The sequence below is a fragment of the Vreelandella halophila genome, assembly GCF_009856365.1.
GTDB lineage: Bacteria > Pseudomonadota > Gammaproteobacteria > Pseudomonadales > Oleiphilaceae > Halospina > Halospina utahensis_B.
The window spans coordinates 1-115,343 of sequence record NZ_WMEX01000006.1; the positions used below are offsets into that span (position 1 = coordinate 1).

99 protein-coding genes, 3 tRNA genes and 2 pseudogenes (1 of these 104 running past the window's edge) are annotated in these 115,343 nt (G+C 61.7%); 77 read left to right on the top strand and 27 right to left on the bottom strand.

All coding sequences use genetic code 11. The features are described from left to right. Positions 1-212: 212 nt before the first annotated feature. The 3 genes from GLW01_RS11245 to GLW01_RS11255 all read right to left on the bottom strand — a co-directional run bounded on the left by GLW01_RS11245 (position 213) and on the right by GLW01_RS11255 (position 3,790). A complete protein-coding gene (locus GLW01_RS11245) occupies positions 213-689 on the bottom strand; it encodes a DUF1294 domain-containing protein (RefSeq protein WP_160899105.1) in 477 nt (158 codons plus the stop codon). A gap of 245 nt (positions 690-934) precedes the next feature. Further along, positions 935-1,621, bottom strand: a complete 687-nt coding sequence (locus GLW01_RS11250) for an NrdJb (protein ID WP_160899106.1) — start codon at positions 1,619-1,621, stop codon at positions 935-937. 30 nt (positions 1,622-1,651) lie between these two features. Then, positions 1,652-3,790, bottom strand: coding sequence for an adenosylcobalamin-dependent ribonucleoside-diphosphate reductase (locus tag GLW01_RS11255; RefSeq protein WP_160899107.1), 2,139 nt, complete (start codon positions 3,788-3,790; stop codon positions 1,652-1,654). A 449-nt stretch (positions 3,791-4,239) separates the two neighbouring features. On the opposite strand from GLW01_RS11255, the gene GLW01_RS11260 reads away from it, so the two are divergent. After that, positions 4,240-4,788, top strand: a complete 549-nt coding sequence (locus GLW01_RS11260) for a hypothetical protein (protein WP_151440626.1) — start codon at positions 4,240-4,242, stop codon at positions 4,786-4,788. Then, positions 4,785-5,333, top strand: coding sequence for a methylated-DNA--[protein]-cysteine S-methyltransferase (locus GLW01_RS11265; RefSeq protein WP_151440625.1), 549 nt, complete (start codon positions 4,785-4,787; stop codon positions 5,331-5,333). The genes GLW01_RS11260 and GLW01_RS11265 overlap by 4 nt, the downstream gene beginning before the upstream one ends. A gap of 4 nt (positions 5,334-5,337) precedes the next feature. Here the strand turns inward: GLW01_RS11265 and GLW01_RS11270 are convergent, their stop codons facing one another. Continuing rightward, positions 5,338-5,712: a hypothetical protein gene (locus tag GLW01_RS11270; protein WP_151440624.1), complete on the bottom strand. Its 375-nt coding sequence runs from the start codon at positions 5,710-5,712 to the stop codon at positions 5,338-5,340. A 174-nt stretch (positions 5,713-5,886) separates the two neighbouring features. Between GLW01_RS11270 and GLW01_RS11275 the strand changes: the two genes are divergently transcribed. From GLW01_RS11275 to GLW01_RS11285, 3 genes are all read left to right on the top strand, one after another. Then, a complete protein-coding gene (locus GLW01_RS11275; RefSeq protein ID WP_151440623.1) occupies positions 5,887-6,174 on the top strand; it encodes a PilZ domain-containing protein in 288 nt (95 codons plus the stop codon). Further along, positions 6,171-6,749, top strand: a complete 579-nt coding sequence (locus GLW01_RS11280) for a hypothetical protein (RefSeq protein WP_160899108.1) — start codon at positions 6,171-6,173, stop codon at positions 6,747-6,749. The genes GLW01_RS11275 and GLW01_RS11280 overlap by 4 nt, the downstream gene beginning before the upstream one ends. 149 nt (positions 6,750-6,898) lie before the next feature. Continuing rightward, positions 6,899-8,200, top strand: coding sequence for an HD-GYP domain-containing protein (locus GLW01_RS11285; RefSeq protein WP_160899109.1), 1,302 nt, complete (start codon positions 6,899-6,901; stop codon positions 8,198-8,200). Here GLW01_RS11285 and GLW01_RS11290 read toward each other — a convergent pair. Beyond that, positions 8,193-9,359 (bottom strand): hypothetical protein, encoded by a 1,167-nt coding sequence (locus GLW01_RS11290; RefSeq protein ID WP_160899110.1) that lies wholly within the window; start codon positions 9,357-9,359, stop codon positions 8,193-8,195. The genes GLW01_RS11285 and GLW01_RS11290 overlap by 8 nt on opposite strands. Before the next feature lie 151 nt (positions 9,360-9,510). Here GLW01_RS11290 and GLW01_RS11295 point away from each other — a divergent pair, with 151 nt between their 5' ends. The 3 genes from GLW01_RS11295 to queF are packed head-to-tail and all read left to right on the top strand — an operon-like array spanning position 9,511 to position 12,053. After that, positions 9,511-10,455: an ABC transporter ATP-binding protein gene (locus GLW01_RS11295; RefSeq protein WP_151440619.1), complete on the top strand. Its 945-nt coding sequence runs from the start codon at positions 9,511-9,513 to the stop codon at positions 10,453-10,455. Continuing rightward, positions 10,452-11,225 (top strand): ABC transporter permease, encoded by a 774-nt coding sequence (locus tag GLW01_RS11300; protein ID WP_151440618.1) that lies wholly within the window; start codon positions 10,452-10,454, stop codon positions 11,223-11,225. Before GLW01_RS11295 ends, GLW01_RS11300 begins: the two co-directional genes overlap by 4 nt. Before the next feature lie 9 nt (positions 11,226-11,234). Beyond that, positions 11,235-12,053: an NADPH-dependent 7-cyano-7-deazaguanine reductase QueF gene (gene queF / locus GLW01_RS11305; protein ID WP_160899111.1), complete on the top strand. Its 819-nt coding sequence runs from the start codon at positions 11,235-11,237 to the stop codon at positions 12,051-12,053. Between the two features lie 3 nt (positions 12,054-12,056). Here the strand turns inward: queF and GLW01_RS11310 are convergent, their stop codons facing one another. Next, a complete protein-coding gene (locus tag GLW01_RS11310; protein WP_237416574.1) occupies positions 12,057-13,463 on the bottom strand; it encodes an adenylate/guanylate cyclase domain-containing protein in 1,407 nt (468 codons plus the stop codon). Positions 13,464-13,688: 225 nt separating this feature from the next. On the opposite strand from GLW01_RS11310, the gene flgB reads away from it, so the two are divergent. From flgB to GLW01_RS11370, 12 genes are all read left to right on the top strand, one after another. Further along, positions 13,689-14,093, top strand: a complete 405-nt coding sequence (gene flgB / locus GLW01_RS11315) for a flagellar basal body rod protein FlgB (RefSeq protein WP_151440616.1) — start codon at positions 13,689-13,691, stop codon at positions 14,091-14,093. A gap of 3 nt (positions 14,094-14,096) precedes the next feature. Next, on the top strand, positions 14,097-14,555 hold the full coding sequence (gene flgC, locus GLW01_RS11320; protein WP_160899112.1) for a flagellar basal body rod protein FlgC: 459 nt from the start codon (positions 14,097-14,099) through the stop codon (positions 14,553-14,555). Between the two features lie 21 nt (positions 14,556-14,576). Continuing rightward, positions 14,577-15,269: a flagellar hook assembly protein FlgD gene (locus GLW01_RS11325; protein ID WP_160899113.1), complete on the top strand. Its 693-nt coding sequence runs from the start codon at positions 14,577-14,579 to the stop codon at positions 15,267-15,269. A 25-nt stretch (positions 15,270-15,294) separates the two neighbouring features. Next, positions 15,295-17,262 (top strand): flagellar hook protein FlgE, encoded by a 1,968-nt coding sequence (locus GLW01_RS11330; protein WP_160899114.1) that lies wholly within the window; start codon positions 15,295-15,297, stop codon positions 17,260-17,262. A gap of 39 nt (positions 17,263-17,301) precedes the next feature. After that, positions 17,302-18,054, top strand: coding sequence for a flagellar basal-body rod protein FlgF (gene flgF, locus GLW01_RS11335; RefSeq protein WP_160899115.1), 753 nt, complete (start codon positions 17,302-17,304; stop codon positions 18,052-18,054). Positions 18,055-18,141: 87 nt separating this feature from the next. Beyond that, positions 18,142-18,927 (top strand): flagellar basal-body rod protein FlgG, encoded by a 786-nt coding sequence (flgG, locus tag GLW01_RS11340; RefSeq protein WP_151440611.1) that lies wholly within the window; start codon positions 18,142-18,144, stop codon positions 18,925-18,927. 25 nt (positions 18,928-18,952) lie between these two features. Then, positions 18,953-19,639, top strand: coding sequence for a flagellar basal body L-ring protein FlgH (flgH, locus tag GLW01_RS11345; protein WP_160899116.1), 687 nt, complete (start codon positions 18,953-18,955; stop codon positions 19,637-19,639). A gap of 23 nt (positions 19,640-19,662) precedes the next feature. Beyond that, positions 19,663-20,757: a flagellar basal body P-ring protein FlgI gene (locus GLW01_RS11350; protein WP_160899117.1), complete on the top strand. Its 1,095-nt coding sequence runs from the start codon at positions 19,663-19,665 to the stop codon at positions 20,755-20,757. 10 nt (positions 20,758-20,767) lie between these two features. After that, positions 20,768-21,754, top strand: coding sequence for a flagellar assembly peptidoglycan hydrolase FlgJ (flgJ, locus tag GLW01_RS11355; RefSeq protein WP_160899118.1), 987 nt, complete (start codon positions 20,768-20,770; stop codon positions 21,752-21,754). A gap of 6 nt (positions 21,755-21,760) precedes the next feature. Continuing rightward, positions 21,761-24,412: a flagellar hook-associated protein FlgK gene (gene flgK, locus GLW01_RS11360; RefSeq protein ID WP_160899119.1), complete on the top strand. Its 2,652-nt coding sequence runs from the start codon at positions 21,761-21,763 to the stop codon at positions 24,410-24,412. 12 nt (positions 24,413-24,424) lie between these two features. After that, positions 24,425-25,645: a flagellar hook-associated protein FlgL gene (flgL, locus tag GLW01_RS11365; RefSeq protein WP_160899120.1), complete on the top strand. Its 1,221-nt coding sequence runs from the start codon at positions 24,425-24,427 to the stop codon at positions 25,643-25,645. Positions 25,646-25,709: 64 nt separating this feature from the next. Continuing rightward, positions 25,710-25,795 (top strand) — tRNA-Leu (locus GLW01_RS11370). Between the two features lie 21 nt (positions 25,796-25,816). Here GLW01_RS11370 and GLW01_RS11375 read toward each other — a convergent pair. The 3 genes from GLW01_RS11375 to GLW01_RS11385 all read right to left on the bottom strand — a co-directional run bounded on the left by GLW01_RS11375 (position 25,817) and on the right by GLW01_RS11385 (position 31,044). Then, a complete protein-coding gene (locus GLW01_RS11375) occupies positions 25,817-28,993 on the bottom strand; it encodes a PAS domain S-box protein (protein WP_160899121.1) in 3,177 nt (1,058 codons plus the stop codon). Positions 28,994-29,227: 234 nt separating this feature from the next. Continuing rightward, positions 29,228-29,686 (bottom strand): ATPase, encoded by a 459-nt coding sequence (locus GLW01_RS11380; protein ID WP_160899122.1) that lies wholly within the window; start codon positions 29,684-29,686, stop codon positions 29,228-29,230. 14 nt (positions 29,687-29,700) lie between these two features. Then, positions 29,701-31,044, bottom strand: a complete 1,344-nt coding sequence (locus GLW01_RS11385; protein ID WP_160899123.1) for an APC family permease — start codon at positions 31,042-31,044, stop codon at positions 29,701-29,703. Positions 31,045-31,220: 176 nt separating this feature from the next. On the opposite strand from GLW01_RS11385, the gene GLW01_RS11390 reads away from it, so the two are divergent. From GLW01_RS11390 to GLW01_RS11415, 6 genes are all read left to right on the top strand, one after another. Continuing rightward, on the top strand, positions 31,221-32,975 hold the full coding sequence (locus GLW01_RS11390; RefSeq protein WP_160899124.1) for a copper resistance system multicopper oxidase: 1,755 nt from the start codon (positions 31,221-31,223) through the stop codon (positions 32,973-32,975). Positions 32,976-32,998: 23 nt separating this feature from the next. Further along, positions 32,999-33,775, top strand: a complete 777-nt coding sequence (locus tag GLW01_RS11395) for a copper resistance protein B (protein ID WP_160899125.1) — start codon at positions 32,999-33,001, stop codon at positions 33,773-33,775. Positions 33,776-33,784: 9 nt separating this feature from the next. Next, on the top strand, positions 33,785-34,450 hold the full coding sequence (locus tag GLW01_RS11400; RefSeq protein ID WP_160899126.1) for a response regulator transcription factor: 666 nt from the start codon (positions 33,785-33,787) through the stop codon (positions 34,448-34,450). Next, complete coding sequence (locus GLW01_RS11405; protein WP_160899127.1) at positions 34,437-35,777, top strand: sensor histidine kinase; 1,341 nt, start codon at positions 34,437-34,439, stop codon at positions 35,775-35,777. The genes GLW01_RS11400 and GLW01_RS11405 overlap by 14 nt, the downstream gene beginning before the upstream one ends. A 119-nt stretch (positions 35,778-35,896) precedes the next feature. Next, a complete protein-coding gene (locus GLW01_RS11410; RefSeq protein WP_160899128.1) occupies positions 35,897-36,292 on the top strand; it encodes a hypothetical protein in 396 nt (131 codons plus the stop codon). Positions 36,293-36,310: 18 nt separating this feature from the next. After that, the gene (locus GLW01_RS11415) at positions 36,311-36,907 is read left to right on the top strand and encodes a DUF2231 domain-containing protein (protein ID WP_160899129.1); all 597 of its coding nucleotides are present in this window, start codon (positions 36,311-36,313) and stop codon (positions 36,905-36,907) included. Positions 36,908-36,953: 46 nt separating this feature from the next. Here the strand turns inward: GLW01_RS11415 and GLW01_RS11420 are convergent, their stop codons facing one another. Next, entirely contained in the window at positions 36,954-38,492 is a 1,539-nt protein-coding gene (locus GLW01_RS11420) for a BCCT family transporter (RefSeq protein WP_160899130.1), read from the bottom strand. 164 nt (positions 38,493-38,656) lie between these two features. On the opposite strand from GLW01_RS11420, the gene GLW01_RS11425 reads away from it, so the two are divergent. From GLW01_RS11425 to secF, 6 genes are all read left to right on the top strand, one after another. Then, the gene (locus GLW01_RS11425; protein ID WP_160899131.1) at positions 38,657-39,658 is read left to right on the top strand and encodes an HDOD domain-containing protein; all 1,002 of its coding nucleotides are present in this window, start codon (positions 38,657-38,659) and stop codon (positions 39,656-39,658) included. 155 nt (positions 39,659-39,813) lie between these two features. After that, positions 39,814-40,869, top strand: a complete 1,056-nt coding sequence (queA, locus tag GLW01_RS11430; protein ID WP_160899132.1) for a tRNA preQ1(34) S-adenosylmethionine ribosyltransferase-isomerase QueA — start codon at positions 39,814-39,816, stop codon at positions 40,867-40,869. A 14-nt stretch (positions 40,870-40,883) separates the two neighbouring features. Next, the gene (tgt, locus tag GLW01_RS11435) at positions 40,884-41,987 is read left to right on the top strand and encodes a tRNA guanosine(34) transglycosylase Tgt (protein WP_160899234.1); all 1,104 of its coding nucleotides are present in this window, start codon (positions 40,884-40,886) and stop codon (positions 41,985-41,987) included. After that, a complete protein-coding gene (gene yajC / locus GLW01_RS11440; RefSeq protein ID WP_160899235.1) occupies positions 41,987-42,343 on the top strand; it encodes a preprotein translocase subunit YajC in 357 nt (118 codons plus the stop codon). The genes tgt and yajC overlap by 1 nt, the downstream gene beginning before the upstream one ends. Before the next feature lie 27 nt (positions 42,344-42,370). Next, a complete protein-coding gene (secD, locus tag GLW01_RS11445; protein ID WP_160899133.1) occupies positions 42,371-44,224 on the top strand; it encodes a protein translocase subunit SecD in 1,854 nt (617 codons plus the stop codon). Between the two features lie 10 nt (positions 44,225-44,234). Then, positions 44,235-45,191, top strand: a complete 957-nt coding sequence (gene secF / locus GLW01_RS11450; protein WP_160899134.1) for a protein translocase subunit SecF — start codon at positions 44,235-44,237, stop codon at positions 45,189-45,191. Positions 45,192-45,204: 13 nt separating this feature from the next. On the opposite strand, the gene GLW01_RS11455 is transcribed toward secF, so the two are convergent. Next, on the bottom strand, positions 45,205-46,008 hold the full coding sequence (locus tag GLW01_RS11455) for an inositol monophosphatase family protein (protein ID WP_160899135.1): 804 nt from the start codon (positions 46,006-46,008) through the stop codon (positions 45,205-45,207). 184 nt (positions 46,009-46,192) lie between these two features. Here GLW01_RS11455 and trmJ point away from each other — a divergent pair, with 184 nt between their 5' ends. From trmJ to der, 13 genes are all read left to right on the top strand, one after another. Next, positions 46,193-46,987: a tRNA (cytosine(32)/uridine(32)-2'-O)-methyltransferase TrmJ gene (gene trmJ, locus GLW01_RS11460; RefSeq protein WP_160899136.1), complete on the top strand. Its 795-nt coding sequence runs from the start codon at positions 46,193-46,195 to the stop codon at positions 46,985-46,987. Next, positions 46,980-47,786, top strand: coding sequence for a serine O-acetyltransferase (cysE, locus tag GLW01_RS11465; RefSeq protein WP_160899137.1), 807 nt, complete (start codon positions 46,980-46,982; stop codon positions 47,784-47,786). The genes trmJ and cysE overlap by 8 nt, the downstream gene beginning before the upstream one ends. A gap of 60 nt (positions 47,787-47,846) precedes the next feature. Next, entirely contained in the window at positions 47,847-48,332 is a 486-nt protein-coding gene (locus GLW01_RS11470) for an Rrf2 family transcriptional regulator (RefSeq protein WP_151440568.1), read from the top strand. A 41-nt stretch (positions 48,333-48,373) separates the two neighbouring features. After that, the gene (locus tag GLW01_RS11475; RefSeq protein WP_160899138.1) at positions 48,374-49,549 is read left to right on the top strand and encodes an aminotransferase class V-fold PLP-dependent enzyme; all 1,176 of its coding nucleotides are present in this window, start codon (positions 48,374-48,376) and stop codon (positions 49,547-49,549) included. 68 nt (positions 49,550-49,617) lie between these two features. Then, positions 49,618-50,049, top strand: a complete 432-nt coding sequence (gene ndk, locus GLW01_RS11480; RefSeq protein ID WP_151440566.1) for a nucleoside-diphosphate kinase — start codon at positions 49,618-49,620, stop codon at positions 50,047-50,049. A 30-nt stretch (positions 50,050-50,079) separates the two neighbouring features. Further along, entirely contained in the window at positions 50,080-51,207 is a 1,128-nt protein-coding gene (gene rlmN, locus GLW01_RS11485; RefSeq protein ID WP_151440565.1) for a 23S rRNA (adenine(2503)-C(2))-methyltransferase RlmN, read from the top strand. Positions 51,208-51,237: 30 nt separating this feature from the next. After that, positions 51,238-52,038, top strand: coding sequence for a type IV pilus biogenesis/stability protein PilW (gene pilW / locus GLW01_RS11490; RefSeq protein WP_160899139.1), 801 nt, complete (start codon positions 51,238-51,240; stop codon positions 52,036-52,038). After that, entirely contained in the window at positions 52,031-52,981 is a 951-nt protein-coding gene (locus tag GLW01_RS11495) for a RodZ domain-containing protein (protein WP_160899140.1), read from the top strand. Before pilW ends, GLW01_RS11495 begins: the two co-directional genes overlap by 8 nt. Positions 52,982-53,022: 41 nt before the next feature. Next, the gene (ispG, locus tag GLW01_RS11500; protein ID WP_160899141.1) at positions 53,023-54,141 is read left to right on the top strand and encodes a flavodoxin-dependent (E)-4-hydroxy-3-methylbut-2-enyl-diphosphate synthase; all 1,119 of its coding nucleotides are present in this window, start codon (positions 53,023-53,025) and stop codon (positions 54,139-54,141) included. A gap of 66 nt (positions 54,142-54,207) precedes the next feature. Then, the gene (gene hisS / locus GLW01_RS11505; protein WP_237416575.1) at positions 54,208-55,479 is read left to right on the top strand and encodes a histidine--tRNA ligase; all 1,272 of its coding nucleotides are present in this window, start codon (positions 54,208-54,210) and stop codon (positions 55,477-55,479) included. Positions 55,480-55,483: 4 nt separating this feature from the next. Further along, positions 55,484-56,131 (top strand): YfgM family protein, encoded by a 648-nt coding sequence (locus GLW01_RS11510; RefSeq protein ID WP_151440560.1) that lies wholly within the window; start codon positions 55,484-55,486, stop codon positions 56,129-56,131. Then, positions 56,131-57,294, top strand: a complete 1,164-nt coding sequence (gene bamB / locus GLW01_RS11515) for an outer membrane protein assembly factor BamB (RefSeq protein ID WP_160899143.1) — start codon at positions 56,131-56,133, stop codon at positions 57,292-57,294. Before GLW01_RS11510 ends, bamB begins: the two co-directional genes overlap by 1 nt. 5 nt (positions 57,295-57,299) lie before the next feature. Further along, the gene (gene der / locus GLW01_RS11520; protein WP_160899144.1) at positions 57,300-58,727 is read left to right on the top strand and encodes a ribosome biogenesis GTPase Der; all 1,428 of its coding nucleotides are present in this window, start codon (positions 57,300-57,302) and stop codon (positions 58,725-58,727) included. A gap of 6 nt (positions 58,728-58,733) precedes the next feature. On the opposite strand, the gene pta is transcribed toward der, so the two are convergent. From pta to GLW01_RS11550, 6 genes are all read right to left on the bottom strand, one after another. Then, positions 58,734-60,869 carry a phosphate acetyltransferase gene (gene pta, locus GLW01_RS11525; protein WP_160899145.1) on the bottom strand — a complete coding sequence of 712 codons (2,136 nt, stop codon included), beginning with the start codon at positions 60,867-60,869 and terminating at the stop codon, positions 58,734-58,736. Continuing rightward, positions 60,869-62,071 (bottom strand): acetate/propionate family kinase, encoded by a 1,203-nt coding sequence (locus GLW01_RS11530; RefSeq protein ID WP_160899146.1) that lies wholly within the window; start codon positions 62,069-62,071, stop codon positions 60,869-60,871. Before GLW01_RS11530 ends, pta begins: the two co-directional genes overlap by 1 nt. A 9-nt stretch (positions 62,072-62,080) precedes the next feature. After that, a complete protein-coding gene (locus GLW01_RS11535; protein WP_160899147.1) occupies positions 62,081-64,483 on the bottom strand; it encodes a bifunctional diguanylate cyclase/phosphodiesterase in 2,403 nt (800 codons plus the stop codon). Between the two features lie 143 nt (positions 64,484-64,626). Continuing rightward, positions 64,627-64,701: transfer RNA gene (locus tag GLW01_RS11540), tRNA-Glu, on the bottom strand. A 52-nt stretch (positions 64,702-64,753) separates the two neighbouring features. Beyond that, positions 64,754-65,356, bottom strand: coding sequence for a hypothetical protein (locus GLW01_RS11545; protein WP_160899148.1), 603 nt, complete (start codon positions 65,354-65,356; stop codon positions 64,754-64,756). Then, entirely contained in the window at positions 65,353-66,252 is a 900-nt protein-coding gene (locus tag GLW01_RS11550; RefSeq protein ID WP_160899149.1) for a TIGR01777 family oxidoreductase, read from the bottom strand. The genes GLW01_RS11545 and GLW01_RS11550 overlap by 4 nt, the downstream gene beginning before the upstream one ends. A 129-nt stretch (positions 66,253-66,381) precedes the next feature. Between GLW01_RS11550 and GLW01_RS11555 the strand changes: the two genes are divergently transcribed. The 5 genes from GLW01_RS11555 (at position 66,382) to GLW01_RS11575 (ending at position 71,019) form a co-directional block, all read left to right on the top strand. After that, positions 66,382-66,984, top strand: a complete 603-nt coding sequence (locus tag GLW01_RS11555; protein WP_160899150.1) for a DUF924 family protein — start codon at positions 66,382-66,384, stop codon at positions 66,982-66,984. A gap of 174 nt (positions 66,985-67,158) precedes the next feature. Further along, positions 67,159-68,190: a thiosulfate ABC transporter substrate-binding protein CysP gene (cysP, locus tag GLW01_RS11560; protein ID WP_160899151.1), complete on the top strand. Its 1,032-nt coding sequence runs from the start codon at positions 67,159-67,161 to the stop codon at positions 68,188-68,190. A gap of 17 nt (positions 68,191-68,207) precedes the next feature. Then, positions 68,208-69,083 carry a sulfate/thiosulfate ABC transporter permease CysT gene (cysT, locus tag GLW01_RS11565; protein WP_151440550.1) on the top strand — a complete coding sequence of 292 codons (876 nt, stop codon included), beginning with the start codon at positions 68,208-68,210 and terminating at the stop codon, positions 69,081-69,083. Next, entirely contained in the window at positions 69,080-69,916 is an 837-nt protein-coding gene (gene cysW / locus GLW01_RS11570; RefSeq protein WP_160899152.1) for a sulfate ABC transporter permease subunit CysW, read from the top strand. Before cysT ends, cysW begins: the two co-directional genes overlap by 4 nt. Continuing rightward, on the top strand, positions 69,916-71,019 hold the full coding sequence (locus GLW01_RS11575) for a sulfate/molybdate ABC transporter ATP-binding protein (protein WP_160899153.1): 1,104 nt from the start codon (positions 69,916-69,918) through the stop codon (positions 71,017-71,019). The genes cysW and GLW01_RS11575 overlap by 1 nt, the downstream gene beginning before the upstream one ends. A 1-nt stretch (position 71,020) precedes the next feature. Here GLW01_RS11575 and GLW01_RS11580 read toward each other — a convergent pair whose 3' ends face one another. Continuing rightward, positions 71,021-72,031 (bottom strand): zinc-dependent alcohol dehydrogenase family protein, encoded by a 1,011-nt coding sequence (locus GLW01_RS11580; protein WP_160899154.1) that lies wholly within the window; start codon positions 72,029-72,031, stop codon positions 71,021-71,023. 318 nt (positions 72,032-72,349) lie between these two features. Between GLW01_RS11580 and GLW01_RS11585 the strand changes: the two genes are divergently transcribed. The 5 genes and pseudogenes from GLW01_RS11585 to GLW01_RS15855 all read left to right on the top strand — a co-directional run bounded on the left by GLW01_RS11585 (position 72,350) and on the right by GLW01_RS15855 (position 75,412). Next, positions 72,350-72,425, top strand: a tRNA-Gly gene (locus GLW01_RS11585). 108 nt (positions 72,426-72,533) lie between these two features. After that, positions 72,534-73,466, top strand: a complete 933-nt coding sequence (locus GLW01_RS11590; protein ID WP_160899155.1) for a chemotaxis protein — start codon at positions 72,534-72,536, stop codon at positions 73,464-73,466. Between the two features lie 41 nt (positions 73,467-73,507). Beyond that, positions 73,508-74,341 (top strand): annotated as a pseudogene (locus GLW01_RS15845) (ATP-binding cassette domain-containing protein); the annotation flags it as partial. Then, positions 74,327-74,854 (top strand): annotated as a pseudogene (locus tag GLW01_RS15850) (ATP-binding cassette domain-containing protein); the annotation flags it as partial. The pseudogenes GLW01_RS15845 and GLW01_RS15850, both read left to right, overlap by 15 nt. A 150-nt stretch (positions 74,855-75,004) precedes the next feature. Further along, positions 75,005-75,412, top strand: coding sequence for a hypothetical protein (locus tag GLW01_RS15855; RefSeq protein ID WP_425356595.1), 408 nt, complete (start codon positions 75,005-75,007; stop codon positions 75,410-75,412). On the opposite strand, the gene GLW01_RS11600 is transcribed toward GLW01_RS15855, so the two are convergent. Continuing rightward, on the bottom strand, positions 75,413-75,847 hold the full coding sequence (locus GLW01_RS11600; protein WP_151440524.1) for a universal stress protein: 435 nt from the start codon (positions 75,845-75,847) through the stop codon (positions 75,413-75,415). It lies immediately after the preceding gene. Positions 75,848-75,870: 23 nt separating this feature from the next. Then, positions 75,871-76,734, bottom strand: a complete 864-nt coding sequence (locus tag GLW01_RS11605; RefSeq protein ID WP_151440523.1) for a hypothetical protein — start codon at positions 76,732-76,734, stop codon at positions 75,871-75,873. 241 nt (positions 76,735-76,975) lie between these two features. On the opposite strand from GLW01_RS11605, the gene fadB reads away from it, so the two are divergent. From fadB to topA, 3 genes are all read left to right on the top strand, one after another. Further along, positions 76,976-79,123, top strand: coding sequence for a fatty acid oxidation complex subunit alpha FadB (gene fadB / locus GLW01_RS11610; protein ID WP_160899156.1), 2,148 nt, complete (start codon positions 76,976-76,978; stop codon positions 79,121-79,123). 32 nt (positions 79,124-79,155) lie between these two features. Next, entirely contained in the window at positions 79,156-80,331 is a 1,176-nt protein-coding gene (gene fadA / locus GLW01_RS11615; RefSeq protein ID WP_151440521.1) for an acetyl-CoA C-acyltransferase FadA, read from the top strand. Positions 80,332-80,480: 149 nt separating this feature from the next. Continuing rightward, positions 80,481-83,174, top strand: coding sequence for a type I DNA topoisomerase (gene topA / locus GLW01_RS11620; protein WP_151440520.1), 2,694 nt, complete (start codon positions 80,481-80,483; stop codon positions 83,172-83,174). Between the two features lie 109 nt (positions 83,175-83,283). Here the strand turns inward: topA and GLW01_RS11625 are convergent, their stop codons facing one another. Both GLW01_RS11625 and gltA read right to left on the bottom strand, forming a co-directional pair. Beyond that, the gene (locus GLW01_RS11625) at positions 83,284-84,156 is read right to left on the bottom strand and encodes an NAD(P)-dependent oxidoreductase (protein ID WP_160899157.1); all 873 of its coding nucleotides are present in this window, start codon (positions 84,154-84,156) and stop codon (positions 83,284-83,286) included. 68 nt (positions 84,157-84,224) lie between these two features. Further along, positions 84,225-85,499: a citrate synthase gene (gene gltA / locus GLW01_RS11630; RefSeq protein WP_160899158.1), complete on the bottom strand. Its 1,275-nt coding sequence runs from the start codon at positions 85,497-85,499 to the stop codon at positions 84,225-84,227. Positions 85,500-85,886: 387 nt separating this feature from the next. On the opposite strand from gltA, the gene sdhC reads away from it, so the two are divergent. The 13 genes from sdhC to rluB all read left to right on the top strand — a co-directional run bounded on the left by sdhC (position 85,887) and on the right by rluB (position 100,685). Further along, positions 85,887-86,261 carry a succinate dehydrogenase, cytochrome b556 subunit gene (gene sdhC, locus GLW01_RS11635; protein WP_160899159.1) on the top strand — a complete coding sequence of 125 codons (375 nt, stop codon included), beginning with the start codon at positions 85,887-85,889 and terminating at the stop codon, positions 86,259-86,261. After that, positions 86,255-86,602 (top strand): succinate dehydrogenase, hydrophobic membrane anchor protein, encoded by a 348-nt coding sequence (gene sdhD, locus GLW01_RS11640; protein WP_160899160.1) that lies wholly within the window; start codon positions 86,255-86,257, stop codon positions 86,600-86,602. Before sdhC ends, sdhD begins: the two co-directional genes overlap by 7 nt. Positions 86,603-86,605: 3 nt before the next feature. Then, positions 86,606-88,378: a succinate dehydrogenase flavoprotein subunit gene (gene sdhA / locus GLW01_RS11645; RefSeq protein WP_095616667.1), complete on the top strand. Its 1,773-nt coding sequence runs from the start codon at positions 86,606-86,608 to the stop codon at positions 88,376-88,378. A 15-nt stretch (positions 88,379-88,393) separates the two neighbouring features. Next, positions 88,394-89,098 carry a succinate dehydrogenase iron-sulfur subunit gene (locus GLW01_RS11650; protein WP_095616668.1) on the top strand — a complete coding sequence of 235 codons (705 nt, stop codon included), beginning with the start codon at positions 88,394-88,396 and terminating at the stop codon, positions 89,096-89,098. 167 nt (positions 89,099-89,265) lie between these two features. Beyond that, a complete protein-coding gene (locus tag GLW01_RS11655; protein WP_160899161.1) occupies positions 89,266-92,103 on the top strand; it encodes a 2-oxoglutarate dehydrogenase E1 component in 2,838 nt (945 codons plus the stop codon). Between the two features lie 26 nt (positions 92,104-92,129). After that, positions 92,130-93,422, top strand: coding sequence for a 2-oxoglutarate dehydrogenase complex dihydrolipoyllysine-residue succinyltransferase (gene odhB / locus GLW01_RS11660; RefSeq protein WP_160899162.1), 1,293 nt, complete (start codon positions 92,130-92,132; stop codon positions 93,420-93,422). A 29-nt stretch (positions 93,423-93,451) separates the two neighbouring features. Beyond that, entirely contained in the window at positions 93,452-94,894 is a 1,443-nt protein-coding gene (gene lpdA / locus GLW01_RS11665; RefSeq protein ID WP_160899163.1) for a dihydrolipoyl dehydrogenase, read from the top strand. A 34-nt stretch (positions 94,895-94,928) separates the two neighbouring features. Beyond that, positions 94,929-96,098, top strand: a complete 1,170-nt coding sequence (gene sucC / locus GLW01_RS11670; protein ID WP_095616672.1) for an ADP-forming succinate--CoA ligase subunit beta — start codon at positions 94,929-94,931, stop codon at positions 96,096-96,098. Beyond that, positions 96,095-96,967: a succinate--CoA ligase subunit alpha gene (gene sucD / locus GLW01_RS11675; protein WP_160899164.1), complete on the top strand. Its 873-nt coding sequence runs from the start codon at positions 96,095-96,097 to the stop codon at positions 96,965-96,967. Before sucC ends, sucD begins: the two co-directional genes overlap by 4 nt. A gap of 118 nt (positions 96,968-97,085) precedes the next feature. Continuing rightward, positions 97,086-98,303: a tryptophan--tRNA ligase gene (locus GLW01_RS11680; RefSeq protein ID WP_192497315.1), complete on the top strand. Its 1,218-nt coding sequence runs from the start codon at positions 97,086-97,088 to the stop codon at positions 98,301-98,303. Beyond that, a complete protein-coding gene (locus GLW01_RS11685) occupies positions 98,300-99,127 on the top strand; it encodes a segregation and condensation protein A (RefSeq protein ID WP_151440511.1) in 828 nt (275 codons plus the stop codon). Before GLW01_RS11680 ends, GLW01_RS11685 begins: the two co-directional genes overlap by 4 nt. Then, on the top strand, positions 99,127-99,759 hold the full coding sequence (gene scpB, locus GLW01_RS11690; protein WP_160899165.1) for an SMC-Scp complex subunit ScpB: 633 nt from the start codon (positions 99,127-99,129) through the stop codon (positions 99,757-99,759). The genes GLW01_RS11685 and scpB overlap by 1 nt, the downstream gene beginning before the upstream one ends. Beyond that, positions 99,756-100,685, top strand: coding sequence for a 23S rRNA pseudouridine(2605) synthase RluB (gene rluB / locus GLW01_RS11695; protein WP_160899166.1), 930 nt, complete (start codon positions 99,756-99,758; stop codon positions 100,683-100,685). The genes scpB and rluB overlap by 4 nt, the downstream gene beginning before the upstream one ends. Here the strand turns inward: rluB and GLW01_RS11700 are convergent. Continuing rightward, positions 100,675-101,634, bottom strand: coding sequence for a GGDEF domain-containing protein (locus tag GLW01_RS11700; RefSeq protein ID WP_160899167.1), 960 nt, complete (start codon positions 101,632-101,634; stop codon positions 100,675-100,677). The genes rluB and GLW01_RS11700 overlap by 11 nt on opposite strands. A gap of 226 nt (positions 101,635-101,860) precedes the next feature. On the opposite strand from GLW01_RS11700, the gene GLW01_RS11705 reads away from it, so the two are divergent. From GLW01_RS11705 to GLW01_RS11725, 5 genes are all read left to right on the top strand, one after another. Continuing rightward, positions 101,861-102,550, top strand: a complete 690-nt coding sequence (locus GLW01_RS11705; protein ID WP_151440507.1) for a GntR family transcriptional regulator — start codon at positions 101,861-101,863, stop codon at positions 102,548-102,550. A gap of 11 nt (positions 102,551-102,561) precedes the next feature. Next, complete coding sequence (gene smc, locus GLW01_RS11710) at positions 102,562-106,059, top strand: chromosome segregation protein SMC (RefSeq protein WP_151440506.1); 3,498 nt, start codon at positions 102,562-102,564, stop codon at positions 106,057-106,059. Between the two features lie 117 nt (positions 106,060-106,176). Then, a complete protein-coding gene (gene zipA / locus GLW01_RS11715) occupies positions 106,177-107,247 on the top strand; it encodes a cell division protein ZipA (RefSeq protein WP_160899168.1) in 1,071 nt (356 codons plus the stop codon). A gap of 14 nt (positions 107,248-107,261) precedes the next feature. Continuing rightward, positions 107,262-109,283 carry an NAD-dependent DNA ligase LigA gene (gene ligA, locus GLW01_RS11720; protein ID WP_160899169.1) on the top strand — a complete coding sequence of 674 codons (2,022 nt, stop codon included), beginning with the start codon at positions 107,262-107,264 and terminating at the stop codon, positions 109,281-109,283. A 126-nt stretch (positions 109,284-109,409) separates the two neighbouring features. Further along, positions 109,410-112,133 carry a hypothetical protein gene (locus tag GLW01_RS11725; RefSeq protein WP_160899170.1) on the top strand — a complete coding sequence of 908 codons (2,724 nt, stop codon included), beginning with the start codon at positions 109,410-109,412 and terminating at the stop codon, positions 112,131-112,133. A 12-nt stretch (positions 112,134-112,145) separates the two neighbouring features. Here GLW01_RS11725 and GLW01_RS11730 read toward each other — a convergent pair whose 3' ends face one another. Beyond that, complete coding sequence (locus GLW01_RS11730) at positions 112,146-112,772, bottom strand: CBS domain-containing protein (RefSeq protein WP_160899171.1); 627 nt, start codon at positions 112,770-112,772, stop codon at positions 112,146-112,148. 68 nt (positions 112,773-112,840) lie between these two features. After that, the gene (gene mnmC / locus GLW01_RS11735) at positions 112,841-113,956 is read right to left on the bottom strand and encodes an FAD-dependent 5-carboxymethylaminomethyl-2-thiouridine(34) oxidoreductase MnmC (protein WP_160899172.1); all 1,116 of its coding nucleotides are present in this window, start codon (positions 113,954-113,956) and stop codon (positions 112,841-112,843) included. 105 nt (positions 113,957-114,061) lie between these two features. Between mnmC and GLW01_RS11740 the strand changes: the two genes are divergently transcribed. Continuing rightward, positions 114,062-114,802 carry a pilus assembly protein PilB gene (locus GLW01_RS11740; protein WP_160899173.1) on the top strand — a complete coding sequence of 247 codons (741 nt, stop codon included), beginning with the start codon at positions 114,062-114,064 and terminating at the stop codon, positions 114,800-114,802. Positions 114,803-114,815: 13 nt separating this feature from the next. Here GLW01_RS11740 and GLW01_RS11745 read toward each other — a convergent pair whose 3' ends face one another. Both GLW01_RS11745 and flgM read right to left on the bottom strand, forming a co-directional pair. After that, a complete protein-coding gene (locus GLW01_RS11745) occupies positions 114,816-115,307 on the bottom strand; it encodes a flagella synthesis protein FlgN (protein ID WP_151440499.1) in 492 nt (163 codons plus the stop codon). Between the two features lie 6 nt (positions 115,308-115,313). Then, positions 115,314-115,343: the 3' end of a flagellar biosynthesis anti-sigma factor FlgM gene (flgM, locus tag GLW01_RS11750; protein WP_151440498.1), read on the bottom strand. It continues 294 nt past the right edge of the window; the window shows 30 of its 324 coding nt (coding positions 295-324); its start codon lies off the right edge, out of view — the gene reads right to left on this strand; it ends in the stop codon at positions 115,314-115,316.

Sequence of the window (115,343 nt, forward strand, 5' to 3'; positions counted from 1 at the left end):
GGTGGCGGTAGTTGATCACCACCATCGCGTCCTGATCGTAGTTGTAGGGCTTGAAGCGGGGCATGCCAACGACTCCCTGTTGCTCGGTGCCAGCCTACCAAATCGGGGGTTTTTCTACAGTCTCAACGCCATTGTTCAGCGGCGACCTTTTCGCAGCGAAGCGGACAAAAGGGCGTCCGGTGGAGGGCCTTTAGGCCCGGAACGAACTGGAACTACTTGTTAGCGTAATCACCCGGCCCCTTGTTGCGGAAATCTGTAAAGAACAGAACCGTTGAATCTGACACCCTGTGTGGCAGATTGGATACGGCGAAGTTCTCAAATTGATGCACGCCTTCGCGAAGTAGACTGTTGCCTTGTGGGCTGTGAAGCCAAGCAACGCCACCAAGATTGACCAATACAGTAAGCCAAAAAAACACGCGGAAACTCTGCTTCTTAGTCTTATGGCGCAGACGTTCCTGGGCAATAAGAGCCCCAGGCCAACCGAACAATAGCGCCACCACGTGGAGAGCATTCTCCGGCACGCGCCAAGATCCAACCTTCGCGGCGGCCTTGTCTTTTGCGTATAGAAAATAGGCTTTCAAGCTAACAATGAGAAAGAGCACACCAAAAGCAACAGGCGTATAGCCCAGGAAATAGGAGGCGACCAAGAATATGCCGAAGGCTAGTAGTAATATGTGGTGATATTTCACTGAAGAAAACCTTTTATTCTCGCTAACAGGTAATGATAGGAATTCTGCGTTATTGATATCCCTGAATTCGGTATAGCGCCAGCTTGCTTTGCTGAGTTTATCCGGAATCTATCCATAAAATCAGGGGTCTACCACGCAGGCGTAGACCGCGATGTAATATCCTGAATTCCCGTTTACCCGCATTCAATCAACCCCAACCAAAAAGCCCCCTGGGGCGTGAACCGCAGGGGGCTTGGTATCCGGCGTTAGCCGCACTTACTTTCGCCGCAGGCAAGGCAGGTTTCACACCCATCCATCATCACCATGGCCTTGGTGTGGCATTTGCCGCAGACCGTGGCGTTGGGCGGGTAGCTGCCCTCGGCGTTGGTGGCCGGTTCGCCGTTGCTCTCAAAGGCGGCTTTCTTCTCGGCGATCATCCGCTGGGTGAGCTCGCTCATCTCTTCGGTCTCGATCAGGCCGATGGCCTTCATGTGCTTCTCGATCACGTAGCCGATCTCGGCCACCAGCGAGGGCATGAAGACGCCGCCTTTCTTGAAGTAGCCGCCGCTCGGGTCGTGCACGGAGCGCAGCTCTTCCACCAGGAAGGTGACGTCGCCGCCCTTGCGGAACACGGCGGAGAGCACGCGGGTGAGGGCGATCACCCACTGGAAGTGCTCCATGTTCTTGGAGTTGATGAACACCTCGTAGGGGCGGCGGGTTTCATGGTCCGTGCCCTCGTTGAGGATGATGTCGTTGATGGTGATGTACATCGCGTGGTCATCGATCGGCGGCTTGATCTTGTAGGTGGTGCCGAGCAGGAACTCGGGCCGCTCGATGTGCTCGTTCATCACCAGCGGCTGGTTCTCGGTGCTGGTCTGCTGCGCCTCATTGGCGGCGTTCTCTTCCTTGAGAACGCGCTGGTCGACGATTTTCTTCTCGATTCGGACGGTCATTTTTTCGGGTCTCCGTAGTCTGGATTCGGTTCAGTACTTGCCGTAGGTGCCTTCCTTGAGGGCATCGAAGAGGTTGGCGGCGTTGTGGAATTCGCCGTCGTATTCGATTTCCTCGTCGCCACTGACCTGGACGGTACTGCCATCCTCCAGCGTGAACTCGTATTGGGTGCCTTCAAGGTCCTTCTGCTTCACCAACACGCCCTGGAAGGCCTCGGGGTTGAAGCGGAAGGTGGTGCAGCCCTTCAGCCCCTGCTCGTAGGCGTACATGTAGATGTCCTTGAAGTCGTCGTACGCGAAGTCCGTGGGCACGTTCGCGGTCTTGGAAATGGAGGAGTCCACCCACTTCTGGGCCGCGCCCTGGATGTCCACGTGCTGCTTCGGGCTCACGTCGTCCGCCACGGTGAAGTAGCTCGGCAGCTGCTCCTCGGGGTTCTCGGAGTCGGGCATGGCCTTCTCGTTCACCAGCTCGCGGTAGGCGAGCAGCTCGAAGGAGAACACGTCCACTTTTTCCTTGGACTTGCGCCCCTCGCGGATCACGTTGCGTGAGTAGTGGTGCGAGAAGCTGGGCTCGATGCCGTTGCTGGCGTTGTTGGCCAGCGACAGCGAGATGGTGCCCGTGGGCGCGATGGAGGTGTGGTGCGTGAAGCGCACGCCTTTCTCGGCGATCTGCTGCACGACCTCCGGCTCCGCCTCGGCGATCTTCTGCATGTAGCGGCTGTAGCGCGCGTGCAGGATGCGCCCGGGCACCTTGTCGCCGGCGGTGTAGCCGTCTTCACGCATCTCGGGGCGCAGTTCGAGCATTTCCTCGGTCACTTCGAACTCGTCGTTCATGATCGGGGCGGGGCCTTTTTCTTCGGCGAGGCGGACGCCTTCGCGCCAGCCTTCCAGCGCCATCTCCTTGGTCACTTCCTCGGTGAAGGCGACGGAGTCCGCAGAGCCGTAGGGCATGCGCAGCATGGCGAGCGTGGAGCCCAGGCCCAGGATGCCCATGCCGTGGCGGCGCTTGTATTCGATCTCGTGGCGCTGCTTGTCCAGCGGCAGGCCGTTGAGCTCGACCACGTTGTCCAGCATGCGGGTGAAGATGCCCACGACCTTGCGGTACTTGTCGTAGTTGAAGCGCGCCTTCTCGGTGAAGGGGAACTCCACAAAGCGGGTCAGGTTGATCGAGCCCAGCAGGCAGCTGCCGTAGGGCGGCAGGGGCTGCTCACCGCAGGGGTTGGTGGCGCGGATGTTCTCGCAGAACCAGTTGTTGTTCATCCGGTTGACCTTGTCGATCAGGATGAAGCCCGGCTCGGCGTAGTCGTAGGTGGAGGACATGATCTTGTCCCAGATCGCGCGCGCCTTGAGTGTGCGGTAGATCCGGCAGGCGACATTGCCCTTGCCGTCGGTCACGTAGCCGTCCTTGACCGGGAAGTCACGGTAGACGAACTGTTCCGGGTCGTTCAGGTCCAGGCCTTCCTTCTCGGCTTCCTCGCTGGAGACGGGGAAGGAGAGTTGCCAGTCCGCGTCGTTCTTCACTGCCTCGATGAAGTCTTCGGTGATCAGCAGTGAGAGGTTGAACTGGCGCAGGCGGGCGTCTTCGCGCTTGGCTTCGATGAAGTCGATGATGTCCGGGTGGTGCACATCGAAGGTTGCCATCTGCGCGCCACGGCGCCCGCCCGCTGAGGAGACGGTGAAGCACATGCGGTCGAAGATATCCATGAAGGACAGGGGACCGGAGGTGGTGGCGCCGGCACCCGCCACATAGGCGCCCTTGGGCCGCAGGGTGGAGAACTCGTAGCCGATGCCGCAGCCGGCCTTGAGGGTGAGGCCTGCTTCGTGGTTCTTCACCAGGATGTTGTCCATGGAGTCATAGACGGTGCCGGAGACGGTGCAGTTGATGGTGGAGGTGGCCGGCTTGTGCGCTTCCGCGCCCGCGTTGGAGGTGATGCGCCCGGCCGGTATCGCGCCGTTGCGCAGGGCCCAGACGAAGTCTTCGTGCACGGCCTTGCGCTTCTTGGCGGTCTCCACGGAGGCCAGGGACTCCGCGACGCGCTTGTAGGTGTCCTCGATTTCACGGTCGACAGGCTCGCCGGCCTTGGTCTTGAGCTGGTACTTGCTGGCCCAGATGTCGACCGAGGTTTCCTGGAAGGGAATGTTGTTGGTCAGATCCTGAGTCTTGGCGTTCATGAGTGGCGTTGTCCCTGGTTGTTACTTGGATACCGGTTGCGCAATGCAACCACCATATCTTGTGTTTAGGTTTTGAGCAGCCCGTGGCTCAGCCGGACCCCGCGGAGAGGGTAAAGCGGGGCATCTTCCCGGCTGCAGGGCTTAACAGGAGAGCAGGCCGAGGCAATGCCTCTGGCCTGTTGACATGCACTGTCATTTTTGATTAACCCCCAATATATCGACTTTTTCTTGTTGTTGATGCCCGTATCTTGTGGTTTTGGCCTCTGGGGTGTCAAGTGAACATGGCGGCCAAATGGGGTGGGTGCGGCAGAATCCGCCCATGGCAGGGATTTAGGAAGGGGGCGGTCGCTGCGGTCCGAAAACTGTAGTATGCGATATACTAGATATAGTATTGGGTGAAGACTCCGGAGCAATGGGTTATCCTGCGGTTTTCGGAGATGGATGCCCTCATGCGGATCAGGCTTCTGCTATTGCTCGTTCTGGCCGCTGCTGCACTGCTTGCGGCCGGTTGCACAACCACGGACGTGGCGATGGAGCAGCAGGTTGCTCCTGAGCCGGTCACTGACGACAGACCCCTGCCGAGCTGGAACCGGTTGATGCGGGAGACGCTGCCGGTGGTGAAGACGGAACTGGCTGCCGAAGGCGATCGTTTCCGCCCGCGGGCGTTTGTGCTGTCCCGCCGCGGTGGGGTCCGGGGAGTGCATATTGATCCCGCTTCGGGGGCGGATGACACTGAGCGTATTGAGCTGATCTTCGAGAGTCTGAAAGCCATTCTGCGGGGAGACGACGTTGTGGCACTGGTGGTCTATGCCACCGGTAAGGGCGAGCTCCTCGACAGCCGCGACCGCAGCAACATGGTGGTGGCTCACCTTGAACATTTTTCCGGCCGGGCATTGCTGCGGCGCCTGAGTTACCAGCGGGAAGGCGATGAACTGACTTTCGGGCCCGAGGATGTGAACCGCACCGACGCTCTGGTAATGGGGAAGGGGAACCAATGAACGTGATCTGGCTGCAGCGCCCGGAGCCCGCAGGGGATCTGGTGTATGGCGAGGTTGATTCGCCCTGGGGGCGGGTCTGGTCTCTGTGGCATGAGGATGCGCTGACCCAGCTTGCGTTTGTGGACAGCCCTTCTGATGTGGAAGCGCGTTTTCGCCGGGCGGCGAAGGTCTGGCGCCGGGAACCGGAACCAATACCGGAGGACGACGATCGGCTCTCCGGCCTCGCCGCCATCCTCCACGCCTGGCCCAACCAGGCGGCGGTCTCCATGCCGACGCTTGAGATGGTGGGGTCCGCGTTCCAGCAACGGGTCTGGCGTTATCTGTTGCGGCTCGACCCGGGGCAGTGCCTCACCTATGGCGAAGTCGCCCGTCACATTGGCCAGCCCGGGGCCGCCCGGGCGGTGGGCGCTGCGGTGGGCGCCAACCCGGTGCCTGTTCTGGTTCCATGCCATCGTGTGCTGCCGGCTTCCGGCGGAACCGGCAACTACGGCGGTGGTGAACGGCGCAAGCGGTGGCTGTTGAGCGGCGAGGGCGTGGGCCTGTGAAGGCCTACTGGGCGTTCTGCGGCGGCAGACGGTAGCGCATGCGCTTGCTGATGCCACGGAACGAAAGGTAGAGCAGGTAGATAAAGGCGAGTACCAGGGTCAGCGCGCCCAGTGCCAGCCCGCCTTCCCGCAGCAGCAGGTTGCTGTTCCCTTCCGAAACCAAGAGCGCAAACGCCCGAACCCCGTGGTGCTGGAGCAGATAGAACGTGATCCCGCCCCCGAGTATCGCGGAGATGAACTGGCTGAAGATGATCAGTAGCGAGGGAATGGTCGCGGCGTGACCGCAGTGGCCGCACTGGTAGCGGTCCGTGTACTCCGGCTCGTCTTCGTTCCGGATGGGATCCATAAGCCCCTGTCGGCAGTTCGTGCACACCAGCATGCGGCTTGGTCTCCGGCAGATTGCATGAGTGACTGACTGTATAGCCTTTCAGGCGCGACAGCACAACCCCGGTGGCTGCATCATCAGTACAAGCGGCATTAGCAGCTTTCAGGCTGCATGCATGGCGGAAGCTGCTATGCTTGCTCCGGACAGTATCAAGGGTGGACAGGGAGCATGCCTGAGCAGCGGCGTTACATCCGGACCAGCATGAGTGTGCGCATCATGGTGCGCCACAGTGAGATTGGCGAGCATGTATTCACAATGCGTGATCTGTCCGACGGCGGTATCTTCGTTCTTGTGGATAATGAGCCTTTCCCCGGGATTGGCAGTGAGGTGGAGGTCCAGGTCCAGGGGTTGCCCGTACCCGCGCCTGTGCGCCGGATGCGGGTCGTGCGCGAGGCCAGTGATGGTTACGGCCTGGCGTTCATGGATACGCAGACCGAGCAGGGAGAAGGCCATTGAGAACTGTGACAGGCGTTGTGCTGGTTCTGCTGCTGGCCATGGGCCTTTCAGGCTGTAGCACACAGCGGACCCACTATTCCGCCATGACCGCCGAAAACTCCGCTGGTGAGGAACGGCGTGTGCTGCTGAGATGGAAAACCGCACGCTACCCGGCCTGGCACTGGCGCCAGGACAGCGCCACACCGGTCACCGTGAAAACCCAGTGCAGCCGGCGCGAGTGGCAACTGCGCGATCCCGGAATGGATGGCGCCTGCTCGGAAGACGCGATTGCTGCCTGTGGTGACCCGCGGCTGGATGCCACGAACAGCGGTAAGCCGGTCGAGGCGGGGCAGGTGTGCATGCAGCTGACCGATGCTGACGGCAGCACGCGGGTACGGGATCTGGGTAGCCGCCTCGAGCTCCGCGTCAGCTGTTCTCCCCGCCAGACGGGTGTGGACATGGGAGACAAAGTGGTCAACGTTGACTATCTGCGCGCTTCCTCCGTGCCCTATACCTTCCGGGTGCGCACTGTACCCACCGGCAGCCTTACTCAACGGCCGCCGCAGCTGGGTGACCATGTCTGCGATGACGGTTGATCCACCGCCGGGAAAACTCCTGTAACATTTCGCCGCATTTGCGGAACGAATCGTCACAGTCGGCGCGTTGCTTCTTCTTTCAATTTTGAAACAATGCAAAAAAGAAGAAGTAGAACGAAGAAGTCATATCGGGCGTCGAGGATGAATCCATGGGTGTACAGCGGCGAAAGATCTCCGTAAAGGAACTTGAAATCGGCATGTTCGTTGCGGATCTGGATCGGCCGTGGCATGAGACGCCGTTCCCCATCCAGGGGTTCTACATCCGCAACCAGAAGGAAGTGGATGAGCTGATCCGGCACTGCCGCCATGTTCATGTGGATGTGGCGGAAAAGCGCGAGAGTAGGGCCGCCGAGTCCACGGGTACCACGGCCCGCCGTGACGGTGGTGATGGCAAGGTGATCAAACTGCCTGCCGTCAAGGTGCGCAATCCCCACCATTACGAGACCACACGCCCGTTGCGCAAGGAAATCCGGAACGTTCAGCCGGTTCTGGATAACGTTGAAAAAGCCCTGGGTCGGGTTAATGAGATGCTGGCTGCCGGCCATAATGAGGTCGACGTTGAGGAGGTTTCCTCCGTTGCCCGCACGATGGCGGAGAGCGTGGCACGCAACCCCGATGCGCTGCTGTGGCTCAGTCGCGTCCAGAGCCGCGATGATTATACCTATCGTCATTCCCTCAACATCAGCATCTGGGCCCTTCTCCTGGGGCGCCAGCTTGGGTTGGATCCGGATGTGCTGCACAAGCTTTCAATGGGGGCGCTGCTTTCCCACATCGGTACAGCGCGTCTGCCCGAGGGCATGCAGGTAGCCGAGAGTGAGCTGACCACCGAGCAGTGGCAGACCTACTCCCGCTATCCGGAGATTGGGGCCCGCCTTGCGGCGGCCTCCGGTCTGCCGCGTGTGGTGGTGAACGTGATCCGTTACCACCGGGAGCGCCATAACGGCACGGGTTTCCCGCAGCGGGTCAACGGTGAGCATATTCCCCTGCTGGCGAAGCTGGTAGGACTGGTGGATTACTATGAATACCTGATCGAGCCCAGGGAAAGGCGCAGCCAGCTGACGCCGGCCCAGGCGGTTTCGCGGCTCTTTGAATGCCGCAACAGCCAGTTCCAGGAGGATCTGGTTGAGCAGTTCATTCAGGCGGTGGGTGTTTACCCGACGGGCACGATCGTGGAGCTGGCGACCCGTGAGGTGGCCGTGGTGGTGTCACACACGCCGAAACGCCGCCTCTGGCCCAGCGTTATGGTGCTGACCGATACCGACAAGAAGCCCCTCCAGCAGGGCCACATCGTGGATCTGGCCAAACAGAATGAGGAGGCGGCGGACGCCAACGCCCGCATTGTGGACTGCAAACCCTTCGGTTACGGGGGCATTGATCCCTCGCAGTACGAGGTGACCGGCGCGGCGGCACGCCAGCGCTCCCGCTGGAGTCTCAAGGGGCTGTTCAGTTGACTTCCACCAGCAGGTTCTTGCGGACCCAGCGGTAGTTGTCGAAACCCGGGTAATCCACCTTGAAGTTGACGAGTATCGTGCCGCTTTCCGCGGGCCTGCTGGTATTCCGGTAGAACTCCACTGTGCCTTCCTGACGATCCACGCTGTGGATCGCCCAGCCCGAGCCTTCCGCTTTCGCCTCCAGTCGTTTCAGTGAGAAGCCGGATGAACCGGTGCGTTTTATGGCCACTGTTCTGATGCTGCCGTCTGAAGGGCCAATGGTCAGGGTGCCGGGCTCCAGGTAGAAGGCGGTCGCCAGGTCGTTCCTGAAATCGAGCGTGTCCTGGGAAAGAAACTCAATGGTATTGCCGGTGGGGGCTCGATCCAGGGTGCGGCGGGCATTGAGGATATTGCGCCGTTCATCCTCCAGTTCTTCCACGCGGTCACCGGTCGCATTCCCGATCTCGGATTCAGTGGGCGGGGCTTCACAGAGCTCATCGCCCTCGGGAGCGAAGCAGATACTGTCCAGCAGGCGGTTGGCCGGTGACGGGTCGATCAGGTCACCCGTGTCATCCTCCCGGTTGTCCTCTGAGATGTTGTCGGGTCTTGAGAACGACTCCGTGGAGACACTGAAATCAATGCGGGGATTGCTGTCATCGGCCAGGTAGCTGTTCAGTTGATCGATGGTCCGCTGCGTGATTTCAAGCGTTTCCTCCGATGAGGCCGGACTGTCCTGTTCAGCCAGGGCGCTCAGCAAACGGGTGATGTTGATGGCGATCGCGTTATTCTCGGCCAGATCCTCCTCGATGCCGCGGTGGGTCTCCAGGCCTTCCCCATCGGTGCCGCCACTGTGCAGCTGCCTGCGGGCCTCCGCCGTGAAATCGATGGGCGTGAGGAAGGGGGCAGCAGGGACGTTTTCGGCGAGAACGAGGTTACCCAGCCGGAAGGTCAGTGTTTCGCCGGGGTGGTAACGGAATTCACCGTTCTCACCGGTGGTCCCGGACTGGCTGCGCGTTTCATAATGGATGTTTTCGACGCCCTCAGTGAAAAGGGTGCCCGTGCGCAGGTCGCCGTCCCCGTCGCCATCACTGCCGCCGCAGCCGGCAAGTGCCAACAGGCACCCCGTGGTGAGGAAAGCGGTTACCATCCGTACTGCGTTTCGCGGGGTCTGGGTGGTCATTGCTCGTCCATAGGCCCTGAACTGTTGCGTTTCGGCATTGTAGGAAGCTGCAGCCGATTCTGATCTGACACAGGTCGCAGATTGGGCAATGCCCTTGCATCAGGGCACGTGATCCCCATAATCAGCGACGTTGATTCGATAAGAGATCTCTATGGAATACGCACTGGATATTCGCGGATTGCGCAAGACCTTTCCCGGTGGCCTTGAGGCGCTGAAGGGGATTGATATGCAGGTCGAAGCTGGTGATTTCTTTGCCCTGCTGGGGCCGAACGGGGCCGGTAAATCCACCACGCTCGGCGTGCTTGCGTCACTGGTGCGCAAGACGGCCGGGCAGGTGCGGGTTTTCGATGCCGATCTGGATACCGATCCCGCCCGCCTCAAGACATGGCTCGGCTTTGTGCCCCAGGAGTTCAACTTCAATCAGTTCGAGAAAGTGGGCGACATCGTGCGTACCCAGGCCGGTTATTACGGTATGGCTCCGGCCCGAGCGGCGCTCAATGCCGAGCGTTACCTGCGTGAGCTGGGCCTGTGGGATAAGCGCAACTCACCGGCGCGTATGCTGTCGGGAGGCATGAAGCGCCGGCTGCTCATCGCCCGGGCGCTGGTGCATGAGCCCCGGGTGCTGATCCTGGACGAACCCACGGCGGGCGTGGACATTGAGCTGCGGCGTTCCATGTGGGGCTTTCTTGAGCGCATCAACCGCGAGGGGGTCACGATCATCCTGACCACTCACTATCTGGAGGAGGCGGAAGCGCTGTGCCGCAACATCGCGATCATCGACGGTGGCCGCATTCTTCAGCACACCTCCAAGCAGGCACTGCTGCAGCAGCTGAGCATGGAGCATTTCATTCTCGATATCCGCAACGATCCCGGAACCCTGCCGCAGCTGGAGGGCTACCACTGCTTCCGCAATGATGAGGGGGCACTGGTCGTCGAGGTTGAAAAGGAGGACGGACTGAACGACGTCTTCCGCCAGCTCGGTGAACAGGGCTGGGAGGTGACCAGCATGCGCAACCGTTCCAACCGGCTGGAGGAGCTGTTCATGAGCCTGGTGGGCCGCTCGCTGCCGGCATCCGAAGAGGAGGAGAGCGCATGACGCCGTACCAGATCTGGATCGCCTTCATGACCATTGTCGTGCGCGAGGTGCGGCGCTTCACCCGCATCTGGCCGCAGACCCTGCTGCCGCCGGCGGTGACCATGACGCTGTACTTCGTGATCTTCGGCAACCTGATCGGAAGCCGCATCGGGCCCATGGAAGGCTATGACTACATGGAGTTCATTGTGCCAGGGCTGATCATGATGTCGGTGATCACCAGCTCCTACGCCAATGTGGTGTCCTCGTTCTTCAGCATGAAGTTCCAGCGCAGCATTGAGGAACTGCTGGTCTCGCCCACGCCCAACTGGGTGATCCTGACCGGCTACCTTGCGGGTGGCATGGCGCGCGGACTGATCGTGGGTTTCGTGGTCATGCTGGTGTCGCTGGCGTTCACCACCCTGGAGTTCTACAGCCCGGTCCTGGTGGTTACCACGGCGCTGCTCACCTCACTGGTGTTCTCTCTGGGCGGATTCATCAACGCGATGTTCGCCACCAAGTTCGATGACATCTCGATTGTGCCGACCTTTGTGCTGACGCCACTGACCTACCTCGGGGGCGTGTTCTATTCCATCAACCTGCTGGATCCGTTCTGGCAGGGGCTCTCCATGGCCAATCCCATTCTCTATATGGTGAACGCCTTCCGCTATGGTGTCCTGGGCGCCTCGGATGTGGGGCCGGTGTGGGCGATCGCCATGCTGGTGGTGTTTGCAGTGGTGCTGTTCACGGTGAGCCTGCGCCTGCTTGACCGGGGCAAGGGCATCCGCAGCTGAGGAGGCGACATGGAACTGGATGATGCACCACTGGGCCGGACCAGCGCCTACCCTGAGCACTATGATCCGGCGCTCCTGTATCCTGTGGCCCGGGCACAGGCACGGGAGTCCCTGGGGCTGGCTGACGGCTGGCCCTGGCAGGGCGAGGACCGCTGGCAGGCCTGGGAATTGAGCTGGCTGCGCCCGGACGGGGTGCCCCGGGTGGCCACCGCCGAGTTCCGGGTGCCCGCGGATTCGCCCAATCTGATCGAATCAAAGTCGCTCAAGCTGTATCTCAATGCCTTCAACAGCACAGTGTTCGAAGGCGTGGAGTCGGTGCGCACCACCATCGAGCGGGATCTGTCCGAAGCCGCGGGCGCTGCAGTGTCCGTGGTGCTGGGGGATGTGGACGCGGATGCCAGACTGGTGGCACGGCCGGAAGGGGCACACCTGATTGATGACGTGGAAGGTGTGATCATGCCCGCCGATGGCCCTCTGGCCTCACTGCGTTCGCTGGATGGCGACGTGGTCACCGAGAGCCTGTGTTCGCACCTGCTGCGCAGCCTCTGCCCGGTGACGGGCCAGCCGGACTGGGCCACGCTTGTGGTCCACTATACGGGGGCCCGCATGCGGCCGGAGGCGCTGCTGGGCTATGTCATCAGCTACCGTGAGGCACGGGACTTCCACGAGGCCTGTGTGGAGCGGATTTTCACGGATCTGAGGGATACCCTGACGCCGGAGCGGCTGAGTGTGGGGGCGTTCTATACACGCCGTGGCGGGCTCGACATCAACCCCTGGCGCTCGACCCACCAGGGCGATGCGCCAGCACCAAGGTTGCTGCGCCAGTAGGCGCTATTCGTCACGCAGGCGTCGGGCCGCCCGGTCCAGCGCCTGTATGATGTGTTCTCGTTCACGCTCGTCGACTTTCTCGGAATCCAGATACATCGCGAAGCCGTCCCCCTCATGCTCCAGGAAGCTGCGCTGGTCGCCCACGTCCTGGCGGAAGTCGATCACCTGGTAGATGGGTACCGGCCGTGCGAACCCTTTTACGGTGATTTCGCCCTTGTCCCGGCACAGGATGCTGTCCTTGATCAGTGAGAAGGTCTCGTAGGAAACCAGGATCTCGCCCGGATCCGCCAGTTCCTCCAGGCGGCTTGCCAGGTTCACTTCCTTGCCGATGATGGTGTAATCCATACGGTTGTCCGCGCCGAAGTTGCCGACGGTGCAGAACCCGGTGCTTATGCCCATCCGTATCTCCAGGGGCGTGCGGATGCCCTGGCTCTTCCATTTCTGGCGCAGCACCGTCATGTGCTTGCGCATCTCGATGGCCATCGAGACACAGGCCTGTGTGTCCTTCTTCGCGCCCTGGCTGGTGGGGTCGCCGAAGAAGATCATGATGCTGTCACCCACGAACTTGTCGATGGTGCCGCCGTACTTCAGCGCGATCTGGGACATCTCGGTGAAGTAGGTGTTGAGCAGCTCCGTCAGCCCTTCCGGTTCCATCTCCTCGGAAAGCTCGGTGAAACCCTGGATGTCGGAGAAGAAGACGGCCAGCTTCTTGCGCTGGGTTTCCAGCCGCACGTCGCGTTCACCGGTGAAGATGGACTGCCACACCTGTGGTGAGAGGTATTTGGCCAGCTTGTGGGATAGGGCGATGGACTGTTCACGCTGGTACTGGATCTGGGACTTGGCCGCCACCAGCGCGCGCGCCTGGAGATAGGTGTAGAAGGCCATGACGCATACATAGAGCGTGGTCACCACGCCGCTCACCACGGTGAGGGTGGGCGGAGCCCAGGGCTCGAAGCTGACGCCGGCAATCGGCAGTGACGTAGTCACCCCAACCGCCAGTGCGGCAACGTTCAGCGCCCAGGCTCTCAGCCCCCCGACAATGATGCCGCTGAAGCTGATCATCAGCAGCAGCATCAGCGAGGGGATGACGCTGAACTCGATATAGACCGTCAGGGAGCCGATCAGGAAGCCGTCGAGCAGCAGTATGCGCTCGCGGATCTGTGGCGTGCGCCTGGGGAATATCGCCCGGGACAGGAAGTAGAGAACGTGCGGCCAGATCAGAGCCAGCGGCACGAACCAGATCAGGTAGTCATGGAAGTGATCGAGAAACACCCCTGTGCCGAGAATGGCAGCACCGGCCATGTAGCCGAGCACCCGCGCATGGTAATCCGGCATGGGCGGGATGGCGTTCGGTTTCTGCTTGGGGTCCATGGCCGTCAGGCTCGAAGGCATGAGGGGTACGTTCATCATTGTCCAACGATCGCATCCATGTTGAGGGAACGTTACCAGCAAACTCCTGGGCTCACAATTGACCCCGAAGACAGCGGTTTCCGGCACTGGCACAGGTTTGCCGCTATGGCACCCGTATTTTTGCCGTTGCGGCGTTAATGCCTGAATACAAAGGAGTGTAGCACTTTGGCACCGCTATTGCTTAATACCGACAAAGCCCGATTACCCGGCAAAAAGGGGCCAGTCATGACCACGATCAGCTTTGACAACGCATTCGGCATTCACGATGACGCTCTGCGGTTGCGCTCCCAGCGCTCCGAAGTGCTCGCCAATAACCTCGCCAATGCCGATACGCCCGGCTACAAGGCGCGTGACATCGACTTCCAGGCGGCCCTTCAGCAGGCCCAGGGCCAGCAGGAAGGCCTGGCGATGACGGCCTCGGATTCCGGGCATATGACCGGCGAGGGTGGCGGTGGCGGCAATCCGGAGCTGATGTACCGCAACCCGATCCAGCCGTCGATCGATGGTAATACCGTGGATACCCAGACGGAGATGTCCAAGTACATGCGCAACTCCATGGAGTTCCAGTCCAGTTTCCAGTTCCTGAACAGCAGTATTAAGGGACTCAAAGACGCACTCGCGGGGCAGTAAACCATGTCACTCAATCAGGTCTTTGATATTGCCGGCTCTGCCATGTCGGCCCAGTCGATCCGGCTGAACACAACCTCCAGCAACCTGGCGAACGCCGAGACGGCCAGTTCCAGTACGGATGACGTTTACCGTGCGCGCAAGCCCGTTTTTTCCGCCATCCAGGCGGACATGATGGGCCAGGGCGGCGGCGTGCAGGACGCGGGTTTTTCGCGCAACGAACTGGAATCCGCCGGGGTTCAGGTGGATGCCATCGTGGAAAGCGATGTTGAGCTGGAGCAGCGTTATCAGCCGGATCATCCCAAGGCGGATGACAACGGCTATGTGTATTACCCGAACGTCAACGTGGTGGAGGAGATGGCGGACATGATGTCGGCGTCGCGCTCCTTCCAGACCAACGTTGAGGTGATGAACACGGCCAAGAGCATGATGCAGCGCGTCATGACGCTGGGTCAGGGCCAGTAAGCGGGAACGGGGGTAGCGACGATGGACGGCGTTAACAGCTCAACCAATTCGGCTTCGGACATCCTCAAGGAGTACCGGAACCAGAATCAGGGTGGCAAGAGCGAGGGCGGCAACAAGGCCTCGGATATGGGCCGCAATGAGTTCCTGGATCTCATGATGGCCCAGATGCAGAACCAGAACCCTCTGGACCCGCAGAAGAACGAGGATTTTGTGGCTCAGCTGGCCCAGTTCTCTTCCCTGGAGGAGATGCAGAGCCTGAACTCCTCTGTTGAGGATGCCATGGGCCAGTTCCGCTCCACCCAGGCGCTGCAGGCCTCCGCCATGGTCGGGCAGCAGGTTCAGGTAGAGGGCAACATCGCCAACCTTGGCCCTGAGGGCGAGGTGAAAGGAGCGGTGGAAGTGCCTTCGGCTACCTCGAATCTGCGGGTCAACGTGTACAACCCTTCCGGGGAACTGGTTCGCCAGATGGACATGGGCCAACAGGGCAGCGGCACAGTGGATTTCAGCTGGGACGGTGAGAATGGCGACGGCGATCTGATGGAGCCGGGCGATTACCGGGTCCAGGCGGAAGCCCAGTACGACGGCGAGACCCAGGAGCTGGCTACCCGGCTCAATGCGAACGTGGACAGCGTCAACCTGGAGAACGGGGGCGTGACGCTGAACCTGGCAGGGCGCGGCTCAGTGCCGCTGGACCAGGTCAAACAGATCAACTGATAACAAGTAGTGGGCGAGGTTTACCATGGCGTTCAATATCGCACTCAGCGGACTCAATGCGGCCCAGACGGATCTGGACGTGAAAGGCAACAACATCGCCAACGCCAGCACCACGGGCTTCAAGCGCTCGCGGACGGAGTTTGGTGACCTCTACAGCTCCGGCCTGCAGAACCTGGGCGATACGTCCGCGGGTGATGGGGTCAGCGTTCAGAACACCCGGCAGCTTTTCCAGCAGGGCAACATCACCGCCACCAGTAATGGCCTGGACATGGCCATTGATGGGGAAGGGTTCTTCGTTCTGGAGGGCGCCAATGGCGAACGCCAGTTCTCGCGCGCCGGTCAGTTCGGTGTGGACCAGAACGGTTTTGTCACCAATAACCAGGGGGCCCGGGTTCAGGGGTTCCAGGCCAATGAAAGCGGGCAGGTTGGTGATGTTCGTGGCGATCTTGAGGTGAACACTGAGAACCTGGCGCCCAAGTCCACCACCAATGTTGCGGCGAATCTTAATCTAGACTCCAGAGAGACGGTGCTGCGCGTTCAAGCCCAGAGCTATGTTGCTGGCGGGAGTGATGTCAACACGACGAATACTGGGAATCAGGGTATTCCCGAGGCGGGCTGGAGTTACAGTGCTCCTGACGGCACAAGTGAGGACTTTACCTCACAGGGCGATGTTTCGGCGCGAGAGTTGGCAAGTGAGCTGGATACCCGGGATGGTATTACTGCGACAGCTGAGCCAACCAGTACTACCTTGCAGAACCTTAATGGTGATGCTTCATGGGATGGTGCCCAACTCACTGTCAATGTAGGTGCCAGCAATTCCGTAACCCTTGAAAAAGGGACGGATTTTGACAACGCCACTGAGCTTGCCAACGCGCTGAACAATTCAAATATAAGTGGTTTCAACGCCTCGGTTAATTCGGGAGATGTTGAACTCAACGATAATGAGGGAAGGAATCTCTCGTTTACCTTGACTGATCCCTCAAGTGGTGCCGGAAGTGGTGATTTCGCTCAAATTGATAGCAGTAATGGCGGAGCGACGACTCTGGATAGTTCTGATGCGGTAACCGCGGTTGGCACTATTCGCGTGGAGGCCGCTCAGGGCTACTCCATGGAGGGAGCAACAGTTAGTGGTGTTGATAATAACATTGCTGACACCAAGGTAGATCAGACAAATATAGATCGGAATGCCTTCGATCCTAATGACCCGAATACCTATAATCATTCCACTTCGACAACGATCTACGACAGTCTGGGCAACCCGCATGAAATGACCCAGTATTTTGTTAAGCAGTCCCGGGTGGGTAATCCGGATAACTCCTGGAAAAGCTATGTGGAGATTGATGGCGAGCTGGTTGGCAACACCTCTGAAAACCCCGATGGCGAAGACGGATTTGATCTGGTTTTCCAGAATAACGGGAGCTTGGATACTGCCGCGTCCGACGATGTGTTAATCAACGACTGGGTTCCCAAGGATCAGGATGGCAACGCTAATGGTGCCGCTGGCCCCAATACTGGTCTTACCGAGCCCCCGCTGCCCCCGGATTCGAACAGCTCCAACTTCGTCCTTGATTACAGCAACACCACCCAGGTCGGCTCCGGGTTCGCCGTCAATGACCTCCAGCAGAATGGCTTCGCAACCGGCCGGCTGACGGGACTGGATGTGAGCGAGGAAGGCGTGATCCAGGCGCGTTTCAGCAATGGCGAGTCCGAGGCGCTGGGCCAGATCGCTCTGGCTAATTTCCGGAACAACGAAGGGCTTGCTCCGGTTGGGGATACCGCCTGGGTTGAAACCATCGACTCCGGCGATGCGGTGATCAGCCGCCCCAATACCGGTCCCCTGGGCGCAATCCAGTCCAGCTCCGTTGAGGAATCCAACGTCGATCTCTCCGAGCAGCTCGTGGGTCTGATTACCGCCCAGCGGAACTTCCAGGCCAACTCCAAGACCATTGAGACCTCGGACCAGATCACCCAGACCATCATCAACCTGCGGTAATCCCACAGGTTGAGGACTGAATGAGCACAGGAGGGTTCCATGGACCGCTCGCTCTACATTTCGATGACCGGCGCCAAGCAGAACATGTACGCGCAGCAGGTCAACGCCAACAACCTGGCGAACGCGGACACTACCGGGTTCAAGCAGGACTTCGCCAATGCCCGCAGCATGCCGGTATACGGCGAGCATCATCCGTCCCGGGCCTATGCCATGACGGAGAACCCGGGGGCGGATCTGAGCCATGGCCCCATGAAGCAGACCGGTCGCTCCCTGGATATCGCCATCAAGGGCGACGGTTGGCTGGCGGTGGAGCCGGAACCCGGTGATGAGGCCTATACCCGTGCCGGAAGCCTTCAGGTTGATGCCAATGGCATCCTGCGTAACGGCGAAGGGCTGCCGGTCATGGGTAACGGAGGCCCGGTTGCCGTGCCGCCGGCGGATAAGATCGAGATCGGCTCGGATGGCACGCTTTCAGTCGTTCCAGCCGGGGCGCCCAGTGACCAGCTGGTGGAAGTGGACCGGCTCAAGCTGGTGGACCCGGGGGAGGACCAGATCCAGAAGGGGGATGACGGTCTTTTCCGTCTTAAACCGGATGCCGACCAGCAGGGCCCCCTGCAGCCGGACGGCGATGTCCAGGTGGTCAGCGGGTTTCTGGAGGGCTCCAACGTCTCCGCCGTGGAATCCATGATCCAGAACCTGCAGCTTTCCCGCCAGTACGAGATGCAGGTCAAGGCCATGCAGACCGCCGACGAGAACAGCCAGAGCGTGGCACGCTTGTTGCAAGACCTCTGATGGAAACGTCATGGGTGACGGAAAAGCGGCAACCCGATGCCGCCCGCCCGGAAGGGCGCCTCACCCACGCGATCGGAGGACAGAACAATGCATCCAGCACTTTGGGTCAGCAAGACCGGCCTCGCCGCTCAGGACAAGCAGCTGAGCACCATCTCCAACAACCTGGCGAACGTCAATACCACCGGATTCAAGCGTGACCGGGCCAATTTCCAGGATCTGATGTACCAGACGGAGCGCCAGCCCGGCGGCCTGTCTTCCCAGAATACGGAATTGCCTTCCGGGCTGCAGCTGGGTACTGGTGTACGCGTTGCGGCCACCAGCAAGGAGCATACCCAGGGGGACATGAAGGTCACGGACCAGTCCCTGGACCTGGCCATTGACGGCGATGGCTTCTTCCAGGTGCTCAAGCCGGATGGTGAGATCGCCTACACCCGCAATGGTGAATTCCAGCTCAATTCCGAGGGCGATATTGTCACGCCCAACGGCAACCCGCTGGAACCCAACATCAACGTTCCCGAAGATGCCACTTCCGTGACCATCGGACGTGACGGCACTGTCAGCGCCAAGATTGCCAACGAGCCGGAACCGCAGCAGCTGGGCCAGATCGAGCTGGCGGATTTCGTGAACCCCCAGGGGCTTCAGGCCATAGGCAGCAACCTCTATCAGGAGACCGCGGCCAGCGGGGACCCGTTGATCGGGGAGGCCGGCATTGACGGCATCGGCACCATCGAGCAGGGCATGCTGGAGGGCTCCAATGTGGAGGTGGTCGAGGAAATGGTGAACATGATCACCACCCAGCGGGCCTACGAGATGAACTCCAAGGTCGTGTCCTCCTCGGATCAGATGCTCCAGTTCATTACCCAGAACCTGTAACGCCTCGGGTAGGGGGAGAACCGTTATGACCAAGCCGTCCATACTGCTCAAAAGGGCCGCGTTGCTGATCCTGATGGTGACGCTGGCGGGCTGCCAGGCGATGACCCGTGAGCGGGCCAAGCCAGGTGATCCCGCGTTCGCGCCGGTGGAGCCAGAGGCCATGATGGCGGATCAGCCGGTCAACGGCTCCATTTACCAGAACTCCCGCAGGCATAACCTGTTCAGCGACAGCAAGGCGCTGAATGTCGGGGATGTTGTGACGGTGCAGCTACAGGAAAGCACATCGGCCTCCAAGACATCCAACACGAGCATCGCGAAGGACAGTGAAACAGGCCTTGAAGCGCCATCGGTGCTGGGTCAGACCGGTTTGGATATCGGGACCGATGTGGGGCAGGACCGGCAGTTCGACGGCGAGGCCGAGGCGGATCAGAGCAACCAGATCACTGGCAGCATCACGGTCACCGTGGTGGAGGTCATGCCCAATGGTGTGTTGCGGGTGCGCGGTGAGAAATGGCTGGAGCTGACCCAGGGCAAGGAATACGTGCGGGTGTCCGGTCTCATCCGCCAGCAGGACATCGGTTCGGATAACCGGGTGAGTTCCCGCCGGATCGCGGACGCGCGGATTTCCTATGGCGGGACCGGCGACTTTGATCAGGCCAACCGCATGGGCTGGCTGACCCGCTTCTTCAACAGTGAATGGTGGCCGCTTTGAGGTTTCGTACAGGAGGGTTTGCCATGTGGAACCGGATTGCCGCGGTATTGATGCTGGCAGTGATGGTCGCCACACCGGTCCAGGCCGACCGGCTCAAGGATCTGACCTCGGTCAAGGGCGTGCGCGACAACCAGCTGGTCGGTTACGGCCTGGTGGTGGGACTTGATGGCAGCGGGGATGGAGCGCCGTTCACGAACCAGAGCCTGCGCAACATGATGGATCAGTTCGGCATCACTATTCCGCCGGGCGTTGACCCCGGTGCGGACAACGTCGCGGCCGTCATGGTCACGGCGGATCTGCAGCCCTTTGCCAGCCCCGGCCAGGAAATTGACGTCACCGTCTCCTCGGTGGGCGATGCGGACAGCCTGCGCGGCGGCACGCTTCTGATGACACCGCTGCAGGGGGCGGACGGAAAGACCTATGCCATGGCCCAGGGAAGTCTCGTGGTCGGGGGCTTCGGCGCCGAGGGTCAGGACGGCTCTTCGATTTCCGTGAACATTCCCAGTGTCGGGCGTATTCCCCAGGGCGCGACCGTTGAACGCCGCGTACCTACCGCCTTTTCGGAAGGGGACACCATCACCCTGAACCTGCGTAATCCGGATTTCACCACGGCGCGCCGGGTGGTTGAGGCGATCAACAACAAGCTCGGCGCGGAGACGGCGTATGCGAAGAATGCCTCGTCCGTGCGGGTGCGGGCGCCCCGGGATGCCTCACAGCGCGTCAGCTTCCTCTCCATCGTGGAGAACATTGAGGTCTCGCCGGCGGAGGAAGCCGCCAAGGTGGTGATCAACTCACGCACCGGCACCATCGTGGTGGGTCAGAACGTCAAGGTGAGCCCGGCAGCGGTCACGCACGGCAATCTCAGCGTGACTATTACCGAGAACCCGGAAGCGGTGGCCCCGGGCCTTTTCGGCGAGGGCGACCCGGTCGTTGTTCCGCAGACGGATGTGGCCATCGAGCAGGAGGAAGCCCGCATGTTCAAGTTCGGGCCGGCGGTCACTCTGAACGAGATCGTGCAGTCCGTGAACCAGGTGGGCGCAGCACCCGGCGACATCATGGCGGTGCTCGAGGCTCTCAAACAGTCCGGCGCGCTGCGGGCGGAACTGATCGTTATCTGAGGTTGAAGCCATGATCCAGTCATCTGCAGGCGGTACCAGCGACGCGCATATCTACACCGACATGAGCGCCATGAGCGATCTCAAGCGGCTGGCCGATACCGATCGTGATCAGGCGCTCGAAAAGGTTGCCAAGCAGTTTGAGGCCCTGTTCCTGCAGCAGATGATGAAGTCCATGCGTTCGGCCAACGAGGTGTTCAGCGAGGGCAACTACCTGAACAGCCAGGAGACCGAGCAGTACCAGGACATGTTCGACAAGCAGCTAACCCTGAGCCTGACCCAGGAGCGCAGCATCGGCATCGCCGATCAGCTGGTGCGCCAGCTGGGCGGAGGAGAACAGGGCGCTGACCGCCCGGACGCAAGGACGAGCATAACTGATTACAGCCGCCAGATGCCGGCTCCGGATCCGCAGCTGGCGGAGCGTGTGGACGAGGTCCGCCAGATGATGCCGGAAGAGGGTAATGCCAGCTCTGACTCTGCTGCGGGCAGCGGCAACGAGCTGCCGGAACAGTTTAAGGGGCCGGAGCACTTTGTTCAGGAGCTCAGCCCCATTGCCCGTGATGTCAGTGAGCAGACCGGTGTGCCGGCGCAGGTGATGATCGCGCAGGCCGCGCTGGAAACCGGCTGGGGGCGCAACATGATCGGCGGTGAGCAGGAACCCAGTCGCAACCTGTTCGGCATCAAGGCGGATGAGCGCTGGAACGGGGATAAGGTCGAGATCACCACCACCGAATACCGGGATGGGCTGCCGCTGAAGGAGAAGGCGGATTTCCGCGCCTACCCGGATTACACCAGCAGCTTCGAGGACTACGCCAGCTTCCTGAACGAGAACCCGCGCTACCAGAAGGTACTGCAGCAGGCGGATGACCCGCAGGCCTTCGCCCAGGCGCTCCAGGATGCCGGTTACGCCACGGACCCAGCCTATGCCGACAAGATCCAGAACATCATGGAGCGGCCCACGCTGGGCGCCGTGATCGATGACGGGACGGAAGGGGAGTAAGCTGCCATGAGTCTGCTGAATACGGGCCTGACCGGGATCCTGTCCAACCAGAAGGCACTGGAGACCACCAGTAACAACATCACCAACGCCAATACGCCCGGCTACAGCCGGCAGCGGGCGGATTTCGTCTCCAATCCCTCCCAGGCTACAGGGAGTGGTTACATTGGACAGGGCGTTAACGTTGCCGACATACAGCGCCTCAACGATGAATTCATCAATACCCAGCTGCGTTCAGACACCACCCTTCATTCGGAACAGACTGCCCTGGTCGAGAACCTGAATGGCATGGACGATCTCCTGGGGAACGAGAAAACCGGCCTTAACCAGGCCCTGACCCAGTTCTTCGGCACCCTCCAGGATGCAGCAGAGAGCCCGGCCTCCAGCTCGCTGCGCGAGCAGGCGCTGAATCAGGCCGATAACCTGGTGGCACGGTTCAAGTCCGTGGACAGTCAGCTGCGTTCCCGAGAGCAGACCGTGGATGACCGCATTTCCGCGAATCTGAACGAGATCAACTCGCTAGCGGATGGTATCGCGGAGCTCAATCTCAAGATCGCGGAGTCACCGGGGCGTGCCAGTGGGCGCGATGCCAACGAGCTTCTGGACAAGCGGGACGAGAAGCTGCGGCAGCTTTCGGAGCTGGTGCAGGTCCAGACCAATGAGAACAACGACGGCACCGTTGATGTGAGCATCGGCAAGGGCCAGGGCATTGTCAGCAAGGGCAACAGCGCCACGCTGCGCCTTTCCGGCAGCACCGAGCAGGCGGGCCGTCGGGAAGTGCTGCTGGAGGGCGTTGGTCGCGATCGGGCCATCACCCATGAGATCACGGGTGGTGCCTTGGGTGGCAACCTGACCTTCCGGGACGAGATCCTGGAGCCGACCCTGAATGGGATCGGGCGGATCGCCATTGGGTTGTCCGAGCGCATGAACGAGCAGCACCAGCTGGGCCAGGATCTTAATGGCAACCTGGGGGGCAACTTCTTTCGCGATATCAACTCGGAAAGCCTGGCCCGTGGGCGGATCACGCCGTCCGCTGAAACCGCCGAAAGCGGTAACCGGCAGGCCCGTGTAAACATCACCGACAGCAGCAAGCTGGATACCCGCTCCTACACACTGGAATTCACCGGCCCGGACGATCAGCAGTACCGCATCCGCGACGCCACCAGCGGGGAACTGGTGAAAACCGGCAGCATCAGTGACAGCCGGCCCTCGACCATCTCCATGGAAGGCTTTGAGATCGAGCTGGAATCCGGCGATTTCCAGCAGGGCGATGAGTTCACCATCCGGCCCACCTACAATGGCGCCCGGGATATGGCGACGGAAATTGTGGCCGGTGAACAGATCGCCCTGGCAGCCCCCATCCGCGCCGAGGCCAGCAGTGGCAACCAGGGGACCGGGCAGATCACCCAGGGAACCATGCTCAACATCCGCGATCCGGAGACCGGCCGCCGGCTGGATGCCCTGGACGAGAACGGCAACCTTGATCCGCCCATGGAGATCCGGTTCCTTTCGGAGAACCGCTATGAGGTGGTGGACGTTTCCGACCCTGCCAACCCCAAGCCACTGGATCCGCCCATGAACAATGTGCGGTTTGAGCCCGGGAAGACGAATACGGTGTTCAGCGGAGATCCGGGGGCGCGGGTTGTGACAGCATCCGGGCCCCAGGGTGTGGGTCCACAGGTCGGGACGGACAATGGCTATACCGGGCAGACGCTGGAAATCCGGACCCGGGATCCGGAAACCGGTGTGGTTTCCACACAGCCACCGCTCGACATCAATTCTGACGAATCGGCCCAGTCCATTGCGGATAAACTCAGTGGTCGCTCAGGCGTCCAGGCAACCGCTTACACGGAAGCACGTCTGACGTTTTCTGGCTCAGATGCAGAGATCGACATCAACGGTGTGACGCTTGATATCGATGGTCCACTCAATTCCGATTCCGTGGAAGATGCGATCAATAACAACAATGACTTTGCCTCGCTGGATCTGGATGTAATCAACGATGGTTCATCAATAAAGCTTCGCTCAAACACGGGTGCGGATATCAACGTTGGGTTTGATGATCAGGGTACTGGGGGCGGGGTTGCGATAGAGAAGCCTGATCCTTATGAATCCGGCACCACAGGCGCGACGGTTAATCTACCTGCAGATGGCGCGGAAGCAACTGTCGGGGGCTATGTGGATACAACCCTCGCCGATGGTGTGCGTCTGACCGCCGATAATGATGGAGTCTTCGACCAGGCCCCCAGCAGTGAGCCCGCCTACAAAGGCTTCCAGTTCGAACTCAGCGGCAACCCGGAGGCCGGTGACAGCTTCCGCCTTGAAACCAACGAGGGTGGCACCTCGGATAACCGTAACGGCCTGGCGCTGGGCGACCTGAACGCCAAGAATTACCTCGATAACGGCAATTTCAGCTTCACGGACGCCTATGGTTCCGTGGTCGAGGATGTGGGCTCGCGCACCCAGACTGCCCAGGTGGACAAGGAAGCAGCGGGGACGCTCATGGAGCAGTCCCAGAAACAGTGGGAGGAGCAGTCCGGCGTTAATCTGGACGAAGAAGCCGGCAGGCTCATCCAGTTCCAGAACGCCTACAGCGCCTCATCGCAGGTGGTCTCGGTAGCCCGGGACCTGTTCAATACCCTGCTCGGCACCTTCAACTAAGGGAGGCGGATCATGCGTGTTTCCACCAGCCAGATCTTCAACCAGGGGATCCAGCAGTTCCAGAACCTTAACGCCCAGCAGGCGCGTACCCAGGAGCAGGTGGCCACTGGCAAGGAGGTGCTCAGCCCCTCTGATGACCCGGTGGCGTCCACCCGTATCGTTCAGCTCAAGGATGACCTGGCGCGCAGCGAGCAGTACCAGGATACTCTGGACATGACACAGACCCGGCTGGAACGGGAGGACGGGACGCTCTCCAGCTATACGGATGCGCTGGCGCGTACCCGCGAACTGATGGTCCAGGCGGGCAGTGGTTCTCTGAGTGAGTCGGATCGTGAGTCCATCGCCCAGGAGCTGCGGCAGGTGAAGGGGCAGATGGTCAGCCTGGCCAACACCCAGGGCCCGGAAGGCGAGTTCCTGTTTGCCGGTTTCCAGGGCGGGGAAAAGCCGTTTGGCGAGGATGTGTCCGGCAACATTGAGTACCGGGGCGATTCCGGCGAGCGTTCAGTGCAGATCGATGACGGGGTCACGATCAAGGTGAACGACAATGGCCGGGAGACGTTCGAGGCCATTCCCAGCGACCGGCCCACGTTCAATACCCGTGCGGCCCAGAATAACGAGGGCAGCGGCCGGATCAGCAGCGGCGTTGTAACCGACCGGGAGGAGTTCGAGCAATTCTACCCAGACGACCTGGTGGTTACTTTCGACGAGGTTAGCGGGAACACCGAATACACCGTCAAATCCCAGAGAACGGGTGAGGAGTTCATTTCGGGTGAGGATTATGTGAGCGGCAATCCCATCGAAGTGAATGGAATGCGGTTTGAGGTCAGCGGTGAGCCGAAAAAGGATGATAGCTTTACGGTGACCAGTGGCGACCAGCAGAGCATCTTCGGCACCATGGAGAAGATGATCGAGGGGCTTGAGACACACCCCAATACCCCGGAAGGGCGCGAAGCGCTTGAGGATACCATCGACCAGGGTCTGGCCAACCTGCAGAACGCCGAGGACCGGGCCACGGAAATCCAGGCCGGCGTGGGTACACGCCTGAATACCGTGGAAAGCACCAAAGAGTTCCTGAAGGACAGCGATCTTCTGGCCCAGGAGACCCTGTCAGACCTGGAAGATGTGGATTATGCCGAGGCCATCAGCCGTCTGACCCAGCAGAACTTCACGCTCCAGGCGGCCCAGCAGTCGTTCGCCCGGATCTCACGTCTGTCGCTGTTCGATGCGCTGTGATTGACGCGGCGCAGACCGCGCGTATAATCCGGCGGTCACTGCCCACCGCAGTGAACCAGCCTTGCCGGGAGTGGCGGAACTGGTAGACGCGCTCGACTCAAAATCGAGTGGCCTTGTGCCTTGTGGGTTCGAGTCCCACCTCCCGGACCATCTTCCCCTCTCGCTGACGGCTCAGTCAGTCTGTGGTTTTTCCTGCACTGATTTAATCAACTCAACGGCCCGTTTCTCGATTTCGCCGGGTGTCACGGATGCTTTGTTCACGACAGCCGCGACGCGGGAGGCGATTCTGCGTGGCACTTCGTAGCCGGAGAGAATCATCACAGGTACCTCGGGTTGGGCGCGGTGGAGTGATTCCCATAATTCGATCCCGCTGCCGTCGTCCAGTTTCAGATCCAACAGTATGAGGTCGTATGAGGCCTGCCTCAGACACTCGTGTGCCTGACGCAGTGAGACGGCCCGCTCTACCCGGCTCCAGGGCTCAAGCTGAGCAGCGACGACCGTTGCCAGATCGGTGTCATCCTCTACATGCAGTATGCGCGCTTTGCCGTGAGGCTTAATTGGCTCTGGCATGGCACGAGGAAAGCGAAACCAGAACCTTGCACCTTCGCCCTCACGGGACTCAAAGCCGATGATGCCACCCATGCGTTCGACCAGCTCCCGCGTCACGGCCAGGCCCAATCCAGTGCCTCCCTTTGCGCGGGAGTCCGAGGCGTCTGCCTGAGCAAAGCGCTCGAAAATGCGGCTGCGAAATGACTCTGGAATCCCGGGACCCTGGTCAATAACGCTGACCAGGGCTCTACCTTCGGCACTGGACTCACAGTGAATCGTGACCCCTGCGCCACGCGGCGAATGTTTGCATGCGTTGGATATCAGGTTGGCCAATATTTGCTGGAGACGGCGCGGATCAACGCAAACCTGGCCGTCTGACGAACCGGTGCGTTTGAGTATCACTTCATAGGGCTCGGCGAAGCTCTGCATCTGTTCGATAGCCTGATCGATGAGGGGTGCAAGCTCGACGTCCTGAAAACTCAAATCCATTTCACCGGCGGCGAGTCTATTCAGATCAAGAAGGTCGTTGACCAGTTGAATAAGCCGATGGCTATTCTGTTCGGCGATCCTCAGCATTTTCTCCATACGTGCAGGCACTTCGCCTACCGCACCGCCAGTGATCAGCCTCAGCGAGCCGGAGATTGCAGCAAGCGGCGTACGCAGTTCATGGCTTATTGTCGAAACGAACTCGTTCTTAAGCTGTTCGTTGCGTTGGTTTTCGGTGAGATCCCTGGCCACCAGAACCCAGCGATGTAACGGATCATATTGGCCGTGCGTGCGTGACAGGCTCAGCTCCAGAGGGGTAGAAGCTTTGCCGGGGATGGCGAGCGAGGTGTTCCACCGAGCCAGAAGCGATTCGTTGGAGCGCTCCTCGCAGGGGGCAGCCTCTTCCGTGGCCAAACGTTCGGTCAGCTCCGGCAGGCGTGAGCTTAAACGGGAACCGATGGCATCGGTCGGTAGCTCAAGCAGCTCAGTGGCGGCACGGTTGTGAGTGATGATCGTGGTGTCTGAATCGAGTACGAGAACGGCGTCAACGAGGGAGTCGAAGAGTTGCTGAAGGAATTGCCGATTGGCCTCCAGTTCCTCGATAGCGTGGTGCTCGCTCGAGACATCCTGAATCTGGGACACAAAATGCAGCGGTTCACCGTTGTCGTTGGTCACGAGTCCCACCGACAGTAGGGCATGCATAATGCTGCCGTCCTGCCGGTAATACCGCTTCTTCATCTGGTAATGACTGATCCGGCCGGCAAGCAGGTCCTTAAGCAGAGCCAGATCGGTATCCAGGTCGTCCGGGTGGGTCAGGCTCTGGAAATCGGTCTTCAGGATTTCCTCGCGGGAGTAGCCAAACAAGGTGGGTATGGCCTCATTCACATCGAGCCACCCCCCTTCGAGAGAGACCAGTGCCATGCCCAGTGCAGCCGAGTTGAACGCCTCGCTGAACCTGTCTTTGGCGAGTCGAGCTTCCTTTTCAGCGCGTAAACGTTCTGTAATGTCTACGGCCATCCCTAGAAAGCCATTGATCGTCCCGGCGTCATCCCGCATCGCACTCACAGCCAGCTGCACCTGGCGGTGCTGGCCATCCTTGCGTACGTAGGTCCATGTCAGCGTCTCAGGCGTGCCTTGGCGCGCTTTCTCAACGAAAACATCAAAGCCCTGGAATGGCTCGCCGAATTCTTCTCTCAGCCTGTCGCCGCGCTGCTCTATTTCGGAAGCCAAGTGAAACAGCGCGGGTGTATGAAGGTTGACCAGCTTTTCAGCCTGATAGCCGAGGAGCGTTTCCGCTCCGGGGTTAAAAAGCGTGATCAGGCCCTGAGGGTTGGTTGCGATGATGGCAACATTAACAGAGGCATCAATTACTGACTGAGGATAAGCTCGGGTCCTGTTCAGGTCGCTATAGGCGTGGCGGAGAGATGTGATATCGCTCATGGTGACGACTGCGCCAAGCGATCCGCCAGAGTCGTGTTCCAGGCGCTCACCATTACAGAGCACGACGCGTGGTGCCTGATCATGTGCTTGAATCACGATCTCAGCGTTGCGAACCTGCTCCCCTCGCCAAGCGCGCAACAGGGGAATGTGTTCTGTCGCCAGTGGCGTTTCGCCATCCGGCTCGTACAGGTTGAAATGCTCTGACCACTGCTCCGCGGGAAGGGCGCGAGGGTCCACCCCGTGCCACTCACGCGCCTTACTGTTGAACTGGGCCAGATTGCCCTCACGGTCGCATGACACTGTGGCGTCCGGCATCGAGTCAAGCAGGACGGAAAGTGTGCGTGCGTTGATATCGGCTTGCTGCTTTCTGACCCATTCTTCAAGGCGCTCGACAGTTAATCGGGCCAGACGCTGGAGACTGTCTTGCTGTCCGTCGCTCAGCTTGTCGCGGGGGCGGGTGTCAATTACGCATAGGGTTCCGTAAGCATGCCCACTCTGGCCCACAAGTGGCGCGCCTGCGTAATAGCGAATACCCGGAGGGCCGGTCACCAGGGGGTTGTCGGCGAAACGGTCATCTTTCTGTGTGTCGCACACCTCCAGAACCTCGACGCTGTGAATGGCGTGGGCACAGAAAGACTCCTCCCGACCGGTTTGCCGCTCGTCCAGGCCACAGGACGCTCTGAACCATTGTCGGTCGGCATCCACCAGCGACACCAGCGCAATTGGTGTGTCACAGAGCTGGGCAGCGATATGCACCAGGTCATCGAATTCGTGGTCCGGGGGCGCATCCAGACTTTCAAGCCTGGCCAGTGCCTGTACACGTCCTGGCTCGTCGTGGGGTAACGGTGCAGATTGGAAGTGTTTGCCGGTCATGAGGTCGAAAGGGTCCTTATGCTGCCAGGCCGGTCTCAGAGAGGATTGTTATTCAGTGTGGGTAATCCGGCGAGAGTCTGCCACCTTTATTTGGCGGGACGGCCCAGCAGCACAGGCGGGATGAAGACGTGTGGTCAGTTTTCTCGAGGCCCAGCGTCCCGCCATCCGATTCCGTCGGGCTGGTTTCCGGTTAGCGGCCGGTCCCTTGGTAAATGGCAGGGACCGGCCCACGGTTCAGACGTCCTGCATGCGTCCGATTTCCCGCGCGATCCGCATGGCTTCGTGACGTTCCAGGTTCAGCAGGTTCTCCACCATATCCCGGGCCTCTGGAATCTCGGCACGATCCTTAAGGTTCTGGTAGAGATCGATGATCTGGTCGTGGAAGTCAAAGATCTCGTGGCAGATGTCATCGAATCCCATACGGGTGTAGGGGAGATCACAGGTCCGGTGCGTCTCGATCGGTTTGTGGGAGAGGAAGTCATAGATCCAGGTCTTCAGGGCCCGGGCGTCACCTTCCCTCTCAAAGTCTGTAACCAGTTTCTCCAGTTCTGTCTCATGGGTTGCGAGGTAGTCGAGCAGTATCCGCGCACGCTCTTCCTGGTGCTCGCTGGCGCAGTGTGCCAGGCACGCGGCCATGTGGTGGTGGAGGGTGCGGGTCCAGTCGATCAGGTCTTTGAAGGTCTTGAGTTCCATAGGATGCTCCTTGCTCAGTTACCGTGATGATGGTGGCTGTTCCCGGAGTGCACAGGGTTGTTGGCGAGAAAGACACTCTCCACGAACAGTATGACAACCATGGCCAGCGCCGCCACGCCAATGACAATGGGGTCACTGGTGATCTTAACCCAGATAAAACCACCCAGGACTATGACATCAAGCAGGATGGCCGTCACCAGGATGGCGGGATGGGCGCCGACCGTATGCCTGAGGTAGCGCAGCACGCCCCAGTGAATGGCGATGTCCATGATCAGATAGAAAATGATGCCCAGCGCGGCGATTCTGGTCAGATCAAAAAACGCGGTCAGGATCAGGCCCAGAACCACGGTATAGACCAGGGTATGCTTCTGGATGTCGCCCGGCATTCCGAAATGGCTGTGGGGAACGAGCTTCATTTCGGTGAGCATGGCAAGCATGCGCGAGACGGCGAAAATGCTCGCGATGATGCCGCCGGCAGTAGCCGTCATCGCCAGGATGACCGTGAACCAGAGGCCGTAGTCACCGAGTGCTGGCCGGGCGGCCGCGGCCAGGGAATAGTTCCGGGTCTCGATGATCGCGGTCAGTGACAGGTTGCTTGCCACCGCGAAGCCCACCAGCGTGTAGATCACGACACAGAGCGCTATGGAAATGATGATGGCGCGGCCCACATTGCGGTGGGGGTCCGTGAGCTCGGAGCCACTGTTGGTGATGGTGGTGAAGCCCTTGAAGGCAAGTATGCCCAGTGCAGTGGCGCCCAGGAAGCCGGCGTAGGTCGGTTGTGGCTCGGAGCGCGCAAAGTCCACCGCGATGCTGTCCGCGAGTGCAACGCCGACGAGTCCAAACACAATGATCCCGCCGATCTTGATCACCCCGATGGCCGATGCCGTGCCCTCAATCAGGCGATTCCCCGACAGGTTGATAAGAAAGGCCAGCAGGAGCAGTCCGACACCCAGCAGCGGCACCAGCTGGCTCTGGTCGCCGATCTCGAACAGCTGGAGGGTATAGGCACCGAATGTCCGGGCCAGGAAACTCTGGGCGATGACCATCGAGAAGTACATCAGCAGGGCATTGAATGCCGTGGGCAGGGTGCTGCCATAGGCCTTGTGCAGATACATGCCGATCCCCCCGGCCGAGGGGTAGGTATTGGACATCTTGATGTAGGAGTAGGCGCTGAACGCCACGATCACGGCAGCCGACAGGAAAGCAAGAGGGAACAGGGTGCCCGTCATCTCCGCCATCTGGCCGGTGAGCGCGAATATGCCGGCTCCGATCATTACACCGGTGCCGAGCATCACGGCGCCGGGCAGTGTCAGGCTGTTCCGGGCGTACCTGGGGGTTCGGTCATGGTCTGATGGCATGGAATCTCCCTGGTCGGCGTATGAACACTATCCTGCTGACCATAATGACAGAAGCTGAACCGGGGCTGACAGAGCCGTTTTGCGGGCCGTCAGTTTCATGTCAGCTTTTTGTGCCAGGCTCATGCTTCCATTCTCGTCGACCGGGCCGACGATCCGGAGATTGAGGGAGTTTGAGCATGAGCAACCACCAGAAGCCACGCCCCCTGTCGCGCCGTGACATTCTCAGAACGGGCTCCACAATGGGCCTGATGCTTGGGCTTGGCAGCCTCCTGCCGGGCTATGCCCTGGGCCTGACCGGTAACCGGGAGCTGACACGACGTACAGAGGGCAACTCGGACATCTATGAGCTGACCATTGATCGCACCCCGCTGACCATCGATGGCCGCCGGAGCGTGCAGCCGATCACGGTGAATGGTTCGGTACCGGCGCCGTTGATCCGGCTGCGCGAGGGCCGCGAAGCGGTGCTCCGTGTGACCAACCGGCTTGACGAGCCCACCTCCATCCACTGGCACGGCATCCTGCTGCCGTTCGAGATGGATGGGGTGCCGGGCGTGAGCTTCCCGGGGATTGCCCCGGGCGAGACCTTTGAATACCGCTACCCCGTACGCCAGAGCGGTACCTACTGGTACCACAGCCATTCCGGCTTGCAGGAGCAGCTGGGCCACTACGGGCCGCTGATCGTGGACCCGGAGGAACCGGAGCCGTTCGAATACGACCGGGAGTATGCCGTTGTCCTCTCCGACTGGACCTTCAATGACCCGTCGGAGGTCATGCGCAACCTGAAGGTGGCGGAAGGCTATTACAACTACAATCGGCGCACGGTTTCCGATTTCTTCGAGGACGTCGCGACCATGGGGTGGAGTGCTGCCTGGGAGAAGGCTGGCATGTGGGGCCGCATGCGCATGACACCCCGGGACATACTGGATGTGACCGGCGCCGAGTACACCTACCTGATGAATGGCATGTCGCCGGATGACAACTGGACCGGTCTGTTTGAGCCGGGCGAGAAGGTACGTCTGCGCGTGATCAACGCCTCGGCCATGTCCATTTTCGATGTGCGCATTCCCGGGCTCCCGATGACGGTTGTCGAGGCGGATGGCCAGAAGGTCGAGCCCGTGGAGACGGATGAGTTCCGCATCGGTGTGGCTGAGACCTACGATGTCATCATCGAGCCGCAGGACGAAGCCTATACCCTGTTCGCCCAGTCCCAGGACCGCTCCGGATTCACTCGTGGCACCCTGGCCGTGCGTGAGGGCATGACGGCGCCGGTACCGGAACTCTATCCGCGTACCGAGCGTGGCATGGCAGCCATGGGCATGGCGGATCATGGCAGTGATGGCGCCATGGATCACGGTTCCATGGACGGGATGATGCATGGCAACGGGGACCAGCCTCCGGTGGCGGACCGCCAGATCTCGCATGGCCCGGACAACCACGGCGCCGGTGCCGCTATGGTGGCAATGAACCCGGGACCGAGACTCGATGACCCCGGCGTGGGCTTTGAACACGTGGAGCACAGGGTGTTGACCTATGACCAGCTCCGGGGGCTGCACGCCTGGCCGGATGAGCGTGAACCCCAGCGCGAGGTGGAACTGCACCTGACCGGCAATATGGAGCGTTACATGTGGTCCTTTGACGGCGAGAAGTTCTCGGAGGTCGATGGCCCCATTCCGTTCGGTTACGGCGAGCGCCTGCGCCTGATCCTGGTCAACGACACCATGATGGATCACCCCATTCATCTCCACGGCATGTGGATGGAACTGGAGACGGGGAACGACGGCTATCGGCCGCGCAAGCACACACTGCTGGTCAAGCCCGGGGAAATGATCTCGGCGCAGATCACGCCGGAGCATAAAGGCGACTGGGCCTTTCACTGCCACCTGCTCTACCACATGAAAGCGGGCATGTTCCGCGTGGTGTCCGTTCAATGAGTGTGCCGAACAGGAGGATTTCAATGGCGGTCAAACAGGTTCGTTATACGGCCCTGCTGGTCCTGGGTCTGCTGGTGCCGGCCACAGGCGCTCTGGCGCAGGGCGTGGGGCCGCAGGCAGAGCCGGAGTGGTCACTGCCGGTGCACGACGATGTGACCCATGGCCAGCTTCTGATGGACCGTTTTGAATATCAGGACGGCGACGATGAGGATGTCTTTGCCTGGGAGGGGCAGGCCTGGTGGGGCGGGGATACGCACCGCCTGATTGTTGACTCCGAGGGCGAAGCCCTGGTCTCAGGTGGCGATGGCGGCGACGTGGAAAGCTTCGACGTGCAGTATGGCTACGGAGTCAGTGCCTACTGGCGAGCCAAGGCGGGCCTCGGGTATCAGACAACCTTCGGGCCCGGGCCGGACAGGGACCGGGCTTCGGCCGTTGTCGGCTTTGAAGGGCTGGCTCCCTACTGGTTCGAGGTGGACACCGGCCTGCGCGTCAGTGAGGATGGCGATGCGGTCGCCGAATTCGAGGGTGAGTACGACTGGCTTTTCACCCAGCGCGTGATCCTGCAGGGCCGGGCGGAGACCAGCTACGCGTTCAGCGAGGTGCGTGAGTTCGGCGTTGGTGAGGGCGTTAACGGCCTCACCCTGGGGCTGCGTCTGCGCTATGAGCTGGCGCGTGAGTTTGCGCCCTATGTCGGGGTGCGCTGGCAGGATCAGTACGGCGACACGGCTGAGCTGACCCGGGCCGAAGGTGAGGATACAGAGAAAACATCCCTGGTTGCCGGTGTGCGCTGGTGGTTCTGAAGGAATGCCATGAGACTGCTGCTTGTTGAGGATGACAGCCTGCTTGCCGAAAGCCTGGAACGCCAGCTTTCGGCGGCAGGCTTCAGTGTGGACAGCATCGCCACGGCGTCGGGGGCGTCCCAGCTTGGCAGGCAGGAGGACTATCGTGTCGTGGTGCTGGATCTGGGACTGCCCGACGGCAATGGTCTGGATGTGCTCAGGAAGTGGCGCTCGCATGGGGTGACCATGCCCGTGCTGATCCTGACTGCCCGCGGTGACTGGCAGGATAAGGTGAGCGGTCTCAAGGCCGGTGCCGATGACTACCTGGCCAAACCCTTCCAGACGGAAGAGCTCCTGGCCCGTCTGGATGCCCTGATCCGCCGCAGCGAGGGACGGGTGGATTCGGTCATTGCCGCCGGCCGGTTCCGGCTGGATGAGAACCGTCAGGTCCTGGAGACACCGGATGGCGAGGAACACCCCCTGACGGGGACGGAATTCCGCCTGCTTCGCTGCCTGATGAGCCGGCCCGGCCAGCTGTTTTCCAAGGAAAAGCTCCTGGAGCAGGTCTATAATCTGGATGAAAGCCCGAGCCACAACGCGATTGAGGCCTATATCCGCCGACTGCGTAAGCTCGCGGGGCAGGAGGCCATTGTGACGCGCCGTGGCCAGGGGTATATGTTCAATGCCATGGATTGACCTCAACCGCTCCATCCGGCGGACCCTGCTGATTGTACTGCTCCCCGCTGCCATTGCCCTGATGGGGGCCGCCTGGGTTATCCATGGCGCCCTGCTGGAGCGCATGGCGCACAGTTTTGTGGAAGATCGTCTCAGGGAAGAGGTCGGGTTTCTCAGGCACCGTCTCAATCAGGCCCATGGAAGCGTGGAAGCGCTGAATACCGGGGCGTATTTCGAGCAGGTGCTCCACCATGCGTTCGCAGTGCGCGTGGGTTCCCGGCAATACGTCAGCCCTTCTTCCTGGAGCTCATTACTGGTCCCCCTTCTGGAAGAGAGCCGGACTGGATTCATCCGGCGGACCGGGGCCGACGGAGAGATTTCTGATTACCTTGCCTACCGTGAAACCTTCGAGCGGCAGGGTCGGGAGGCAGTGATTGTTGTTGCCGAAGACCTGTCCCGGCTTGGGGCCAGTCAGCGCGAACTGCACATCTGGACGGCGGTGGTTTCCGCGGTGTTACTGGGCCTGCTCGTTCTGGTGATCTGGATTGCGATCCGGCTTTCCCTGGCTTCTGTGGCGAGGCTCCAGGCCGCGCTGAAAGAGTTGCAGCAGGGCGAACGGGAACGTCTCGATATTGAGACGCCCGCCGAGTTCCAGCCACTTGTGGGGCAGCTGAACCAGCTCCTCGACACCCTTGATCAGCGTCTGATCCGGTCGCGGGAGGCACTGGCTAACCTGTCTCACAGTGTGAAGACACCCATTACGGCCGTCCGCCAGGTTCTTGAGGAGCGCGAGCAGCCCCTGGACTGGGATATGCGCCAGCAGCTGGCCCGGCGACTCTCTGATATTGACGGTCAGCTCGAGACCGAGATGCGCCGCAGCCGCTTTGCCGGCGCCCAGGCTGGCAAGGGCGCCGCGCCAGTGAGCCAGGCGCGGGAACTGCTCTGGATGCTGGGGCGTCTCTATCCTGAGAAGGACTTTGAGCTCGAAACCGCTATGGCGGACGAGCATCGCTGGCCGATTGAGGAATACGACCTCAACGAGATCCTCGGGAATATCCTGGATAACGCGGGGAAATGGGCCGCTTCAAGCGTGACCCTGTCGTTGCGTGAGGATGAAACGGGATTGGTCATTGAAGCCAGTGACGACGGCCCAGGGGTACCCCAGGAACAACTGGCGACACTTGGAGCACGTGGTCAGCGCCTGGATGAGCAGGCCGCGGGACATGGGCTGGGACTTGCCATTGTCAGGGATGTTGTCCGGCGGTACGACGGCCGGGTGGTGTTTGACCTCAGTGACTCTGGCAGCTTCCGTGCCCGGGTCGTCCTGCCCGAGAGAATTTCGCTGTAATAGCTTAACGTTTGAGGGCAATCAGTTTCAGATCAGTTTTCTGTGGTTTGATGGAAGTTGTCGGACCATGGGTTGGTCCTGGTTACGATCAATAAGAACCAGTAAAGGAGATGTAAGGGATGAAAAAGATAATCGCGTTGGCGCTTTTCACGGTATTGGCTGTGAATCCCGTGTTCGCCCAGCAAGGCAACAAGCATGGCCATGACGGCATGATGGGCAATGGTTCGGGCATGGGCATGATGCATGGCGAACAGATGCAGGAGCACATGCAGCGGATGCACGAAAAGATGAATCAGCTCAGGGGAACGACGGATGCCGAGGAACGTCGTGAACTCATGCGCGAACATATGAACAGCATGCAAAGCACCATGCAGATGATGCAGGGCGGTAAGGGGGCCGGTAATGGTCAGTCTGAAATGCCCATGGAGCAGCGCATGCAGCGCATGGAACAGCACATGCAGATGATGCAGGGCATGATGAAGCAGATGATGGAGCGTGAGTCGCTCGAAGAGTGAGAGGCACAGGGGGCTGTGATGATCGAGATTGTTCCCAACTGGCATCCCATCTGGGTGCATTTCCCGATTGCCCTGCTGAGCATGGCCACGGCTTTTTTCCTGCTTGGCCTCGTGCTTCAGGACAGGGCTGGGGAGAATGTGACGGCTGCGGCACGCTGGAACCTGGTCATTGGCAGCCTCCTTCTCCTGCCGACGCTGTTTACGGGTTACCTGGCCTATAACTCGGTGGCCCATGATGGCCCGGGGCACCAGGCCATGGAACGGCACATGACCGCCGCCTGGGTGACGGTCGCGGTGTTTGCAGTGGCGGCTGTGCTCGCCTGGCTTGAGCGCCATCGTGCTCGGGGTGCCGGCGTGCTGCTTGCCGTGGTCATGCTCGTGGGGACCGCTGCGGTTGGGGTCACGGGTTATCTCGGGGCGGAAAACGTGTATCGCCATGGTCTTGGCGTTGAGCGTCTGCCCAAGAGTGTTCAGGAGCCAGTAATTAAGCGTTCCGTGGAGTCCTCTGAAGGAGGAGCTGGGGAAGCCGGCGAGCCTGAACAGCAGGAGTCAGAGCACGGCGGTGCTGAGAAGACGGCACCCGAAGGTCATGAGGGGCATGACCACGCGCATTAAGCGCGCGGCGTCTCTCTTTTGGCTGGAAACTCTCCAGTCGGGAAGATTATCCCGTTTTGCGGTCCTCCCGGGAAGGTTCCCGGGGAATCCGCACATGCACCCGCTGGTGCTCGTAGGGCCGGCGCAGGGCGATCAGCAGGGCCGGAATGAACGCCAGCAGCAGGAGTCCAAACGGCAGGCCACTGGCGATAGTGGCCGACTGCAGGGCATTCAGTCCGCCTGCCCGCAGAAGCACCGCCGTAACCAGCCCGATGGCCGTCATCCAGAACAGGCGCTGCTGCCAGCTGGGGTCGCGGCCGTTCGAGGTCAGCGTGGCCACCACCAGCGATCCGGAATCCGCTGAGGTCACAAAGAAAACCAGAACCACGAGGATCGCGATGCCGATGGTGGCGGTACTCAGCGGCAGAAACTCCAGGAAGTTGTACAGGCTGGAGTTGGGTGCCTCCATTACCGTCTGCACGAAATCTGCGTTCTGGAACAGTTCCAGGTGCAGGGCATTGGCGCCGAACACCGTCATCCAGAGGAAGTTGAAGAATGACGGAACCAGCAGTACACCCAGCAGATACTCCCTGATCGTCCGGCCCCGTGAGACACGCGCGATGAACATGCCCACGAAGGGCGACCAGGAGATCCACCAGCTCCAGTAGAACACTGTCCAGGAAGACTGCCAGTCCGTGCCCTGGTAGGTCTCATTCCAGGTCGACAGTGTCAGCAGATCGTTGAAGTAACCGCCAATGTGCTGCCCGAGTGCCTTGAGGACGAACACAGTCTCGCCGGTAACCAGGACAAACAGCATCAGGCCCCCGGCCAGAAGCAGGTTGATCTTGCTCAGCCGCCGCACGCCACTGCTGAGGCCGGTGAGTACCGAGACGAGCGCGACAGCACACACCACGCCAATGAGTAGCATCTGCAGCCAGAGCCCGGACTCATAGCCGGTGAGCTGGGCGATACCCGCGGCCGCCTGGCTGGTGCCGAGCCCCAGCGAGGTGCAGACGCCGAACACGGTACCGATCACTGCGGCGAAGTTGGCGAACCCCCCGATTCGCCGGGCGCGCTTGCGGCTGACCAGTTCCTTGAGTGGCGCTTCGAAGCACAATGGGTGATTGGCGTTGAAGTGGAAGTAACCCAGTGTCAGGCCGACCAGCGCATAGATGGCCCAGGGATGCAGCCCCCAGTGCAGGAAGGTGGTTTCCATGGCCAGTTGAGCGGTGTCCGCGTTGTTTCCAACAAAAGGGCCGAATGTATCGTAGTGCTGGAGTGGCTCCGAGACACTGTAGAACAGCAGCCCGATGCCCATGCCGGCGGCAAAGAGCATCCCGAACCAGTCCAGTCGGCTGAACTCCGGCCTGGCGTCTTTACCGCCCAGGCGGATGTGCGCCAGGGGGCTGAAGATCAGGTAGACCGCGAACAGCAGCGCGGCATTCATAATGAGGATCAGCAGCCAGCCCGTGTTATGGGAGAACCAGTCCTGGAGCCCCGAGAACACGCTCCGGGCCAGTTCCTGCTGCAGGGTCGCAAACGCCAGCAGCGCGATGATGGCCGTGGCGGACACAATGAAGAGGCGGAAGCGGCGGAGTCGGTTCAAGAGTCGGTCTCCGTTGAGGTCCAGTAACGCGGGCCGCGTATCCTAGCATCTACGTTGTGCTACGCGTGATCCGCCACTCTGGTTTGGATGCTCATAAGCAGCGTCGTGCCACAGCTGGTACACTGCCGTGATAGGAAGCACACCAGCATGGACAGGGGTGGTTCATGGAGCGGTTGATTCAGTCACTGCTGTCGTTCCTTTCGGGCAACGGCAGTAAGGGAAAAGCCCGGGGAGATACCAGTCGTCGGGAAGGTAATGATGAAATACAAGCCACTGAGGCGGATACCGCCGGGGAAGTGGCTCGGTTGCATGCGTGGCTGGTAGGGCGTTCCACAACCCCGGATTCCGGACCCACGGTTCCGGAACAGGCCATGCTGTCGGAGCTGAGGCTCCGCATCCGTGAACGGCGGCTGTCGCGGATTCCCCGCCAGCCCCGGGTCCTGCCGAAACTGATACGGGCACTGGGCGATGAACGCCAGACCCACCGGGATATTGCCACCATCATTGAGGATGAGCCGGCCCTGACCGATGAACTGCTGCGTGTGGTGAATCTCACCGCCACTAACAGTGGTCAACGCCCTATTGAATCCGTTCAACAGGCGGTTCTGCTTGTAGGGTTTGAAGGTGTGCGGCGGGCGGTCTCCGAGGCGGTCATGCGCCCGGTCATGCAGGCAGCCTCCCGGGCCGAAGCCGGCTTTGCGCGTAATGTCTGGCAGTGGGGCCTGCTCTGCGCCAATGCCTGTGATCGCCTCGCGCATCAGGAGCCCGGCGGAGGGCCGGACCTGTTCATGCTGGGCCTTATACCGGGGCTTGCCTATCTGACGTTGTACCGGGAACTGGAGTCCATCGCGAGCGCTCAGTCCGGAGATCACTCTGTCAGCCCGGCGCTGCTCGTCAGTGTGCTGGAGGAGCAGCGGGGAGCCATGCTGGAGCGTCTGGTGTCGGCCTGGGAGTTGCCCGCCTCCTATCGCGACGAGCTCAGGGAGCTGCATGACTCGCCGCTGGGCCTGCAGGCCTCAACCCTGTCCCGGGGGATGGTTCTGGGCACCCATGAAACGCTCCGCCAGGCCGGGTGCGGGACACTGCTCCAGAAGGAGCTGGAGGCAGTGACCGGGCTGGATCAGCCCCGGCTGGAACATGTCCTGACCGATCTTCGGCGCGCCTAGCCTCCGGGGATCCAGCCCCAGAGGGCCCAGGGTGCCGGGGGTCAGGAACCTGCACCGAGTAGATCCTGTTGCCCAGCTGAAAGCCTGAGCTTCCCCACCGACTATGGCTCCGGTACCATTCGCGCCCAGAACTAACCGCTTGGACCCTCCGCGCGATGAAACGCTCCGATTTCCACTTTGAACTGCCTGATGAACTCATTGCCCGCTACCCGCTTGCCGAGCGTGAGGCCAGCCGGCTGCTGCGTCTGGATGGAACGGATGGGACGGTCTCCCATCACGGCTTCCGGGAACTGCCGGATCTTCTGGAGCCCGGCGACCTGCTGGTGTTCAACGATACCCGCGTGATTCCGGCGCGGGTCTACGGGCAGAAGGCCTCTGGCGGAAAAGTGGAGATGCTGGTGGAACGGGTGCTGGATTCGGACCGGGCTCTGGTTCACCTGAAGGTATCGCGAACACCATCCCCCGGGGGTGAGATAACCTTGGATGGCGGGCACCGGGTCGTGGTGGACGAGCACACGCCGGAGGGGCTTTTCCGGGTGCATTTCCCGGATGCGGATGTGATGACGGTGCTGGAAGCCGTAGGGCATATGCCGCTGCCGCCCTACATCGACCGGCCGGACGAGATGACGGATGAGGAGCGCTATCAGACCGTCTTCGGCGAAAAGCCCGGGGCCGTGGCGGCCCCCACAGCCGGCCTGCATTTCACCGATGCCATCATGGATGAGCTCGCGGCCAGGGGCATCGAACGCACCTTCGTGACGCTCCATGTGGGCGCGGGCACTTTCCAGCCGGTGCGCAGCGAGGACATCCGTGAGCACCACATGCACCAGGAGTGGCTGTCCGTGGGGCAGGAGGCTGTGGATGCGGTGACGCGCACCCGGCAACGGGGTGGGCGTGTGGTTGCCGTGGGCACCACGGCGGTCCGGGCCCTGGAGTCCGCCTCGGGGGAGGGCCATCTCGCCCCGTTCGCCGGCGAGACGCGGATCTTCATCTACCCGGGGTACCGTTTCCGCAGCGTCGACGCCATGGTCACCAACTTCCACCTGCCGGAGTCGACCCTGATCATGCTGGTCAGTGCCTTTGCCGGGCGTGACAACGTGCTGGATGCCTATCAGGCGGCGATTGACGAACGTTACCGCTTCTTCAGCTACGGCGATGCCATGCTGGTTTTCCCGCATTCCGAGGCGGTTGCACCGGAGGTTTCCGAATGAAGGGCAACTCTTTCATGGAGTTCGAACATCTGGCCAGTGACGGCACGGCGCGGCGCGGCAGGCTGACCTTTCCGCGTGGCACCGTTGAGACGCCCGCCTTCATGCCCGTGGGTACCTACGGCACGGTCAAGGGCATGCTGCCGCGGGACCTGGAGGCCACCGGTGCTGAGATCATTCTGGGCAACACCTTCCACCTTATGCTGCGCCCGGGGACCGAGGTGATCCAGGCGCATGGCGACCTGCATGATTTTGCCGGGTGGGAGCGCCCGATGCTCACGGACTCCGGCGGTTTCCAGGTATTCAGCCTCTCGGAGATGACCAAGACCACGGAAGCGGGCGTGACTTTCAAGTCGCCGATTAACGGCTCGCCGGTGGAGCTGACACCTGAGAAGTCGATGCAGGTGCAGCGGGCGCTGGGTTCGGATATCGTCATGATTTTCGACGAATGTACGCCTTACCCGGCGACGGAGGAAGAAGCCCGGCGCTCGATGAATCTGTCGCTCCGGTGGGCGGAGCGCAGCCGGGAGGCTCATGGTGACAGTCCTTCAACGCTGTTCGGCATTGTACAGGGTGGGATGTATGAAAGTCTGCGCCGGGAGTCCCTGGAAGGACTGAAAAACATCGGGTTCGAGGGCTACGCCATAGGTGGGCTGTCCGTGGGTGAACCGCGCGGGGAGATGCACCGGATCCTGGAGGCACTGGAGCCGGCCATGCCCGCCGGTGCGCCGCGCTACCTGATGGGGGTTGGGCGCCCGGAAGACATCGTGGAGGCGGTCAGCCGTGGCGTGGATATGTTCGACTGCGTGATGCCCACGCGCAACGCACGCAACGGCCACCTGTTCACCCATGAGGGCGTGGTGCGCATCCGCAACGCCCGTCACCGGTATGATACAGGGCCGGTGGACCCGATGTGCGACTGCTACACATGCCGCCATTTCTCCCGGGGGTATCTGCATCATCTGGACCGCTGCGGGGAGATGCTGGGCGCCCAGCTCGCCTCCATCCACAACCTCCATTACTACCAGGCGCTTATGGCTGGATTGCGTGAGGCTATCCAAGCAGGTACATTGGCGACCTTCATTGACAGGTTCTATCAGTTACGCGGAGTAGCCCGATGATGTTCAGCGTTCGTTCGCTCATGGTTCTTCTGCTGGCCCTTATGCCGGCAGTCGCCGTCGCCGCGCCCCAGGGTGGGCCGGGTATGATTTCCCAGGTCGTCCTCTTCGGCGGCTTTATCCTGATCTTCTATTTCCTGATCTGGCGCCCCCAGTCCAAGCGTGCCAAGGAGCACAAGGCTCTGGTTGAAGGCCTCGACAAAGGTGATGAAGTGGTGACCGGTGGTGGTCTGGCAGGCCGGATCTCACGCCTGACCGACGACTACATGGTGGTGGAGATTGCCGACGGTGTTGAGGTGAAGGTCCAGCGCCAGTCTGTGACCCAGGCTCTGCCCAAGGGCACGCTCAAGGACATCTGATCTTCCGGTTCCGCACAAGGATCACCGATGCTTAACAAGTATCCTCTCTGGAAGAACCTGCTGGTATCGGCCGTGGTTCTTCTCGGTATCATTTACGCGCTTCCGAACCTGTTTCCGGACGATTACGCTGTCCAGATCAGTGGCTCAAGTGCCTCCGTCAGCGTTGACGAAACGCTGCTGGACAGGGCTCAGGAAGCCCTGGACGAGGCAGACATCGACTACCGGGATCCTTCGGTGGATGACGGCGCGGTCATGCTGCGTTTTGACTCCAGTGATGCGCAGCTGCGTGCCCGCTCCGAGCTCCAGGAGGCGCTCGGTTCCGAATACGTCGCTGCGCTGAGCCTGGCGGCAACCACGCCGGACTGGCTGCGATCCATCGGCGCGACGCCGATGAATCTGGGGCTGGATCTGCGCGGCGGTGTCCACTTCCTGATGCAGGTGGACATGGAGGCGGCAGTGGAACGTCGGCTGGATGTCTACGCCAGCGAGATCAAGCGCCAGCTGCGCGAGGAACGGATCCGCTACCGCGGTGGTGATGCCGAAGAGGGGCAGCTGGAATTTGTCTTCCCCAGCGAATCCGCGCGGGATGACGCCGCCTCGCTGGTGAGCTCGGAATACGATCAGTTCCGCAGCAATACCCGCTCCGACGGTGAGGATTATATCCTGGAGTTGACGCTCAACCAGCAGTCGGCATCGGAGATCCGGGACTACGCCCTCAACCAGAACCTGACCACGCTGCGCAACCGGGTGAACGAGCTGGGCGTGGCCGAGCCGCTGATCCAGCAGCAGGGCAGTGACCGGATCGTGGTGCAGCTTCCGGGTGTGCAGGACACTGCTGAAGCCAAGCGGGTTCTGGGCTCCACTGCCAATCTGGAATTCCGGCTTGAAGCACGCTCGGACGCCTCCTCCGCACGAACGGAAACCTTCCCGTTCCGCAACAATCCTAACCGCACGGCGGAGCTTGAGCGTGATGTCATCATCACCGGTGACAATGTGGCGGATGCTAACCAGTCGTTCGACGAGAACGGTCAGCCCCAGGTCAACATCACCCTGGACGGGCCCGGTGGCAGCATGATGCAGGATGTAACCCGGGATGCCGTGGGGCGCCAGCTGGGCGTGCTCTTCATTGAGCACAGCAGTGAGGAGGTTGAGCGTCAGGTGGATGGTAAGACGGTCACCGAGCGCGTACGTGAGACCGAGCGCAGCATCATCAGTCTGGCGACCATCCGCAGCACTCTGGGCAGCAACTTCCGGGTGACCGGCCTGGAGAATGTGGCGGAAGCCTCGGAGCTGGCGTTGCTGCTGCGCGCGGGTGCGCTGGCAGCGCCCATCTACTTCGTCGAAGAGCGCACCATCGGCCCGAGCCTGGGCCAGCAGAACATCGAGTCGGGCATCAACTCCGTGATCCTCGGTTTCGTCCTGGTCGCGCTGACGATGCTGGTGATCTACAAGGCCTTCGGGTTGCTTGCGAATGTCGCGCTGATGGTGAACCTGACGCTGCTCGTGGGCGCCATGTCAGTGCTCGGGGCAACGCTCACGCTGCCGGGTATCGCGGGCATTGTGCTGACGGTCGGCATGGCGGTGGACGCCAACGTGCTGATCTTCGAGCGCATCAAGGAGGAACTGCGGGAAGGGCTGCCAGTCCAGTCCGCCATCAACGCGGGCTTCAGCCGGGCTTTCGTGTCCATCTTTGATGCCAACGTCACCACCTTCCTGGTCGCCGGCATTCTGTTTGCCGTGGGGACCGGGCCGGTGAAAGGTTTTGCCGTTACCCTTCTGATCGGCATCCTGACATCCATGTTCACGGCCCTCATGGTCAGCCGCGCCATCGTCAATGCCACCATTGGCGGGCGCAGTGACCTCAAGGCACTGTCAATCTGAGGGTGATCGAATGAGTGAAAGCAGCAAACGTACTATCGACTTCATGGGCTTCCGGCGGGTCGCCGCCGCGCTCTCGATCATTCTCGTTCTGGGCTCGGCTGTCAGCCTCGGTATCAAGGGGCTGGAACTGGGCCTGGACTTCACCGGGGGCAGCCTGGTTGAGCTAGAGTACGCCGAGGCGCCGGCTCTTCCGGAGGTGCGCGGCCAGTTGGAATCCGCGGGCTTTGAGAATGCCATGGTGCAGAACTTTGGCTCGGATACCGCGGTCCTCATCCGGCTTCCGGCCGAGTTCGACGACTCCGTGGGGGATCAGGTGGTGTCCGCGCTCAGCCAGGGTTCGGAGCTGACCCTGGAGCGCTCCGAATACGTTGGCGGCCAGGTGGGCGAAGAGCTGCGAGAGCAGGGCGGCATCGCGCTGCTTCTGGCGTTCTTCGTGGTGCTGATCTATGTCGCCATGCGCTTCCAGCTCAAGTTTGGTTTCGCTTCCGTGGTGCCGCTGGTCCATGACGTTCTGATTGTGCTCGGGATCTTTTCGGTCTTCCAGCTCACCTTTGATCTGACGGTGCTGGCGGCCCTTCTGGCGGTGATCGGTTACTCGCTCAACGACACCATCATCGTGTCCGACCGTATCCGGGAGAATTTCCGTCGCATCCTCAAGGGCGGCCCTGAAGAGATCATCAATACCTCTCTCAATCAGGTGCTGCTGAGGACCATTGTCACGTCCGCGACCACACTGGTGGTGCTCCTGTCACTGCTGGTCTTTGGCGGCGAAATGATCCGGAACTTCGCGCTGGCCCTGTTCATCGGTGTTCTGGTGGGTACCTATTCGTCCATCTATGTGGCGGCGAACATGCTGGTGGCCCTGAACGTGAACCGGGATGATCTCTACGTGCCGAAAAAGGAAGGTGCGGAGGGGAGCCAGCCGGAAGAGGAGGAACCGCCGGACTGGCTCAAGCGCATGGAGTGAATGCGGGCGCCTTTCAGGCGCCTGTCATGCGCTGCCGGTAGGGCTGGGCCTGCTGCAGGATTTCCCGGAACAGCAGGTTGTTGGCAATCACCAGCTCGCCGGCCTTGCGGCCGAGGGGGTTGCCACGGAGGTCACCGCCCACAGCTCCGGCTTCCTGGCTGATGAGGCTGGCCATCACCTGCTCGTGTCGCTGGTCGGTGGCCAGAACGGCCGCGTCCAGATAACCACCCGCAACCCTTGCCATGTCCAGAACACTGCAGCCGTTGTAGTGCAGGTCCGCGCCCTCGCGCACCAGCGATCCCGCCACGTCCAGCCAGACGCCACTGTCCTCGCCACTGCTGCGGCGGTTGAACAGGTTGCAGCTGATCAGGGTCTGTGCGAGTTGCTGGGTGGCGCGGGCCCGGATGCGCTGGCTGTTGAGGACTGCTCCGTAGCCCCTGCTGAAGGCGTACTCCTCGCCGGTAAGCGGGCACAGGACCACGAGGTTCTCGGGGCGGTCGTTGATCTTCTGGAGCAGGGCTGTTGCGAATTCCGGCAGCCCGCGCGCGAAGTTGCGCTCCCCCAGGATGGGGAAAACGTGCCAGCTCTGGGCCCAGTCGCCCGCCTCCACATTGCCCGCGGGGGCAATCCAGTGGTCCTTGTAGGAACGGCGCAGCAGTTCTTCGGTGCGTTCATGGATGCGGTGCTCAATGGCATGCACAGTGCGCACCACCGCCTCCGGCGCCTTGCTGTCGGCGTCCAGGCGGGCCTGCTGGTCCTTGAGGAAATCGCTGTTCTGCCTTGCCGCGCGCAAGGCCATCTTGATTGCTGGCTGCATCAGGTTACCAATGGGGTCCGATTCGGATGGGCGGCGAACTATACCAGAAAACGCCGGCCAAGACGATTGCCGGGCGGCGTCTGGCGTCAGGGAAACCCGCGAGCCGTCTGCCGCAGCTCTGTCGTGCATGCTAGTATGCGCCCATCATTGGTAACAGGCGCCCGCCCGGCGGGTGGAAATCGGAATGTCGGACTATCCTTCCCTTGAAGGCCTCCGGGTGGTGCTGGTTGAACCTTCCCATCCGGGGAACATCGGTGCCGTGGCCCGGGCCATGAAGAACATGGGTGTCTCCGAGCTGGCCCTGGTGTCGCCGGTTTCCTTCCCGGATGAAAAGGCCAGCGCCAGGGCCTCAGGGGCGGATGATGTGCTGGCGAACGCCCGGGTTGTATCGGACCTTGGGGAGGCCGTTGCAGACTGTGTGGAAGTGATTGGTGCCAGTGCGCGCTCCCGTAGCGTGACCTGGCCGATTCTCAATCCGCGTGACTGCGGTAGCCGGGCGCTGGAGCAGCGCCTGCAGGGTCCTGTGGCCCTGGTTTTCGGCCGTGAGGATAATGGGCTTTCGAATGAGGAGCTCAGGCGCTGCCATTACCATGTGCAGGTGCCTGCGAATCCGGACTTCAGTTCCCTGAATCTGGCCATGGCGGTGCAGGTGATGCTCTATGAGGTGCGTATGCAGAGCCTGTTCGATGTGTCGGAGTCTCCAGCGCCGCAATGGCAGAGCACTCATAGCCCGGTCGATGACGGCTGGGATGAGCTGCCGGCCACCGCTGCGGACATGGAGCGCCTGCTGGCCCACCTGGAGCAGACGCTGACGACCACCGGTTTTCACGACCCGGAGCGTCCGCGACAATTGATGGTCAGGATGCGTCGGCTGTTCCAGCGGGCTCATCCTGACCGCATGGAAATGAACATTCTCAGGGGAATCCTGACCAGCGTTGATAAGCTGGCCCGTTCCCGGAACAGGGGCAATCATGTTTGACCATCTGCGCGAGGACATCCAGAGCGTCTTTCACCGTGATCCCGCGGCCCGTAATGCGTTCGAGGTGCTGACCAACTATCCCGGCCTGCATGCACTGCTTTTCCACCGGATGAATCATCGACTCTGGCAGTGGGGCTTCAAGTGGCTGGCACGTACCATCTCCACCTTTGCCCGCTGGCTTACAGGGGTTGAGATCCACCCCGGGGCTACCATCGGCAGGCGGTTCTTTATTGATCACGGGATGGGGGTGGTCATCGGTGAGACGACGATCATTGGTGATGATGTCACCCTTTACCAGGGCGTGACCCTGGGGGGAACCAGCTGGAACCACGGTAAACGCCACCCGACCCTGGGGGATGGCGTGGTCGTGGGGGCTGGTGCCAAGATTCTGGGTCCCTTCACCATCGGCCGTCACGCCAAGGTGGGCTCAAACGCTGTGGTCACCAAGGAGGTCCCCGAGGGGGCAACAGTGGTGGGCATCCCCGGGCGTATCGTGACCAAGAAGGAAGAGCCCGAGGAGGGGCGCCGCAAGGCTATGGAGGAGAAGATCGGTTTCGATGCCTACGGGCTCAGCGAGGACATGCCGGATCCGATCGCCCGCTCTATTCGCAGCATGCTCGACCACATGCATGTGGTGGACGAGCGTATCGAATCCATGTGCAGGGCGCTGCAACAGATGGACAGCTATCGTGGTTCCACGGAAATGCCACCGCTGCCGCTTGACTTCGACTGTGGCGACGTGCCGGCTGAAGGTCGGGACAAGGCGGCTGACGAGGGTGAGTCGGGGGCAAATACTTGACTGTTTTACTTGGTTAATTGATAATCAAGGCCTATCTGTCAGCGCAACCGGATTCCGATCATGAAGCTGACCACCAAAGGGCGCTACGCTGTTACCGCGATGCTTGATCTGGCCATCCATTCCGGGAGTGGGCCGGTTTCCCTTGCGGACATCTCGCAGCGCCAGGGCATATCGCTGTCCTATCTCGAGCAGCTTTTCGCGAGACTGCGCCGCAGCCACCTGGTCACCAGTGTGCGTGGGCCGGGAGGTGGTTACCGGCTGACGCAGGCGGAAGATGCGATATTCGTGGCGGATGTGGTGGACGCGGTCAATGAGTCGCTGGACACCACCCGTTGTAATCGTGCCGGCGACTGCCAGAATGGCGAGATGTGCCTGACCCATCACCTCTGGGCGGATCTCGGCGATGAGATCCATCGCTTTCTAAGCCGGATCAGTCTGGCGGAACTCCGGGATAAACCGGAGGTTCAGGCGGTGGCTCAGCGTCAGGATCAGCGCCAGCGCGAAACCGCGCTTATTGCGGGCGACACCCGCCACGCAAGTGCCTGAGCGGTTGCCGCGCGGACGGTTCCCAACAGCGAAACAATCCCATGACACAGACCATCTATCTTGACTATGCCGCCACCACGCCCGTTGACCCGCGTGTGGCGGAGACCCTTCAGCAGTACCTGACGCCGGACGGCATCTTCGGCAACCCGGCTTCCCGTTCTCATGCCGTGGGCTGGCAGGCCGAAGCAGCGGTTGAGCAGGCGCGCGCCCGGGTGGCTGGGCTTATCGGTGCGGACAGCCGGGAGATCGTCTGGACCTCGGGCGCCACCGAATCCGACAACCTGGCCATCAAGGGCGCGGCGCTGGCCAATCAGGCCAGGGGCGGCCATGTGGTGACGTCCATCATTGAGCACAAAGCGGTGGTGGACTGTTTCCAGTGGCTGGAGGAAAAGGGGTTTGAGGTCACCTGGCTGGAGCCGGATGAGTACGGCTGTATTGCAGCGGAGCAGGTCGAGGCGGCGCTCAGGGAAGACACCATCCTTGTGTCGCTGATGGCGGTGAATAACGAGCTGGGCAGCATCAACCCGATCGCGGCCATCGGGAGCCTGCTGCGTGAACGGGGTGTCCTATTCCATGTGGACGCGGCCCAGGCCTCAGGCAAGATGGGTCTGGATGTCACCCGTATGCCGGTGGACCTGATGGCCCTGTCCGCGCACAAGGTCTACGGGCCCAAGGGTATTGGGGCGCTCTACGTGCGGCGGTCACCGGATGTCACCATCGAGGCTCAGATGCATGGTGGCGGTCATGAACGTGGTCTGCGGTCAGGAACCCTGGCAACCCATCAGATCGCGGCCATGGGTCATGCTTTCAGCCTGGCGCTTGAGGAGGGTGATGCCGAGGCGGAAAGGTTTGAAGCGCTGCGTGCGCGCTTCATTATGGGCCTCGAAGGGCTGGCGGGCGTCCAGGTGCATGGTCCGGAAACCGAGCGCGTTCCCGGCATCATCAATATCGGCTTTGAGGGCGTGGATGGCGAATCCCTGCTGCTGGCCCTGAGGGGTATTGCTGTCTCCTCTGGTTCGGCCTGCGCTTCAGCCACTACTGAGCCTTCCTATGTGCTTCAGGGTATCGGCCTTCCGCCGGAAAAGGCTCAGGGGTCGCTGCGTTTCTCCCTGGGGCGTTTCAGTACGGAAGCTGAAATCGACGCTGCCGCCGAACGCATCACAGAGGCGGTGCAGAGGCTGCGCGAACGCAGTGCCGCGCGGCGTGCGACGGTGTGACTTTACGCCTGAGGTGCGTATAATTCCGCCCGGATTCCACAGATTACTGATAACAGGAGTTTCATCCCATGGCTATTGAGCGCACCCTGTCGATCATCAAGCCGGATGCGGTATCCCGCAACCTGATCGGCGAAATTGAGAGCCGTTTCGAGAAAGCCGGTCTGCAGGTTGTGGCAGCCCGCATGATCCACATGACCCAGGAGCAGGCGGAGGGTTTCTACGCCGAGCACCGTGAGCGCTCGTTCTTTCCGGATCTGGTGGGCTTCATGACCTCCGGCCCGGTTATTGTCCAGGTGCTGGAAGGCGAGAACGCCATTGCCCGGAACCGTGAACTGATGGGCGCGACCAACCCCAAGGAAGCGGAAGCAGGCACCATCCGGGCGGATTACGCCGATTCGATCGACGCCAACGCGGTTCACGGCTCTGATTCGCCGGAATCCGCCGAGCGCGAGATCGCCTATTTCTTCAACGACAGCGAGATCTGCCCGCGCACCCTGTAAGACCAGCGCGGACAGAGAAGGTATCCAAGCATGAGCAACACCGGCACCCAGAGTTCAGCTGAGAAGGTTAATCTTCTTGGCCTGCCGCGGCACAAGATGGAGCAGTTCTTCGTCGATATCGGCGAGAAGAAGTTCCGTGCCGGGCAGGTCATGAAGTGGATTCACCATTATGGGGTGGATGACTTCGAGGCCATGACCAACGTCAGCAAGACGCTCCGTGCACGACTGGCGGAGATCGCCGAGATCCGGGGGCCGGAGGTTCTTCTTGATGAAACCTCGAGCGACGGCACACGCAAGTGGGTCATGCGCATGGCCGAGGGCAACAGCATCGAGACGGTGCTGATTCCCGATGGCGAGCGCGGCACCCTGTGTGTGTCCTCCCAGGTCGGGTGCAGCCTTGACTGCAGTTTCTGTTCCACCGGCAAGCGTGGCTTCAACCGCAATCTCTCCGCGGCGGAGATCATCGGTCAGGTCTGGGCGGCGCTGCGAACCTTCATGCCCTTCGATCGCACGAAGGAGCGGCCCATCACCAATGTGGTCATGATGGGCATGGGTGAGCCGCTGCTGAATTTCGACAACGTTGTCGATGCCATGGACCTGATGATGGATGACTGGGCGTACGGCATTTCCAAACGCCGGGTGACCGTCAGCACTTCCGGGGTGATTCCGGCGCTGGAGAAACTGGGCGAGGTTTCCGATGTGTCACTTGCCATTTCGCTCCATGCCCCCAATGATGAGCTGCGGAACGAACTGGTGCCGCTGAATCGCAAATACCCGATTGAACGTCTGCTTTCGGCGACGAAGCAGTACCTGTCGGGACTCGGGGATCGGCGCAGGGCAACCATCGAGTACACGCTGATTGAGGGCGTCAACGACCAGCCGGAGCATGCATCGCAGCTTGCGGATCTGCTGGTGGACGTGCCGTGCAAAGTCAACCTGATCCCGTTCAATCCCTTCCCCGAGAGCGATTACCGTCGCCCGAGCGGGAATGCGGTGAAGCGGTTTCAGGACATAATGAACCAGGCCGGCTATATTACAACGGTGCGTACAACACGCGGCGACGATATTGATGCCGCCTGCGGCCAGCTGGTCGGCCAGTTCGAGGACCGTACCCGCCGCAGTGAGCGTTATATTCCGGTTCACCAGGAGGTGGGCTGAAGGCAAACGATTCGGAGGATGACTGACTCCATGCCAGTGCGATCAAAGGCTGACGCGATGCGGATCACCGCGATTCTGATGCTTTGCATTGTCGCGGCGGGTTGTGTCTCGCAGCGGCAGGGAACCTTCGCCTCAGGCAATCCTGAGCAGGCGGAGGAGGATTACGTGCGTCTGGGGTTGGCCTATATCCAGAATGACCGCTATGACCGGGCCCGCCAGCATCTGGATCGTGCGCTTGAGATCAATGATGAAAGCGCCCCCGCCATCGCCGCCAAAGCGTTGATCAACGAAGAGCAGGGTGAATACGACCTGGCCGAGCAACGCTTCCGGCGGGCACTGGATCTGGAACCGGAGTATACCCGTGGCCGTTCCCATTTCGGGGTTTTCCTCTATAACCGTGGCCGGTATGAGGAGGCTCTGGAACAGTTCCGGAAGGCATCCGAGGACACCGATTACGACAGTCGCGCCGGGGTTTTTGTGAACCTGGCACGTACCGCGAGCCAGCTTGACCGCCATGATGAGGCGGCGGACGCCTATAAGCGCGCCATGAAGCTGCGGCGTGGCAGTACGACAGCCCACATCGGTGCGGTGACGGCCCTGATCGATGCCGGGCGTTATGCGGAAGCCCGGCCCCTTTACCGTCGACTGACCATGCGCATCGAACGCTCCCGGGAGCTCTCCCATACGCCTGCGTCCCTGCTGGCGGGGATCCGGCTGGCAAGAGAGTCAGGCGAGGAGCGAGAGGCGTCCGGGCTGGTGGAGCAGTTGCGTGAGCGCTTCCCGGATTCCGAGGAATACCAGCAATACAGGACCATGGTCACCGATGAGTGAAGAGGGTAGCGCCGAGAACAGTAACGGGCCGACAACCCGGCTCGTGGGCGAACAGCTGCGAACCGCCCGCGAGCACCACGGAATGGATCGACAGGATGTCGCGGATCAGCTGCATCTGAGGCCATCGATCATCCAGGCCATTGAGGAAAGTGATTATGAGGCCATGCCCGCGGATCTTTTCCTCAAGGGGTATGTCCGGACCTATGCGCGTCTCACGGAACAGGACGGGGATGATCTGATTGCCCGCCTGGATCGGGAACTCGAACCCTACCGCGAGAGTCAGGAGGCGCAGAAGGAGCCCAGCCCGACAGAAGTCATACGTCAGAAGAAGATTCGCAGGCGTCGTATCGGGGGCATGACCATCGCGGTTGTGGCAGTGCTGCTCCTTGGCTGGGTGGTCTACGAGTACGGACCCTGGGTGGTGGATTCTGCGGTGGAAGCGGCTGGTGAAGTGGAATTCGAAGTGCCGGATCCAGGTTCTGGTGCGGGGGCAGAGGCCGACTCCGAGCCCGAGCCTGAGCCTGCCACCGCAACGGATGAGGACGACACCACTGGTGCGGGGAGCTCCGAGGCTGGCGCGGATACCGAACCGGCATTCTCGACGCCTGTTGCCCAGGTTGATGACTCTGGTGGCGCTGCGTCCAACGGTGGAACACAGACGGCTACCGGCGAACAGCCGGGTGGCAGCCAGCCATCGCTGACCATTACGTTTGATGGTGCCTGCTGGGTTGAGGTGGTTAACGGCAACGGAGAGCGGGTTGTGGTCACCCTTGCCCAGGAAGGTGAGACAGTTGAATATGAGGGCCCCGTGCCCTTTGAAGTGCTGCTCGGCAACGTTGACGCGGTAGCCTCGGTGCGCTTTATGGGCGAAGCGGTGGAACTCGAACAGTACCCCGTGAATGCCGGGCGTACACAGTTTGTACTTGATACAGCCAATGGCTGAACCCCGCAGGGGCAGCCGCAGAGAATGGCAGGTTCAGAACGATGCTTAAGAACGAAGAGTCTCCCATCAAGCGCAGGCCATCCCGCCAGATCCATGTGGGGTCGGTTCCCGTGGGGGGCGATGCGCCCATAGCCGTTCAGAGCATGACGAATACCGATACCCTCGACGTTGAGGGGACGGTGGCGCAGATCCGTGGCCTGGAGGAAGCCGGTGCCGACATTGTCCGGGTATCGGTTCCGGACATGGATTCCGCTGAGGCCTTTGCGAAGATCCGCGCTGCCGTGAATGTGCCGCTGGTGGCGGACATCCACTTCGACTACAAAATCGCGTTGCGTGTGGCGGAGCTGGGCGTGGACTGCCTGCGCATCAATCCCGGCAACATCGGGAAGGAAGAGCGGGTCAGGGCCGTTATCAACGCCGCCAAGGATCACGGCATCCCGATCCGTATCGGCGTCAACGCCGGCTCCCTGGAAAAGGATCTGCAGCGCAAGTACGGCGAACCCACCTCCGAGGCGATGGTGGAATCCGCCATGCGCCATATCGAGATCCTCGACCGGTATGATTTCAAGGACTTCAAGGTCAGCCTCAAGGCCTCCGATGTGATCATGGCGGTCCAGGCCTATCGACTCATCGCGGATAAGATCGAGCAGCCCCTGCATCTGGGGATTACCGAGGCTGGCGGCCTGCGTTCCGGCGCTGTGAAATCGTCTGTGGGTCTGGGGATGCTGCTGGCGGAAGGGATCGGTGATACCATCCGCATCTCGCTGGCGGCGGACCCGGTAGAGGAGATCAAGGTTGGCTTTGATATCCTCAAGAGTCTGCGCCTGCGCACGCGCGGGATCAACTTCATCGCCTGCCCGAGTTGCTCGCGCCAGAACTTTGATGTGATCGGCACCATGAATGAGCTGGAATCCCGTCTGGAGGATGTGAACACCTCCATGGATGTGGCCGTGATTGGCTGCATCGTGAACGGGCCAGGTGAGGCAAAGGAAGCGGACATCGGCATCACCGGCGGTACCCCCCAGCACCTGATGTACCAGGACGGGGACAAGGATCGCAAGATCGACAAGGCCTCCCTGGTGGATGACCTGGAGCGCGAGATCCGTGAGCGGGCGGCGCGCAAGAAGGCGGAAGAAGACGCCATCATCGCCAAGGGCTGATCGCGGGCGGGCAACCACGCGACCGAACAGGGGAGAACCTTGGCCAGAATACAGGCAATTCGTGGAATGAATGACATACTGCCGGACCAGTCACCGGTCTGGCAGTATGTGGAGCGCACTCTGGGTGGTGTGCTCAGCGCCTATGGGTATCGCGAGATCCGGATGCCCATCGTGGAGAAAACCGAGCTGTTCAGCCGGTCCATCGGCGAGGTGACCGACATCGTCGAAAAGGAGATGTACACCTTTGAGGACCGCAATGGCGACAGCCTGACCCTGAGACCAGAGGGGACCGCCGGCTGTGTCCGGGCAGCGGAGCAGCACGGTCTGCTGTTCAACCAGCAGCAGCGCCTCTGGTATACCGGCCCCATGTTCCGCCACGAGCGGCCCCAGAAGGGACGTTACCGTCAGTTCCACCAGATCGGCGTGGAAGCCTTCGGGATGGAAGGGCCGGATATTGACGCCGAGCTGCTTCTGATGACCGCCCGCATCTGGCGGGCACTGGGCCTGGCGGGTCAGGTGCGCCTGGAGATCAACTCCCTGGGCACCGCTGAGGACCGGCAGCGCTACCGCGAGGCGCTCACCGCCTATCTTGAGGGCCATCGTGATCGACTGGACGAGGACAGCCAGCGGCGTCTCGCCGAAAACCCGTTACGGATTCTCGACTCGAAAGTGGCTGAAACCCAGCGCATCCTCGAGGATGCCCCGGTATTGGCCGACTATATCGGGGAAGAAAGCCGCGAGCATTTCCGGGTGCTGTGTGAGCGTCTGGATGCAGCCGGCCTTGCCTACAGCGTGAATTCCGGCCTGGTCCGGGGGCTGGACTACTATGGTAAAACCGTGTTCGAGTGGGTCACCGACGCGCTGGGGGCCCAGGGCACGGTCTGTGCCGGGGGCCGGTACGATGGTCTGGTGGAGCAGCTCGGTGGGCGCTCGACGCCCGCGATCGGGTTTGCCATGGGAATGGAACGGCTGATCCTGCTGCTCGAGACCGAAGGGCTGATCCCGGAATGGGTCAACGGCAATGCGGATATCTATGTCATGGGCATGGATGACAGCCTCTCCGGCCAGGCATTCGGCCTTGCGGAGCGCCTGCGGGATGCACTGCCGGCGCACCGGGTGGTCAGCCACTGCGGTGGTGGCGGTTTCAAGAGCCGTATGAAGAAAGCCGACGCCTCCGGTGCACAGCTGGCCGTGATCCTGGGTGCGGATGAAGCCGCGGCCGGTGAGGTCAGCGTGAAGAACCTGGCAAACACCGAGCAGCAGCGGATTGCGCAGTCCGAGCTGGTAGCCGCCTGTCAGGCCCACCTCGGTGACAAAGCGAACGAACAGGGAGAATAAGAAAGTGGCCGAAGAAGACGAACAGTGGGAAGCGTTCAAGCGCTGGTGGAAGCAGAACGGTTCCAGCGTGCTGATGGGCATTGCCATCGTGGTTCTGGGTATAGCCGGCTGGCAGTACTGGGAGGCGCGTGAAGCCTCGGCCCGCGCGGAAGCCCGCCAGGGTTTTGACAGCGTGATCAGCACACTGCAGTCGGATAAGGAGACTGAGGAGCGGCTTTCCACCATGGAGTACGCTCTGGACAATCTTAAGGACAGCCAGCCGGACAGCCCCTATACGGTGTTCTCTGCCATGGTTGCGGCCAGCGTCTATATGGAGGAATCCCGCGCGGAGGACGCTGTTGAGGAACTGGAATGGGCGCTGGAGCAGGCAGGGGGTCAACCGCTGCCGCGGGTGATCCGTCTGCGCCTGGCCAGGGCTCAGCTGGCCAGCGGCGAGGCTGAGGGCGCGATCGCGACACTGGAAGGCCTTGAGGATGCCGGGGAATTCGCTCCCCTGTTCCATGAACTCAGAGGTGATGCTCACCATGCTGCGGGGAATGAGGACGCGGCGCGTGAGGCCTATCAGGCAGCGCGCGAGTCGCATGGTGAGGATGTGAATGATCGCCTGCTTGAAATCAAGCTCAGTGACCTTGCCGTAATGGAGGAGGGTTGATGCGGGCACCTGCCGCAGCGTGGCGCTGCCTGACGACCTGCATTCTGGCCGGCGCGGTGCTTGCCGGGTGCAGCAGTTCCGAACCCCGGGAACAGCCAGCTCCCGTCCCCGGGGTCAGTGGCGACGCTGAGATCCGCGAGATCTGGAGCCGGCGTGTCGGGGAGGGAATGGACGGCCAGTACCTTTTCCTGTCCCCCGGGATTCACGAGGAAACGGTCTACGCCGCCACCCAGAACGGCTACATAACGGCCTATAACGCCCGCAATGGCCGTCGTGACTGGTGGGAAAAGCTGGATGAGCGCCTTCTTGGCGGTGTGGGCGTGGACGCGGATCATCTCTATGTCGTGACCCGCAATGGTGAGCTGATCGCTCTCTCCCATGAAGGGAAGGAGCAGTGGCGCACCTCGCTGCCCAACGAAGCCCTGGTGCCGCCGCAGAGTAACGGGCGCTATGTGGTCGTGCAGACCATCGACGGCGAGCTTCTGGCGTTCAGCCAGTCGAATGGCAACCGGCGCTGGCAGTACGACAGCAACATGCCGGTGCTCAGCTTCCGCGGCAATGCCACGCCCTGGATCGATGGCAGCCGTGTCATCGCCGGCTTTGACAACGGTCGGGTGGTGGCGCTGGATGTGAACAGTGGCGCCGTCCAATGGGAGCAGAGACTGGCTCAGCCGGCAGGCAGAACCGAGCTGGAGCGGTTGGTGGACGTGGATTCCTCGCCCCATGTGGTTGACGATACGGTCTATGTGAGCGCCTATCAGGGCAGTGTTACGGCACTGGAGCTGCGCTCCGGCGAGGAACGCTGGAGCCGTGAGCTGTCCAGTCTGGAGGCGCCCGCCGTCACGGAGGAGCAGGTTGTGGCTGCCGGTGCCGACGGGACCCTGGTGGGTTTTGAACGTGCTTCCCGCAGTGAACTCTGGCGCCACCGTGAGCTGGCCTGGCGTCAGCCGACGGCACCCGTGGCGCTCGGCAACCATGCCGTAGTCGGGGATTTCGAAGGCTATCTCTATGCGGTTGATGCCACCGACGGCACCATTGATAGCCGTGTTCTCGTGGACGACGAAGGCCTGCGTTCGGATCCCATCCGCTTCCGTGACCGTGTGATCGTGTTCGGTAACGGGGGCTGGCTGGCCTCCTACCACGTACGGGAAGGTGACCGCTGAAGTCCATGACGCCCGTAATCGCCGTTGTCGGCCGCCCCAATGTGGGCAAGTCCACGCTGTTCAACCAGCTTACACGCAGTCGGGATGCGCTGGTGGCCGACTTCTCGGGCCTGACCCGGGATCGCCAGTACGGCGAGGGCCGCCACCATGGGCACCGCTTCATCGCCATTGATACCGGTGGCCTTGCCGGTGACGACGAGGGCGTGGACCAGCTCATGGCGGACCAGGCCGAGGCGGCCATTGAGGAGGCCGACGAGGTCCTGCTGGTGGTCGATGGCCGTGCCGGGCTCACTCCCGGTGACGAGTACATCATCGACCGGCTCCGCCGGCAGGGCGTGGCGGCGCACCTGGTCGTCAACAAGACCGACGGCCAGGACGAGGATCAGGCGTCCGCGGAGTTCCACGGCCTTGGTTTTGATCCCCTCCACCGGATTTCCGCCGCCCATAACCGGGGCATCCGCCGTCTCCTGGACGATGTGCTTGGCGATGCCGAAGCCCTGGAAGAGGAGGCCGAAGAGGCGGAAGAGGACGGGCGCATCCAGGTCGGGATCATCGGCCGGCCGAACGTGGGCAAGTCCACGCTGGTCAATCGCATCCTCGGCGAGGATCGGGTTGTGGTCTATGACGAACCCGGCACCACACGGGACAGCATCCGGGTCCCCTTCAGCCGCCGGGATCGCGACTACACCCTGATCGATACCGCTGGTGTGCGCCGCCGGCGCCAGGTCAAGGAGAAGGTCGAGAAGTTCTCGGTGGTGAAAACACTCCAGTCCATCGAGCAAGCCCATGTGGTGATCGCGATGATCGATGCCCGTGAAGGACTCGTGGACCAGGACATGCACCTGATCGGCTTTGCCCTGGATGCCGGTCGTGCCGTGGTGGTGGCGGTCAACAAGTGGGATGGCATGGATCCCGAGGACCGGCGCTGGCTGAAGGAGCACCTGAAGTGGCGGCTGGGTTTTCTGGACTACGCCCGGATGCACTTCATCTCGGCCCTGCACGGCACAGGTGTGGGGGATCTCTACGACTCCATCGATGCGGGCTACGACTCCGCCATGGCCAAGTGGTCCACCAATCATCTGACCCGCATTCTGCAGGATGCCGTTACCCAGCATCCGCCGCCCATTGTGCGGGGCCACCGCATCAAGCTGCGCTATGCCCACCAGGGTGGGTCCTGTCCGCCGCGGATCGTGGTCCACGGGACCCAGGCGGATGCCGTGCCCAGGGATTACCAGCGGTACCTGGAGAATACCTACCGTCGGGTTCTGAAGGTCGAGGCTACGCCCATCCGCTTTGAGTTCCGTGCGCCGGATAACCCCTTCGAGGGCCGCAAGAACACGCTCAACAAGCGCCAGAAGCAGAAGAAAGCGCGCCTGATGCAGCACGTCAAGAAGAACGAGAAGCAGAGCAAGCGCCGCAAGAAACGGGGCTGACGCGCTTCAGGCCAGCCCCTGATCCTCCACCTGTTTCGCCTGTATCGCCGTCAGTGCGATGGTGAAGACGATGTCCTCCACCATGGCTCCCCTTGAGAGATCGTTCACCGGCTTACGCAGGCCCTGCAGCATGGGGCCGATACTCACCACGTTGGCGCTGCGCTGTACCGCCTTGTAGGTGGTGTTGCCGGTGTTCAGGTCCGGGAATACGAAGACGGTGGCGCGGCCCGCCACTGGGCTGTCCGGGGCCTTGCTGCGGGCGACACTTTCAATAGCGGCGGCGTCGTACTGCAGTGGGCCGTCGATCAGCAGTTCCGGGCGGCGCTCGCCGGCGAGGGTGGTGGCCTGACGCACTTTCTCCACATCATCCCCGCTGCCGGAACTGCCCGTGCTGTAGCTGATCATGGCCACCCGGGGGGTGATCCCGAACGTTGTTGCGGAGTCGGCACTCTGGATGGCGATGTCCGCCAGCTCCTCAGCGTCGGGGTCTGGATTCACGGCACAGTCGCCGTAGACCCGCACCTGGTCGGGCAGGCACATGAAGAACACTGAGGAGACGATCCGCGCCGCCTGGTGGGTCTTGATCAGCTGCAGGGCAGGGCGGATGGTGTTGGCGGTTGTGTGCACCGCGCCGGATACGAGCCCGTCCATCTCGTCCAGGGCCACCATCAGGGTGGCCAGCATCACGTTGTCCTCCAGCAGTGCGCGGGCCATGTCGGGCTTCATGCCCTTGTGCCGGCGCAGCTCGACCATGCTGTCCACATAGCTGTCACGGACCTCGTCCGGGTCGATGATGCGGATGCTGTCGGGCAGGGTGATGTCCCGGGAATGGGCCACTGAATGGATGTGGTCGGGCTTGCCCACCAGCACACATTCGGCAATGCCCTTTTCCTGGCAGCGCGCGGCGGCCTGCAGCGTTCTCGGTTCATCGCCCTCTGGCAGGATGATGCGCTTGCCGGCCTCGCGGGCACGACGGGTCAGAAGATAGCGGAACGCTGGTGGTGACAGACGGGGCTCACGGTCCACCGCCAACTGGTCGCGCAGCCACTCGGCATCGATGGCCTCGGCTGTTGTCTCCATGACCTTTTCAATGCGCTCGGTGTCATCCACGGGAACGGCAATACTCATGGATGCCAGACAGTGGGTGGTGTGATAGGTATCCATGGTGGAGGTCATGATCGGCAGGCCGGTTTCCAGCGCCGAACGGCAGAAAGTCAGGGTCTGATCACTGGGCCTGAGTCCGCCCGTCAGGACCATTCCTGCCAGGGGAATGCCTGAGAGTGCCGCCAGAGCGGCCGCGACGATGATGTCTTCACGGTCACCGGGGGTGACCAGCAGCGTGCCCGGCCTGAGTGTGTTCACCATGTTGGGAATGGTGCGGGAAGCGATGCTGACGCGGCGCACCCGGCGCTGGTCCATGTCGCCACCGTGCAGGCGGGCGGCGTCCAGTTCCCGGGCTATGTCGCTGACCCGGGGTTCCACCAGTTGCGGGCGCCAGGGAATGGCACCAATGAGTCTCAGGTGGCCGTCCCGGAGTGGCGGGCATTCGCTGGCCCAGTCGGGCACCGGATCCGGTTCCGTGTCGTCGGTGGCCAGCGGCAGTCTGTGACCGGTGGGCTCGCCCAGTCGGTTCAGGATGGCGCCAATCACCGGTGTCGATCCGGATTCAGAGAAGATGCGGCTGGTAAAGGTCAGGCGTTCGCCCAGTTCCCCGGGCCCACGTTCGCCCGGGGCGCTTACCAGGATCACCTGTGCGTCCAGGTTGCGGGCCATTTCCACATTCAGCCGCTGGGTGTAGCTCTCCTGGCTGTCCGGCACCAGCCCCTCAACGATCACTACGTCGCAGTCCTCGCAGGATTCGTGATAGCGGCTGACGATGTCCTCCATGAGTTCGCCGGAACGGCCCTGATTGATCCGTTCCTGGGCGTGACGCAGGGACACCGGCGTGGAGGGCTCAAGGTTGGTGCGGGCACGGATGAAATGGACGGAGGCGTCGGAATCCTCGCCCATGGCGCTCTGGGCTACCGGTTTGAAGAAGCCCACGCGCAGCCCCAGGCGGTCGAGTGACCGCACCAGGCCCAGGCATACGGAAGTGAGCCCGGAGTGGAGGTCGGTCGGGGCAATGAACAGGTTCTGGGCCATCAGGCGCTCCTTTTCCCGGTGGTCAGGCGATGTGTATCGAGGGCGATCATCTGTTCCTCGTCCGTGGGGATCACCAGTACCGGCGGCGTACCAGAAGCGTGGATGCCGGCGGCCTCAGCCGACCCCGGGTGGCGATTGGATTCCCCATCCAGTGTCAGTCCGAAAATGCCGAGGTGTGCCAGTGTCCGTTGCCGCACCAGGGGGCTGTTTTCGCCGATGCCCCCGGTGAAGACCACCGCGTCCAGCCGTTCCAGTGAGGCCATCATGGCACCGATGTAGCGTGCCAGCCGGAAGCAGAAAACGTTGACGGCCAGATCGGCCTGTTCATGGCCGTCTTCGGCTGCCTCTGTGAGGGTTCGCATGTCGTGGCTGACGCCGGAAAGTCCGAGCAGACCACTCTCACGGTTGAGCATGTCGTGTATGGCCTCGGCGCCGTAACCTCGACGCAGCAGGAAGTCGAACAGGCCGGGATCAACGTCGCCGCTGCGGGTTCCCATGACCAGACCCTCCAGGGGCGTCAGGCCCATGCTGGTGTCCACGCTCAGGCCATCCCGGACAGCGGTGACACTGCAGCCATTGCCCAGGTGGGCCGAGATTATGGACGTGCGCTCAGGCGGCTGCTCCAGCCAGCCCGCGGCCTGTTGCAGGATCCAGCGGTGGCTGGTGCCGTGGAAACCGTAGCGGCGCACCCCGTGATCCCGGTAGAGGGCCCTTGGCAGGGCGTAATGATACGCCGCCTCCGGCAGTGACTGGTGGAAGGCGGTGTCGAACACAGCCACCTGGAGGCAGTCGGGATACAGGGCCTGCGTGGCGCGGATGCCGGCAAGATTGGCCGGATTGTGAAGCGGTGCGAGTGTGCTGCAGGCATCAATGGCCGCGGTGACCTGATCGTCGATCAATGCCGAATCCGTGAAGGCCTCGCCGCCATGCACCACACGGTGGCCCACAGCGTCCGGTTCCCGGGTGAGCAGGCCCTGTTCATTCAGGCGTCCCAGGCAGGCCTCCAGCGCCTCATGGTGGCCGCTGCCGGTGGCGAGGGACTCACTGGCGCTCTGTGGTGCCTTCTGGTTCAGGGTTGGGTTGTCCGTTCCCAGCCGCTCCGCCAGGAAGGCGGCCAGGATGCGGTAGTCGGGCGCGGTTGCCAGTGTCAGTTTCAGAGACGAACTGCCGGCATTGATAATGAGCAGGTGCTGTTGATCCATGCCGGCATCCTAACCGTCCATGTGGTCGCTGCACCAGAGCAGGAACTCGCGCTCATTGAGCGGATGGGTGAACAGGAAACCCTGGGCGTAGTCGCAGCGTTCCGTACTGAGGAATTCCAGCTGGTCCTGGTATTCAACGCCTTCGGCGACCACCTTCAGCCCCAGGCTGTGGGCCATGTTGATGATGGCGCTCACCAGCGCGGTATCGTCGGAGTCACGGTTCAGGTCGCCCACGAAGGATTTGTCGATCTTGAGCGTATCGAAGGGGTAATTCTTGAGATAGCCCAGGGCGGAGTAACCGGTTCCGAAGTCATCCACCGACAGGCGCACCCCCATTTCGTCGAGGTCGCGGAGCACGCGGTCCGTTTCCAGGTTGTTGTCCAGGATCAGCCGCTCGGTGATCTCCAGTTCAAGATACTGGCCTTCCAGGCCGGTTTCCTGCAACGCGGCACTGACCGTTTCCACGAAATGCGGATCCCGGAACTGGCGGGGCGACACGTTCACCGCCATGATCACGGGGTCCCCCGTCTGCTTCTGCCAGCGGCTGACCGTCCGGCATGCCTCACGGATCACCCAGCGGCCGATGGTGATGATGAGCCCGGTTTCCTCGGCCAGCGGAATGAAGCGGTCCGGGGGCACCATGCCGAGGGTGGGGTTATTCCAGCGCAACAGGGCCTCAGCGCCCATGATGCGGCTGTCCCCGAGCCGCAGTATGGGCTGGAAGCGCAGCTCGAATTCCTGCATTTCCAGTGCCCGCCGGAGCAGGCTCTCCGTCTGGAGTCGTTCCTGGGAGACTTCCTTCATCTCCGGCGCGAAGCGCTGGAAGGCGCTCTTGCCCCGGTTCTTGGCCTCGTACATCGCCGCATCCGCGTTCTGCAGCAGGTTGGTGCTGTTCTCCCCGTCACCGGGATAGATGGCGATACCAATGCTGGTACTTACAAACACTTCCTGACCGGCGATATGGAACGGTGGCACGAAGGTCTGGAGGATACGTTCAGCTACCTGTTCAGTGGCCCCGGGGGAGGCCAGGGTGGGCAGGATGATCAGGAACTCGTCGCCACCGAGACGGGCAACGGTGCTGGTGCCGCGCAGACAGGCGGAGATCCGGCGCGAGGCCTCAATGAGCATGTTGTCGCCGGCATCGTGGCCCATGGTGTCATTGACGTGTTTGAAGTTGTCCAGGTCCAGGAACATGACGCCCACCATGGTCTGGTCACGCCGCGCCTGTGCCAGGGCCAGCTTGAGGCGGTCGAGCGCCAGCATCCGGTTGGGCAGGCCTGTGAGGATGTCGTAGTTGGCCTGGCGCAGGAGCTGCTGTTCGTAGCGTTTGCGGATGCTGATGTCCTCGCCGAGGATCAGGTAATGGGACGGGTGCTCGTCGGTATTGCGGATGGGGGTCACCACCACCTGTTCCCAGAAACGTTCGCCGTTGTCCCGCGTGCGCTGCATCTCGCCCTGCCAGACGCCTACCCGCTGGACCTGCAGACGGACGTTGTTCCACAGCTCACGGTTTTCCTCCTCACTGAGGGTATCCGCGGTGAGGAAGGCCGGATGGTGGTCGATAACCTCCTCCATACGCAGGCCGGTGAGCTGCAGGAACTTGTTGTTGGCGTATTCAATCTGCCAGGCGCGGTCGCAGATGATCACCGATGACGGGCTCTGTTCCAGGGCCAGGGAGAGCTTGCGGATTTCCGCCTCGTCCGCTTTCTGGCGCTCCAGGTCCTCGCGCATGCGTTCGCGCATGCTGTTGATGGCTTCGGTGACATGGTCAAGCTCATCCTGGCGCCGGGAGGGTCGGGAATGCCGGTCCAGTAACAGGGGTTCGTCCAGATTCTGCAGCGTGAACCGGCGAGCGTAGTTCGCCATGGTGGTGAGGTGGCGTGCCACAAAATAGTGGAAGATCCAAAGCAGGAGCAGTGACAGGAAAAAGGTGCGCAGCGACTGGGTGGCAAGGATGACACGAACGTTGCGCCTGAGGTTCGCCCAGGCCCCTTTTAGGCTGGCGGTGACGGTCACATGCCCGAGGTTTTCGCCGTCATGATCGAGCTCGAATTCGTGGGTCGCCGTGCTGTTGTTCTCCGGAAGGCTCCCTGCGCGGATGACACCGTCAGGCTCCATTTCAACCTTTGCATGGGCAATGTCCGGCAGGCTGGTAATGCCTTCCAGCTGCACCTTGATCAGCTCCTGGTCGATGGCCCAGGCACTGCTCGCGAGGCTGTTGCGATAGCCTGTTTCGATTACGCTGAGACGCTGTTCGATGCTGGCGACATCCGAGCGATAGCTGACCCAGATCTGTACCGCCGCGGCAACCAGCGTGAAAATCGAGCTGCACAGCACGATCAGCCCCAACAGTCGCAGAGAGAGGGGCGAACGGATAATGGGACTCCGGGACCAGGACAGGGGATTATGCATGGGGCGGCGGCTCGACTCCGGTTTGGTCGGGGTTGGGTTGCCGGACGTTAATACTATAGCAGTAAGGGCATGGGTCGTCGCCTGAGCCGGTGTGGCTGCGGACGGTGTGACTGAGAAGGGAGTAACAAAAAGGAGGGAAAAAATGGCGTCCCGTAGGGGACTCGAACCCCTGTTACTGCCGTGAAAGGGCAGTGTCCTAACCACTAGACGAACGGGACGTGACGCCAATGCGTTACAGGATGCGCACTTTAGGGAAGCCAGCGCGGGCTGTCAACCGTTATCTGAGTCGGATTGGGTAGCCGGGCCCCGGAGGCAGGCCTTGAAGGTTGTTCCGATCCCGCGTAGTACCGTTGCCGCATCCGTCTCCCGGTAGCGCTGGAACAGGGCCTCCGCGACCGGCCTGTGGCGGGGTGACAGCTGTTCGCGCACCTCCTCCAGCGCTCCACCGGCGAAGGCGGCCAGGGCGATTTCATAACGGATCTTGTTCTCACCGGCACAGCGGTAGAACAGGTCTTCCCGTGTTCCGGGCTCGGGCGCCCCGCGTGCCTCATGCACCTGGCGGGCGCAGCGGGCAAAGCGGGCATGGATGTTGGAGTAGGTGCCGGCCGGGCCGCCCTCATCCAGGGCCCTGTGCAGCTGATCTATACGCCGGGCACCGGCATCGCTCAGCCCGGGCAGGGTATCCCTCAGAATGGAAGGGGACAGGCCCTGCTCCATGAGCTGCACGGAGGTGATGTACTGGCTTGCGATCAGGCCGCAGGCCTGATAGCTGGCTCCGTCGAAGGCCGTTCCGCTGTTCGCGCGCTCCGCGGTGGCCGGCAGGGCGAGGGCGACCAGCAGCCCCACCAGTATGAGCCGGCCCGCACGGGTCATCCCACGGCCTCGGTCAGCGCCTGTTCCACACTGGGATACTGGAACACGAACCCGGATTCCAGCAGCCGCGCCGGCCGTGCTTTCTGGCCAGTAAGCAACAGGCGCGCCATCTCCCCGAGTGCCAGCCTGAGCGCCACCGGTGGTACCGGAAGGCAGGCGGGGCGATTCAGGACCTGTGCCAGCGCCCGGGTGAACTCGGCATTGGTTACGGGTTCCGGCGCGGTCAGGTTGAAGGCGCCACTGAGCTCGGGCGAATCAAGCAGGTGGATCAGCCCCTGAACCATGTCCTGCCGGTGGATCCACGGCATGTACTGGCGGCCATTGCCAAGGCGCCCGCCCAGTCCAAGGCGGAACAGGGGCAGCATCTGCTGCAGGAAGCCACCGTCACGGCCGATGACAAGCCCGGTACGCGACAGACAGACCCGGGTATCACCGCTCAGGCGAGTGGCGGATGCTTCCCATGCAGCACAGAGGCGGTGAGTGAACTCGTCACGGGGTTCCGTGGCCTCGGTGACATCCGCTTCGCCCTGGTCCCCGTAGTAGCCCACGGCAGACCCTGAAATCATGGCTTCCGGGAGGGCAGCGCGGCGCTGCAGCTGTGACACCAGCTCATCCGTAAAAGCGATGCGGCTGTCCCAGAGGGTCTGTTTGCGCTTCTGCGTCCAGCGTTTCTCGGCGATGCCTTCACCCGCGAGATTGATCACGGCATCAATGGTTGGGATGGTCGGCACTTCGTCCAGGCTGTGTATCACCTGGACGCGGCCGCAAAGGCGCTGGACTTCGGCGTCATCGCGCCGGCTCAGTACCGTCAGGCTGCGGCCTTCGTAGTGGAGCTGATGGCAGAGCAGCTGGCCGATAAAGCCGGTGCCGCCGGTAATCAGGATGTGCTGGTTCATAGGGTTCTCCCGCTGGGTTCGATCCATGCTGAACCGGTCTCAATAGTGGCATCGGCAGGGGCGGCAGGCCAGGAAAAGGTTCACGATTCCCGCATAGCCGCGCCTGCTGTACGTTGATATCCTCCTGTTATGTTCGAATGGCCCTATATTCTGGATTTCTGGTTCGGTCCCCTGGATGACGAAGGGGTGCCCGGCAAAGCGTACCGTGAACAGTGGTTCACCGAGAGCCGGCGTTTCGACCGGGCCATGCGGCGGCGTTTCTCCTCCATGGTCCTGCTGGCTTCCGAGGAAGGGCTCGATCACTGGCGTAACGAGCCCGGTGGCGCCCTTGCCGAGATCCTGCTCCTGGATCAGTTCTCACGCAACATCTACCGCCGTACCGCCATGGCATTCCGCAATGATCCCCTGGCGCAGCGTCTGGCACGTGAAGGTGTGGCCCAGGGGCGTGAGCTCGCGCTCCCCCGCATCCAGCGGGCATTCTTCTATATGCCGTACCAGCACGCCGAGAACCGTGAAATCCAGCGCGAAGGGGTTGCACTCTATGAGCAGCTGGAGAAAACCGCGGAGGGGCGCCTGCGGGATGTGCTGAGCGCGTTCCACCGGAGTGCATGCGAACACGCGCAGATCGTCGAGCGTTTCGGGCGTTTCCCGCACCGCAACCAGGTACTTGGCCGCCGGAGCACGGCTGCCGAAGTGGCGTTCCTGGAAGGGGGCGCCACCTTCGGCCAGTAGACGGTGGCGGCAGCAGGCAGCCCTATAACCGCCGGTTCCAATGAAAATCGAAAATCGTCTATGCAGGCCATTGTTGATTGATGCGCTGTCGCTTATTCTTTGCGCGCTCAATTAAACCGCTCAATATACCTTTTGTGAATATCCTTTTCAGGACTAACCGGGAGTTTTCCGACGATGCCCAATGATTCCGTAGTGACCCTGAAGGCCCGTTTGGGGCTGTGGTTCAGTGTGCTGGCGATGGCGCTTCTGCTGGCTGGCCCCGCCTCCGCTCAGGACCGGGAGCTTCTGAACTCCTCCTACGACATCGCCCGTGAACTCTTCGCTGAGTACAACAAGCTCTTTGCCGAGCACTGGGAAGAGAAAACCGGCGAGACGGTCAGCATCAAGCAGTCGCATTCCGGTTCGTCCAAGCAGGCCCGTTCGATTCTGCAGGGCATGGATGCGGATGTGGTGACCTACAATCAGGTCACCGACGTGAACATTCTCGCTGAGCGCGGCAATCTGATCCCGGAAGACTGGGCATCACGGCTGCCCAACAACAGCTCGCCCTACTACTCGACCATGGCGTTCGTGGTGCGCGAGGGGAATCCGAAGAACATTGAGAACTGGGATGATCTGGTGCGTGAGGACGTGGAACTGATCATGCCGAACCCCAAGACTTCCGGCAACGGCCGCTACTCCTATCTGGCCGCTCTGGGGTATGCCCAGAATGAATTCGGGGATGACCAGGAGCGGATCGATGGCTTCATGAGTGACCTTCTGGGCCATGTGAAGGTGTTTGACTCCGGTGGCCGCAGCGCCACCACCACTTTCGTCGAGCGTGGTCTGGGGGATGTGCTGATGACGTTCGAGTCCGAGGCAATGAACATCCCGGAGCTCAACCCGGAGGAGAACCTTCAGGTAGTGGTTCCCGAGGTGAGCTTCCTGGCCGAGTTCCCGGTTGCCTGGATCGATGAGAACATTGAGAAGAAGGGCAATGAGAAAGTCGCCAAAGCCTATCTGGAACATCTCTATTCCGAAGAGGCCCAGCGCATGCTTGCAGGCTTCAACTACCGGGTGCACAACGAGACCGTGAAAGAGGAAGTGGCGGATCAGTTCCCGGACGTGAAGCTGATGCCCATCCAGGAGATTGCCGGCGACTGGCAGAACGCCATGGAGACGCATTTCTCCAGTGGCGGCAAGCTGGATCAGCTTCAGCGCCGCTAGGAGTACCCGTCTGATCCATGGCTGACACCGACCAATCGGTACGTCCGCGGCGCGCGGGCGTGCCTGTTTCCAGACGTGTGCTGCCGGGGTTCGGCCTGAGCCTCGGCGTTACGCTGTTCTTCATCAGTCTTGTGCTGCTGCTGCCGATCTCCGGGCTGGTGATCCACACCGCGGGCATGGGCTGGGAGCAGTTCTGGTTTGTCGTGACCGACCCACGGGTGGTGGCCTCCTTCAAGGTCACTGTTCTGGCGGCACTTGCGGCCTCGCTGTTCAACTGCGTGTTTGGTCTGCTGATGGCCTGGGTGCTGGTGCGCTATGAGTTCCCGGGCAAGCGCCTTCTGGATGCCATCATGGACCTGCCGTTCGCTCTGCCGACGGCGGTGGCGGGTATTACCCTGGCGACCCTTTTCGCGGAGAGCGGCTGGTACGGGCGCGTCCTGGCGGAGTTCGGCATCGAGGTTGCCTACACGCCGCTGGGGATTGTCGTGGCCATGGCCTTTACCAGCGTGCCCTTTGTGGTCCGCACGGTTCAGCCGGTGCTGGAGGAACTGCCGCCTGAGGACGAGGAGGCGGCGGTCAGCCTGGGTGCCTCCGACTGGACTGTATTCCGCCGCATTCTGTTCCCGGTGCTGTGGCCGGCGCTGGTGACCGGAGGTGGTCTGTCATTCGCGCGCAGCCTTGGCGAGTATGGCGCCGTTGTGTTCATTGCCGGCAACTCCCCCTATGTGAGCGAGGTGATCAGTCTGATGATCTTCGTGCGCCTTGAGGAATATGACTTCGCGGCGGCCAGCGCCATTGCGTCGGTTGTCATGGGCGTGTCGCTGCTGTTGCTGCTGGCCATCAACGTCTGGCAGGGGCGTTACCTGAAGCGTCTGCACGGAGGTCGGGGATGAGTGCGAAGCATCACCGCGTCGGTGATGGACCTGTGATTCGCCGGATCCTGATCGGGCTGGCCGTGGTCCTGACTGCCCTGTTTCTGTTCATGCCGCTGGTGGTGATCTTTACCCAGGCTCTCGCCCAGGGGTGGGCCGGCTACATTGGCAACATCCTGGATGAGTACACGCTTCATGCCATCGGTCTGACCCTGTTTGTGGCGCTGCTGACTGTGCCGCTGAATACTGTGTTTGGGGTGTTTCTGGCATGGCTGGTGACGCGCTTCAGCTTTCCCGGGCGCCGGCTGCTTGCAACCCTGATCGACATTCCCTTTGCGGTGTCGCCGGTGGTCGCCGGGCTGCTGTATCTGCTGCTTTACGGCAGCAACGGCTGGGCAGGGCAGTGGCTCGGGCAGTATGACGTAGAGCTGATGTTCGCCTGGCCCGGCATCGTGATGGTGACGGTTTTCGTGACCTGCCCCTTCGTAGCCCGGGAACTGATTCCCCTGATGCAGCAGCAGGGCCGGGATGAGGAGGAGGCTGCAGTGGTGCTGGGCGCCAGCGGCTGGCAGCTGTTCCGGCGTGTCACGCTGCCCAACATCCGCTGGGCGCTGCTCTACGGGGTGATTCTCACCAATGCCCGGGCCGTTGGTGAGTTTGGGGCAGTGTCTGTGGTTTCCGGCAGCATTCGTGGCGAGACCAACACGCTGCCATTGCATGTTGAGCTGCTGTACCAGGATTACAACATTGTGGGGGCATTCACCGCGGCTTCCCTGCTGGCTGGCATTGCACTGATCACGCTGGCCGTCAAAACCATTGTGGAATGGCGTCAGAGTCGGTCTGAGGAGTTCTGATGACGATCGAAATCGACGGGATCAACAAGTCTTTCGGACAGTTCCAGGCGCTGCGCGACATCGACCTGGCGATTCCGGACGGTCAGCTCACGGCGCTGCTGGGGCCTTCGGGCTCCGGCAAGACCACGCTGCTGCGCAGCATTGCCGGGCTTGAGAACCCGGACCGCGGGCGCATCCTGTTCAGCGGCGAGGATGTGACAGGCCTGCATGTGCGTGAGCGGCGTGTTGGCTTCGTGTTCCAGCACTATGCGCTCTTCCGCCATATGACCGTATCCGAGAATGTGGCCTTCGGACTGAAAGTGATGCCGCGCCGCGAGCGCCCCTCGAAACGGGAAATCCGCAGGCGGGTACGTGAGCTGCTGGAAATGGTCCAGCTCGATCACCTGGCCGGGCGCTATCCCGCCCAGCTCTCGGGTGGCCAGAAACAGCGTATTGCTTTGGCAAGGGCCATGGCCAAGCGCCCCGAGATCCTGCTGCTGGATGAGCCTTTTGGCGCCCTCGATGCGAAGGTCCGCAAGGAGCTCCGGCGGTGGCTGCGCTCGCTGCATGACGAGCTGCATTTCACCAGTGTGTTCGTCACCCATGACCAGGAGGAGGCGCTGGAGCTCTCTGACCAGGTCGTTGTGATGCGTCAGGGGAGGGTGGAGCAGGTGGATTCGCCGCTGGCGCTCTATTCGCAACCGGACAGCCGCTTTGTGTTCAATTTTCTGGGGCAGGTCAACGCGCTTTCCGGCGCGATCTCCGGGGGCGTGCTGCGTCAGGGAGAGGCCTGGGTGAGACTGCCCGAGAGCTGTGATGACGATGACGCTGAGCTCTACCTGCGCCCTCACGAAGTGAGGTTGACCCAGGAGCCGTCACGGGATGCCCATCTGCCATTCCGGATTGAGGCGATCAACGTCATCGGCGCCGAGGTGCGCGTCGAGCTCAGGCCGGATGGCTGGGAGTCCGAGGAACTCTGGGAAGTGGGCATCACCCACAGCGCGTTCAATGCCCGCCAGCCCAGGCGCGGCGACCGCTGCTACGCGGTGCCGGATGTGGGCCACCTGTTCTGCGATCACCTGAGTGAGCCGAAAACCCTGAGCTGGTATGAATCGGCCGGGTAGCTCACAGGTTCAGTACGATCTTGCCGACGTGTTGGGCGGAGGTCAGGTGGTTCAGGGCCTGCGTATACGCCATCCCGTCGAACTCACGGTCGATGACCGGTGTGACTGCGTTGTGCTCAATGGCGTTGCAGAGGTGCTCCAGTGTGCTGGTAGGCCCCGCCGCGATACCGCGCACCCTGGCGTGGGCCTGAAGGATCTGTAGCGGGTTGATCTGCCCCTGTTTCCCGCCCAGGTACCCGATCACATTGATCTGGCCGCCGACGGCCAGGGCTGAGAGTGACTGGGCGAAGGTGCCGGGGCCTCCCACCTCGAGGATGTGATCGACTCCATGACCGTCCGTCGCAGCGATGACCGCATCAGCCCAATCCGGCGTGCTGCGGTAGTTGATGGTTGCTGTGGCGCCATGGTGCCGGGCGAGTGCGAGCTTGGCATCGCTTGAGGACAGGACAATGGCCTGGGCACCGTGCATCCGCGCGATCTGGAGGGCAAACATCGAGACACCACCGGTGCCCTGTACCAATACCCGGTCACCCGCTCGGATGCTGCCTTCAGTGACCAGCGCCTGCCATGCGGTGACCCCGGCGCAGGGGAGGGTGGCGGCCTGGGCGAAATCAAGATGTGACGGGGCTTTGACCAGACCCTGCTGTGGTAGTACACGGTATTCGCTCAGCATGCCATCCAGTGGACCGCCGAGTGTTTCCGCGCGTAGTGAATCGGCCAGCGGCCCCGAGTGCCAGCCCTGCCAGAAACTGGCAATAACAGGGTCACCGACACGGAAGGCGCTGACACCCGGCCCTGTGTCCACAACCTCGCCAGCGCCATCCGAGAGCGGGATCAGACCAGGCCCGTAGACAGTGTGGTACTGGCCATTGATGACCTCCCAGTCGCGGTAATTGAGCGATGCGGCCCTGACCCGGATCAGCACTTCGCCATGGCCTGGGGTAGGGGTAGCGCAGGTGTGGGTTTCAAGGTTGTCCGTGCCGAATGATGAGCCGAGGCGGATCTGTTTCATGATGGTGGTTCCCGTGTCGCGAATGAATGGAGCGGTTATACAGGTTGTTGTGCCGCCTGCGCCACTGATCCAGCGTCTTCAGTACGCATGCTTCATGCCATTTTCCGGTTACCGGACTTCATCTGTGAAAACAGCGGGCTGTGGACAGTGAGGGCAGCGAGGGAAACGGTCCGGCCTTCAGGCCTGAAAGGCTGGGGTTCGAAATGAAACAGGACACCCTTTGCGGGTGGATAATCTGAAAAGATCTATTGACGCCCGGCTGCGCATGAGTACAATACACATCCGTTGTTGGGGACAAGGCAGCTCCCGACAGACAAGGCGGGAATAGCTCAGCTGGTAGAGCACCACCTTGCCAAGGTGGATGTCGCGAGTTCGAATCTCGTTTCCCGCTCCAGATTCCCCTCAGAAGCCCGGCCCAGTGCCGGGCTTCTGTGTTTCCGGCCCTCCGCTGCGTTCACTGAGCTACACTGTGCGGAGAATTCCTTGCCCTTCGGAGGCTCCTATGGCAGGACTGCTCGATAACGTGGACCAGCGCACGCGTCTGGTTGGGCGCAACCGGCTGGAACTGCTGTTGTTCCGGCTTCATGGCCGCCAGCTGTTTGCGATCAATGTGTTCAAGGTCCGCGAAGTCATCCGCATGCCGAAACTCACGGCGATCCCGCAACGGCATCCGGTCGTGGAGGGTGTGACCCATCTCCGTGGTACCACGGTTCCGGTGATCAACCTGGGGGCGGCCATTGGCATGAAACCCCAGGAGGTCAGCGACGACGCAAGCCTGATCATCACCGAGTACAACCGCCGGACCCAGGCGTTTCTGATTGGCGGGGTCGAGCGGATTCTGAACATGAACTGGGAAGAGATTGAATCACCGCCGAAAACCACGGGGCGGGGGCATTATCTGACCGCGATCACCCGCCACGAGGAGAAGCTGGTGGAGATCATTGATGTGGAAAAGGTGCTGTCCGAGATCGTGCCCTATACAACCTCGCTTTCCGAAGGACTGGTGGATGACGAAGTGATCGCCACGGCTCAGGGCAAGCGGATCCTGGTGGTGGATGATTCCCCGGTGGCGCTGAACCAGGCGCGTGATACCATCGAGCAGCTTGGTATCGAGGTGGTTACTGCGGGCAATGGCGCCGAAGGGCTTGCACGGCTGCAGGCCATGGCACAGAACGGCGAAATCGACCAGCTTCTGATGGTGATCACCGACGCCGAAATGCCCGAAATGGATGGCTACCGCCTGACCACCGAGATCCGTGAGGATTCACGGCTGAAGCATCTGCATGTGGCTCTGCATACCTCGCTGAGCGGGGATTTCAACCAGGCCATGGTGGACCGCGTCGGCTGTGACGACTTTCTTTCCAAGTTCCGCCCTGACGAACTGGCGGAGCTTGTCCAGAACTATCTGCGCAAGGTGTCTGACACTAATTCATGAGTACCGTTCTCACACTGGATTCCATCCAGCTCGCCTTTGGCATGCAACCCCTTCTGGACGGCGCGAATCTGCGCATTGAGCGTGGCGAACGCGTGGCGCTGCTCGGGCGCAACGGTGAAGGGAAATCCACACTGCTGCGCCTGGTGACCGGCGAGCTGGAGCCGGACGCCGGCCAGGTTGTCGTGCCCGAGGGCATGCGGGTGGCCGAGCTGCCCCAGGAACTGCCCGAGAAGCGGGATCTGACCGCCTACCAGGTGGTGGCCCAGGCATTTCCGGAGACAGGGCGGCTTCTGGAGCGGTTCAATGAGCTTTCCATGACCGCCAGCAACGAGGATGACCTGCAGCAGATGCAGCAGGTCCAGGAACGGCTCGAGGCACTGGATGGCTGGCTCTACGATCAACGCATCCGCACGGTCCTGGAGCAGTACCGGATCAACCCGGACGCGCGCCTGGATACGCTCTCGGGCGGCTGGCAGCGCCGTGTGCTGCTGGCAAAGGCCATGGTTACCGATCCCGATCTGCTGCTGCTTGATGAGCCCACCAACCATCTGGATGTGCCCGCCATCCAGTGGCTTGAAGGCGCGCTGGCCCAGTTCCAGGGCGCGGTTCTGTTCGTGAGTCACGACCGTGCCTTCATCCGTGCCATGGCCACCCGTATCATCGAGCTGGACCGCGGGGCACTGACGTCATGGCCGGGGAACTATGACCAGTACCTGGACGCCAAGGATAAGGCACTGGCGGATGAAGAGCGCCAGCGTGCGGAGTTTGACCGCAAACTGGCTCAGGAGGAGCGCTGGATCCGTCAGGGGGTGAAGGCCCGCCGTACCCGTAACCAGGGCCGGGTGAAAGAGCTGGAGGCGATGCGGGCCGAGCGCCGCCAGCGCCGTGAACGCTCCGGTAAGGCGAAGATCGAGGTGGAGGATGCCGGTCGTTCCGGTAAGCTGATCGCCGAGGCCCAGCAGGCCGGCTTTGCCTGGAACTCGGAACAGCCGCTGATCCACAACCTGGATTTCATGCTGCTGCGGGGGGACAAGATCGGCGTGATCGGCGAGAACGGCTCGGGCAAGACAACGCTGCTCAAGCTCCTTCTCGGCGATCTCGACCCCACCGAAGGCCAGATCCGCCGCGGCACGCGTCAGGAAGTGGCCTACTTCGACCAGCTGCGCGGCAAACTGGATCCGGAAAAGACCGCCTTCGAGAACCTCAGTGAGGGGCGTGAGACCGTTGAGGTGAATGGGCGCAGCCGTCATGTCATGGGCTATCTGCAGGATTTCCTGTTCACACCGGAGCGGGCACGCACCCAGGTGCGGATGCTGTCGGGTGGTGAGCGGGCGCGTCTGCTGCTGGCGAAGCTGTTCAGCCAGCCCGCCAATATCCTGGTGCTCGACGAGCCGACCAACGACCTGGACGTGGATACACTCGAGCTTCTCGAAGCCCAGCTGGTGGAGTTCAAGGGGACCGTGATCGTGATCAGCCACGACCGGGAATTCCTCGACCATGTCGCCGGGAGCGTACTGTTTCTGGACGGCCTTGGTGGTGTGCACGAGACCATTGGTGGCTTCAGTGACTGGCGCCGTGAGGGCGGTCAGTTCCCGGCGGAACAGCCGGCAGTATCCGGAAGTGGAAGCGGGCGCCGCAGCGACTCCGGTGCAGGGGGCAACCAGTCCTCGGGCAGTCGCGCGGCGCCGACCTCGGGCTCAGGCTCAGGGTCTGGAGGGAATAAGCTCAGCTACAAATACAAGCTGGAACTGGAGCAGCTGCCACAGCGTATCCGGGACCTGGAGGCACGTATCGCGGAGCTGCACGAGCAGGTCTCGGAGCCGGATTTCTATCAGCAGGACAATGATACGGTCCAGCGGGCGCTTGGCGAACTCTCGGAGCAGGAGTCCGAACTTGAGTCCGCCATGGAGCGCTGGGTGGAACTGGAGGAGATGGCCAGCGGCTGATCAGCCGCCGATGCGCACCGCCAGCACGTCGCAGGGCGAGCCGTGCAGTACGGAGTTGGCGGTGGAGCCCAGCAACAGCTGGATACCGTGACGGCCATGGCTGCCGATCACGATCAGGTCGGAACCCCGTTCCTCTGCCTGCCGGCGTACTTCCGAGCCGGGCCGGCCAACCACCACGTGCCGGTTGTCGGGGCCAACTCCGTGCTCATCACCATAAGCATCCAGCTTGCTGCGTGCATTGTCTTCAAGCTGCTGCTGCAGGTCACTGAGATCCAGGGGCAGATCGCCGCCATAGGCGTAGCCCACGGGTTCCACCACATGCAGCAGATCCAGGGTTGCGGCGTTGCTCTCCGCCAGCCGTTTCGCCTTGCCCAGCACTTCCGGTGCCTCTTCGGTAAGGTCGATGGCAACCAGGATGCGTTGATAGTCACTCATGGTGGGTGTTCCTCCGTGGGTCTTCAGGCTGATTTGAGGCGTTCAATGGTCTGCTCCAGGCTCTCGATGATACTGGTGGAATAGCGGTTGATCACGAACGCCACGTTCTGTTCATCATATTCGATGTAGGAGCCACGGATGAAGCGCCATTTGCTGTTGACGTCCGACAGGGTGGCATCGATCTGCTGGTTGTCTCCTACACGCTCGCGGAGCTTCTCCAGGCTGCCCTCAAACTCCCTGGCCAGTTCGTCCAGTGGCTGCTCTGAATCGGCACCCTGGAAAACCTGGGCGACGGATGAGGAAGAGCGCGCTGAGTAGCGGGTGACCATCAGGGCCATGGTGATGGAGGCTTCCCGGGCGAGCTCCAGATCGGTGACGGTAGGGGTGGCCTCCTGGCCGGCCACCTGGTCATAGAGCTTTTCGGACAGCACGCTCAGGTTCTGCGCCTGGTTGGCCATGTCCGACAGCAGCCGCAGGTCCGGGTAACCGGAACCACGCACGTCCTCGATGTTGGTGTCCATCTGGTCCTCGAAGCTCGCATAGGCGCCGCGCAGGTCCTCGAGCTCGGAGCCGGTGAGCGATTCGCCGGCCAGTTCGCCGATCTCGCCGAGCAGGGCGTCCGAGCGTTCCATGTTATCGTTGATCTCGGAAACCAGTTCCTCCTCAGGGTCCATGCTGTAGTTGTAGTAGTCGTTCAGGGCCATGAAGTTGCGCAGACGGAAGCGGTGAATCCGGTCAAGCAGCTGCTCCGCCATGGCTTCGGTTTCGTTTTCCGCCTCGCTGCTGCCGTCCGCCTGCTGACTGTGGGCGGGCAGAGCGCCCAGCGCAAGAAGCGCCAGAGCAAGGAAGCTGGTCAGCAGACGTGTTCGAAGGGTGCCTGTCATCATGTCGGGTTGGTCTCCGCCTTTGTTGTCTGTGTTCTGGATTCTGGCCACAGTGTAGCAAGCTTTCACATTCTTCCAATCCGCAGGGCGGCGCATCTGGGGGCCATGTCGCAGGATGGCGGTGAATAAACAAATTGACAAACGCTCGGTTTTTTTTCATCGTTGGCGCCGGATTCAAACGACTGTATGAATTTGGATCGCGCTACGGCCAGCGACGTACCAATCACAACCTGGAGAACAGTTGATGATTTACGAAGGTAAAGCCATCACGGTTAAAGAGATCGAAGGCGGTTTTGCACAGCTCGACTTCGATCTGACGGGTGAGTCTGTCAATAAGTTCAATCAGCTCACCATCGGGGAGCTCGGCGAAGCGGCCGAGGCCCTCGAAAAGCAGAAGAAGCTCAAGGGTCTGGTGGTTACCAGTTCCAAGGACACCTTCATTGTGGGCGCGGACATCACGGAATTCACCGAGCTGTTCGCGGGCCCGGAAGAGGACCTCGTCAACAACAGCCTCAAGGCCAACCGGATCTTCAACAGCATTGAGGACCTTCCTTTCCCGACCGTGACCGCGATCAACGGTCAGGCACTGGGCGGCGGTTTCGAGATGTGCCTGTCCACGGACTTCCGTGTTATGGACGAGAAGGCGAAAGTCGGGCTGCCGGAAGTCAAGCTCGGCATCTTCCCCGGTTTCGGGGGCACAGTGCGCCTCAGCCGCCTCATCGGTGCGGACAACGCCATCGAGTGGATCTGCATGGGTGGCGAGCAGAAAGCGGACAAGGCGCTCAAGGCGCACGCAGTGGATGCGGTGGTGAAGTCCGACCAGCTGGTGGATGCCGCCGTTGATATCCTGAAGGAAGCCAACAGCGGCAAGCTGGACTACCAGGCGCGTCGCGAGGAGAAGACCGGCAAGCTCAAGCTCAACTCCATGGAAAGCATGATGGTGTTTGAGACGTCCAAGGGCTATGTCGCCGGCCAGTCCGGCCCCAACTATCCGTCACCGGTGGAAGCGGTCAAGGTCATGCAGAAGCATGCCGGTATGACCCGCGACAAGGCGGTTGAGGTTGAGGCCAAAGGCTTCGCCAAGATGGCCAAGACCGGCACTGCGGCCTCCCTGGTCCAGATCTTCCTGAACGATCAGGATCTGAAGAAGAAGGCCAAGGACTACGAGAAGCAGGCTAACCAGGTGAAAATGGCGGCCGTTCTCGGTGCCGGCATCATGGGTGGTGGCATTGCGTACCAGAGTGCGCTCAAGGGCACGTCCATCATGATGAAGGACATCAACCGCGACGGTATCAAGCTGGGCCTCGACGAGGCCAAGAAGCAGCTGAGCAAGCGCGTCGAGAAGGGCAAGATGAGCGCCGACCAGATGGGTGATGTGCTCAACAACATCCATCCGACGCTGAATTATGGCGATTTCGGTGATGTGGACCTGGTGGTCGAGGCCGTGGTCGAGAACCCCAAGGTCAAGGATTCGGTACTGCGTGAGACCGAGGACGTGATCGGCGAGGACAAGATTCTTACCTCCAACACCTCCACCATCTCCATTGACCGCCTGGCGAAGAACCTCAAGCGCCCGGAGAACTTCTGCGGCATGCACTTCTTCAACCCGGTACACATGATGCCGCTGGTTGAGGTGATCCGTGGCGAGAAGACCAGTGACAAGGCGGTCGCGACTACCGTTGCCTACGCCCGTGCCATGGGCAAGAGCCCGATCGTGGTCAACGACTGCCCCGGCTTCCTGGTTAACCGGATCCTGTTCCCGTACTTCGGCGGCTTTGCACGCCTGGTACGCGACGGCGCCGACTTCCAGAAAGTCGACAAGGTGATGGAGAAGTTCGGCTGGCCCATGGGCCCGGCCTACCTGCTGGACGTGGTGGGCATGGACACCGCCAAGCACGCCAACGAAGTAATGGCTGAAGGCTTCCCGGATCGCATGAAGGATGAGCACAAGAGCGCCATCGATGTGATGTTCGAGAAGGACCGGCTGGGGCAGAAGTCGGACGTTGGTTTCTACCAGTACAAGCTGGACAAGAAAGGCAAGCAGCAGAAGGTTGTGGATGAGTCCACCTATGATCTGCTCAAGCCGGTTGTTCACAACAGCCAGGAGTTCACCGACGACGAGATCATCGAGCGCATGATGATCCCGCTGTGCATCGAGACCGTGCGGTGCCTGGAAGACAACATCGTGGGTACGGCCGCCGAGGCGGACATGGGGCTGGTCTATGGCATCGGCTTCCCGCCCTTCCGTGGTGGTGCGCTGCGCTATATCGACGACATTGGCCTGGACGCGTTCTGCCAGATGGCAGACAAGTACAAGGACCTGGGTCCGCTTTATCACCCGACCGATGGCATGCGTGAAATGGCCAAGGCCGGCAAAAAGTTCCATGGCTGATCGTTGAACAGATTTCCGAACGGAGAAAATCTATGAGCCTTAATCCGAGAGACGTTGTCATAGTCGATTGCGTGCGGACGCCGATGGGCCGTGCCAAGAATGGCTGTTTCCGCAATGTGCGCGCCGAGGACCTGTCCGCGGCGCTGGTCGAAGCACTGTTTGACCGCAATCCGAAACTGGACCCGAAGGAAGTTGAGGATGTCATCTGGGGCTGCGTGAACCAGACCAAAGAGCAGGGCCTGAACATCGCGCGCCAGATGTCGCTGATGACCCGCATTCCCCACGAGGCGGCGGCACAGACCGTGAACCGCCTGTGTGGCTCCTCCATGAGTGCGCTGCATACCGCCAGCCAGGCGGTCCAGACCGGGAACGGGGAAGTGTTCGTGATCGGTGGTGTTGAGCACATGGGTCACATTCCCATGGAGTCCGGCTTTGATCACAACCCAGCGTCATCCAAGTATTCCGCCAAGGCGTCCAACATGATGGGCCTGACTGCGGAAATGCTGGCCAAGATGCATGGCATTACCCGGGAGCAGCAGGACCAGTTTGGTGCACGGTCCCATCAGCGTGCCTCGCAGGCCCGTGAAAACGGCGGGTTTGATAATGAAATCGTGCCCGTCGAAGGTCACGATGAGAACGGTTACCGTAAGCTGATCGAGCAGGACGAAACCATCCGGCCGGAAACCACGGCGGAAGGCCTGTCCGAGCTCAAGCCGGCGTTTGATCCGAAGGATGGCACAGTCACCGCGGGCACCTCGTCCCAGTTGACCGACGGTGCTTCCAGCATGCTGGTAATGTCCTACGAGAAGGCCAAGGCACTGGGCCTCAAGCCCATCGCCAAGGTCCGTGCGACCGCTGTGGCGGGCGTGGATCCGGCCATCATGGGCTATGGCCCGGTTCCGGCGACCAAGAAGGCCCTGAAGCGGGCTGGTCTGAAGGTCGAGGACATCGACTTCTGGGAGCTGAACGAAGCCTTCGCTGGGCAGTCACTGCCGGTACTGAAGGATCTCAAGCTGCTGGACGAGATGGACCAGAAGGTGAACCTGCACGGCGGCGCCATCGCGCTAGGCCACCCGCTGGGCTGCTCCGGTTCCCGCATCTCCACCACGCTGCTGAACGTCATGCAGCAGAACGAGGGTACCCTGGGTGTCGCCACCATGTGTGTCGGCCTGGGGCAGGGGACGGCCACCGTCTTCGAGCGGCTCTGATCCGCTTCCAAGCCCTCTTGAGCCCGGCCACGCGCCGGGCTTTTTGTTTGTGGTCACTTGACCCGCCATGACCCAATCCCTATATATTGTCGCCACGTCCATGGTCGGCGCCATGGTCACCACACTGTTCTGAGGAAGATTTCGCTGTTATGGGTAAAAGTCTGGTAATCGTGGAGTCCCCCGCCAAGGCCAAGACCATCAATAAGTACCTTGGTGATGACTACATCGTGAAGTCCAGCGTGGGACATATCCGCGATCTTCCAGTGAGTGGTTCCGGCAACCGTAAAACGGACCCCAAGGAGCGTGCCCGCCAGGCTGCGGAGACACGCAAGATGGATCCCGAGACCAAGGCCCGCTACAAGCAGCAGAAGGCCCATGATCAGCTGATCCGGCGCATGGGCGTGGACCCGGAGAACGACTGGGAAGCCCATTACGAGATACTCCCCGGTAAGGAGAAGGTGGTCAGCGAACTGCAGCGGCTGGCGAACAACGCCGATGCGGTCTATCTGGCCACGGACCTTGACCGCGAAGGGGAGGCCATTGCCTGGCACCTGAAGGAGGCCATTGGCGGTGACGACGACAAGTACCGTCGCGTGGTGTTCAATGAGATCACCAAGCGTGCCATCCAGGGGGCCTTTTCCGAACCCACGGACGTGGACACTCACCGGGTTGAGGCACAGCAGGCACGCCGGTTCCTGGACCGTGTGGTGGGCTATATGGTCTCGCCGCTGCTGTGGAGCAAGATTGCCCGTGGTCTTTCCGCGGGGCGCGTCCAGTCCGTGGCAGTTCGGCTCATCGTTGAGCGCGAGCGTGAGATCCGCGCCTTTGTACCCGAGGAATACTGGGAGCTGGATACACTGCTGACACCGCCTGAGCAGAAGAGTGTGGGCATTCCGTTCGAGGTGGCAAAGTATGGCGACAAGCCCTACAGGCCCACGAACGAGCAGCAGAGCAATGAGCATGTTGAGCGCCTGAGGGCACTGGCGGAGGATGAGCAGGCCTTCCGCGTGGCCAAGCGCGAGGACAAGCCCACCAAATCCCGGCCCTCGGCCCCGTTCATTACGTCCACGCTGCAGCAGGCGGCAAGTAACCGCCTTGGTTTCAGCGTGAAGAAAACCATGACGCTGGCCCAGCGCCTGTATGAGGCCGGCTACATTACCTACATGCGGACGGATTCGACCAACCTGAGTCAGGATGCGATCCAGTCCGCGCGCGGTTATATCCAGGCCAGTTTCGGTGATGATTACCTGCCCGAGAAGCCGCGCTATTACACGTCCCGTGAAGGGGCCCAGGAAGCGCACGAAGCGATTCGACCGTCGGACGTCAAACACCGGGCCCAGGACATCAGCGGTCTGGAGAAGGACGCCGAACGGCTCTACGACCTGATCTGGCGCCAATTCGTGGCCTGCCAGATGACTGACGCCGAGTTCCTGAGCACATCCGTGACCGTGGTCGCAGGGGATTATCAGCTGAAGACCCGGGGCCGGATCATCCGGTTTGATGGTTTCCAGAAGGTGGCGCCGTCCTCCGGGAAGAAGGACCAGGATGTGGTGCTTCCGGATATTGCCGAAGGCGACCGCCTGATCCTGAGCGAGCTGACTCCGAGCCAGCACTTTACCAAGCCAACGCCACGCTACACTGAGGCGTCGCTGGTCAAGGAACTTGAAAAGCGCGGGATCGGACGGCCCTCAACCTATGCCTCCATCATCTCGACGATCCAGGAGCGCGGCTATGTGCGCCTGGAGAACCGGCGTTTCTATGCGGAAAAGCTGGGGGACATTGTTACGGACCGGCTGAACGAATCCTTCTCCAACCTGCTGGATTACGATTTCACGGCACGCATGGAGGAGGAACTCGACGAGGTTGCCGAGGGCCGGGAGGACTGGAAGCAGGTTCTCAATGAATTCTACGAGCGCTTCTCGAAGCAGCTCCAGCAGGCGGAGTCCACGGACGGTGGCATGCGCACCAACGCGCCTACGGACACGGACATCGAGTGCCCGGACTGCGGCCGGCACATGCAGATCCGTGTTGCCAGCACCGGGGTCTTTCTGGGGTGCTCCGGCTACTCGCTGCCGCCCAAGGAGCGCTGCAAGAAGACCATCAACCTGATTCCCGGTGACGAGGCGGTCAGCGCGGATGAGGATGACGACGGCGAGGGTGAATCCCGCCTGCTGCGCGAGAAACACCGCTGCCCGAAATGTGGCACGGCCATGGACAGCTACCTGATCGATGAGACCCGCAAGCTGCACGTGTGCGGTAACAGCCCGGATTGTGATGGCCAGGAGCTGGAGTACGGCAGTTTCCGCATCAAGGGCTATGAGGGCCCGACGCTGGAGTGCGACAAGTGTGGCAGTGAGATGCAGCTCAAGAGTGGGCGTTTCGGGAAGTATTTCGACTGCACCAATTCGGAATGCAAGAACACGCGGAAACTGCTGCGCAATGGGGAGCCGGCGCCCCCCAAGATGGACCCGATCCCGATGCCGGAACTTCAGTGCCAGAAGGTGGACGACACCTATGTACTGAGGGATGGCGCCTCAGGCCTGTTCCTGGCCGCCAGCCAGTTTCCCAAGAACCGCGAGACGCGGCCGCCGCTGGTGAGCGAGATCAAGCCACATGCCGCGGAGCTGGATCCCAAGTACGCCTACATACTGGATGCGCCCGAGCGTGACCCGGAGGGGAACCCGACAACGGTGCGCTACAGCCGTAAGACCAGGGAGCAGTATGTGGCATCTGAAAAGGAGGGTAAGGCGACCGGGTGGCAGGCCTACTACCGCAACGGCCGGTGGGAGCCCCAGGAGAAGAAGAAATCCGGAGGCCAGGGCGGCAAGCGCAAGGCCAGCTGAAGGTGCCGTAGGAGCCTGCCTTGCAGGCGATCAAAGGTATCGCGAGCGAGGCTCGCTCCTACGGTGTATGTGGTAGGAGCCCGCCCTGCGGGCGATCCGTGGTACGGGGTCAGGAGTTTGCCCGCAGCCGCTCCAGAAGCGCTGAGGTATCCCAGCGTCCCCCGCCCAGGTTCTGCACGTCTGAGTAGAACTGGTCGACCAGTGCGGCAACGGGCAGGCTGGCGCCGTTGTTCCGGGCCTCCGCAATGCAGATGCCCAGGTCCTTGCGCATCCAGTCAACTGCAAAGCCGTGGTTGTACTCTCCCTCGATCATGGTCTGGGCGCGGTTATCCATCTGCCAGGACTGGGCCGCACCGCCACTGATGGCCTGCACAACCGATGCCGGGTCAAGCCCCGCCTCCTCGGCGAAATGAAGCCCTTCCGAGAGCCCCTGCAGAAGACCGGCGACGGTAATCTGGTTCACCATCTTGGTGAGCTGGCCATGACCCGCTTCCCCCATGTAATGCACGGCCTTGCCGTAGCAGTTGAGCACGGGCAGGGCCCGGTCGAAGGCGCCACGTTCGCCACCGCACATGATGGTCAGCTGGGCGTTTTCGGCACCCTTCTGGCCGCCGGAGACCGGCGCGTCCACCCAGCTGTGCCCGGCCTTGGCCGCCTGTTCCGCCAGTTCCCGGGTAACACTGGCTGACGCCGTGGTGTGGTCGATCAGAAGCGCGCCCTCAGGAGCATTAGCAATGATGCCGTACTCGCCGGTGTAGAGCGCTCTCAGATCCGGATCCGCCCCCACGCAGGTAACGACGGCATCCGCATCCACCACGGCCTGCCAAATACCTTCTGCGGTCTCGCCGGGGTAGCAGCGGGCCCAGTCCTGTGCCTTTTCTTCCGTGCGGTTGTAGACCCGCACACTGAATCCGTCATGCCGGGCCAGGTGCCCGGCCATGGGAAAACCCATGACCCCGAGTCCAATGAAAGCAATCTGCATGGGACGCTGCCTCCTCCTGCATCCTGAAACGAGAAAACCCGCTCGGGAGCGGGTTTTCGGGGGTGCTGTTACTCGCTGGGATAGTCGCGCTTGGTATAGCCGCTGTAGAGCTGGCGCGGCCGACCGATGCGGTAGTTGCCGCTGACCATCTCGTTCCAGTGGGAGAACCAGCCAATCGTGCGCGAGAGCGCGAAGATCACTGTGAACATCGAGGTCGGGATGCCGATGGCCTTGAGGATGATCCCGGAGTAGAAGTCGACGTTCGGGTAGAGTTTGCGCTCAATGAAGTACTCGTCTTCCAGAGCGATCTGCTCGAGGCGCTGGGCAATCCGAAGCAGCGGGTCATTCTCAAGCCCCAGCTCCTGAAGTACCTCGTGGGCGGTGTCGCGCATAACCCGGGCGCGCGGATCAAAGTTCTTGTAGACCCGGTGGCCGAAGCCCATCAGGCGGAAGGGGTCGTCCTTGTCCTTGGCCCGCTCGACGCAGTGTTCGACGTTGGATTCATCACCGATCTCGTTGAGCATGTTCAGGACCGCCTCATTGGCACCGCCGTGTGCCGGCCCCCAGAGGGCTGCAATGCCCGCCGCGATGACCGCGAAGGGATTGGCGCCGGTGGAGCCCGCGAGGCGGACCGTTGAGGTGGAGGCGTTCTGCTCATGGTCCGCGTGCAGGATGAAGATCTTGTCCATGGCCTTGGCCAGGACCGGGTTCACCTTGTATTCCTCACAGGGTACGCCGAACATCATGTACAGGAAGTTCTCGGCATAGCCCAGATCGTTGCGCGGATACATGAAGGGCTGGCCGATCGAGTACTTGTAGCACATGGCCGCGATGGTCGGCATCTTGGCGATCAGACGGTGGGCCGCAACTTCGCGCTCGTGCACGTCGGTAAGGTCCATGGTGTCGTGATAGAAGGCGGAGAGTGCCCCGACCACGCCGACCATGATGGCCATCGGGTGCGCGTCGCGGCGGAACCCGTTGAAGAAATGGCTCATCTGGTCGTGGATCATGGTGTGATTGTTGACGGTGCGGCGGAAGCGTTCATTTTCTTCGGCGGTGGGGAGTTCGCCGTGGAGCAGCAGGTAACAGACTTCGAGGTAATCGGCGTTGTTGGCCAGCTGCTCGATGGGGTAGCCGCGATGCAGGAGAACCCCGTTCGCCCCGTCGATGAAGGTGATCTTCGATTCGCACGCGGCGGTGGAAACAAAACCGGGGTCGTAGGTGAACCAGCCTTCCGTGACCAGATTTCTCACATCAATCACATCAGGGCCCTGTGTACCGGAATAGACCGGAAGTTCCAGGGTTCGGCCTCCGACCGAAAGCGTTGCTTTCTCGTTGGACATGGTGTTCTCCTGTCAGTTCAGCAAACCAGTGCTGGAGATGACGCACAGCGAACCCAAGTATCGCAGAAGATTGACCCGGACGTCACGGATCAGGCGTCGGGGTGGGCCAGTCGGCGGGATCGCTTCTAACGCCTTCGCGGTTCGCGAAAATATAGGGCGGTGTTACCAATTGTCAATCTGTCTGTTACCTGCGGGCCGCTGGAGGTCCTCTTGCCGGTTTGTAATCACCGGGGGCAGTCTCTATAATTCCAAGCCCGTAGACGGGAGCCCGCCAGAGACGGCGGTTCTAACCCGCCCGCTGATCAGAACGATGATCCACCAACACACTGTGCCCGGCTGTCGGGGCCGACCGACACCGCCCGGCGCACCAGACAGGGGTCAGGAGCCGTGACGACCAAACGACCGGTTAACCTAGAAATCAGCACCATCCATTTTCCCATTCCCGCCATTGCCTCAATCCTGCATCGAATTAGCGGTATTGTGGCATTCGTCGGGATCGCATTCCTTCTCTATGGCCTCGACCAGTCATTGGCCGGTGAGGCCGGGTTCGCGGCCGTGGCGGAGCTCATGACGCACCCGCTGAGCAAGCTGGTGGTCTGGGGCACGCTATCGGCGCTTGCCTACCATCTGGTGGCGGGTATCCGTCACCTGGTCATGGATATGGGCGTTGGGGAGACGCTTGAGGGCGGTCGACTCAGCACCAAGATCACCTTTGTGGTCTCTGCCGTACTGATTGTTCTGCTGGGAGTCTGGATATGGTAAAGAGTGTCACCAACCTCGGGCGCACCGGTGCCTATGACTGGCTGATGCAGCGCGTATCAGCCGTGGTGCTGGCGCTGTATACCCTGTTTCTGACGGGGTTTGTGCTGGGGTCGTCCGATCTCGATTACGCACAGTGGGCCGGCCTGTTCGACCAGATGTGGATGCGCATCTTCAGCCTGCTGGCGCTGATCTCGCTGGGTATCCACTCGTGGGTCGGTCTCTGGACGGTCACTACCGATTACATCAAGCCGACAGCGCTGCGGTTTGTCATCCAGGCCGGCTGCGGGCTGATCATGTTTATCTACCTCGTCTGGGGTGTCGAGATTCTCTGGGGGCTCTGAATCATGTCCAATCTTAGAACCATGTCGTTTGATGCACTCGTGATCGGTGGTGGCGGTTCCGGTCTGCGGGCCGCGCAGCAGCTGACTCAGTCCGGCATCAACACAGCATGCATCTCGAAAGTCTTTCCGACCCGGTCGCATACCGTCTCCGCCCAGGGTGGCATTACCTGTGCCATTGCCAGTGCGGATCCGAACGATGACTGGCGTTGGCACATGTATGACACCGTCAAGGGCTCCGACTACATCGGGGATCAGGAAGCCATCGAGTACATGTGTTCCGTCGGCCCGCGTGCCGTCTATGAACTGGAGCACATGGGGCTGCCGTTCTCCCGTTTCGAGAATGGCCGTATCTACCAGCGGCCCTTCGGCGGTCAGTCCAAGGAATACGGCAAGGGCGGTCAGGCGGCGCGCACCTGCGCGGCAGCGGACCGTACCGGCCACGCACTGCTTCACACCCTCTACCAGGCGAACCTGCAGGGCGGCACCACCTTCCTGAATGAGTGGTATGCCGTCGATCTGGTGAAGAACCAGGATGGGCAGGTGGTGGGTGTCATCGCCATCGAGATGGAGACTGGCGAAGTCGTCTACATCAAGTCCAAGGCCACGGTACTGGCAACCGGCGGTGCTGGCCGCATCTACGCCTCCACCACCAACGCCCTGATCAACACCGGTGACGGCGTGGGCATGGCCCTGCGGGCCGGTATTCCGGTTCAGGATATGGAGATGTGGCAGTTCCACCCCACTGGTATCCATGGTGCGGGCACTCTGGTGACCGAGGGTTGCCGTGGCGAGGGCGGTTATCTGGTGAATTCGGAGGGCGAGCGCTTCATGGAACGCTATGCCCCGAACGCCAAGGATCTGGCCGGTCGCGACGTTGTGGCCCGGTCCATGGTTCTGGAGATTCTGGAAGGTCGTGGTTGTGGCCCCAACAAGGACCATGTCTACCTCAAGCTCGACCACCTTGGCGAGGAGACACTGAATCTGCGCCTTCCGGGTATCCTGGAGCTTTCCCGGACCTTCGCGCATGCGGATCCGGTGAAGGAGCCGATTCCGGTGGTGCCGACCTGCCACTACATGATGGGCGGCCTGCCGACCAACATCGGCGGTCAGGTGATGACCCAGGACGCCAGTGGCAATGACCAGCCCATTGAAGGGCTCTTTGCCTGCGGTGAGGCGGCCTCGGTATCCGTACACGGTGCCAACCGCCTGGGCGGCAACTCCCTGCTGGATCTGGTGGTGTTCGGCCGTGCCGCGGGCCTGCAGATCGAAAAGCAGCTGCGCGAGGGCGGCGACGCCATGGAGGCGAGTGAAAGCGACATCGAGCGCGCCATGGCGCGTCTGGATCGCCTCAACAGTGGTGAGGGCACCGAGCGTGTCTACGATGTCAAGAAGGAACTCCAGGACACCATGCAGCTTTACTTCGGGGTTTTCCGCGATGGCGAACCCATGGAGAAAGGCCTCAGAATTCTGGATGAGATCGGCGAAAAGATCCGCAACACGAAACTCGAGGACACCAGCAACGCCTTCAACACCGCCCGTGTCGAAGCGCTGGAACTGGAAAACCTCTACGAGGTTGCGTACGCAACGGCGGTATCAGCCATTGAGCGGCGTGAAAGCCGTGGCGCCCACGCGCGGAACGACTACACCGAGCGTGACGATGAACAGTGGCTGAAGCACTCCATCTACTTCCCGCTTGAAAAGCGGTTGGGGCAGCGTGAGGTCAACTTTGCGCCGCGCTCGATGGATGCATTCCCGCCGACAGTCCGGAAGTACTAATAAAGAGGTGTTGTGATGCTGGTCAGTCTCTATCGATACAATCCTGAAACGGACAATGTGCCGTACATGCAGGACGTCGAAGTTGAGCTTCCGGAAGGCAAGGATCTGATGGTTCTCGACGTGCTGCACATGATCAAGGAGGATGATGTCAGTGTGGCATTCCGTCGTTCCTGCCGTGAGGGCGTCTGCGGCTCGGACGGGATGAATATCAACGGCATGAACCGGCTGGCGTGCGTCACGCCGGTGTCGGAAGTTGTTAAGAATAACAAGCTGGTACTGCGCCCGCTGCCGGGGCTGCCCGTGGTACGGGACCTGGTGGTGGACATGTCGATCTTCTACCAGCAGTACGAGAGGATCCAGCCGTACCTGATCAATGATAATCCGGAGCCCGCCATCGAGCGTCTCCAGTCCCCCGAGGACCGGGAGAAACTCGACGGGCTCTATGAGTGTATTCTATGCGCCTGCTGCTCAACGGCCTGCCCGTCGTTCTGGTGGAACCCGGACAAGTTCGTTGGCCCTGCTGGGCTGCTGCAGGCGTATCGTTTTCTGGCGGACAGCCGTGATACGGCGACCGCGGAACGTCTCGATAATCTGGATGACCCGTTCAGTGTATTCCGCTGCCGCGGGATCATGAACTGTGTGAGTGTCTGCCCCAAAGGACTGAACCCGACACGTGCAATCGGCCATATCCGTACTATGCTGATGCAGCGCACAACCTGATTATTGCGACACAGTTCACGCCAGAAGACGCTCAGGGCGGCCCGCAGGCCGCCCTTGGTTAATGCGCGTCACGGCAACACCGTGTCGCGCAAGGGCACGCGGCCGGAGCTCAAAAGGCCAGGGCCGCGTTTGCTGACACGAAGTCCAGTCAGAGGCGAGCGAGTGCCATGCATGAAAGCATAATGGAGCAGCTGTGGCGGACGTCCCACCTGCAGGGTGGGAATCTGGCTTACGTTGAGGATCTGTTCGAAACCTACCTCAAGGATCCCAACGGCGTTCCGGAAGAATGGCGGCGTTATTTTGACCAGCTTCCGGGAATACCAGGCGACCACAGACCCGATGTTCCACACCGAGAAATCCGAGACCAGTTCCGATACATTGCCCAGAACCAGCGCCGTTACTCTCCCGCCCGGGGCGCTCCCTCTTCCATCTCCAAGGCCGAAGAAAAGCAGGTCCGCGTTCTCCAGCTGATCAATGCCTATCGTTTCCGTGGCCATCAGAATGCGGACCTGGATCCCCTTGGGCTGCTGAACCGGCCCAAAGTGAAGGATCTCGATTTCCGCTATCACGAGCTGGATGATGACGATCTGGATGTGGAATACCAGACCGGGTCGCTGTTCTTCGGCTCTGAGCGGATGAAGCTGCGGGATATCATCGATGGGCTGGAGCGCACCTACTGCAGTACCGTGGGCGCCGAGTACATGCACATTGTGGATACCACGGTGAAGCGTTGGTTCCAGCATCGTCTGGAGAGCGTGAAGTCGCACCCCAACTATGAGACGAAAACCCGGCTGAACCTGCTGGAGCGGCTCAACGCTTCCGAAGGTCTGGAGAAGTATCTTGGTTCCAAGTACCCGGGGACCAAGCGGTTTGGGCTTGAAGGCGCGGAATCGCTCACACCCTGTGTCAGCGAGCTCATCCAGCGCGCTGGTTCCTACGGGGCGCGCGAGATTGTCATTGGCATGGCCCACCGGGGCCGGCTCAACATCCTGGTCAATACCCTCGGGAAGAACCCCAGGGAGCTGTTTGATGAGTTTGACGGCAAGGTGACCATGGACGAGGGCTCAGGGGACGTGAAATACCACCAGGGCTTCTCCTCCAACGTGATGACCCCCGGTGGCGAGGTCCACCTGGCGTTGGCCTTCAACCCGTCGCACCTGGAGATCGTGACCCCGGTAGTGAGCGGCTCAGTCCGTGCACGCCAGGCACGCCGCGAGGATGAGACGGGGCAGCAGGTGCTGCCGATCGCGATCCATGGTGATGCGGCCTTTGCCGGCCAGGGCGTGGTCATGGAGAGCCTCCAGATGTCCCTGACACGGGGCTTCGGCATTGGCGGCACCGTTCACATCGTGGTCAATAACCAGATCGGGTTCACCACCAGCCATCGCCTGGACGCGCGCTCAACCGAGTACTGCACCGATGTGGCGAAGATGGTCCAGGCGCCGATCCTGCATGTGAATGGCGATGATCCCGAGGCGGTGCTCTATGTGACCCAGCTCGCCATGGATTACCGCAACGAGTTCGGCCAGGACGTGGTCATTGACCTGGTGTGCTACCGCCGGCGCGGCCATAACGAGGCGGATGAGCCTTCCGCCACGCAGCCGCGGATGTACGAGAAGATCCGGAATCACCCCACGACCCGTGACCTGTATGTGAAGCAGCTCGTCAATGACGGGACCATCCAGGAGCAGGACGCCAAGAAGCTGTTCGAGGAGTACCGCGATAAGCTGGACAACGGCGACCATGTGGTGGACGCCCTGGTCAAGGAACCCAATACCGATCTCTACGTGGACTGGACACCCTACCTGGGTCATGAATGGACGGCGCGGTGCAAGACCAGCGTACCCATGAAGACCCTGCAGGCGCTGGGCCGCCGGATCTCGACGGTACCGGAAGGATTCACGGTGCAACGCCAGGTCAAGAAGATCATGGAGGACCGCGGCAAGATGACGCAGGGCGCGTTACCGTTGAACTGGGGTTACGCGGAAACGATGGCGTACGCCACGCTGCTGAACGAGGGGCATCCGATCCGCTTCACCGGCCAGGATTCACGCCGCGGCACCTTCTCGCACCGTCATGCGGTTCTGCACAACCAGAAGGACGGCAGCGAATACGTGCCGCTTGAGCACGTCCGGGATGACCAGCCGCGCTTCGAGATCTACGACTCTCTGCTCTCGGAGGCGGCAGCAGTGGGCTTTGAATACGGTTATGCCACGACCACGCCCACAACGCTGACCATCTGGGAAGCGCAGTTCGGTGACTTCGTCAATGGCGCGCAGGTGGTGGTTGACCAGTTTATCACCAGTGGTGAGCACAAGTGGGGGCGGCTCTGCGGGCTGACCCTGCTTCTTCCCCATGGCTATGAGGGCCAGGGGCCCGAGCATTCTTCCGCGCGGCTTGAGCGGTTCCTGCAGCTTTCAGCGGAGCACAACATCCAGGTCTGCGTTCCGACCACGCCGTCCCAGGTGTTCCACATGCTCCGCCGTCAGGTGAAACGGCCTCTGCGCAAGCCGTTGATCGCGCTGACGCCTAAGAGCCTGCTGCGTCACAAGGAGGCGGTGTCCTCGCTGGACGACCTGTGTGAGGGCACTTTCCGCACAGTCCTGCCTCCGAAGGAAATGCCGGACCCGCGGAAAGTTAACCGTTTGATCATGTGCAGCGGCAAGGTCTATTACGACCTGCTTGAGAAGCAGCGTTCCGACGGGCGGGAAGACACGCTGATCGTGCGGATCGAACAGCTCTATCCGTTCCCGCACGATGATCTGGACGCGGTGCTGGCACCCTATACCGGCATCGAGACCGCGGTCTGGTGCCAGGAGGAGCCCATGAATCAGGGCGCCTGGTATTCCAGTCAGCACCACATGCGGCATGCACTGGATCGCACCAGGAAGAAGCCGAGACTGCAGTACGCGGGGCGCAAGGCGTCGGCAGCGCCAGCCTCTGGTTATCCAAGCGTACACGCCCAGGAACAGAAACAACTCGTTGAAGACGCATTCTCCGTCTGACGGGTACTGACAAGTAAGGAAGAGCAATGACAACAGATATCCAAGCTCCGGTTTTTCCCGAATCAGTTGCGGAAGGCACGATCGCTACCTGGCACAAGAAACCCGGCGAACAGTGCGAGCGGGATGAGCTGATCGTCGATATCGAGACCGACAAGGTGGTGCTCGAGGTCGTGGCTCCCGGCGACGGTGTCATCAAGGAGATCGTCAAGGACGAGGGCGATACCGTTGAGAGTGGCGAAGTGATCGGGAAGTTCGCGGAAGGCGAGTCCGGTTCCGCCGGCAGCGGTGACGCGAAGGAGGAGTCTGAGGGCGGCGCCAGCGACGAATCCGCCGCCAGGGAAGAGCCAGCCCCCGAACAACCGGCCGCGGCCGATGACAAGGGCGAGGACAGTGGCGAGGAGCCGTTGGTCAGCCCGGCCGCGAAGAAGATGGCGGAAGAAAAGGGCGTTGATCTGTCGAAGGTCGAGGCCACCGGTAAGGGCGGCCGCGTGCTGAAGGAAGACGTTCAGCGCGCTGCGGATCAGAAAGGCAGTGAACCGGCGCCCGCCGCGAAAAGCAGTGGCGGCGCAGGCCAGTCGGCCGCCCCCGAGGCACCGGCCGGCAGCATGCCGCAGGGTGAACGCCCCGAGAAGCGCGTGCCCATGACCCGCATGCGCGCCAGCATCGCCAAGCGACTGGTGGATGTGCAGCAGACCACGGCCATGCTCACCACGTTCAACGAGGTGAACATGCAGCCGATCATGGACATCCGTCAGCAGTACAAGGAGTCCTTTGAGAAGCGCCATGGCGTTAAGCTCGGTTTCATGGGCTTTTTCGTGAAGGCGGCGACTGAAGCCCTCAAACGTTTCCCCGCGGTCAACGCCTCCATCGACGGCAATGAAATGGTCTATCACGGCTACCAGGATGTGGGTATCGCCGTTTCCACAGACCGGGGCCTGGTGGTGCCGGTGCTGCGTGACGCGGATGCACTCTCGGTCGCCGACGTGGAGCAGGGCATCAACACATTCGGCCAGAAGGCGCGGGACGGCAAGCTCACCATCGAGGAGATGACCGGTGGTACCTTCTCGATCACCAATGGCGGTATTTTCGGGTCGCTGATTTCGACGCCGATCCTGAACCCGCCACAGACGGCGATCCTTGGCATGCACAAGATTCAGGAGCGCCCTATGGCCGTCAACGGCGAGGTTAAGGTGCTGCCGATGATGTATCTGGCACTGTCCTACGACCATCGTATGATTGACGGTAAGGAAGCTGTGCAGTTTCTTGTGACAATCAAGGAGCTGCTTGAGGATCCGGCGCGGATTCTTCTGGACGTCTGACAACGAATCACTGGAAAGCAGGAAATACTATGTCCCAAGACTATGACGTCATCGTTATCGGCTCCGGCCCCGGCGGCTATGTGGCAGCGATCCGCGCCGGGCAGCAGGGAATGAACGTCGCCTGTGTCGAAGGCTGGAAGGACGACAAGGGCGACCAGGTGCTGGGCGGCACCTGCCTGAACGTGGGCTGTATCCCGTCCAAGTCGCTGCTTGAAACCTCCCATAAGTACGAGGAGGCGAAACACGGCTTCGAGAAGCAGGGCCTGAAGATCAAGGAGCTCGATGTCGATATCGAGCAGATGATGAAGAACAAGAACGAGATCGTCGGTAATCTCACCGGCGGTATCGCGGGGCTGTTCAAGTCCAACGGGGTTACCTCCATTCATGGCTGGGGCCGCGTGCTCAACAGCAAACAGGTGGAAGTAACCGACCTCAAGGGCAACAAGAGCACCTATGGGGCCAAGAACATCATCATCGCCACCGGTTCGCGCCCGATCGAGATTCCGCCGGCGCCGATGAAGGAAGGCAAGATCGTCGACAGCGAAGGCGCGCTGGAGTTTGATGAGGTGCCCAAGCGTGTCGGCGTAATTGGTGCCGGCGTCATCGGCCTCGAACTCGGCAGCGTCTGGAACCGTCTCGGGTCCGAAGTCACCATGCTGGAAGCTCAGGATACCTTCCTGGCCGGCGTGGATCAGGCCATCGCCAAGGATGCCCATAAGAGCTTCAAGAAGCAGGGCCTGGACATCCGCCTCAAGTGCCGCGTGACCAAGACCGAGGTGAAGCGCAACCTGGTCTACGTCACCTATGAGGACGGCGATGGTAACGAGCAGCAGATCAAGTGCGACAAGCTCATCGTTGCTGTCGGCCGCACCCCGAACACGGAAAAGCTGTTCTCGTCCGACTCCGGTGTGGATCTGGACGAGCGCGGCTTCGTGGCCGTGGACGACGAGTGCCAGACCAACGTGCCCGGCATCTATGCCATCGGCGACGTGGTGCGCGGGCCGATGCTGGCGCACAAGGCCTCGGAAGAGGGCATGATGGTGGTGGATCGGATCGCCGGCTATGCGACCGAGGTCAATTACGACTGCATTCCCAACGTGGTCTACACCCATCCGGAGCTGGCCTGGGTCGGCAAGACCGAGGAAGAGCTCAAGTCCGAGGGTGAGCCCTACAAGGTCGGCGCCTTCCCCTTTGCGGCGAACGGCCGGGCCATGGCTGCCAACGCAACCGAGGGCCAGGTGCGGATCATCGCCCACGAAGAGACCGACCGGATACTGGGTATGCACGTTGTCGGACCCCAGGCCTCCGAGATCATTGCCCAGGGCGTGATCGCGATGGAGTTCGGCTCCAGTGCCGAGGACCTGGCCCTGACCTGCTTTGCGCATCCGACGCTGTCCGAATCCGTCCATGAGGCGGCACTGGGTGTGGACGGCATGGCGATTCACAAGGCAAATCGGCGCCGGAAGAAATGACCGGCGCAATCTCCAACACAACAGGTTGTGATCTATGAATCTGCACGAATATCAGAGCAAACAGCTCTTTGGGGAGTACGGCCTGCCCGTCTCCGAGGGCGTGGCCTGTTCCAACGCTGATGAAGCGGTGGCAGCTGCCGACAAGATCGGCGGTGACGGCTGGGTGGTCAAGGCCCAGGTGCACGCGGGTGGCCGCGGCAAAGCCGGCGGGGTGAAGCTGGCCAAGTCAAAGGACGAGATCCGTGCCTTTGCCGACCAGTGGCTGGGTGAACGCCTGGTGACCTTCCAGACGGATGAGAAGGGCCAGCCGGTCAACCGGATCCTGGTCGAGTCCCTGACCGACATCAACCAGGAACTCTATCTGGGCGCGGTCGTGGATCGCGGCTCTCGCCGGATCGTCTTCATGGCCTCCACCGAGGGTGGTGTCGAGATCGAGAAGGTCGCCGAGGAAACCCCGGAAAAGATCCTCAAGGCAACGGTTGACCCGCTGGTGGGCGCGCAGCCCTATCAGGCGCGTGAGCTGGCTTTCGGACTGGGCCTTCAGGGTGACCAGATCAAGCAGTTCACGAAGATCTTCCTGGGGCTGGCTAAGCTGTTTGAGGACAAGGATCTGGCGCTGATCGAGATCAACCCGCTGGTGATCACCGATCAGGGCAACCTGCACTGCCTGGACGCCAAGGTGGGCGCGGACGACAACGCCATGTACCGCCAGAAGCAGCTTGCCGAGATGCGCGACCTCTCCCAGGAGGACGAGCGCGAAGCGCATGCGGCCGAGTGGGACCTCAACTATGTGGCGCTCGATGGCAACATCGGCTGCATGGTTAACGGCGCCGGTCTCGCCATGGGCACCATGGACATCATCAAGCACCATGGTGGCCAGCCGGCCAACTTCCTGGACGTCGGCGGTGGCGCGACCAAGGAGCGCGTGGCCGAGGCGTTCAAGATCATCCTTTCCGATGACACCGTGAAGGCCGTTCTGGTCAATATCTTCGGTGGTATCGTGCGGTGCGACATGATCGCCGAGGGCATCATGGGTGCGGTTGAAGAGGTGGGCGTTACGGTTCCCGTGGTGGTCCGCCTTGAGGGCAACAACGCCGAGAACGGACGCCAGAAGCTGGCGGACAGCGGCCTCAACATCATCGCGGCAAGCAGTCTGACCCAAGCCGCCGAAAAAGTCGTTGCCGCAGCCGGAGGTGAAGCATGAGTGTACTGGTGAACAAGGAAACAAAGGTGATCTGCCAGGGCTTCACCGGGGCCCAGGGGACCTTTCACAGCGAGCAGGCGCTGGAGTACGGTACCAATCTGGTCGGCGGCGTGAGCCCGGGCAAGGGCGGCACCGAGCATCTGGGGCTGCCCGTTTTCAATACGGTGCGCGAAGCGGTTCAGAAGACCGGCGCGACCGCGACCGTGATCTACGTGCCCGCCCCCTTCTGTAAGGATGCGGTGGTCGAGGCAGCGGATGCCGGCATTGAGCTGGTGGTCTGCATCACTGAGGGCATCCCGACGCTGGATATGCTCTACGTGAAGGAATACGTGGATCGCAAGGGTGTGCGCATGATCGGCCCGAACTGCCCCGGCGTCATCACGCCTGAGCAGTCGAAGATCGGCATCATGCCCGGCTACATCCACAAGCCCGGCAAGGTTGGCATCATCTCGCGCTCCGGTACGCTGACCTACGAAGCGGTCAAGCAGACCACTGACTACGGCTTTGGCCAGTCCACCTGTGTGGGCATCGGCGGCGACCCGATTCCCGGTTCCAACTTCATCGACATGCTCGAGCTGTTTGAGAAGGATCCGGAGACCGAGGCCATCGTCATGATCGGTGAGATCGGTGGTACCGCTGAGGAAGAGGCGGCTGCCTACATCAAGGAGAACGTGAGCAAGCCGGTGGTTTCCTACATCGCGGGCGTGACCGCGCCTCCCGGTAAGCGGATGGGCCACGCCGGTGCCATCATTGCCGGTGGCAAGGGCACGGCGGACGAGAAGTTCAGCGCCCTGCACGATGCGGGCGTGCATACTGTGCGCAGCCTGGCCGACATCGGCAAGGCCATCAAGGAGGCGACGGGCTGGTAAGACTGCCGGCCTGTACGCGCCATAAAGCCGACCTGCGGGTCGGCTTTTTTCGTTGATTAACCCATGAACGTTTCGTGCGTATAATCATGCCAGACCCTGAACCAATGAGGAGACCGGATTGACTTCCGTTGAACCCCAGCAACGCATCCTTTCAGGGATGCGGCCCACAGGCCGGCTTCATCTGGGCCATTATCACGGTGTACTGGCCAACTGGGCCCAGCTCCAGCACGAGTATGAGTGTTTCTTCTTCGTCGCGGACTGGCATGCGCTGACCACCATGTACGAGGACCCGTTCACCATTGAGGAGAGCATCTGGGACATGGTGATCGATTGGCTGGCGGCGGGCGTCAATCCGGGGTCCTCGACCCTGTTCATCCAGTCCCATGTGCCGGAGCATGCGGAGCTGCACCTGCTGCTGTCGATGATCACGCCCCTGGGCTGGCTGGAGCGGGTGCCGTCCTTCAAGGACCAGCAGGAGAAGCTCAAGGAAAAGGATCTGGCGACCTATGGGTTCCTCGGGTATCCATTGCTCCAGAGCGCGGATATCCTGATGTACCGGGCGGGGCAGGTGCCCGTGGGCGCGGACCAGGTTTCCCACGTGGAGATCACGCGGGAAGTGGCGCGGCGGTTCAACCACCTGTATGGCCGTGATCCGGGCTTTGAGGAACAGGCCGAGGCGGCGATTGCCAAGATGGGCAAGAAGAACGCCAAACTCTACCGCAGCCTGCGCCGTCGCTTCCTGGAGCAGGGCGATGAGGAGGCGCTGGAAACGGCCCGGGCGCTGCTCAAGGAGCAGCAGAATATCTCGATCGGGGATCGCGAGCGGCTCTACGGCTACATCGAGGGTGGCGGCAAGGTGATCCTGCCGGAACCCCAGGAGTTGCTGACCCCTGAGGCTCGGCTGCCGGGAACGGACGGGCAGAAGATGTCCAAGTCCTACGGCAACACCATCTTCATGCGTGAGGAGCCGGATTCGGTCAGCCAGAAGATCCGGACCATGCAGACAGACCCGGCACGGGTGCGGCGCAGCGATCCGGGGGACCCGGAAAAGTGCCCGGTTTGGGACCTGCACAAGATCTATTCCGACGACAGTACCCGAGAATGGGTCTGGAACGGCTGTCGCAACGCGGGCATCGGCTGTATCGATTGCAAGAAACCGCTCGAGGAGAAGGTGATCGAGGAGCAGAAGGACTTCCGGGAACGCGGCCGCGAATACGAGAATAACCCGGACCTGGTGCGCTCAATCCTGGACGAAGGCCGTGAGCGGGCTCGCGATGCCGCACGGGATACCCTGCAGGAAGTGCGGCGCGTTATGGGGCTGGAATACCGTCGATGACCACGGAAGCGGAAACCGGCACCGAGGGCGAGCAGGTCTCGCCCGATCGGGAGGCGCTGGCAAGGGTGGCCGGCGAACCGGTCCATGATCTGCCCCAGGACCTCTACATCCCGCCGGATGCATTGGAGGTCTTCCTGGATGCCTTTGAGGGTCCTCTGGACCTTCTGCTGTATCTGATCCGGCGGCAGAATATGGACATTCTGGACGTGGATGTCAGCGCGATCACCGATCAGTACATCGATTACATCGCGCTCATGGAGGCGATGCGGTTTGAGCTGGCGGCGGAGTACCTGGTGATGGCGGCCACCCTGGCCGAGATCAAATCCCGCATGCTGCTGCCACGTCAGACCGAGGAAGAGGAAGAGGAGCACGACCCGAGAGCCGAGCTCATCCGTCGTCTTCAGGAGTACGAGCGCTACAAGATGGCGGCTGAAGACATTGACGCGCTGCCGCGGCGGGACCGGGACTTCCATCTGGCGGGAGCGAAACCCCCGGAAATGCCCGAACGCCAGGTCCATCCGGATGTAAGCCTGCGGGAGATGCTGCTGGCGCTGAGGGGGGTGCTGGAGCGCGCGGATCTGTACGAGCACCATCAGGTCGAGCGCGAGCAGCTATCCACCCGGGAACGGATGGCCAGTATTCTGGATCAGCTGTCCGGCGACAGCTTTGTGCGTTTTGAGACGCTGTTTTCACCGGAAGAGGGCCGCCTTGGTGTGGTCGTGAGCTTTATTGCCACCCTGGAGCTGATTCGTGAGCAGCTGGTGGAGGTGGTGCAGTCGGAGCCGCTGGCGCCGTTGCATATCCGTGCGAGAGGGAGTGCCTGATGGACGAGGAGAGCATCGACCAGGTTCAGCGCATTGTCGAAGGCGCCCTTATGGCGGCCGGGAAGCCGCTCAGTGTGGATCAGCTGCAGGCTCTGTTCGACGAACATGAGCAACCCACACGCACGGTTCTGGAACACGTGCTTTCACTGATTGAGCACGCCTGTGAGGGGCGGGGGTTTGAGCTCAGGAAAGTGGCCTCCGGGTGGCGCTTCCAGGTGCGGGAATCGCTTTCGCCCTGGGTGAGCCGTCTCTGGGAGGAGAAACCCCAGCGCTATTCGCGCGCCCTGCTGGAGACGCTGGCACTGATCGCCTATCGCCAGCCCGTCACCCGGGGCGAGATCGAGGAGGTGCGCGGGGTCACGGTGAATACCAACATCGTCCGGACCCTGCTGGACCGTGAATGGATCCGGGTGGTGGGCCAGCGTGATGTGCCGGGCCGCCCCTCGATGTACGCGACGACGAAACAGTTCCTGGACTACTTCAACCTGCAGTCACTGGACGAACTGCCCAGCCTTGCGGAGGTCCGTGATCTCGAGACCATCAGCCGCGAGGTGGAAGACCGGCTTCAGGAAGAGCTGGCACTGGACGAATCCAACGGCAATTCCCAAGAGGATGCGGAGACGAATGAATGAGTGATTCCGGTCACACCCCCAACGAGACCGGCGAGCGTCTCCAGAAGCTGCTGGCGCGTGCCGGCCTGGGGTCAAGGCGGGCCATTGAAGGCTGGATCAGCCAGGGGCGCGTGCAGATCAATGACGAGGTGGCCCAGCTGGGCGCCCGGGCTACCGCACAGGATGAGGTGCTTGTGGACGGGCGCAGCGTGGACCTTGGCGCGGCGGCCTCACCCACCAGGCGGGTCATCGTCTACAACAAGCCCGAAGGCGAGGTGACCACCCGGGATGACCCGGAGGGGCGGCCCACGGTCTTCGATCGCCTGCCGCGGCTCACCGGGGAACGCTGGATTGCCGTGGGACGTCTGGACATTTCCACCAGCGGGCTTCTGCTGTTCACAACAGACGGGGAGCTGGCGAACCGTCTGATGCATCCCTCCTGGCAGGTGGACCGTGAGTACGCCGTGCGTATTTTCGGTCAAGTGGACGATGATATGGCCGAACGTCTGGTCAACGGCGTGACGCTTGAGGATGGCGAGGCCCGTTTCACGGATCTCGTGTACTGGGGCGGTACCGGTCACAACCACTGGTACTACGTGGCCATCATGGAAGGGCGTAACCGTGAGGTGCGGCGGCTCTGGGAGTCCCAGGGGGTGCAGGTGTCACGGCTCAAGCGCGTCCGTCATGGTCCGATCTTTCTGCCCAGCCGGCTGAGTGCCGGGCGCTGGGAGGAGCTTGAGCAGGCGGATGTGGATACGCTCAGTGATTCCGTCGGGCTTGATCGGGTGCCCGTCAAATCTCCGACACCCACCGAAAAGCACCGGCTGCGCCGCCTCAAGCGCAAGCGGCCGTCCAGGCCCGATGATCGGAGGTCCGCCAAGCCTGCAGAGAAAGGGCGTGGCGGCACCAAAGGTCGCCAGGGAAAGGGGCGCCGCTCTAGAGGCTGACGGCGTTATCCACGCCCTCAGTGCCCTCGCCGGCAATCCGGACCCTGTCGCGACCGCTGTTCTTGGCGGCGTACAGGGCGCTGTCCGCCGCCCTCAGGAGATCATCCACGCTGTCATCACCGCCCAGCGTGGCAACTCCGATGGATGCGGTGATCGAAAGGGCCCGCTCAGCGTACTGCATGGGCTTTTCCCGAAACGCTCGCCGCAGCCGCTCCGCTACCAGATGGGCGGCTTCCTGGGCCGTATGGGGCAGTACAACGGCGAATTCCTCGCCACCATAACGGAACCCCTGGTCGCAGGAGCGGATCTGGGTTTCGATCCGTTCGCCGACCAGTCCGAGGATCTCATCGCCGGCCGCGTGGCCGAGGGTGTCATTGATCTGCTTGAAGTGGTCCAGGTCCACCAGCAGCAGGCTCAGGGGCTGGTCGTAGCGGCGGGCCTGCTCCACGTGGTTGTCCAGTGTCTCGTCCAGGGCGCGGCGGTTGCCCATGCCGGTGAGGCCGTCGGTCATGGCGGATTCCAGGGCCTCCTGGTAGCGCCATCCGTTGCGCAGGGGCTGGATGAGCACGCCGATGGCCTGCTCAATGAACATCAGTTCGTCATCCCGGAAGCGATCACGACGGTCCAGCCGCAGGGAGCCCAGTTCCTGGCCGCGCAGGGACAGGTTGTAGCAGCAGTGATGGGGGCCGCCTGAGCCCAGCAGATAACCGAAGTCGCCGCCGCTGCGCGAGCGCCGGTAGGCCAGGGCAGCAAAGGGAACCACCTGGTTGAGCTCCTCGGCGAATATATCCAGCATGGCATTGAGGTCCAGTGTCTGATGCAGACGGCTGCACAGCACGGTAAGCCGATTGCTGTTGTCCTGCCATTCATCGATGATCCGCACGTTCTCAGCGGCATCACGGGCCTGCTTCAGGTCAATGGGGCGGGCGTTGCCGGTTACCTTTTTCATGCCTTACTCCGGTTCCAGATCTCTGACAGGTGGTCGTAAGCGAAATCCGTGCCGATATCCCATAAAGCTTTAAAAACAGTAATCTGTAGCTCTTCCGATGAGCGTCAGGTAGTGGCGCTGGCCGTTGTGGCAAAAAAATGACGGCAGGCTGTGGCCGCGTGTCCCATTGTCGGGCTGTTGTGATATGATCCTCACGCTCACACAGGGAAGGGGTAGGTAGCCCACTATGCAATTCCAGGCGCCGGAAAGTCTCTCCGAACAGATTGCCCAGCATATCGGGCGCCAGATCATCACGGGTGCTCTGCGACCTGGTGAACGCATCCAGGAGCTCAAGGTGGCCGGGGAGCTGGACGTCAGCCGCGGATCGGTGCGCGAGGCGCTTCTGATTCTGGAGCGCCGACACCTCATCCGCATCTACCCGCGCAAAGGGGCTGTGGTCTCCGGCATGACACCGGAACTGGTGAACAGCCTCTATGACATCTACCTGAATCTGCTCGAGATGCTGGCCGACCGTTTCATGGCCCGGCGGACGGAAAACGATGAGCAGCCGCTTCTCCAGGCCATCCATCAGCTCTGTCGCCGTCTCAGTGGTGATCCGTCTGAGGTGGGCGAGGTGATTGATGGTGGACTGGAGGTGATGCGCCGGTGCTACCCCGTGGTGGCCAATCCCTATCTGGAGGAAACACTGGAGAACTTCCGGCCCGCGATCAGTCGCACCTATTATCTTGTGCTGGCGAATGATCCGGGGGAAATGCAGGTCTCGAGAACCTATTTCCAGCGCATCGCGGATCGCGTCGAGGCGGATGACCATCAGGGTGTGACCGAGGTGATCCGGGCTTTCGGGGAACACCAGCGTGAAGTGGCTCTCCAGGCGCTGGCCCGGGATGAATCGCTCACCGTCGAACCCGCCAGCTGAGCCGGTCGACCATGCGCCTGAAGTCCATCAAGCTCGCCGGCTTCAAATCCTTTGTTGAGCCCACCACGGTTCCCTTCCCCTCGAACATGACGGCGGTTGTGGGGCCAAACGGCTGCGGTAAGTCCAATATCATCGACGCTGTCCGCTGGGTCATGGGCGAGAGCTCGGCCAAGTACCTCCGTGGCGAGGCCATGAGTGACGTCATCTTCAACGGCTCAACCAGCCGCAAGCCTGTGGGCCAGGCCTCCATCGAGCTGGTGTTCGACAACAGCGATGGCACCGCCCCCGGCGAATACGGCCGCTTCAACGAGATCTCCGTCAAGCGCCGGGTCACGCGCGAAGGCCAGTCCGACTATTTCATGAACGGCGCCAAGTGCCGGCGCAGGGACATTACCGACCTGTTCCTGGGGACCGGCCTGGGGCCGCGCAGCTACGCCATCATCGAGCAGGGCATGATCTCGCGCCTGATCGAGGCCAAGCCCGAGGAACTGCGCCACTACATTGAGGAAGCGGCGGGCATCTCGCGTTACAAGGAGCGCCGGCGCGAGACCGAGAACCGCATGCGCCGGACCCAGGAGAATATCGACCGCCTGACCGACCTGCGGGATGAGCTTGACCGCCAGCTCCAGCACCTCGAGAAGCAGGCTGAAGCCGCCGAGAAATACCGGGCCCTGAAGCAGGAGGAGCGCCAGAAGCAGGCCGAGCTGGCGGTGCTGCGCTGGCGTGATCTGGATTCGTCCCTGCAGGAGCATCGCAGGGCGATCAGCGAGGCTGAAACCGCCCAGGAAAAGGTGGTTACGGAACGCACCTCGCTGGAATCCGAACTGGAATCCCTGCGCCAGGAACACAGTGACCGCAGTGAGCGTTTCAACCAGGCTCAGGGCCGTTACTACGAGGCCGGTGCCGAGATCGCGCGTGTCGAGCAGAACCTGGAGAACCAGAAACGCAATGCCCGCCAGGCAGCTGATGATCTGGAACAGGCCCTGGCCAGCCGCAAGGAAGTAGCCCGGGAACTGGAGCAGGACCAGGAGCGGCTGGATTCGGTGGCCACGGAACTGTTGAACGTTGAGCCGGAACTGGAAACCGCCGAGGCTAAGGCCGAAGAGTACGGTGAACGGCTGGCCGAGGCGGAGAGCCGGATGCAGGACTGGCAGCAGCGCTGGGAGGACTTCAGCCAGCGTTCGGCGGATGACCGCCAGCAGGCGGAAGTGGGCCAGTCCCGGATCAAGGCCAGCGAGGACGCGCTGCTGAAACTCCGTGAGCGCCGCCAGCGGCTGGAGGAAGAGCGCGCAGCCCTGGATCACGACGACCGCTCTGGCGAGGAAGCCACGCTCGAGAACGAACGTGAGGAACAACAGGCGCGGGTTGAAGAGGCCCGGGAGCGGGTGGAAACCCATACCGAGCAGCTGGAGCGGGATCGCGAGGCGATTGAGCAGCTGGAGCCGGAGCTCAACGAGAAGCGCGGCCGCCTGCAGACACTGAACGGGCGTCTGGCCTCCGAGCAGGCGCTTCTGGAAGGGCAGCTGGGCGACAGTGATGAACGGCGCAGGGAGTGGATCAGCCAGCAGGGCTGGGACCAGGCCCGGCGGCTGGCCCAGACACTGGAAGTGAGCGAGGGCTGGGAAAAAGCGGTGGAAGCCGTACTTGGTCCACTGGCGCAGGCGCTGGTTCTGAACCCGGATGATTACGATGACGCTGTGCTCACGCAGGCCCCATCGGGACTGACCATTGTGCACACTTCCAGCACAGGTGCGGATGCAGGGCCGGGGACGCTGTTGGCGGAGGTCGGCCTTGGCGGGAGTGTTGCCGGTTGGCTGGATCGCGTCTGGTGCGCAAACGATCTCAATGATGCGCTTGCCCGTCGCGGCGCCCTGGCGGATGGTGAATCCCTGGTCACCCCGGGCGGGATCTGGATGGGCCCTGAATGGCTGCGCCTCCCGGATGACGGTGACGATGACACCGGTATCATCGAGCGCCAGAAGCGGGTTGAGGCGCTCGAAGAGGAATCCGCCTCACTGCAGGAAGCGGTGACCGAGGGGGAAGAACAGCTGCAGCAGTTGCGGGCCTCGCGTGATGAGACCGAGGCGGCGCTGGAGGAGGCCCGTGCGGCGCTGAGCGATGCGCGCGAATCCCTGTCCGCCACGGAATCCCGGCTCGAGGCCTTCCGCGCCCGCATGGAGCAGGTGCGTGAGCGGGCACGGCGGATCAGCGAGGATCTGGCGGATCTGGATGCCCAGGAAGCGGATGAGAACGAGCGGCTGGAAGAGGCTCGCGCCAGCTGGCAGGAAGCCATGGACCGCATGAACGAGAATGCGGACTGGAAGGAGTCGCTTCTCAGCGAACGTGATGACCTGCGCGCGAAGCTTGATGACGAGCGCCAGCAGGCCCGTCATGCCCGGGATCACCATCACCAGCTCCAGCTGCAGGTGCAGGACCTTAAGAACCGTAAGGAAGCCCTGGAGCAGACCCTGGAACGGATGAAGAGCCAGCAGGGGCGGCTGGACGAACGTATTGAGGTTCAGCGCGAGACCCGGGAGAACGCCGAGGCCCCGATCCAGGACCTGGAGATGGAACTGGAAGGGCTTCTGGAGCGTCGCGTGCAGGAGGAAGAGAAGCTCAATGAGGCGCGTGAGGCCCTGGATGCCATCGATGAGCAGGTCCGGGACCGGGAGCAGCGCCGCGGCCAGGTGGAGCAGGACGTCCAGCAGGCGCGGGAGAAGCTCGAGAAGCTGCGCATGGATACTCAGGCTATTGAACTGCAGGCCCGCCAGTACCTGGAGCAGCTTGAGGAACTGGAGGTCAGCCGGGAGACCGTGCAGGAAGGGCTTCCCGAGGACGCCACCGCCGAGGCATGGCAGCAGGAGCTCACCCGCATCGGCAACCGCATCCAGCGCCTGGGCGCCATCAACCTGGCCGCCATCGACGAATACCGGGTGGCGAGCGAGCGCAAGACCTACCTGGACGAGCAGGATCAGGATCTGCAGGAGGCTCTGGAATCACTGGAGTCCGCCATCCGACGGATCGACCGCGAGACCCGCGCCCGCTTCCGTGAGACCTTTGACGCCATCAACCAGGGGCTGCAGAACCTGTTCCCGCGGGTCTTCGGTGGCGGCAGCGCGCACCTGGAGATGACCGGGGATGATCTTCTGGAAACCGGTGTGGCGATCATGGCGCGGCCCCCGGGCAAGAAGAACACCACCATCCATCTGCTTTCCGGCGGCGAGAAGGCACTGACCGCGATCGCGTTGGTGTTCTCCATCTTCCAGCTCAACCCGGCTCCCTTCTGCATGCTCGACGAGGTGGATGCGCCGTTGGACGATGCCAACGTCGGCCGCTACGCGAAGATGGTGAAGGAGATGAGCGAGCACGTTCAGTTCATCTACATCACCCACAACAAGATCTCCATGGAGCTCTCCAATCAGCTCATGGGTGTGACCATGCATGAACCCGGGGTTTCCCGGCTGGTCTCCGTGGATGTTGAGGAAGCGGCGGTCCTGGCTGACAGCTGATGAACAAGCCGCAATGCCCCGGCATTGTCTTGACCGGGGTCATTGCCTAAAGTGGCAGTCAAAACGGGCGCACCGGGATGCGCCGGGGGCACAACCCTTGAGGACAGATAGAGGATCATGAGTCTCAGAGAATGGCTGATCATCATTGGGGCGCTGCTGATCATCGGCGTGGTCGTTGACGGACTGCGGCGCATGCGCCGTGCCCGCCAGGACTCGCTGGAAATCCAGCGCGGCATGGGCGGAGACGGTATCGGGCAGACCCCGATTGACGATGGGTACAACCCGGAACTCCCCACCGGGGGCGCAAGGCCCGTCAGAAGCGCTGAGCCGAAAGCCGCAGAGCCCGACCCGGAGCCGGAACCGGCCCCCGAGCCTGAGCCCGAACCCGAACCGGAGCCCGCATGGGAGTCCGAACCCGCAGCGCACCAGGAGCCGGAGCAGCCCTCGGGCCCGGAGCGGGAAGATGAGCCCCTGGCCGCCGTGGATGACGACGGCATTGTAGGCCCGGCCCGGGTCCGGGGTGAATCCGCCATCCGTGAACGCGCGGCGGAGGCGACCGATGTTGCCGGTGAAGCCGCCAGCCGCATCAGTGCCGGGGCCCGGGAGATCTGGAGCCGCATCCGTGATGGGGTGGCCCCGGAGGAGACGGAAAGCGGGGAAACGGATCCCGGCCACGCGACCTCGCAGCAGGAAGCGCCGGGGCCCGGCGAAACCTCCGGGGAACCGCCTGTTGCCGGAGCCAATCGGCCGGAAGCCGAAGAGGTGATCGTGGTCCATGCCCACTGCCGCGATGACGGGCAGTACAGTGGCGCGACGATCAAGCGTATCCTGGAAGCCTGCGGCATGGAGTACGGGGATCTCGGCATCTATCACCGGCACGAGGAATCGGATACCCGCACACCGGTCCAGTTCAGCGTCGCCAGCGCGGTATCGCCCGGCACCCTGGCACCGGAGGAGATCGAGACCCTCGAAACCCCCGGGCTCAGCTTCTTCATGAGCCTGCCCGGCCCCAGCCAGCCGGTACAGGCGTTTGATTTCATGCTGGAGACCGCCAACACAGTCGTGCGTAACCTGGGTGGTGAGCTGCGTGATGAGCACCGCAGTGTCATGACCAGCCAGACGATTGAACACTGCCGCCAGCGCATTCGCGAGTTCGAACGCAAGCGCCGTTCCCCGGCCAGAGCCTGAGAGGATTGCCGCCCGTGACCCGGGAAGACAGCCCTGAACAGCGTATCGACGCCCTGCGTCGGGAAATCGATCATCATAACTACCGCTATTACGCGCTCGACGACCCCGAGGTCTCGGATGAGCACTATGACCGGCTCCTGCGGCAACTGCAGGAGCTGGAAACGCAGCATCCGGAGCTGGTAACCCCCGAGTCCCCGACACAGCGGGTGGGCGTGGCCCCGGAGTCCCTGTTCGCGGAAGCCCCCCATGAAACGCCCATGCTGTCCCTGGACAATGCCTTTGACGAGGACGAGCTCAGGGATTTTGACCGCAGGGTCCGGGAACGGCTGGGCCGGGATGAGCCAGTCGACTACGCCTGCGAGCCCAAGCTCGATGGCCTGGCAATCAGCCTTCTGTATCGCAATGGTGTGCTTCACCGTGCCGCCACCCGGGGCGATGGCTACACCGGGGAGGACATCACCGCCAATGTCCGCACCATCCGGGCCATCCCCCTGCAACTCTATGGCGATGACTACCCGGATGCCTTTGAGGTGCGGGGCGAGGCCTACATGCCCCTTGATGGGTTCGAACGCCTGAACCAGCAGCTGGCGGAGGCCGGGGAGAAGACCTTTGTTAACCCGCGCAATGCGGCTGCAGGCAGTCTTCGCAACAAGGATCCACGGGTGCCGGCACGGCGACCCCTGTCGTTCAGCGGCTACAGCGTGGACGTACCTGAGGAGGCCGGTCTTCCTGCCAGTCATTACGATCAGCTGCTCAAGCTGCGGGACTGGGGGTTTCGGATCGATCCTGGGATCCGTCTGGTCACTGGGATCGAGAACTGCATCACCTATTACCGGGAGATGCTCGAGAAGCGCGAATCACTGAACTACGAGATCGACGGCATCGTCTACAAGGTCAATGATCTGGCGCTGCAGGACCGGCTTGGCTTCGTCTCCCGGGCGCCACGCTGGGCCATCGCCACCAAGTTCCCTGCACACGAGGTCATGACCCGGGTGCGCGAAGTTGCCTTCCAGGTGGGGCGCACCGGTGCCATAACGCCGGTGGCGCGACTGGATCCGGTGTTTGTGGGAGGCGTGACCGTCAGCAACACCACCCTCCACAACATGGATGAGATTGAGCGCCTTGGGCTGCGAGAGGGTGACTGGGTGATGATCCGCCGGGCCGGCGATGTGATTCCCCAGGTAGTGCGTGTTCTTACCGAGAAACGGCCTGATGACACCCATGTGATTGAGCTGCCGGATGCCTGCCCGGAATGCGGTTCCGCCATTGAGCAGCCAGAGGATGAAGCTGTGGCGCGCTGCACGGGCGGTCTGTTCTGTCCGGCCCAGCGCAAGGAGGCCATCCGGCACTACGCCTCCCGCCGCGCCCTGGACATCGAGGGGCTGGGGGAGCAGTGGGTCAACGTGCTGGTGGACGAAGGCATGGTTGAAACCGTGGCGGATCTCTATCACCTGAAGACCCAGGATCTGACCCGGCTCGAGCGCATGGGTGAAAAATCCGCCTCCAATCTGGTGAATGCCATTGCCGACAGTCGCGAGCCTGATCTGGACCGGCTGATCTATGCCCTGGGTATCCGGGAGGTTGGTGAGGCCACCGCACGGGGGCTGGCCCGGTATTTCGGTGAGCTGGACGCCCTCATGGAAGCCGATGAGGAACAGCTCCAAGAGATCGAGGATGTGGGGCCGGTGGTGGCCGGCCATATCCGCAGCTTCTTTGCCGAGCCCCATAACCGCGAAATCATCCAGCGGCTGCGTGAGGCGGGCGTGAGCTATCGGGCACCGGAACGGGTGGCTGATTCGGAATCGCCCTTTTCCGGCACAACTGTGGTGGTGACCGGAACACTGGAACGGTACTCCCGGGACCAGGCGCGTGCCGCGCTGGAGGCCCGGGGCGCGAAGGTGGCCGGCAGCGTCTCCAGCAACACCGACTACCTGGTGGCGGGCGAGGGCGGTGGCTCCAAGCTCAGCAAGGCCCGCCAGCAGGGCGTGACCATCCTTGATGAAGCAACCTTCCTGGAGTGGCTCGGCGAAGCGTGACTGTGTCACAGAATCGTCAGCCGCCCCCTGAATCTGAGAACCAGTACGGATCCGCCTTATGGCGGATCCCCTACCATGGACGACGTTTCGAGACCCGACGGCCCCCGACCCGGGAGAATGTCATCCGTGAGTTTGAGCACGAACGCTGTTCCAGTGCGCCGTTCCCTTCAGGCGCTGCTTCTGGCCCTGACACTGCTTCTGATGGGGTGTGGGGATACCAGTAATTCCCCGGAGGATCCGCGGATTCTCGGCTTTCCGCCCCAGGTGGCCTATCTGGGCGTGGACTACAATTACAACTTCGGCGCCGTGGGCGGCGACAATCTCCTCAACTATTCGCTGGTCAACAACCCCTCCTGGCTGGCCCTGGAAGCGACCACCAACAAGGCCCGCAAGGGCATCGTCCTGAGAGGCGTTCCCGGTATTACTGGTGGGCGTGAAGGCGAGGACGACCTAGGGCAGTACGACAGCATCCGTATCGCCACCAATGACGGCAACCTGATCGGGGACAGCGAGTTCAGCGTCGAGGTGCGGCACAATCCGCTCGAAGTGGTTTCCGGTACGGTGACCGAAGGGGAGCCCTATGAACCTGAGGTGAGTAAGGATTCGGATGAGGTCTGTGAGGTTCCGGACATGAGCGTGAGCCCGGGTGTGACGGTTCATCACGAGAAACTTGTTTCAGAGAATACAAAGGTAACGGCGCCCAGCGATTATGGCAGTGGCTCCAAGGACTACCAGACCTATCGGGCCCTGGTCCGGGTGGATCTGGGACAGCCTTCGGTCGAGCCGGTTTCAGTCCGTTTCCGCATCCAGGGCCAGGAGCCGTGTAGCGCCGAGGACGAGGAGGAACTGCCCTGTGAGTACGAGGGCGGCAACCAGAATCGGGCGATCTATAAAGAAGATCTGATCCTGGATGGTAACAACGCCTATGGGTCCGGGTTCCCGGAACCGCCCGAATACCTCGAGTACCTCTCTGAGGATGACGATGGGGGGACCGGGTTGCTTCATTTTGAAGCCGGGCAGACCACCTGCTTCATCCCGGTCTGGGTCCATGACGACCGTTTCGCCGAGAACACTGAATCCTTTGAGGTTGAGCTTCAGGAGGTAACGGAAGGCATTGCCAGCCTGAATGATAACGGCGCGGTGCGTACCCGGAGCATTCAGATTGAGGACAATACGCCTACGGCGGGTTTTGAGACGGAGAGTATTACGGTCAGTGAAAACGGGGGGCGGGAGGTAACGGCCACCCTGAATCGTTCCAATGACACCGGTGAAACGCTTTACGCGGCGGTTGAAGTCGTGGAGGTCACTGATGGTCCTTCCTGGCAGGTGGATCTCTGCCCTGAGCAGGGGAGCACCGACTGCGTCACGGCTAGTAAGACCACCAACAATGACTCGCTGGTTATTGCGTTTGATCCGGGAAGTGATGAGACGACTTTCTACGTGCAGGCGTCGACCAGTTCTGATGCCCCTCTCAAAGAGGAAATAATGCGGGAGCTTCAGTTTGACCAGAGCTTCCAGTACGGCCGCGAATTCGCGGCGGCGACCACGGACAGCACTGTGGAGACCTATATCAACGAATGGCCCGATGATGTGACGCAGAGTGAGCTTGGGTTCTCTGTTGATAGCTTGGTTGCCGGAGCCCTGGGGGAGGTCTATGTCGCGGGCGTTGACAGCTCCAGCGCGATCCGTCTTCAGAGCATCAACCGGCTTGGCAATCCCGATGTGAGTGGGGGTACGCAGAGTGATGTGGTGGCCCTTGGGGAGAACAGTGGTGTGGACAGTGGTGGCTGGCCCCAGACGTCGGACGCAATCCAGCTGGCCTTTGCGGGTGAGAATACTGGCACGACCGGCTCCCCACAGGTCACCCGCTACCTTGGTGTGGCTTATCCAACGGCTTCCGATAAGGGGATGGTGAAGCTTTTCCGCTCCACAATTTCCACGGGCGATTCCGATAATGACGGTAACGACGAGACGGTTCGCTCTGAAGAAGCCGAGGAGTTCCTCTGGCAGATGAACCCTGTTGCTGACGGGGTATGGGACCAGAAGGTGTTAGATGTGAACCAGGATGGAACCCTCTACGCGGGCGCTCTTGATAATGATTCTGTGCGCGTGACGCGCATTGATACTGGCGAGGAGGGTGACCCTGCGGAACCCGTTGCAGACCCGGCCTGGACGGAAAATCTGGAGGCCACCGACCCGCTGCTCAACGGGCTCTTTGACACCGACACAGCCGGCATCGTGGCTTTGGGAAGCGACAAGGGCGCGGTTGATCCCGGTACCAACATCGGCGGTGAGGACTTCTATCTGTTTTCGCGCAATGCGGATGGTGGCGCCGTGAATGAGCGGGTCCAGTTCGGTACGGAGGGGGACGACAGGGCTGATCTTGCTGGGGCGGATGGAAACCGCTTCTGGCTGGCCGGCAACCAGGGTGGTCCCTATCAGGAGGATGGCTCAGGGGATTTTGAGGAAGACACGGACGGTTCCGCCGGGCCTTTCCTGATTGTCGTCAACAGCAACGGTAACGTGCAGGGAGCGATCCATCCGGACATTCCTGAAGATCAGAATTGGCAGGTCAGTAACATTCAGGCCCTTGCGGTCTCCGGGAATGACGCCTTCATCGCCGGGCAGACCGGGGATGACAGGGCCTACCTGATGGGCCTGCGTTACACCGGTTCCCAGTCCGGGGATGAACCATCGATTGAGCAGCGCTGGAGTGGCATTGTCGATGGTGCGAACGGGATCGTGGACATGGATAACTATCGTGACCGCAAGCTCTATCTGGTGCTGGAAACTGATGCCGGCCAGATGATCCGACCTTACGATCAGGTCGGCAATCCGCTGACGCAATAAGCTCCCACCTGATCAGATGGTGGTATGCAGGTGGTGCCCGTCTGCATAGAGGCGCAGGAAGTCCGTACCCGTGACAATGCCTGCCGGCTGGTTGTTGTGGTTGATCACCAGCGCGGCGCTGAGTTCATGGCTGAGCATCTGCTGGGCCAGGTGGTGGGCATCCGTCTCCGGGGTGACGGTTATGAAGGCGGGGAGCTCACAGCCGGACAGGGGTGCATTCTCATCCATGCCTTCCCTAATCTGTTTCAGCACCCAGGTTTCATCGATAAGGCCCGCCACTTCCCCGGCATCCGTGGTCACCACCAGGTGATGGACCAGATGCTGGGCCATGGCATCCAGAGCCATTCGCAGAGGTGCTTTGGCACTGATGGTGTGGAGCGCCTGGGATGCAAGCCGGCTTGAAGGGAGGTAGGGAGACTCCGCATCCCCTTCACCGCTGGACTCCTCCTGGTACTCCTGCAGGGCGCGACGGACCTCGGGCTTCCCCTGGAATCGGGCCGGTTCCTCGGGCTGCTCCGTATTCGATGCCGTCCTGCGGATGGCATCGGTTTCGTCTGTGCCCTGGACACGCCTCGCCCGCAGCGCCTCGGGCAGGCGGGTGCCGACCGGGCGGCCGGGTTCTGCGATGTGAATGGCCATTGAGTCGTCCCCATTGATCCGTTTCCAAAGGTTATCGGCCGGTTCACGGAAAATTCAAGGAACCAGCGCTAACTCCTGGCGAATCGTTGAGGGCTAACACGTTGTGCCGTGTCCGCTGGAAGGGGGGATGGGGTGCCTGAAACAAGGGCCGCGAGATGCGCCGCGAGCAGGGGGGCGTACATCAGACCCTTGCCGCCCAGGCCGGCAAGTACAAACCGGCCATTGAGCTGACCTGCCACAGGCATATGGTCCGGGGTGGTGCTCCGAAAGCCAACCCAGTGTCCGGAGCCCCGGTTCCCTTCCAGCTGGTTTGCAAGTGTCGGAAGCCAGTGGCCCAGGTTCTCAAGGTTGGCCTGATCGCTGAGGGGATCGGGTGTTTCCAGGTCGGAATCCCGGTCGAAGGTGGCACCCACACACAGCCGGCCACTGAATGGAGGCAGCGCATAACCTGCCCCGGCCAACGCTACATGGGGAGTGGATAAGAGGGTGGGCAGGGTGGTGAGCTGCCCTCTGATACGGCCCAGAGGCAGATCCGGTGCCCACTCGGTGGTTTGGGCGCCCGTGGCGACAATCAGGGTCGACGCCTCAAGGGTCTCTCCTTCCGGAAGGGCTACCTGCCAGGAATCCGCGCTGGCCTGAATCCGGTTCCCGTCCGCGGCTGCGGTGATCGTGCGTATCATCGGATGGCCGAGTGCGGCCTGGCGGAGCGCATCCACGCGTATATGCCCTCCGCCAGGGAACCAGAGCCCGGGTATCTCGAGCTCAAGCCCGCTCAGCAGCGAGGCCCGGTCACTGTCGACCGGTTCCAGGAAGTCCGGATCCCACTGGTTGCGGGCCAGGAGTTTCTGTTGCCGTTGCTGCTCCCTTTGGTTCCAGGCCAGGCTCAGTGTCCCGGTTGGTGACCAGAAATCGATCTCCGGATGCTGTGTCTGGAGGTGGGTGTAGAATTCCGAGGCGACCTGGAAAGCCTGATGGGCAAACCGGGTTTCCGGATTGTAGTCCACCGCCGGCTTCATGTAGAGCGCGCCCCGGCGTTCTGGGTCCGGCGGAGCGGGTGGGGCAGGATCCAGCACGGTTGCCTGTATGCCGCTCTCCGCAAGCCGGCGTGCCGCAAGGCTTCCGGCTACCCCGCCGCCGGCGATGATCACGCCCGGTTGTGGATCCGATGCATCATGAGAGGCCATTTGACGTTCCGTTACCTTTCATAAAGTTTAATTTCTGTACACGGATCACAGGCCGCGCCACTATGATCCCGGATTTTCGGATTGCACAACAAGAGGGTGGCATCCATGGCAACGCCCAGCTCCCAGCAGCTTGAGAAAAGCCGTCTCGGTCGGATCCTGGTCAATCGGGGCTACATCACCGACTATCAGCTCCAGGTGGCGCTGGAGGAACAGCGCGAATCCGGCGACAAGCTGGGTGCGATTCTCCTGCGGGCGGGCTGGCTTTCCGAGCGGGAGCTGCAGCGCACGCTGCGTCACCAGAACCGGTACCGTTATGCGGCAGCATTGACCGCCATGGTGATTACGCCACTTCAGCCGGTGGCTGCACTGGCATCGCCTACTCCGGCGCTGCCTGCCAAGGGACCCCAGACCAGCAGCCAGCAGGTGCGCATTGACAGCGCCAGCATGCAGCCTCTGAGTGAGAGTGAAATGGGGGGCGTTGTGGCCCAGGGGAGGGATACCTTCCCCGCGGGTGCGGTTCAGCTGTCCGCCATTCCGGCCTCCAATGCAGAAGCCGAAGACCAGGCTCTGGATGCCCTTGAGTTTACCGCCCGCACTTTCCTGCCTGCCATGAATTTTCTGGATGCGGACGTGACGGTTACAGGCGTGGAGTTCGGGCCGGATGGTCCCGGATTTGCCGTTGGCGAACAGGGTGGTGTGAGTCTGGCCATGCCGACTCATATCCATGAGATCCGTATGGAAGGCATCCGGGTGGAGGGTGCGCCCGCTTCCCATTCCATGGGGAACATCACCATGAGGAACATCCGCTTCTCCAGTGCCTCCAGCCTGACCATCAGGTCCCGCTGAGCCGGTTGTGGCATCAGGCGCTGGCGAATACCTGGCTGTGGGTAAGGCTCTGGGATTCGCCGGTGCTTCCGTAAAGCGCCTGCTGTTGGTCCACTCCGCGGATGATATCCGAGATGCGGGATATGCGGCGCTGAAGGTGACCGAGGATTCGGCCATTGACGGCATTGCGGTGCTGGCATTCGCTGAGCTGCTTCTGGGCAGCTTCCCAGCGCTGCATCAGGAGTGAATCAGCGCCTGCCTGGTCACGGAGGTAATCGCTGACGGCCTGACCACTGTCCGGCCTGTATCCGAGCTGGGCAAGCAGGCGGATTTTCTGTTTCGCCCGTTCCCTGAGTGCATCAAGCAGTTCGTTTTTTTCACTGGTCGCCTGTTCCAGCTGCTGCATATCGTTGCCGGCCAGGGACCGGTGTTCCTGCTCCAGTACTTCGGCCAGCCGGGTGAGGTTGGCCTCGTCCTTTCTCAGCAGTTGATCCAGCGTTTCGAACGTTGTCTTGCGGTCAGTCATGGCGTTTTACCCGAAAATGCTGTCATCCACATCAAG

Excerpts from the sequence above, each read along its gene's own strand:
- GLW01_RS11250 (WP_160899106.1), bottom strand. The coding sequence starts at position 1,621 with ATGACCGTCCGAATCGAGAAGAAAATCGTCGACCAGCGCGTTCTCAAG.
- GLW01_RS11255 (WP_160899107.1), bottom strand. The coding sequence starts at position 3,790 with ATGAACGCCAAGACTCAGGATCTGACCAACAACATTCCCTTCCAGGAA.
- GLW01_RS11260 (WP_151440626.1), top strand. The coding sequence starts at position 4,240 with ATGCGGATCAGGCTTCTGCTATTGCTCGTTCTGGCCGCTGCTGCACTG.
- GLW01_RS11265 (WP_151440625.1), top strand. The coding sequence starts at position 4,785 with ATGAACGTGATCTGGCTGCAGCGCCCGGAGCCCGCAGGGGATCTGGTG.
- GLW01_RS11270 (WP_151440624.1), bottom strand. The coding sequence starts at position 5,712 with ATGCTGGTGTGCACGAACTGCCGACAGGGGCTTATGGATCCCATCCGG.
- GLW01_RS11275 (WP_151440623.1), top strand. The coding sequence starts at position 5,887 with ATGCCTGAGCAGCGGCGTTACATCCGGACCAGCATGAGTGTGCGCATC.
- GLW01_RS11285 (WP_160899109.1), top strand. The coding sequence starts at position 6,899 with ATGGGTGTACAGCGGCGAAAGATCTCCGTAAAGGAACTTGAAATCGGC.
- GLW01_RS11290 (WP_160899110.1), bottom strand. The coding sequence starts at position 9,359 with ATGACCACCCAGACCCCGCGAAACGCAGTACGGATGGTAACCGCTTTC.
- GLW01_RS11295 (WP_151440619.1), top strand. The coding sequence starts at position 9,511 with ATGGAATACGCACTGGATATTCGCGGATTGCGCAAGACCTTTCCCGGT.
- GLW01_RS11300 (WP_151440618.1), top strand. The coding sequence starts at position 10,452 with ATGACGCCGTACCAGATCTGGATCGCCTTCATGACCATTGTCGTGCGC.
- queF (WP_160899111.1), top strand. The coding sequence starts at position 11,235 with ATGGAACTGGATGATGCACCACTGGGCCGGACCAGCGCCTACCCTGAG.
- GLW01_RS11310 (WP_237416574.1), bottom strand. The coding sequence starts at position 13,463 with ATGATGAACGTACCCCTCATGCCTTCGAGCCTGACGGCCATGGACCCC.
- flgB (WP_151440616.1), top strand. The coding sequence starts at position 13,689 with ATGACCACGATCAGCTTTGACAACGCATTCGGCATTCACGATGACGCT.
- flgC (WP_160899112.1), top strand. The coding sequence starts at position 14,097 with ATGTCACTCAATCAGGTCTTTGATATTGCCGGCTCTGCCATGTCGGCC.
- GLW01_RS11325 (WP_160899113.1), top strand. The coding sequence starts at position 14,577 with ATGGACGGCGTTAACAGCTCAACCAATTCGGCTTCGGACATCCTCAAG.
- GLW01_RS11330 (WP_160899114.1), top strand. The coding sequence starts at position 15,295 with ATGGCGTTCAATATCGCACTCAGCGGACTCAATGCGGCCCAGACGGAT.
- flgF (WP_160899115.1), top strand. The coding sequence starts at position 17,302 with ATGGACCGCTCGCTCTACATTTCGATGACCGGCGCCAAGCAGAACATG.
- flgG (WP_151440611.1), top strand. The coding sequence starts at position 18,142 with ATGCATCCAGCACTTTGGGTCAGCAAGACCGGCCTCGCCGCTCAGGAC.
- flgH (WP_160899116.1), top strand. The coding sequence starts at position 18,953 with ATGACCAAGCCGTCCATACTGCTCAAAAGGGCCGCGTTGCTGATCCTG.
- GLW01_RS11350 (WP_160899117.1), top strand. The coding sequence starts at position 19,663 with ATGTGGAACCGGATTGCCGCGGTATTGATGCTGGCAGTGATGGTCGCC.
- flgJ (WP_160899118.1), top strand. The coding sequence starts at position 20,768 with ATGATCCAGTCATCTGCAGGCGGTACCAGCGACGCGCATATCTACACC.
- flgK (WP_160899119.1), top strand. The coding sequence starts at position 21,761 with ATGAGTCTGCTGAATACGGGCCTGACCGGGATCCTGTCCAACCAGAAG.
- flgL (WP_160899120.1), top strand. The coding sequence starts at position 24,425 with ATGCGTGTTTCCACCAGCCAGATCTTCAACCAGGGGATCCAGCAGTTC.
- GLW01_RS11375 (WP_160899121.1), bottom strand. The coding sequence starts at position 28,993 with ATGACCGGCAAACACTTCCAATCTGCACCGTTACCCCACGACGAGCCA.
- GLW01_RS11380 (WP_160899122.1), bottom strand. The coding sequence starts at position 29,686 with ATGGAACTCAAGACCTTCAAAGACCTGATCGACTGGACCCGCACCCTC.
- GLW01_RS11385 (WP_160899123.1), bottom strand. The coding sequence starts at position 31,044 with ATGCCATCAGACCATGACCGAACCCCCAGGTACGCCCGGAACAGCCTG.
- GLW01_RS11390 (WP_160899124.1), top strand. The coding sequence starts at position 31,221 with ATGAGCAACCACCAGAAGCCACGCCCCCTGTCGCGCCGTGACATTCTC.
- GLW01_RS11395 (WP_160899125.1), top strand. The coding sequence starts at position 32,999 with ATGGCGGTCAAACAGGTTCGTTATACGGCCCTGCTGGTCCTGGGTCTG.
- GLW01_RS11400 (WP_160899126.1), top strand. The coding sequence starts at position 33,785 with ATGAGACTGCTGCTTGTTGAGGATGACAGCCTGCTTGCCGAAAGCCTG.
- GLW01_RS11405 (WP_160899127.1), top strand. The coding sequence starts at position 34,437 with ATGCCATGGATTGACCTCAACCGCTCCATCCGGCGGACCCTGCTGATT.
- GLW01_RS11410 (WP_160899128.1), top strand. The coding sequence starts at position 35,897 with ATGAAAAAGATAATCGCGTTGGCGCTTTTCACGGTATTGGCTGTGAAT.
- GLW01_RS11415 (WP_160899129.1), top strand. The coding sequence starts at position 36,311 with ATGATCGAGATTGTTCCCAACTGGCATCCCATCTGGGTGCATTTCCCG.
- GLW01_RS11425 (WP_160899131.1), top strand. The coding sequence starts at position 38,657 with ATGGAGCGGTTGATTCAGTCACTGCTGTCGTTCCTTTCGGGCAACGGC.
- queA (WP_160899132.1), top strand. The coding sequence starts at position 39,814 with ATGAAACGCTCCGATTTCCACTTTGAACTGCCTGATGAACTCATTGCC.
- tgt (WP_160899234.1), top strand. The coding sequence starts at position 40,884 with ATGGAGTTCGAACATCTGGCCAGTGACGGCACGGCGCGGCGCGGCAGG.
- yajC (WP_160899235.1), top strand. The coding sequence starts at position 41,987 with ATGTTCAGCGTTCGTTCGCTCATGGTTCTTCTGCTGGCCCTTATGCCG.
- secD (WP_160899133.1), top strand. The coding sequence starts at position 42,371 with ATGCTTAACAAGTATCCTCTCTGGAAGAACCTGCTGGTATCGGCCGTG.
- secF (WP_160899134.1), top strand. The coding sequence starts at position 44,235 with ATGAGTGAAAGCAGCAAACGTACTATCGACTTCATGGGCTTCCGGCGG.
- GLW01_RS11455 (WP_160899135.1), bottom strand. The coding sequence starts at position 46,008 with ATGCAGCCAGCAATCAAGATGGCCTTGCGCGCGGCAAGGCAGAACAGC.
- trmJ (WP_160899136.1), top strand. The coding sequence starts at position 46,193 with ATGTCGGACTATCCTTCCCTTGAAGGCCTCCGGGTGGTGCTGGTTGAA.
- cysE (WP_160899137.1), top strand. The coding sequence starts at position 46,980 with ATGTTTGACCATCTGCGCGAGGACATCCAGAGCGTCTTTCACCGTGAT.
- GLW01_RS11470 (WP_151440568.1), top strand. The coding sequence starts at position 47,847 with ATGAAGCTGACCACCAAAGGGCGCTACGCTGTTACCGCGATGCTTGAT.
- GLW01_RS11475 (WP_160899138.1), top strand. The coding sequence starts at position 48,374 with ATGACACAGACCATCTATCTTGACTATGCCGCCACCACGCCCGTTGAC.
- ndk (WP_151440566.1), top strand. The coding sequence starts at position 49,618 with ATGGCTATTGAGCGCACCCTGTCGATCATCAAGCCGGATGCGGTATCC.
- rlmN (WP_151440565.1), top strand. The coding sequence starts at position 50,080 with ATGAGCAACACCGGCACCCAGAGTTCAGCTGAGAAGGTTAATCTTCTT.
- pilW (WP_160899139.1), top strand. The coding sequence starts at position 51,238 with ATGCCAGTGCGATCAAAGGCTGACGCGATGCGGATCACCGCGATTCTG.
- GLW01_RS11495 (WP_160899140.1), top strand. The coding sequence starts at position 52,031 with ATGAGTGAAGAGGGTAGCGCCGAGAACAGTAACGGGCCGACAACCCGG.
- ispG (WP_160899141.1), top strand. The coding sequence starts at position 53,023 with ATGCTTAAGAACGAAGAGTCTCCCATCAAGCGCAGGCCATCCCGCCAG.
- hisS (WP_237416575.1), top strand. The coding sequence starts at position 54,208 with ATGAATGACATACTGCCGGACCAGTCACCGGTCTGGCAGTATGTGGAG.
- bamB (WP_160899143.1), top strand. The coding sequence starts at position 56,131 with ATGCGGGCACCTGCCGCAGCGTGGCGCTGCCTGACGACCTGCATTCTG.
- der (WP_160899144.1), top strand. The coding sequence starts at position 57,300 with ATGACGCCCGTAATCGCCGTTGTCGGCCGCCCCAATGTGGGCAAGTCC.
- pta (WP_160899145.1), bottom strand. The coding sequence starts at position 60,869 with ATGGCCCAGAACCTGTTCATTGCCCCGACCGACCTCCACTCCGGGCTC.
- GLW01_RS11530 (WP_160899146.1), bottom strand. The coding sequence starts at position 62,071 with ATGGATCAACAGCACCTGCTCATTATCAATGCCGGCAGTTCGTCTCTG.
- GLW01_RS11535 (WP_160899147.1), bottom strand. The coding sequence starts at position 64,483 with ATGCATAATCCCCTGTCCTGGTCCCGGAGTCCCATTATCCGTTCGCCC.
- GLW01_RS11545 (WP_160899148.1), bottom strand. The coding sequence starts at position 65,356 with ATGACCCGTGCGGGCCGGCTCATACTGGTGGGGCTGCTGGTCGCCCTC.
- GLW01_RS11550 (WP_160899149.1), bottom strand. The coding sequence starts at position 66,252 with ATGAACCAGCACATCCTGATTACCGGCGGCACCGGCTTTATCGGCCAG.
- GLW01_RS11555 (WP_160899150.1), top strand. The coding sequence starts at position 66,382 with ATGTTCGAATGGCCCTATATTCTGGATTTCTGGTTCGGTCCCCTGGAT.
- cysP (WP_160899151.1), top strand. The coding sequence starts at position 67,159 with ATGCCCAATGATTCCGTAGTGACCCTGAAGGCCCGTTTGGGGCTGTGG.
- cysT (WP_151440550.1), top strand. The coding sequence starts at position 68,208 with ATGGCTGACACCGACCAATCGGTACGTCCGCGGCGCGCGGGCGTGCCT.
- cysW (WP_160899152.1), top strand. The coding sequence starts at position 69,080 with ATGAGTGCGAAGCATCACCGCGTCGGTGATGGACCTGTGATTCGCCGG.
- GLW01_RS11575 (WP_160899153.1), top strand. The coding sequence starts at position 69,916 with ATGACGATCGAAATCGACGGGATCAACAAGTCTTTCGGACAGTTCCAG.
- GLW01_RS11580 (WP_160899154.1), bottom strand. The coding sequence starts at position 72,031 with ATGAAACAGATCCGCCTCGGCTCATCATTCGGCACGGACAACCTTGAA.
- GLW01_RS11590 (WP_160899155.1), top strand. The coding sequence starts at position 72,534 with ATGGCAGGACTGCTCGATAACGTGGACCAGCGCACGCGTCTGGTTGGG.
- GLW01_RS11600 (WP_151440524.1), bottom strand. The coding sequence starts at position 75,847 with ATGAGTGACTATCAACGCATCCTGGTTGCCATCGACCTTACCGAAGAG.
- GLW01_RS11605 (WP_151440523.1), bottom strand. The coding sequence starts at position 76,734 with ATGATGACAGGCACCCTTCGAACACGTCTGCTGACCAGCTTCCTTGCT.
- fadB (WP_160899156.1), top strand. The coding sequence starts at position 76,976 with ATGATTTACGAAGGTAAAGCCATCACGGTTAAAGAGATCGAAGGCGGT.
- fadA (WP_151440521.1), top strand. The coding sequence starts at position 79,156 with ATGAGCCTTAATCCGAGAGACGTTGTCATAGTCGATTGCGTGCGGACG.
- topA (WP_151440520.1), top strand. The coding sequence starts at position 80,481 with ATGGGTAAAAGTCTGGTAATCGTGGAGTCCCCCGCCAAGGCCAAGACC.
- GLW01_RS11625 (WP_160899157.1), bottom strand. The coding sequence starts at position 84,156 with ATGCAGATTGCTTTCATTGGACTCGGGGTCATGGGTTTTCCCATGGCC.
- gltA (WP_160899158.1), bottom strand. The coding sequence starts at position 85,499 with ATGTCCAACGAGAAAGCAACGCTTTCGGTCGGAGGCCGAACCCTGGAA.
- sdhD (WP_160899160.1), top strand. The coding sequence starts at position 86,255 with ATGGTAAAGAGTGTCACCAACCTCGGGCGCACCGGTGCCTATGACTGG.
- sdhA (WP_095616667.1), top strand. The coding sequence starts at position 86,606 with ATGTCCAATCTTAGAACCATGTCGTTTGATGCACTCGTGATCGGTGGT.
- GLW01_RS11650 (WP_095616668.1), top strand. The coding sequence starts at position 88,394 with ATGCTGGTCAGTCTCTATCGATACAATCCTGAAACGGACAATGTGCCG.
- GLW01_RS11655 (WP_160899161.1), top strand. The coding sequence starts at position 89,266 with ATGCATGAAAGCATAATGGAGCAGCTGTGGCGGACGTCCCACCTGCAG.
- odhB (WP_160899162.1), top strand. The coding sequence starts at position 92,130 with ATGACAACAGATATCCAAGCTCCGGTTTTTCCCGAATCAGTTGCGGAA.
- lpdA (WP_160899163.1), top strand. The coding sequence starts at position 93,452 with ATGTCCCAAGACTATGACGTCATCGTTATCGGCTCCGGCCCCGGCGGC.
- sucC (WP_095616672.1), top strand. The coding sequence starts at position 94,929 with ATGAATCTGCACGAATATCAGAGCAAACAGCTCTTTGGGGAGTACGGC.
- sucD (WP_160899164.1), top strand. The coding sequence starts at position 96,095 with ATGAGTGTACTGGTGAACAAGGAAACAAAGGTGATCTGCCAGGGCTTC.
- GLW01_RS11685 (WP_151440511.1), top strand. The coding sequence starts at position 98,300 with ATGACCACGGAAGCGGAAACCGGCACCGAGGGCGAGCAGGTCTCGCCC.
- scpB (WP_160899165.1), top strand. The coding sequence starts at position 99,127 with ATGGACGAGGAGAGCATCGACCAGGTTCAGCGCATTGTCGAAGGCGCC.
- rluB (WP_160899166.1), top strand. The coding sequence starts at position 99,756 with ATGAGTGATTCCGGTCACACCCCCAACGAGACCGGCGAGCGTCTCCAG.
- GLW01_RS11700 (WP_160899167.1), bottom strand. The coding sequence starts at position 101,634 with ATGAAAAAGGTAACCGGCAACGCCCGCCCCATTGACCTGAAGCAGGCC.
- GLW01_RS11705 (WP_151440507.1), top strand. The coding sequence starts at position 101,861 with ATGCAATTCCAGGCGCCGGAAAGTCTCTCCGAACAGATTGCCCAGCAT.
- smc (WP_151440506.1), top strand. The coding sequence starts at position 102,562 with ATGCGCCTGAAGTCCATCAAGCTCGCCGGCTTCAAATCCTTTGTTGAG.
- zipA (WP_160899168.1), top strand. The coding sequence starts at position 106,177 with ATGAGTCTCAGAGAATGGCTGATCATCATTGGGGCGCTGCTGATCATC.
- GLW01_RS11730 (WP_160899171.1), bottom strand. The coding sequence starts at position 112,772 with ATGGCCATTCACATCGCAGAACCCGGCCGCCCGGTCGGCACCCGCCTG.
- mnmC (WP_160899172.1), bottom strand. The coding sequence starts at position 113,956 with ATGGCCTCTCATGATGCATCGGATCCACAACCGGGCGTGATCATCGCC.
- GLW01_RS11740 (WP_160899173.1), top strand. The coding sequence starts at position 114,062 with ATGGCAACGCCCAGCTCCCAGCAGCTTGAGAAAAGCCGTCTCGGTCGG.
- GLW01_RS11745 (WP_151440499.1), bottom strand. The coding sequence starts at position 115,307 with ATGACTGACCGCAAGACAACGTTCGAAACGCTGGATCAACTGCTGAGA.